This window comes from Pseudomonas sp. W2Jun17 (genome assembly GCF_023127795.1).
GTDB lineage: Bacteria > Pseudomonadota > Gammaproteobacteria > Pseudomonadales > Pseudomonadaceae > Aquipseudomonas > Aquipseudomonas synxantha_A.
This window is the reverse complement of the sequence record NZ_SPKO01000014.1, coordinates 115,343-230,685: the sequence shown is the minus strand read 5'-3', so window position 1 is coordinate 230,685 and position 115,343 is coordinate 115,343. Positions and strand designations below refer to the sequence as shown.

Below are 115,343 nucleotides of genomic sequence, written 5' to 3'. Positions count from 1 at the left end.
GTGCCGTCAGGCGTTCATGGGTTTGCACAAGCGCCGCACGCACGCCGATATCATCAATCTCCACACGCAGAGGCAACGTATTGATGAACATACCTAACGCACGGTCACTACCTTTTCCGCCCTGCATACGCCCCATCAGGACCGTACCGAACACCACACTGGGCTGGTTGGCGGTGCAGGCCAACACCTGAGCCCACGCCAGGTGAAACAGACTGGCGGCACTCACACCTGATAGTCGTGCCTGAGCCCTCAGACGCAGGCTCAAGGACGGCTCCAGAAACTGCTGGTGCTCTTCAATAGCGCTGCCGTCTCCCTGCACATCCTGGAGACCGAACGGCAGGGTTGGCTCATTGACGTCACGCAGCATGTTGGCGAAGAACGCTTCGTGTTCCTGCTCGCTGAGCCCCAAACGAGCCTGCGCCACGTAGTTGCGGTAAGGAATAGGTTCATCAGCATCCTGTTCCTGCCCCAGCAAACTGGCTTGCATCTCTTGCCGCACTCGCTCAAGCGCAGTGTGATCAAGAGCGATGTGATGGAAAAGCAGAATCGCGACCACCCGCTGCCGACTTGGATCATGGCTGAATACCAGACGCACCAGCGGTGCCTTGGACATCGGGACGCGGTAGTGGCGCGGGTCTAAACGCTCATGCAGGCCGGCAAGCACGTCGCCGTGCAAATGCAGCTCCTGAACGCTCAACGCCGCCTTGCGCCACACCACTTGCAACGGTTGCGCCAGCCCCTCCCACACCACCCCGGTGCGCAGAATGTCATGGCGGTCGATCACCTGTTGCAGCGCCTGCGCGAAGGCTTGCAGACGCTCGACACTGTCAAACGCCAGGTGCGATTGCAGCAGGTACGGGTCGCCCTGCGCGGCCGTGAGGTAGTGGTAGAAAATGCCTTCCTGCAGCGGCGCCAGCGGGTAGATGTCCTGCACGTTGGCAGCGCCGCCTGGCACCTGGGCGACTACCTGATCAATCGCACACTGGTCGAGGGTCACCAGCGCCAGCATGTCGGGGGTGATACGTTGGCACTCGGCACTGATCCGGTTGGCCGGCACTTGCACCTCGCGACCACTGCCAACAGCAGCGGCCAGCGCGGCCAGGGTTGGCTGACTGAACAGCACGCGCACATCGGCGCTGAGGCCAACCTGGCGCATACGCTCGATCAGGCTGACGGCCAGCAATGAATGGCCGCCCAGTTCGAAGAAATGGTCATGACGGCCCACCTGTTCCACTTGCAGTACCTCGGCCCAGATACCCGCCAGGGTGGTTTCGACCTCGCCCTGGGGGGCCTGGTACTCGCGGCTGAGCACGGCGGCCTGATCGGGGTCGGGCAGTGCCTTGCGGTCCAGCTTGCCGTTGGCGGTCAGGGGCAACACATCGAGGCGCATGTAGGCGACCGGCACCAGCGCATCGGGAAGCTGCGCCTGCAATTGCGCGCGCAAGGTCTCGATGGAGAGTGCGCGTTGCTCGGTGAACCAGGCCAGCAGCCGGCCTTCGCGCACCAGCACCACCGCTTCGCGAATGCCGTCCAGGGCGGCCAGGCGGCTTTCGATTTCGCCCAGCTCAACCCGCACACCACGCAGTTTGACCTGGTCATCGTTGCGGCCCAGGTACTCCAGATTGCCGTCGGGCAACCAGCGCACCAGGTCGCCGGTGCGGTACATGCGCCCCGGGCTGAACGGGTTTTGCAGGAAGCGTTCGGCAGTCAAGTCCGGGCGATTCAAGTAACCCCGTGCCACACCGCTGCCGCCTACATACAGCTCACCGGCCACACCGACCGGCACCGGGCGCAACTGCGCATCCAGCACATAGCTGCCGGCATTGGCGATGGGTCGACCAATATGCAACGCCTGCCCGGCCCGCACGCGACCGGAGGTGGCAACCACCGTGGCCTCGGTGGGGCCATAGTTGTTGATCACGGCAAAGCGCCGTTCCTGGGTGAACTGGCGCAGGCGATCGCCGCCAATCAGCAGGATGCGCAAGGTGGGGTGTTGCAGATGTTGGCTGAACGCGTACTCGGCTACCGGCGTGGGCAAAAAGCTCACGTCCAGCGGCTGCGCCCGCCACCAGGCCAGCAATTCATCGATGTTTTCATTGCCCACTTCGGCGGGCGGCAGGTGCAGGGTCGCACCGACGCACAAGGCCGGCCAGACTTCCCAGGCCATCGCGTCAAAACCAAACCCGGCCACACTGCTGGTGTGACTCGCAGCAGCCAGGCCAAAGGCTTCAGAGTGCCAATGCACGAGGTTTTCCACGTTGTGGTGTTCCACCATCACGCCTTTGGGCTGGCCGGTAGAGCCTGAGGTGTAAATGACGTAGGCCAGGTGCGCGGGCGTCAGTGCGGGCAGCTGTGGATTGTTGACGGGCAGGTGCTGCCAGGCGGGGTCATGCAAGTCGACCAGCGTGATCGTGCCCAGCAGGTCACGGGTACTGGCCTCAGCGAGTACTGCCACCGGGGCGCTGTCCTGCAACAAATAAGCGATGCGTTCGGCGGGATACGCCGGGTCAATCGGCACATAGCCGGCGCCGGCCTTGAGAATGCCCAATAGCCCCACCAGCATCTGCGGGCCACGACGGCAGCACAGCGCCACGCGGTCATCCGGTTGCACGCCGAGGGCCAACAGGTGATGGGCCAGTTGGTTGGCACGCTGATTGAGCTGCTGATAGGTCAGCGCCTCGCCGCCCTGCTGCACGGCAATGGCGTGGGGTTGGCGCTCAGCCTGTACCTCAAATGCGCCGTGCACGGTGTGGCCACGGGGGAAATCCTGGGCCGTGGCATTGAATTCGCGCAGCAGGGTTTCACACTCCGCCGCAGGCAGGATCGGCAGGCGATTGAGTGCCGTGTCCGGCGTGCACTCCAAGGCTGTGAGCAACTGCGCCACAGCGTTGTGCATGTAGTCGCACAGGCGTTGCGCACCGATCTGTGGCACCGCCAGCACGCTCAGCCCGAAGCCGTCGCCCAGGTCATCCACGCTCAGGGTCAATGGGTAATTACTGCGCTCCTCACCGCCCAGCAGCTGCACGCCCTCCCAGATGCCGTGGCCGTCGCGGGCCATCTCGGCGGGGTTGCTGTGACGGTAATTGAGCAAGGCACTGAACAATGGCGTGCTGGTCGGCACACCGCTGCAACGCTGAGCCAGGGCCAGCGAGGCATGTTCATGCCCGAGCACAGCGCTCAGGCGTGCATGGGTGGCCTTGACCGCCGCTGACGCCCCGGCGGCAACATCGACCCGCAGCGGCAAGGTGTTGATAAACATCCCCAGCGCGCGGTCTGCACCTTCACCGGCTTGCATACGGCCCATCAGCACCGTGCCGAACACCACGTCATCGCGGCCCGACACCAGCCCCACGACCTGGGCCCAGGCCAGGTGCATCAGGCTCGCGGCGCTCACACCCAACTGTCGCGCCTGCTGGCGGACCCGCTGCGCCAGCGCGGCGTCCAATGGCAGCCCGGCCTCCTCGATGGCACGGCCATCGCCCTGCACATCCTGCAAACCAAACGGCAAGGTTGGTTCATCCACATCGGCGAGCATGTCGCGAAAGAACTGCTCATGCTCGGCCACACTGACACCCAGGCGCGCCTGGGCCACATAGTTGCGAAATGGCGCGGCAGCGGGCAAGTCCTGGGCCTGGTTGAACATGAAGGCGCGCATTTCCTGGCCGACCACCTCCATGGCTGTGTGGTCCAGCGCCAGGTGGTGAAACAGCAGGATCGCCGCAACACGGTTGTGCGTCGGGTCCTGGGCATAGACCATGCGCAGCAACGGCGCCTGGGTGATGTCCAGCCGATAGTGCCGGGCATCGAAGCGAGCGTGCAGTTGTTCGATGATGCCGCCGTCGGCCGGGTCCAGATGAACCTCCTGCACCCCCAGTTGCGCCTTGCGCCACACCACTTGCACCGGGCTGTCCAGGCCCTCCCAGACTACGCCCGTGCGCAGGATATCGTGGCGGGCAACCACCTGTTGCAGCGCCGCCATGAACCCGTGCAAGCGGTCGAGATTGTCGAACGCCATGCGCGATTGCAGCAGGTACGGGTCGCCCTGTTCGGCGCTGAGGTGGTGGTAGAGAATGCCTTCCTGCAACGGCGCCAGCGGGTAGATGTCCTGCACATTCTCCGCGCCACCCGGCACGCTGGCGACGATACGCTCGATGGCATCCGGAGTGAGCTGCACCAGGCTCAGCATGGACGGTGTGATCTGTGTGCAACCGGCCGGGATGCCATTGGCCGGCACCACGATTTCGCGACCACTGCCCACCGCCGCCGCCAACGCCGCCAGGCTCGGCTGGTTGAACAGCACGCGCACATCGGCACTGAGGCCCACTTGGCGCATACGTTCGATCAGGCTCACCGCCAGCAGCGAATGCCCGCCCAACTCGAAGAAATGATCGTGACGCCCGACGCGTTCGAGCTTGAGCACGTCCTGCCAGATCTGCGCCAGCACGGTTTCCACCTCGCCTTGCGGGGCTTCGTAGCCACGACTGAGCAAGGCCGACGGGTCCGGTGCCGGCAAGGCTTTGCGGTCGAGCTTGCCATTGTTGGTCAGGGGCAGACTGGCCAGCGGCATGTAGGCCGACGGCAGCATATAGTCCGGCAACTGCCCTTGCAGGTAGGCGTGGACCAGCTCAATGCCCAGGTCTGCCCCGGCCCAGGTGAAGTAGGCGACCAGGCGCTTTTCACCTGGCATATCTTCCCTGGCCAACACGGCGACGTCCTGGATGCCCGGGCAACTGGCCAGGCGCGCCTCGATCTCACCCAGCTCGATACGAAAGCCACGGATTTTCACCTGGTCGTCGTTGCGACCCAGGCATTCGAGCAAGCCGTCTTGCGTCCAGCGCCCGAGGTCGCCGGTGCGGTACAGCAAGGCGCCCGGGTTGAAGGGATCCTGCACAAACTTTTCAGCCGTCAGCTCGGGGCGATTCAAATAGCCCAGGGCGACGCCATCGCCGCCGATGCAGATTTCACCGGTGATGCCCAGCGGCACCGGTTGCATCTGTGCATCGAGCACATAGATCTGTGTATTGGAAATGGGCCGCCCCACCGGCACGCTGTCGGTATCCGTACCGACCTCGCGCACTTCATGGGTGGTGGCGTAGGTGGTGGTTTCGGTCGGCCCGTAGCAATGCACCAGGCGCAGCGCCGGTGCACGCGCCAACAGGCTGCGAAATGCCGCCGGGTCAGCACGCTCACCGCCGCACAGCAGGATGCGCAAACCAGCCAACGCCTCGGGGATCAATTGCACGTACTGGTTGAACAGTGCGGTGGTCACGAACAACACCGTCGCGCCCTTAAGCTCGGCGCCGAACGCCAACGGGTTGAGCAAGGTGGCATGGTCGATCACCTGCACTTGCCCGCCGTTGAGCAATGCGCCCCACACATCCATGGTGCTCGCATCGAACGCCGGGTTGGAGGCGAAGGCCACGCGGTCGCTGGCGTTGAAGTCGGCATAGCCGTTATTGATGACCAGACGCGTGATGCCGCGATGGGGCACCAGCACGCCCTTGGGCGTGCCCGTGGAGCCGGAGGTGTACATGATGTACGCCACGTCCTGCGCAGACCGGGCCAGCCCCGGGTTGTCCGCCGGCAGGTCGGCCAGGTCCAGTTCGGCAAGGTTGTCCAGCACCTGGCGGGCGCCGCTGTCCTGCACCATGAAGGTTCGACGTTCGAGCGGCGCGTTGACATCCAGCGGTACGTACACCGCCGCACACTTGAGCACCGCCAACTGGCTGACGACCAGGTCGATGGAGCGCGGCAGCGCCAGGGCCACCGCTTCACCTGGCCGCACGCCACGGCCAATCAAATGATGGGCCAGGCGATTGGCGCGGCGATTGAGGTCACGGTAGCTCAGCGACAGCGGGCCATGCACCACCGCCACGGCTTCAGGCAGGGCCAGTGCCTGGGCTTCGAACAGTTGAGCTACGGTGAGCTGCGACGGGTATTCCCGGGCGCTGGCATTGAAGTCTTCAAGCAATAAGCGCCGCTCGGCGGGCGGCACAATCGACACCTTGTGCATGGCGGTGGTGGGCGCGTGTTGCAGCGCGCTCACCACATGGCGCAACGCGGTGAGCATGTACTCACCCACACGTTGCACATCCAGATGGGCGACACCCTGCACCGTCAGGGCAAACCCCGTGCCCAGGTCATCGACGTTGAGTACCAGCGGGTAGTTGCTGCGCTCTTCGGAGCTGAGGATCTGGATACCGAACGCGGCAAAGGGGTTGTCCCCCGGCGCTTCATCGGGTGCGCTGTGCCGGTAGTTGAGCAAGGTGCTGAACAACGGCAACGAACCCGGCACGCCGCTGCAGCGCTGGGCCAGGGACAGCGCGGCGTGTTCATGCGCGAGCAACTGCGCCAGGCGCGCATGGGTGGCGCGTACGCCGGCTTGCACGCCGACGCTGCCGAGGCTGACCCGCAGCGGCAAGGTATTGATGAACATCCCCAGCGCGCGGTCGGCGCCCTCGCCGCCCTGCATACGCCCCAGCAAGACCGTCCCGAACACCACGTCCTGCCGGCCCGACACCTGGCCCAGCACCTGGGCCCATGCCAGATGCACCAGGCTCGCCGTGCTGACGCCCAGTTGCCGCGCCTGTTCGCGCAGGGCCAGGCTGAGGGCCGGTTCCAGCGGCAGATGGGCCTCATGGATGCCGCTGCCGTCGCCGTTCACATCCTGCAAGCCGAAGGCCAGGGTGGGCTCGTCGATATCGCCGAGCATCTGGCTGAAGAAGGCTTCGTGCTGCGCCTGGCTCAGGCCCAGCCGCGCCTGGGCCACGTAGTTGCGGTACTGCACCGCATCAGGCAGTTGCGCGCGGTTGCCGTGCAGGCTGGCGCTCATTTCTTCGACCAGCACTTGCAGCGCCGTGTGATCGAGCAGGATATGGTGCAGCAGCAGGATGCCGACCAAGCCGTCCGCCTCTTCAGCGTAGGCCAGGCGCATCAGCGAAGCGCGAGACAGATCCAGGCGGTAGTGGCGAGGGTCGAAACGCTGTTGCAACTGCGCCAGGGCATCGGTGCCCTGGGTGTCCAAGCGCTCAACGGCCAGCGGCGCCTGGCGCAACACCACTTGCACCGGCTCCTCCAGGCCCTCCCAGAGAATCGCAGTGCGCAGGATATCGTTGCGTTCGATGACACTGTGCAGCGCCTGAATAAAGCCATCCACCGCGCCCTGGTCGTTAAAGCGCAACTGCACCTGCAACACGTAGGGGTCGCCCTCGCTGGTTGCCAGGTGGTGGTAGAGAATACCGGCCTGCAAAGGCGCGAGAGCGTAGATATCCTGCACGTTGGCCACGCCACCGGGCACGGCCTGGAGGATGTGATCGATGGCGGCCTGGTCCAGCTCGACCAAGGGCAGCATGTCCGGCGTGATGTGCTCACTGTGTTCCTGAATCAGATTGGCCGGGACCTGCACCTCATGGTGCCCGCCCACCGCCGCTGCGAGGGCTGCCAGGGTCGGCTGGCCGAACAGCACGCGTACATCGGCACTCAGCTCTACCTGACGCATGCGTTCGATCAGCTTGACCGCCAGCAGCGAATGCCCGCCCAACTCGAAGAAGTTGTCATCACGCCCCACCCGGTCGAGCTTGAGCAGGTCCTGCCAGATCATCGCAATGGCGTTTTCCACCGCACCTTGGGGCGCGGCATAACTGCGCCGGGCCAACGCCTCGGCATCGGGTGCGGGCAAGGCTTTGCGGTCGAGCTTGCCGTTGGTGGTCAGGGGGAACGCCTCCAGGCGCACGAAGGCGCTGGGCACCATATGTTCGGCAAGGCTCTGTAGCAAGTGATCGCGCAAGGCGGCAACGCTGGGCTCACCCTCGGTAATCACATAGGCCACCAGGCGTTTGTCACCCGGCTCATCCTCACGGGCGATCACCACCGCATCGCGCACGCCGTGGGCGGTTGCCAGGTGTGCCTGGATTTCGCCCAGCTCGATACGGAAACCGCGAATCTTGACCTGGTCATCGTTACGCCCCAGGTACTCGACACTGCCGTCGGCCAGCAGGCGGCCGAGGTCACCGGTCTTGTACATGCGCAGGCCGGTGGCCGGGTCCGCGAGGAAGCGTTCGGCGTTGAGTGCCTCGCGGTTCAGGTAACCGCGCGCCACCCCGGCGCCGCCCACGTACAGCTCGCCCACCACACCGTATGGCAACGGCTCGTGTTGTTCATCCAACACATACAGCTGCAAGTCGGGGATGCGTACGCCAATCGGGCTGACGCCCGCCAGTTGGGCATCCGCCGCCTCCAGCGCACGATAGGTCACGTGCACGGTGGTTTCGGTAATACCGTACATGTTTACCAGCTGCGTACCGGCATTCACCGCCCGCGCATACCATGGCTTGAGCATGGCCGGTTCAAGGGCCTCACCGCCAAAGATCACCTGCCGCAACGAATGCGCCTGGGTGCTGTGACCCTGGGCCGCGATCAATTGGCGGAACGCGCTCGGCGTCTGGTTGAGGATGCTCACTTCGGCTTCGCAGAGCAGCGTATAGCACTCATCCGGCGAGCGGCTGACCAGTTGCGGCACGATCAGCAACTGGCCGCCGTGCATCAGCGCGCCCCAGATTTCCCACACAGAAAAATCGAATGCGAAGGAGTGGAACAGTGCCCATACATCGTGCGGGTTGAACCCGAACCAGTGTTGAGTGGCACTGAACAGGCGCGCCACCTGACGATGCTCGATCATTACCCCCTTGGGTTGGCCGGTGGAACCAGAGGTGTAAATTACATAGGCCAGATTGGCCGGGCTCAGGTGCAGCCGTGGATCGGTGATGGGCAACTGGCCCAGGCTGTCGAGGTCAAGCTGCGCCAGTTCGCCTACCCGGTGACGAGTGCCGGCCTGTACCAGCACAACCACCGGTTGACTGTCGGCCAGGGTGTAGGAAATGCGTTCCTGCGGGTAAGCCGGGTCTATCGGCACGTAGCCGGCACCGGCCTTGAGGATACCGAGCAGGCCGATGATCATCTGCGGGCCGCGCTCCACGCAGATCGCCACGCGGCTGTCAGGCTCCACGCCCTGGGCCAGCAGTGCATGGGCGACCTGGTTGGCGCGTTCGTTGAGTTGACGATAGGTGAGGCGCTGCTGCTCAAAGCGCACGGCAATGGCTTCAGGCTGGGCGGCGGCGTGGGTTTCGACTTGCTGGTGGATCAACGCGGTATCGGCGTAGTGCGTGGGGCTGTGGTTCAAGGTATGCAGCAGGGCGTGGCGTTCAGCGTCGGGCAGGATGTTCAGGCCGCAGAGCGGCTTGTCCGGTCGCTGCTCAAGGGCGTCGGCCAGGCTTTGCAGCGCGGTGTGCAGATAGCCGGCAACCCGCTGTGCACCAATGGCCGCATCCACCATCACCGTCAGCGCGAAGTCTTGCCCCAGGTCGTCGACGTTGACCGTCAGCGGGTAGTTGGTGCGCTCCTCGGCGCCCAGTACACGAATGCCGTCGGCAACCTCGATCACGGCGGCCATGTCGGTGGCCGCACTATGGCGATAGTTGAGGATCGCGCTGAACAACGGTGTGGGTGCTGCCACCCCGCTGCAGCGCTGGGCCAGTGCCAGGGACGCATGTTCGTGATCGAGCAGGCGCGTAAGACGCTCGTGGGTGACTTGCACCGCAGTGCGCACGCTTTGCGCGCCAACATCAACCCGCAACGGCAAGGTGTTGATGAACATGCCCAAGGCCCGTTCACCGCCCTCGCCTGCGCCCATGCGCCCGAGCATCACGGTGCCGAACACCACCGCCTCGCGACCGGAAACCACGCCCAACACCCGCGCCAACGCCAGGTGCATCAGGCTCGCCACGCTCACCCCCAACGGCCGCGCCACACTGCGCAGGCGACGACCAAGGGCGCTATCGACGGGAATGCGCGTTTCATCAATGCCCTGACCATCGCCCTGCACATCTTGCAGGCCGAACGGCAGCGTCGGTTCATCGATATCGGCGAGCATGTCGCGAAAGAACGCCTCATGGGCCTGTTCGCTCACACCCTGGCGCACTTGGGCGATGTAGCTGCGAAACGCTACCGGCGTGCCCGCTTGCGCGTGCTCACCGGCCAGGTACAGCTGGATTTCATGGCGCACCACATCCAGGGCGGTGTGATCGAGAATGGTGTGGTGGAACAACAGCATCGCCACCACGCGCTGGTTGGGCGGGTCCTCGGCGAACACCAGACGCAGCAGCGGCGCCTGGCCAAGGTCCATGCGATAGGCACGGGCGTCGTAGCGCGCGAGCAATTGAGCGAGACGGTCGCCGCCATCAAAATGCGCTTCTTCACACGCCAGATGCGCCTTGCGCCACACCACTTGCAGCGGCTCGTCGAGGCGCTCCCACACCATGGAGGTGCGCAGGATATCGTGGCGGTCAATCACCCATTGCAGCGCCTCGGCAAAGGTTTGCAGGCGTGCGCGGCTGTCGAACACAAACTGCGCGTGCAGCACGTAGGGGTCGCCCTGCGCGGCAGAAAGATGGTGGTAAAGCATGCCTTCCTGGAGCGGCGCCAGGGGGTAAATATCTTGCACATTCGCCGCGCCGCCTGGGATGGACGCGACGATACGGTCGATGGCCGGCTGGTCGAGGTTGACCAGCGCCAGCATGTCCGGGGTGATGCGATAAGCCGGGCTCAGCCAGTCACCGCCATGCTCGGCGACCAGGGCCAGCAACTGGGGTTTATGCGCGATCAATTGATCCCAGAGCGCGTCATCCAACGCCTCGTCATCGCCCAGGACGATCAGGTCGCCTTCTTCAGTTTGCAGACGGATCGCATGGGTGGAGATCGCTGCCAGTAAGTCGCTGAACTGCATGGGGTAACCTGCCTGATAAGTCACGGTTTAAGAGAATGTCCGTATTCAGTTTTGCCGCTAGGCGCGGCGCCCTTGAAAAACAACGGGCGCAGCCGGGGGCCTGGAGGGGCTTCCGGCAGGCTTGAAAAATTAAGGGATTTGCGCGGTGGAGGGTGACATGGGAAGCGGGGACACGTGTCGGGTGGGAGGGTTCCCGTGTTTGCTCGCGGCTCTTCAACTTTGCTGAGTTTTACCAGTACTGCGGCGATGATCGCCCATGTCACACCTGTGGGAGGGAGCTTGCTCCCTCCCACATTTTGGCCTGTGTCGCCTCAACGAATGATTGCTCATGGCCCGATCTGGCAGATGCACAGTCAGTCAATGGAGAATGCCCCAAGTGTCCTTAAGCTCAGATCGAAAGGGTATTTATCAACCGGTTTTCAGAACCTTATGCTTCGGCTCATTCCGTTGAATATCGAGCCGCTCATGACCCTTCGCCGCCCGTTTGCTGCTGTATTAGGATCGCTGGTTTTCTCCATCGCCGTGAGCGCCGACGCCCAGGAGACCCTGCGTATCGGCTATCAGAAATCCTCAACCCTGATCACCCTGCTGAAAACCCAGGGCACCCTGGAATAAGCCCTCAACGCCGACCACATCGACGTCAGCTGGCCGATATTCGGGTAATCGTGGTGGACCGCGGCCCGCAAATCGCAGCATCCATGGGCGATGGCACACGCCCGTCAATCATCGAAGCCAGCCGGGAATTGGGACTGCAATGGATACTGAATACTTCGGTGGCCTCGGTGGATGCCGGCGGGGTGAAGCATTATGTTCCGCCGAGAGACCGCGCCGGACTCTAATCCCGGCTCGGCCCCTTTGCAGCCGTATAGTCGCCTGTGTATGAATAACCCTAATATAGCTAAACCATATAAAAAACTGTCAATTATGACAGTACCCAACCACACTTACTCCCTCTACCTTTAAATCACTTCAATACTTCACTACCTATTGAAGATTTATAACTGAATAGCCGTTCACTTCAACCAAGCCTTATACAAGGAGTACTGACATGGCATTTGTAAAAAACTATAAAGGATATGACATACATAAAGATCTAACAGGAGGGCGTTATGAAGGCGACAAATTAGTCGACCAATCAGAAGCTTACCGCTTTGAAAAAGATGGGGAAGCTAGCACCCTAACTTACGATTCCCTAAGCCGCATCGAGCAAGTCATTGACGATTGGGAAGCTCAAGACGACGACGAACCAAGAGATAGAGACGAATATTGATACACCAAGCAAAGTGGTCCTTACCCCAAAAACAACCACAGGGGATTTTATCTATTGATAAATCCCCTGTGGTATTTGTATGCACCGCGCTTACTTCACTGCCCTCTAGGTGCCTCACTACATGAGGAATGCCTGGCTACACTTGAATCCCACTATTGCGTCACCACACCCGTCCCAAACCGCCGAATCGCCAGGCAATATCCCACCAACGCCAGCGCCGCCAGCAACCCGCCCGCCGCGCCGATCCAGGCGAAGCCGAAGTGGCTGCCGACCCAACTGCCCATCAACGCGCCACCGCCGATGCCGATGTTGTAGATACCGGAGAACATCGCCATGGCCACGTCGGTGGCGTCCGGTGCAAGCACCAGCACTTTGGACTGCATGGCCAGGCCAAAGCCCATGATTGCCATGCCCCAGAAAATGCTCAGCACCACCAGGTAAGACTCGGCGCCGCTCAACGGCAGCATCAGGGCCAGGCACGCGGCGAGGATGAATACTGCGCCGATCACGAACAGGTGCGGGTTGAAGCGGTGCACCAGGCTGAACAACAACGAGCCGATAATGCCGGCACCACCAAACACCAAGAGAATCAACGTCACCGCACTGCCACCCAGCCCGGCGACGCCTTCGACGAAGGGTTCGATGTAGCTGTAAGCGGTAAATTGCGCGGTGACGGTCATCGCGGTCAGCACGTAGAGCGCCACCAGTGCAGGGCGCTTGAACAGCAGCGGCAGGCTACGCAGGGAACCGGAGTTCTGGCTCGGCAACAGCGGCAAGGTGCGCGCCAGCCAGAACACCAGGGCGGCGGCGAACGCGGCGATCACCAGAAACGTGGTACGCCAGCCCATGGCCTCACCAAGCAGGCGTCCCAAGGGAATGCCGAGCACCATCGCCAGGGACGTGCCCGTGGCCAACAGGCCAAGGGCCTGCACCTGCTTGCCTTCGGGCGCCAATCTTACGGCCAGCGAGGCGGTGATCGACCAGAACAGCGCGTGGGCCAAGGCAATGCCGACACGACTGACCATCAGCAAACCGAAGCTGGTGGCCACGCTAGAGAGAATATGGCTGGCGATAAACAGACCGAACAGTACGATCAGCAGCTTGCGCCGTTCGACGTTGCGGGTCAGCAGCATCACCGGCAGCGAGGTCAGGGACACGATCCACGCATAGATGGTGAGCATCAGGCCGACGCTGGCCACGGGCATGTCGAAGCTGGCGCCAATGGCGCTGAGCAACCCGACAGGCACGAATTCGGTGGTATTGAACACAAACGCGGCCAGCGCGAGGGCGATGACCGGTTGCCAATTGGCTTGGGGGGTTGCGGCTGAAAGGCTCATTGACGGGCGGGGTACTCTGGCGATGATCAAGCGGCCACCCAGGACAAGCGCCGCCGCCGAGCATTCTATAGGTTTCTCGCACGGCTGTTGATGCGGATCGTCGCCCGATGGCTTATGGCGACGTCATGGTAATGATGTAGTTGCCGGACTGAATGGGCTTGCCGGCGGCGTCTACCAGCAGATAGCGCTGGTCGTAATAGCGCCCCTCGCCGCTGTCTGCCACCAGCCGCACGTGGGCCGCGTTGACGCTGGCCACCGGCGCCACATTGCGCACCTCGAAGCGGCTACCGCGACTCACTCTGGCACAGCCGCGCAGTTCCATCACCGACCCGCTGCGCGCATTTGTCGCACACCCCGGCTCGACGATGGCGCCAGTGAACCTGATGGTGCCCTGCCCCACCGTCTGCGCCGCGCCGCAGGTGCTTGCCCATAGGCAAAGAAGGCCTGTCACTACCGCAAATCGACGAACGTTCATGCCGAGACTCCTTCTTGGGTTAGTAAGAAGTTAGTCGTCGGCGCAGCGGTTAACTTGAGCTTATTTGTCTGGGAATGAGAGGTGCATCACGGATCCACCTGCCCCATCAACTCAGGGATGCTTTCCGGGCGCTGGGCATAACGCTGAGCCAGCGCCGCGCACACCATCAGCTGGATCTGGTGAAACAGCATCAACGGTAAAATCAGCACGCCCATGCTCGCCCCGGCGAACAGCACCTGGGCCATAGGGACGCCGGTGGCCAGGCTTTTCTTCGAGCCGCAGAACAGGATGGTGATGCGGTCTTCCTGGCTGAAACCGAATGCCTTGCCCAACAACGTGGACGCTACCAGCACCAACGCGAGCAATACGCAGCAGGCAACTACCAGACCGCCCAGTTGCCACAGAGGGATCTGGTGCCAGATGCCCTCATTGACCGCTTCGCTGAATGCGCCATAGACCACCAGCAGGATCGAGCCCTGGTCGACAAATTTCAGCCAGGATTTGTTGCGCCCGACCCAGTCGCCGATCCAGCGGCGGGCGATTTGCCCGGCAATGAATGGCAGCAGCAACTGCACGCTGATCTTCAGGATCGCGTCGACGGTGGAACCGCCATCGCCGTGTACGTTCAGCAGCAGCGCCACCAGCAGCGGGGTCAGGAAGATACCGAACAGGCTGGAAGCCGCCGCACTGCAAATCGCCGCCGGGATATTGCCGCGGGCCAGGGACGTGAAGGCAATCGCTGATTGCACAGTGGCCGGCAACGCGCACAGATAGAGCATGCCCATGTACAGCTCAGTGCCGATCAGCGGCGACAGCACCGGCTTGAGCGCCAGGCCCAGCAACGGAAACAGCACAAAGGTCAGGCTGAACACCAACAGATGCAGGCGCCAGTGGCCGGCGCCGGCGACGATGGCCTGGCGCGACAGCTTGGCGCCGTGCAGGAAAAACAGCAGCGCGATGGCCAGGTTGGTCACCCAGCCGAAGGCCACGGCGGTCTGGCCGCTGGCCGGCAGCAGGGAGGCAAGGATCACTGTGGCGATCAGGGTCAGGGTGAAGTTGTCGGGCAGAAAGCGCGGGCGGGTCATAAGCAAATCTTCCAGGGGTTGCCAAGAGCGTCCCGGCGACTCTAACGTAACGATCCTTTACCGACTAACGCCAATGAGCCAGTAAATGCCGCCAAAAGGACATGAAAAAACCGTGCGGCGCAGTGTGCCCGGGCTTTCCAGCCTGCCACGGCCGGTGTATGGGCGTACCGAGTCCTTGCCCAATCGGGCGCTGACAAGACGGCACAGCCACCCGTGGGTGCAGTTGTCCTACGCGATTTCCGGGGTGCTGGAGATCCACACCAGCGTCGGCCGTTTCGTCGCGCCCCCGCAGCGCGCCGTCTGGATTCCGGCAGGCATGCCCCATCGGGTGTTCAGTTCGCCCCATACCGAAATGCGCAGCTTGTACCTCGATTGCAGCGTCACCGCCTGGGCGGCCGAACGGTGTCAGGTGCTGGAAGTGAGCAGTTTGTTGCGCGAGTTGATCCGTAATTTCAGCCAGGTGCCGGTGGAATATGCTGAAGATGGGCCGGATGGGCGCCTGGCCCAGGTGCTGCTCGACCAACTTGCAGCCGCCCCCCAGGTGGATTTGATGTTGCCGCTACCCCATGACCCGCGGCTGCGGCAGATTTACCGCAGCTTGAACCTGCACCCCGAGCAGCAGACCACCCTGGGGGATTGGAGCCCCAGGCTGGGCGTCAGCGAAAAGACCCTCAGCCGCTTGTTCCTCAAGGACACTGGGCTGACGTTCCGCGCGTGGCGCCAGCGCCTGCGCCTGTTGAGCGCCCTGCCCGCCCTGGAACAAGGCGAGCGGGTGACGGATGTGGCATTGGGGTGTGGCTATGAATCGACCTCAGCGTTTATCAATGCATTTCGTCAGCAGTTCGATTCCACCCCCGGTGAGTTCTTCCGCTGACCCTCCCACGACGCAAATAATCCCCAAACCCACGCTCGGCTGGTATTGTGCCGCGCTTTGAAACACAGCAACCGACTGCGAGGAAATGGACGTTGAACACTGACGAAAAAATGACCGGGGACCTGTTCGAGGTCGATAAGCGCCTGTCACTCAAGCCCGTGGTGGACTTCAACGCCTACCTGCGCAGCGCCTTCGGCGATGGCCCCTGCACGTGCGTGCGTTGCGCTGCCAGTGACGGTGACGAAAGCGGCTATGAGTTCCAGCACACCTTCGCCTTCGACGCCAAGCCGGTGCATCGCCGTTTCGCTTCGACGGCGGGCAGCGATGTGTTGATGGCGTCGAAAAAGGCATGGCTGTCGTACACCAAGGCCGAGTTGCCGCTCAGTGGCGTGCTGGTGCTGGACACGGTCAAGGAGTTTGTCGAGCCGCAGTTGCACAAGCGCCTGGCGCCGTTGTTCGTGGCCAGTGGCTTGGTCAAGGATGTGGACGGCGAGTTGCGTATTCAGCCGCAAGCCATGGCCTGACACATCAAAAGGCGCCTGTGCGCAGCCCATCAATGGTCGCCGCGACTCTGAGCGAGCAAGTGGTCGACCACGCTGCCCAGGCTGCCCACCTCATCGGCACCGTCGGCGCGGGCCTGGGCGTACCAACGTAACTGTTCGGTGGCACTGTTGCCGCTCCGCAGCAGCGCTTGCAGCGTATCGAACAGCCGCGGCTCGCCCATGGCCTCTGCGGTGGCACCGAACGTCTGGCGCGCGCAGTGCAACCACTGTTCGGCGCTGCCCATGGCGCCTGTGTCGTCCAACGCAAAGTGACCGCCCGCGCCGTAGCGTTTGGCCTGCCAGCGATTTTCCTTGAGCAGCCAGCGCGTTTGCGCACAGAACCCGGCGCCGGGTCGCTCCAGGCCGCAGGCATGGGTGACCATGACGCGAAACAGCGTGGCCAGGGCCAGGGCATCCGCCAACCGCGGGCAGGCGTCGGTCATGCGCAGTTCGAGGGTTGGGTAACGCGCCGCCGGGCGGATGCCCCACCAGCCGTTGCCATCGGCCTTGATTGCACCCATCCGATGCAGCAACGCGAGGTAGCGCAGGTATTCGTTCCAATCGGCGAAATGTTCCGGCACGCCCATGCGCGGCCATTCATCACAAGCGGCCTGGCGGTAGCTCATAAAGCCGCTGGGCGCGCCATCCCACAATGGCGAGGAGCAACTGAGCAGCAACAGCAGCGGCAGCCACGGTGACACCTGGTTCATCACGGCGATGCGGTCATGGGTGTGCGGCACCTGCACGTGCACATGCAGCCCGCACAATACGCTGCGCCGCGCTACGTATTGAATATCGTCGAACAACTGCTGGAAATGGGCTTGGTCAGTAGGCCGCTGTTCGCGCCAGTCGGCCAACGGATGGCTGCCGGCACACACCACGCCGAGGCCAAATTCACCCAGGCGCTGCGCCAGATTGCGGCGCACTGTCGCCAGGTAATCCGCGGCTTCAGCGCTGGCACTGAATACCGGTGACGCGACCTCGATCTGGCCCTGGAACATTTCATACGCAAAGCCCGCGCCGATCGCCTCACGACACGCCGCCAGCACCGCTGCCGAAGGCTCGCCGAGCATCCGGCGAGTGTGCAGATCGGTGATGAAGTATTCCTCTTCGATGCCGAAAGTGAGCATCGGGGGTCAACGCAGTCGGGTGACGGTGAGCGCAACCACCGCGATGCGCTCCACACGTTCATAGCCAGGTTTTTCCAGCTCCTCGCCGAAGACATCAGGATCCAGTTCGCGGTAGGTCCAGCCGTAGGCATCACGGCCCAGCAACGGCTTGACCGCGTCAAGGAAAGGATCGCCACCCGCCACCATCGCCACTCCGGTATACAGCAACAGGCTGCCGCCCAGGGCCAGGCGTGCGAGGGACTCGCTGACGATGCGCACCGACAACTGCTCCCCCAACGCCCCGCCACCATGGCGATAGGCACGCTGGCGGTCATCATTCATGTACGGCGGGTTGGCGACGATCAGGTCGAACTGCCCTTCGACGCTGGCCAGCACGTCACTGTGGTACACGCTGACATTATTCAACCCGGCCAGCTCGGCGTTCACGGCGGTCAGGCGCAGGGCACGCGGGTTGATGTCCACCGCCAGCACCTGGGCGTCATGCCTGGCCCGGGCAACCACCAAGGCACCCACACCGGCGCCACAGCCAATGTCCACCGCACGCTTGAGCGGTTCGAAACGCTGCTGCAAATGGGCTTCGATCACCTGGGCAAAACGGTAGCTGTCGGGGCCGAAGAACACCGCGTCCGCTTGTACCGTGGGATACGGCGAATGGGCGAACAGCAGATCGTCGAGGCTCGACCAACGCACCGTGCTGCGCCATAAGGCATCGTGCTTTTCGATCACATCGGCTTGCTGCAACTCTTCGCGAAACGCCTCGGGCAACAGGTCGTGGTCGAACGGCATCGACCAGCCGAATACGTCGCGCAGCGTCATCGCCAGCGGCGTCGCCAAACGCCGGTAGACGCGCTCATGGGTCAAGGGCGTCGGCGTAATGAAGCGGTAACCGCTTTCCTTCAACCCCCGGCCCAGGTTCAGCAAGGCACGATCAGCGAGTTGTTGGGCAGACATAGGCACATTCCTTAGCGCAAACGCGCACGCAGTTGGATAAAGCGGCGGGTGGCGTACAAGCCTGCGGGGCTGCTGTGGCGCCGCGCTGACATCCATGGGATCAGCGCACTGAGCTGTTGCTCGTCGGGCAGGTTCCACAGTGAATCGGCCAGGGCCTGGGTGTCGGGGTCCGCCGGGCATTGCTGCTCGCGGGCAAGCCGACTGCCGCGCCCCGGTCGAACCGGCGGCACGCGCTGGCCGCTGGCCCAGTCACCGGCGATCCAGTCATGCAGCAGCTGTTTTTCCGCCGCGCTGAATACCCCGAACATCGCCGCGCCGGCCCCCTCGATCAACTGCCAGAAACGGCTGTCGGCAGGGTCCTGGTTGAGCTTGATCCAGCCCTTGTCCTGCAAGGCGGTGAGGAAATCGCCGATCTGCCCCGGCTTGGCCAGCCATTGGTTGACGGTCTGGCCTTCGAAGCGGCAGTAGTCCGAGTGCATGTGCTGGCCGAAGGTGCGCTTGCGCTCAAGCATCGCGACTACTTCGTCGTGCAGGTTGAACTGCTGGATGACAGCCGTGGTACCCGGGCCAAGATCGTTGAGGCGATACCCAGCGGCGACGCGGCGGTAGAACGCGGCCCTGCCCTCGCCCAGCGGCAGCAGGCCCAACACCGATTGCGCGGCCTTGCTGGCGTGGCCGCTGCTGGCGTTATCGATGGTCACGTGGAGGGTGAAGTAATAGGGGTCGATGCCCAGTTCGCTGAGTTCGTAAGCGGTGATCAGCAGGTGCAGCGGCAACTGTTCGTAGCCCAGGTTGTAGCCGATGACTTCCGGCAGGAATTGGTCGGCGCACAGGCCCAGGGCCAGCTGCAGCGCACCTTGCAGGTAGTGCTCGTCCTCAAGGCCGGCTTCGCTGTCGGCATCGTGGTCGCTGAGCAACTTGCGATAGATCACCACGTGGTTCTGCGCGGCTTCACCGTCGCCCAATTCCTCCAGATAGGTAGTGAGCAAGCCGTCGAAGCGCTGGTCTTGCCAATAGTGCAGCAGGCCGTAGAGCCAGGCGCCATCCACCTGTTTGGTCGGTGCCACACGCTGCAGGACATACAACGCGTGGGCTTTGTTGTGAAAATAGCGCCGTGGCCGGCCTTGCTGGCGCTGCTCAAGGTAGTCGGCATAGGCCTGGGCCACGACGGCGCAGCGCTGTTCGACCCAGGCCGCCAGGTGTTCGGGCGACTCAGGCAAGTCGCAGTCGGTTTCCTCTACCTGGGCCAATTGATCCTGCAGGTAGTCATGCGCCAGTTCGGCGGCGTCTGGCGTTTCGCCGTACAGCTGTCGATACACCCGTTGATGGCGGCCCTGGGCCGAGTCGGTGAGAGAGGCCGGCTGGCCCGACAGCGCTGTAAGGAGTGTCATGATGGCAGTTTCCGCAAAGTCCGTTACAACGGGCCTCCCACAAGGTGGCCCCGCAAGAGCGCTCAACTTCACGCGCTTCTAGAATGCAGAGCGTCGGGGCGTGTGGAAAATTCAAATGAGGTTATGAAGGGGGGGATAAGCGGTCGCAGTAAAGGCGCTCGCTGATGAAATACGAAGGCGGGAGGCTCAGGGATATTCTTGCCGGGCGTGCAATACGTTGACTATTTCGATCCGCTCAGCAGTCACTCTATACACCAGCACATAATTGGGATGTACAACCACCTCACGAGTACCTGGCACCCGGCCGCACGGATACAGATAGGGGTGCTCAGCCAGTGGTAGAGGCGCGCCTTCCAGGCGGGTCTTGATGCGTCGTGCAGCGCCGGGGTTTTCTGCTGCGATAAAAGTCACGATATCAATCAGGTCGCCGATGGCTTCGTCAAGCCAAACAACGGCCAACATCAAGCCTTGGCCCGCTGCTCAAGCTCTGCTTGCAGAATAATCGCCTCAACTCGTGCCATGACCTCGTCATGAGGTACACCGGGGCCGGGGTTGGCCAAGCTTTTTTCGACTTTTTTACGAAACCAGAGATCATGACTACTCGCCTGCTCTTCGGTTTCAAACTCGGAAACAATTGGGGAAAGTGGAACACCCATCAGATAACCTCCTGTATGAATGCTCAGCAGTTTAGTCGTAACCTGGCAGGCTGTCTCGAACCACCGGATGAAATGCAGGGTGTCGCACTTCAAGCTTCAAACAAAACGGCACGTAAACGTGCCGTTGCGTCGTACTCACTCAGCGCTGTTACTTGCGCGCCGCCTCCCACTGTTTAAGCAGATCGTTGTAGTTCACGGTTTCACCCTTGGGCTTCTCGTTTGCCAGTTTCGGCTTCGGCGCGCCCGGCTGGTCGAACCAGTATTGCGCGTCACGCTCGGGGTTCATTTTCGGGCCGCACACCGGTTGCACCTTGGAGCGTTCCAGGCGCGTCATGATCGCGTCCTGCTCCTTGGCCAGATTGTCCAGCGCCTGTTGCGGGGTTTTCTCGCCGCTGGCGGCGGCGGCGATGTTGCTCCACCACAATTGCGCCAGGCGTGGGTAGTCCGGCACGTTGGTGCCGGTTGGCGACCACTCGGTGCGCGCCGGGCTGCGGTAGAACTCCACCAGGCCACCGAGCTTGGGCGCCATGTCGGTCATGGCTTGGGAGTTGATATCAGACTCCCGAATCGGCGTCAGGCCCACGATGGTTTTCTTCAGTGACACGGTTTTGGAGGTGACGAACTGCGCGTACAGCCAGGCCGCGAGTTTCTGTTTCTCAGGCGTGGACTTGAGGAAGGTCCAGGAGCCTACGTCCTGATAGCCCTTCTTCATGCCCTTTTCCCAGTACGGCCCGACCGGCGACGGCGCCATGCGCCATTTCGGCGTACCGTCGGCATTCACCACCGGCAAGCCCGGCTTGACCATGTCGGCGGTAAACGCGGTGTACCAGAAGATCTGCTGGGCAATGTTGCCCTGGGACGGCACCGGGCCGGATTCAGAGAAGGTCATGCCTGCCGCTTCCGGCGGCGCGTAGGCTTTCATCCAATCCACATATTTTTGTGTGGCGAACACCGCCGCCGGGCCGTTGGTATCGCCGCCGCGGGTCACGCTGGAACCCACCGGGTGGCAGTCCTCCACACGAATGCCCCACTCGTCCACCGGCAAGCCGTTGGGCAAGCCCTTGTCACCGCCGCCGGCCATGGAGAACCACGCATCGGTAAAGCGCCAGCCCAGGGACGGGTCTTTCTTGCCGTAGTCCATGTGCCCGTAGATGCGCTTGCCGTCGATTTCCTTGACGTCTTCGCTGAAGAATTTGGCGATGTCTTCATAGGCCGACCAGTTCACCGGTACGCCGAGGTCGTAGCCGTATTTTTCCTTGAACTTGGCTTTCAGCTCCGGGCGTTCGAACCAGTCGGCGCGGAACCAGTAGAGGTTGGCGAACTGCTGGTCGGGCAGCTGATAGATCTTGCCGTCCGGCGCGGTGGTGAAGGACAGGCCGATAAAGTCCTTGAGGTCCAGGGTCGGCGAGGTGAAGTCCTTGCCTTCGTTGGCCATCAGGTCGGTGATGGACTCGGTCTTGCCGTAGCGAAAGTGCGTACCGATCAGGTCCGAGTCATTGACCCAGCCGTCATAGATATTCTTGTCGGACTGCATCTGGGTTTGCAGCTTCTCCACCACGTCGCCTTCCTGTAGCAGGTCGTGGGTCAGCTTGATGCCGGTGATTTCACTGAACGCCTTGGCCAGTACCTTGGATTCGTACTCATGGGTGGTGAGGGTTTCCGACACCACGTTGATCTTCATCCCACGGAAGGGCTCCGACGCCTTGATAAACCACTTCAATTCCTCAAGCTGTTGGGCTTCGGTGAGAGTCGAGGGCTTGAACTCGCTGCCGATCCATTTTTTCGCGGCATCTTCATACGCATCGGCCCAGGCCGAAGCGCTCAAACCGCTGAGGGCCAGTACGGCGGCCAATGAAATGCTATGTCGCAGCTTATTGTTTTTATTCAACATAGAGACCTCCTGGTTGTTTATTCATAAGGGCATTAGCCCCAACGCATCACACTCAACAGCCATAACAGGGAGAGCGCGGACGCCACCCAGATGCTCCAGTCGGTAACGCCGATGACCAGCAAATGCAGGTAGGCGCTGCCGAGAAGACCGATAAACAAGCGATCACCACGGGTGGTGCTGATCGGTAGAAAACCGCGCCGAGGAATGCTCGGCGAACGCAGTTCCCAAGTGGTCATACCCGCCAGAATCAGGGCGATGCCGCCAAAGAACAGCGCAGTGGGGGTGGTCCAGGCCATCCATTCCATCATCGATTCCTCTAGACCCGGCCCAGGGCAAAGCCCTTGGCCACGTGGTTGCGAACAAACCAGATCACCAACATGCCCGGGAGGATAGTCAATACCCCCGCTGCCGCCAGTACGCCCCAATCAATACCCGACGCAGAGACCGTGCGGGTCATTACCGCCGCGATGGGCTTGGCGTTGACCGAAGTCAGCGTGCGCGCCAGCAGCAGTTCGACCCAGGAAAACATAAAGCAGAAAAACGCGGTCACACCAATGCCGGAGCCGATCAACGGAATAAAGATCTTCACGAAGAACTTGGGAAAACTATAGCCATCGATGTAGGCGGTTTCGTCGATTTCCTTGGGCACGCCGGACATGAAGCCTTCAAGGATCCACACCGCCAACGGCACGTTGAACAGGCAATGGGCCAGGGCCACGGCGATGTGCGTATCGAACAGGCCGATGGAGGAATACAGCTGGAAAAACGGCAGCAAAAACACCGCAGGCGGCGCCATGCGGTTGGTCAGCAGCCAGAAGAACAGGTGCTTGTCACCCAGGAAGCGGTAGCGCGAGAACGCATAGGCTGCCGGCAGCGCCACGCTCAGAGAGATCACCGTGTTCAGGCTCACGTAGTACAGCGAGTTGAGATAGCCGGTGTACCAGCTCGGGTCGGTGAAGATCACTTTGTAGTTGGCCAGGGTGAAATCCTGGGGAAACAGGGTCAGGCCGCCGAGGATTTCGGTATTGCTCTTGAACGACATGTTCAACAGCCAGTAGATCGGCACCAGCAGGAACAGGATATAAACCAGTAACGGAATAAGCTTGCGCTTGCTCATGTTGGCGGCCTCAGCGGTTGGCGTCGGAATGGGTCATGGCGGTGTAGAACAGCCAGGACACCAACAGGATGATCAGGAAATACACCAGCGAAAACGCCGCCGCCGGGCCCAGGTCGAATTGGCCTACGGCCATCTGGGTGAGCGTCTGGCTCAAGAAGGTGGTGGCGTTCCCCGGCCCGCCCCCCGTGAGTACGAAAGGCTCGGTGTAGATCATGAAACTGTCCATGAAGCGCAGCATCACCGCGATCAACAGCACGCTTTTCATCTTCGGCAACTGGATATGTCGGAACACTGCCCAGGCCGATGCACGATCAATCCGCGCGGCCTGGTAGTAGACGTCCGGAATGGCCCTTAAACCTGAGTAGCACAGCAGCGCCACCAACGAGGTCCAGTGCCACACATCCATCACCAGCACGGTGACCCAGGCGTCCATGGTGTTGGCCGCATAGTTGTAGCTGATGCCCATGGCGTTGAGGGTCGAACCCAGCAGGCCGATGTCGGCACGGCCAAAGATCTGCCAGATGGTGCCGACCACGTTCCATGGAATCAGCAGCGGAATGGCGAGGATAATCAGCACCAGTGATGACCAGCGTCCTTTGGTCGGCATGGTCAAGGCGATGGCGATGCCCAGCGGGATTTCAATCAGCAGCACACAGGCCGAGTAGATGAACTGGCGCAGCAACGAGTCGTGCAGGCGCGGATCGAGCAGCACCTGCTTGTACCAGTCGGCCCCGACGAAGTAGCGGCTGGACTGGTCGAAAATATCCTGCACCGAGTAATTGACCACGGTCATCATCGGGATCACCGCACTGAACGCCACCAGCAGGAACACCGGCAACACCAGCCACCAGGCCTTGTTGTTCTGCACCTTGTTCATGGCGCCACCTCCAGCAGGTAATCGTCGGCGTAAAGCATCAGCCATTGCGCGGGGAAGCTGATGGACGCCCTGCCCTCCGGCACCGGTTTGTCTTCGGCCAGGCGCACTTTGAGCGTGGCGCCGTCGAGGTTGAGGGTCATGATCTTGTAGGTGCCCAAGTCCTCCACATGCGTGACGTCGGCTTGCAGGGCGTCAGGGTTGTGGTCATCCCATACATGGATAAATTCCGGGCGGATGCCAACCTGGAGTTTTTTGCAGTCGGTCGCATGGATACGTTGCTGCAACGCGTCGGACAACGGCAGCAGTGTGTTGGCAAAGCCTACGCCGCCAGGCTTGGCCTGCACTTCGATCAGATTCATCCCAGGGCTGCCGATGAAATAGCCGACAAAGGTGTGGCTCGGCCGCTCGAACAACTCACGCGGTGTGCCGAACTGCACGATCTGCCCGCCGTACATCACCGCGATCTTGTCGGCGAAGGTGGAGGCTTCCAGTTGGTCGTGGGTGACGTAGACCATGGTGATATTGAACTGCTCATGGATCTGCTTGAGCTTGCGCCGCAGTTTCCATTTCAGGTGCGGGTCGATCACCGTCAGCGGCTCGTCGAACAGGATCGCCGACACGTCATCGCGCACCAGGCCACGGCCCATGGAGACTTTCTGTTTTTCGTCGGCGGTGAGGTTGCGGGCTTTTTTGCTCAGCAGGGTTTGCAGGTCCAGAACTTCGGCGATTTCCTGCACCTTGCTGTGGATTTTCGCTTCGGCCATGCCCTGGTTTCGCAGCGGGAAGGCCAGGTTGTCGAACACCGTCATGGTGTCGTACACCACCGGGAACTGGAATACCTGGGCGATATTGCGTTTCTCCGGAGTGAGGTCGTTGACCACCTGGGTATCGAACAGCACCTGGCCTTCAGAGGGGCTGAGCAGGCCGGAGATGATATTGAGCAACGTGGACTTGCCGCAGCCCGACGGCCCGAGCAACGCGTAGGCACCGCCCTGCTCCCACACATGGTTCATTTCCCGAATGGCGTAGTCGTCAGGCCCTTTTGGCGTGGGGCTATAGCTATGGGCCAGGTTACGCAAATGGATCTCGGCCATCAGGCAACCCTCGCAACACGGCGCCCGGGGGCCTGGACCAAACGGCCCTGGCCATCGAACACAAACAGTTTATGGGTGGGGATATACACGCGGATCGGCGCGTCCACATCGTACTCATGCACCCCCGGCAGGTGCAGCACCAGCAGGAAGTGCTCGCTGCGCACATGCAGGAAGGTTTCCGAGCCGCTGATCTCGGCGACTTCCACGGTCACCGCCAACTCCAGGTCATCGTCATTGCTCGGTACCAGGCTGATATGGCTGGGACGCACGCCGAAACGGAACTCGCCCTCGCCGATGGGGCGCAGGTCGACGTTGAGTGGGAAATGCACGAAATTGGCGAAGCTCACTTCGTTGCCGCTGATGCGCCCTGGCATCAGATTGATCGGCGGTTCGGAGAACAGCTCAGCGGCCAGCACGGTTTGCGGCTGGTGATAGACCTCGGCGGCCTTGCCGCTCTGGATCACCCGGCCTTCGTGAAGAATGGTGGTGGTGCCACCCAGGGCCAGGGCCTCGTTGGGTTCGGTGGTGGCGTAAATGGCGATGGTGTGGCGCGCCTTGAACAGTTCGCGCATTTCCTGACGCAGCTCTTCGCGCAGTTTGTAGTCCAGGTTGACCAGGGGCTCATCGAACAGAATCAGTTCGGCGTCTTTGACCAGGGCGCGGGCCATGGCGGTGCGCTGCTGCTGGCCACCGGACAGTTCCAGCGGGTGGCGTTGCAGGAACTTCTCGATGCGCAGCATCCTGGCGGTTTCCAGCACCTTGCTCTGGATCAGCTCGTTGGACACACCGGCCTGGCGCAACGGCGAGGCGATGTTCTCGAATACGGTCATGGTGGGATAGTTGATGAACTGCTGGTAGACCATCGACACATTGCGCAGGCGTACCGGCTTTTGCGTAACGTCTACGCCGTTCATCAGGATGCGGCCGCTGTCGGGCTTGTCCAGACCGGCCATCAGGCGCATCAGACTGGTTTTGCCGGACAGGGTGCGACCGAGCAAGACGTTGAAAGAGCCGGCTTCAAAACGCAGGTTGGCGTCGTCGATCCAGGTTTGGCCGTCGACAACGCGGGAGACATGTTCCAGGGTCAATGACATGACACGACCTTTTTATTATTGGAATGAATCTGGCCAGGTGTCAGAGCGAGTTTCGTGCCAAAACTGCAAGCGCTTGATGCGTAAGGGAATGGGTTAATGGTGATGTTCAGGAGTGAACAAAGTGGCTGAACAACTGAACACTTTCGGGGTTGACAATGAACAGTTCTGAACAACACTCTCATGACCAACACAAGATAAAAATGTGGGAGGGGGCTTGCTCCCGATAGCGGTGTGTCAGTGAAAAAATGCTGACTGACACACCGCTATCGGGAGCAAGTCGAATCGTCGCACCGCCCCTCCCACACTTGAACTCATTTCAATGGTTGAATGTGCACATCCAATAACAATAAAAATGAAGGTCGCACCATGGCCGAACCACTGGCACACGACACCCTTATCCAGGAATCCTGGCGACGTTGCCGCGCCTTCGGCCTGGACCACCAGAGCACGCCAAGCTTTGATCAACTGCCCGCCGAAGGCATCAGTCAACTCCTGGAAAGCCAGCATTCACTGGTGCAGACCACGCACCAGGAAGTACTGCCCTACTATGAAAACATCCTTAGCAACTCCAACTGCCTGATCATGCTGGCTGACAATCAGGGCCAGGTCCTGACCTCGTGGGGCACCCAGCGGTTTATCGAACCCAAGCTGGCCCGTGGCTTCAGCCCCGGCGCCAGCTGGATGGAACGTGCCAGCGGCACCAATGCCATCGGCACCGCGCTGGCCTGCGCCCAGGCTGTGCATATCGAGCACGATGAACACTTCCTCAAGGCCAACCGTTTCATGACCGGTTCAGCGGCGCCTATCTTTGACGCCCAGCGCGAAATCATCGCGGTGCTGGATGTGTCCAGCGACAGCTACCTGCCGCCCTCCCATACCCTGGGCATGGTCAAGATGATGAGTCAGACCGTGGAAAACCGGCTGATCCTCAACCTGTTCCGTGGCGAACATTTCCAACTGACCTTCAACACCGGCTTGAGCAACCTCGACAGCCAGTGGGCCGGCCTGCTGATCTTTGATGAAAGCGGCCAGGTACTATCAGCCAATCGGCGTGCGGATAACCTGCTGGGCATCAGCCTGTCGCGGGTGATGATCGACAGTCTGTTCAAGGTGTCGCTGCTGGAGTTGCTCAACCAGCCCGAAGGGTTGCCCTTTGCGTTGCAGGCGGCTGGGCGCAACCGCTTCCAGTGCCTGTTGAAGCGACCCAGGCAGATGCCAGTGCAGGCCCGGGTGTTCAGCCAACCGCCGCCAGCGCCGACCTCGATCAACCTCAAGACCCTGCATTTTGGCGATGTACGCATGGAGAAAGCGGTGCGCCAGGCCGAACGCCTGCTGGAAAAGGACATTCCATTGCTGATTCACGGCGAGACTGGGGTGGGCAAAGAGGTGTTCGTCAAAGCCCTGCATCAGGCCAGCTCGCGCAGCCGACAGGCATTGATCGCTGTGAACTGTGCGGCGATTCCGGCTGAGCTGGTGGAATCGGAACTGTTCGGCTACGAAAAAGGCGCCTTCACCGGCGCCAATCAGAAAGGCAGCATCGGCCTGATTCGCAAGGCGGACAAGGGCACGCTGTTTCTCGACGAGATCGGTGATATGCCCTTGCCGACCCAGGCCCGCCTGTTGCGGGTGTTGCAGGAGCGCTGTGTGCAACCGGTGGGCAGCAGTGAGGTGTTCCCGGTGGATTTGCGCATCATCTCGGCGACCAACCGTGCACTGCGCGATCTGGTGCAGGCTGGGCGCTTTCGCGAGGATTTGTACTACCGCATCGGCGGCCTGACCCTGGAGTTGCCGCCATTGCGCGAGCGCACCGACAAGCAAGCGTTATTCCAGCAACTGTGGCAGCAACATCGCGAGCCGAACCAGTGGGCCGGGCTGAGTGCCGAGGTGCTGGGCTTATTCGAGCAACATCCGTGGCCGGGCAATTTGCGTCAGGTGAGCAGCGTGTTGCAGGTGGCGCTGGCGATGGCCGAGGAGCAACCGATCCGCGCAGAACATCTGCCCGATGATTTTTTTACCGATTTGAAGCAAACGGCGCCGCTGCCCACCTGCGAGCGCCTGGATGAAAACCTTGACCTCAACCAACGCCTGCAAGCCGTGGGCGGCAATATTTCCCACCTTGCGCGGGAGTTGGGAGTGAGCCGCAACACCCTGTACAAGCGCCTGCGCCAACACGAAGGTTGATTTAACGCCAGCTCCACGACACGCCAGTGTAGATACCACGCCCATCGGCAGGGGTAGAACGTGCTGCGTCCACGCCTTTGTCGTCGTACCCCGGCGTAACGGTATTGGCATAGCGACGGTTGGTCAGGTTGCGCAGATCGACCCAGGCTTGCCAGTCTTGCTTGGGCGCGTCATAGCCGAACGTGGCGCCGAGGGTGGTGTAGGCCGCGGCGTAGTAAGAGTTGGCGTAGTCCACCGCTACCCGCGAGGCATGTTCGGTGTTGAGGCTGGTGTAGAAACCCGTCGGGTGGCTGTAGCGCACCTGCGCCTGATAGTAATGCTTGGGGATGCCGGGCAAGGTGTTGTCGCCGAAACGGTCATCGTCACGGTAGTGGAAGTCGCTGAAGGTATAGGCCTGGCGCAGGTCGAGCTTGCCGTTGCGGCCGCCGTCCCATAGCGGGCTGAGCAGGCTCAGTTCCACGCCCTGGTGCATGGTGGGGCTGGCGTTGGATTCGGCGATGATCGCGCTGCTGTTGGCAGTCTGGGCCTGGGTTTCCACGGAAAGCAGTTCGTGGCGTACTTCAGAGCGGTAGAGGGCCAGGTCCCACTGGCCGAGCCACGCTTCGCCGCGCCCGCCGATTTCCAGGGTGGTGGCGGTCTGATTGCGTAACTTCACACCTTCGCGCTGTAGCCCCGTAGCCGCGCCGCTGCCCGGACCGAAGTATTTGTTGGAACCCCAGATCATCGACCAGGCGTGCGGCGGTTCTACCGAGCGGCTCAGGTTGGCGTATACCTGCAATTGCGGGGTGAAGTCGTAACGCAGACCGATGCGCGGTGCGTAGTCCCAGTCATGTTGACTGAGCGGCGCCTGGCCATCGGGGTAAGTCACCTGGGTTTCGCGGCGGGTGTAGATCGCGGCAAGGCCGGTGGTGAGCCACAGATCCTCCAGCAGTTCCAGCTCATTGCCTACATGCAGCACGGTGTCGGAGCCCAGGTAGCTGTAATCGCGGGTCTTGGTGCCGGGGGAATAAATGGCGGTGTTGCCTGCAGGGATGCGGACATATTCCGACGCGCCATTATTGGGCATCGCCTGGGTGGTACGCAGGCCGACGGTGGTTTTGCTGGCATGGCCGAACAGGCTGTCCTGACGGATGTAGTTCAGGGTGCCGCTGATATCGGTGTAGGCGACCTTGAGGCGGTTGGTGCCCTCGCGCAGATCCATCGGGTAGTCGTGATAGGCCAGCCCGACTTCCACTCGGGCGTTGTCGTCCAGTTGCAAGGTGGTCTTGTTGGCGATCCAGGTAGAGCCCGGTTGCAGGCGTTTTGAATCGCGGGCGGCGTTGAGGCTGTTGGCGGCACGCGGGTCATGGCTGATCTGGTAGCGCGTGAGCTTGCCGGGGGAATCGTTGGTGGTTTCGCGGTAGCGCAGGTAGAAGCGCGTTTCCAGGTCCGGGTTGAAGCGGTAGCCAAAGTTGGCGGCGATGCCCTTGCCGGTCCCGGCGCTCTGGTGCTGGTAGCCGTCGGACTCGGAATCGGTGAGGCTGATGTAGTAATCGGCATCCCCCAGCACCTGGCCGGAACTGACCTCCCGCTGAGCATAGCCGCGGCTACCGACCTCATAGCGCACTTGCAGCTTGGGCGCGTCGTAGCCGGTGTGGGTCACGTAATTGACCGAACCGCCCAGGGCCAACGCGCCCTGATCGAAGCCATTGGCGCCCCGCAGCACTTCCACGCGGCTTTGCCACAGCGGGTCCTTGAGCTCATAAGGTGTACCGCCCGGGCCCGTGAGCGGCAGACCGTCGAACATTTCATACAGGCCGGACGCGTGGGCACCCGGGCTGCGGTTCAGGCCCGAACCGCGAATGGACAGCTTCACGCCTTCGTTATTCGCCGCCTTGGCGTACACCCCGGCCTGGTACTTGAACACATCTTCGTTACTGCTCACCCGCCCCTGTTGCACGCTGCTCATATCGATGTAATTGCTGCCGCCGGGCACGCGCTGTAGCTGTGCCTGGGCAATTTCGCCGGCACTGGCTTCAGTGGTGGTGACTTCGACTGGCGCCAGTTGCAGGCCTTCGGCCTGTACCAGCGAGCTGAGAGTCAGGGCGGCAAAAAGAAAGGGCGGTTGGCGCAGCAGCATTGGGGCGGGTCCTTGGGATTACGGAACGTGGCAGGCCAGGCCCACCACGCGAACAGTGATGGGAAGGCAGGCACGCCCGTCAGGTCACGCCTTATTGACGAACCATGACCCTGGCAAAACAGTACCTGGCAGGTTTCAGCCAGCCGGCTTCGCCAATTCCCGCATCAGATCATCCGCATCGGAACCCGGCGCAAAGCGGAAACCGTACATTTCATCGGTAGCCAGAATCTCGTCCAGGGCATCCAGCAACTGGGCTTGCGAGGGTGAGTTGCGCAGCAGCGTGTGCGCCGGCAACAGCAACTCGGCAGAGACGCCCTGAGCAGTCGCGGCGTCGATGACCGCGAACAGGATAAACCGCAAACGTATTTCGCGATCCGTGGGCCAAACCGTTTTTCGTTTACCCAAGGGAGGGCCTCGTGTTTAAGAAAAATCCGAGGCTATTGCTCGCAGGCAAGCGTTTCAAGCAGCGAGAGGCAAGATAGGCACCTTCCTACAGCAGAAAGGGAAACACCCCACTGATTGTTCGATGGATGCGCCTCACTGCACCGGCAGGAAGTTCATCAGCAATAAACTTTGCGCGTAATTGAGGCCAATGCGTCGGTAACGCTCATCGAGGATTTGGGTAAGCAGGTCCAGGCGCGCAACGATCTTGCCAAACTCAACGGCAAAACTGAGGTTACTGCCCTCCTCCGATATTTCATTGGAGAACAACAGCAATACACCGTTGGCATCCTGGCGCTGGCTGAGCAGCCAAGTGGCCTTTTCGATATTGCGCGCCGCATTGCTGACAAACTGCGGGTTAATCGAGTCAGTCACATAAAACTGCGTACGCCCGCCGTGGGCGGTCACGAGCATACTGCCAATCGCGTAGATAAACGCGCCGACACGGTCACCACGAAAGTCGGGACTCAGGGAGTAACTCAGGGCGGCCAGATCACGCCGGTCTCCCAGTGCGGGCAAGGGTTGACGGTTTTCGATGGCCTGGCGAATGACCCGGGCGGCGCTCACCGCATCCGGATAGCCCGACTGACGCCACTGGCTGGGATTGCGCAGGTAAAGCTTGCTCATCAGCAGGTAGAGGCTTTGCAGGTTGTCGCGCATCCCCAGGGTGGCCATGCGATCGACACTGGTCTGGAAGAACTCATCGGGCTTGCCATCGCTGAATTGCCTGGCGATATCGCGGCCTTGTTGCTGGCTGCAACCCACTGCGCAGAGCGCGAGCAGCGCAGCCAGCAACAGCGGCCATAGAGAGGTAAAAACAGTTGACGTTCGATCCATCGGCACCGGGTCTGATTCTGTGGGCCACGTGCGGGAGTCGAGTGGCCGGGACAGGGGTAGATCAGCAAAATGGAAAAAAGTGCAGCGGTGCGGGTCGGATCAGCATCGGCTTACAGCCACAAGGAGGTGAACGAGACCACGATGACCAGCAGACGAAGCCCGGCACAGGGCCGTAATGCCGTTCAGAAGGTTTTTTGTAGGAACGAGCTTGCTCGCGAAAAATCACAGGCGCCGCGTTCAATCAGGACACGCGTTATCGTTGACGTTTTTCGCGAGCAAGCTCGCTCCTACAGAGGGCGATTGAGAGGCTGCAAGGGGATTGAGAGTGCCAGGCGTTAGACAAATGGCGTTTAGTAGGCAGTTGGGGTGAAAGAAAAACTGCTGCCGTGCTGAGAAATTCTGCGGCGAACAAGATCTCCCGGCTTCATATCAATTTCTGATTCGATGATTCTTGAGGTGCCGAAAAGCATGTATTTCGAGACACCAAGAATATGCTTGCCAGGGGCCAGCCCAAACCTGGCAACCTCCCCAGGGTGAAACTCGGCAGCCGGTTGGTAGTTCTACCCACCCACCGCTTGCCGCAGCAGAGCGAAACCGCTCATCAATCCTCGGGATTGTTATCAGCAAACGACTTATTCAGCAGGCCCTGGACGACACTGTCGGGCCCACCCAGCAATTGCTTACTGAACGCCTCTCCATCGGCTGGTCGAGTCGCGAGTAACCCCCAGGACTTTGTTCCATCTGCGTTGAAGACCACGATTAGCTGATTGTCTGCACAGTCATGTGGCTTACACAAGTGGCCTACCGTAAAGCGCTTCCCATCAGCCGAAACCGTCTCGACTGGCGACGCTGTGCCCTGAGCTTTGCTGACCCAGTCCGGATAACTGAGCATCTCTGCGTAGGCTTTTTTGTAAGGCGCCTTGCTGGTGATCTCAGGCAGATATTGCTCAGCCCAGGCGCCTCCAGCCGCTAGCACCAGGGAGGCACCCGCCAACATTGAAAGGCTCGATATTTTCATTCGAATTACTCCATCTCGGTGTTTTTTCAGCAGCTTTTTCGCAGGTTGCACTTAAACGCCGGTATGAAGGCTCGGACAGGACACTGTTTTGGAAGTTCGACCTTTCACCTAACAAAGAAGCTTGAAATCATGAGGCAGGGCGAGGACACCTGCACGGTGACAGCGCCATACGGATTCAAGTAAGACAATATGGTGTTGTAGAAAACGTGGTGTTATGACGGCGGTCATACGCTTTGCGTCATTTCGACCCGCACTTCACTTACGGATGAGTATCATGAATGATGATTTGAAGCAGTCAGGCTCTACTACCACCTCGCAAACCACTACCTCGCTGGATCAGGTTAAAACCGGCAGGGCCCTGGATTTTACCTGGGCGCCAAACGCCAACACCACGACCACCATCGTCTCGGCAGACTTTGTCGACTACAAGGTCGACACTGCCCAGGGCAGCCCAACTGGCGACAGCCACTCCATTGCACGATTTACCTATGTCCAGGGCAAAGGCGGTGGCCAGATCAGCCAGCTTTTTCTGGAAGAAATGCGTGCTGGGGTACGCGCCAACACCCAGATCGGACTGATGGTAGGACGCAAATGGGTGCTGGACCCCAACGGGGAAGTCTCCGGCAGCATTGGTACTTACGTGGTCGAGCAATTCGACGACATGCGCGCCAGTGTGAATTATGTCGGTTCCTTCGCCCGGGTCTTCGCTGATCCGAGAATGGTCAGCTACCACGCCGGCGGACATGTGCACACCAATGTCTCTATCACCGGGAGCAGGTCCTTGACCATGGCGGACTCAGGCAAGTCGATCCTGGTTATCAGCGATACAGATGTCACGCTGACAATCGGTGATGATGTGATTGAAGGGTTCAAGGTGAATCTAATTCAGGCGGCCGCCGGCAAGGTCAACATCGTTGTATCGAGCAGCCATGTGATCTACAGCAACGCTGGAAGCCGCACGCACACGCTCAATCCACTGGATGAGCTGGAAGTCAGTACCTTCCCGTTCGGGCCGGTGTTCCTGGCTTTTCGAGTTAGGCCTACAGCCTGAGTAACCCGGCATAACCAAACCCCAGAAACGCAAAAGCCCCGCTTTCGCGGGGCTTTTGTGTAAATCTTGGCGGGAAACCAGGGATTCGAACCCTGGAGACGCTATTAACGTCCGCCGGTTTTCAAGACCGGTGCATTCAACCACTCTGCCAATTTCCCTTGTGCATCACAGGATTATAGTAGCTCATCCCGTGTCAGCGGGCGCCATAATACCCGAATGAAACACACTGTCAAACTCTCTGCATCGCTTGTTACAGAGCGTCTGTTATGATCTTTGCGACTGAACGTTTCAAAACTGAAGGAGTGTCGCCATGCGCGAACAGAATTACGCAGTGAATGGCAACGCGCAGGCTGAGCAGCTTGAAGTCAGCCGCGTGTTGCGCAATACGTACGGCTTGCTCGCCTTGACGCTCGCATTCAGCGGCGTGATGGCGTATGTGGCCCAACAGATGCGCGTTGGTTATCCGAATATCTTTGTCGTGCTGATCGGCTTCTATGGTCTGTTCTTCCTGACCAACAAGCTGCGCGATTCGGCCTGGGGCCTGGTGTCGGCGTTTGCCTTGACCGGTTTCATGGGCTTTATCCTCGGCCCGATCCTCAACCGTTACCTCGGCATGGCCGGCGGTGCGGAAGTGGTCAGTTCGGCGTTTGCCATGACGGCGCTGGTATTTGGTGGCCTGTCGGCCTACGTGCTGATCAGCCGTAAGGACATGAGCTTCCTGGGTGGCTTCATCACCGCAGGCTTCTTCGTGTTGCTGGCGGCGGTGGTGGCCAGCATGTTCTTCCAGATCAGCGGCCTGCAACTGGCGATCAGCGCAGGTTTTGTGCTGTTTTCCTCGGTGTGTATCCTGTTCCAGACCAGCGCCATCATCCACGGTGGTGAGCGTAACTACATCATGGCCACCATCAGCCTGTATGTATCGATCTACAACCTGTTTATCAGCCTGTTGCAGATCTTCGGCATCATGAGCCGCGACGACTGATCAACCAGCGCAATAAAAAATGCCCCGTATCGCAAGATACGGGGCATTTTCATTTCCAGGCCTGAAAGATCAGTACTGGTTGGGTTCCATCTCCAGCTCAACCTTGAAACGCTTGAAGATATCCTGCTGGATACGTAGCGCCAGGTTGGCAATCTCGCGCCCTGTGGCTGCGCCGTAGTTGACCAGCACCAGCGCCTGCATCTTGTGTACCCCCGCATCGCCGTCTCGAAAGCCCTTCCACCCTGCCTTGTCGATCAGCCAGCCGGCGGCGAGTTTGATTTGCCCGTCGGCCTGAGGGTATGCGACCAAGTCCGGGTATTGGCTTTGCAGTTCGGCAGCGAGGGCCTGGGACACCAGTGGGTTCTTGAAGAAGCTGCCGGCATTGCCCAACTCTGCCGGGTCCGGCAGTTTCTCGCGGCGAATGCTGCAAATCGCCCGGCTCACATCGCTTGGTGTAGCGTGGGTGATGCCCTGCGCGGTCAGGCGCTGTTGCACCGGGCCGTAGTCGAGTTTCAGGTGAGTGGTGCGGCTGAGGGCAAAGCGTACCCGCAGGATCAACCACCGCCCGACTTCATGCTTGAACAGGCTGTCACGGTAAGCAAAGTTGCATTCGTCCAGGCTGAAATCCCGCAGTTCGCCTGTCTGGCGATCCAGGGCGGTGAGGCCGGCGAAGACATCCTTGATCTCCACGCCATAGGCCCCGATGTTCTGCATGGGTGCGGCCCCGACTGTGCCGGGGATCAGGCTAAGGTTTTCCAGACCGCAGAAGCCGTGCTCAAGGGTCCACAAAACGAACGGGTGCCAGGCTTCGCCCGCTTCGGCTTCGACCACCACGTTCACGCCATCGTCGTGCAGCACGCGAATGCCTTCTGTTGCCATGCGCAACACCAACGCCGGGACATCCTGGGTCAACAGCAAATTGCTGCCGCCACCGATCACCAGCAACGGCACCGCGTGTGCAGCGGCATAGGCGATGGCCTCGCGAACCTCGGCATCGCTGTGGGCCTCGGCGAATAATTGAGCGCGCACATCAATGCCGAAGCTGTTGAATGGCTTGAGCGATACCTGCGCAAGCACTTGCAAGGTCATAACCGCCCCTTCAATTCGATCACCAATAAATCACAGGCGCGCTCGATCAGGTCCAGGACCCGCTCGAAACCTTGTTCACCTTCGTAGTAAGGGTCTGGCACTTCGTCCACTTCGCCGTCAAAGCGGCGCAGGAACAAGTCCAGTTCCGCCTTGCCCTGACCCGGCTGCATGGCCTTGAGGTTGCGCAGGTTGCTGTGGTCCATGGCCAGGATCAGGTCATAGCGCGCAAAGTCGGCGCGGCTAACCTGCTGGGCACGCTGGGATGACAGATCGTAACCACGCCCCAGTGCCGCACGCTGGCTGCGCTGGTCCGGCGGGTTGCCGATATGCCATTCACCGGTGCCGGCAGACGCCACCTCGATCTGGCCGGCCAAGCCCGCCTCGCGCAATTTATGGCGCAGGACGCCTTCAGCGGTTGGCGAGCGGCAGATATTGCCCAGGCATACAAACAGAACTTCCATCAGGCGCCCAGCAGGCGACGGACGCGTTCGAGATCTTCCTGAGTGTCGACACCCGCCGGCGGCGCTTCCAACGCATCGCCCACATGGATGCGCACGCCGTGCCACAGGGCACGCAGTTGTTCGAGGGATTCGGTGTTTTCCAGCCAGCACGGGCCCCAGCTGACAAAATCATGCAGGAAACCCGCGCGGTAGGCGTAGATGCCGATATGGCGGCGATACGGCACGCCTTCCGGCAACACGTCGCGACTCCTGGCAAAGGCATCCCGCGCCCACGGCAAGGTAGAGCGACTGAAGGTCAGTGCCAGGCCGTTGATGTCGCTGACCACTTTCACCACGTTCGGGTTGAACAGCGTCTCGATGTCTTCGATCGGTTCGGCCAGGGTCGCCATACGCGCCTCGCCATGGGCCGCGAGGTTGGCGGCGACCTGGTCGATGACACCCGGCGGTATCAATGGCTCGTCACCTTGCACGTTGACCACGATGGCGTCGGGCGCCAGGCCAAGCTTGGTCGCCACCTCGGCCAGACGATCAGTGCCGGAGTTATGGTCTTCGCGGGTCAGGACGGCTTCGGCACCGAACCCTTTGCACGCCTCGATGATACGCGGGTCATCGGTGGCCACCACTACCCGCTCGGCGCTGCTCTTGCACGCTTGTTCCCACACCAGCTGGATCATCGGCTTGGTGCCGATCATTTGCAGCGGTTTGCCCGGCAGGCGCGTCGAGGCATAGCGCGAGGGAATGACGACGGTAAAGGCGGTGGTCATTTATCCAGGCGCTCATCGGTGGTCAGGGTACGGGCTTCGCTTTCAAGCATCACCGGGATGCCATCACGTATCGGGTAAGCCAGGCCGGCACCTTTGCTGATCAGCTCGGTTTTGTCGGCGCTGAGCTTGAGCGGGCCTTTGCAGATCGGGCAAGCGAGGATGTCGAGCAGTTTGGTGTCCATGAGTGATTCCTGGAAAGAAGCGTTAAGGCAATAGACGGTTGGGCAGCAGACGCATCAGCTGCGTGTCGAACCAGGCGACAAACGCCGGCGACGGCACCGCATCCACCGCAAGGTACCACCAGTCGGGCTGGGCAAAGGCGCGGCACTTCACCGCGTCCTTTTCGGTCATGACCAGCGGCAATGACGGGGTAAAATTCAAGACCTCGGCGCTGTAGGGCGCGTGATCGGCAAAAGCATGGGGCAGCGGCTGCCAGTGTAGCGTTTCAAGGGTATTGAAGAAACGTTGCGGATTGCCGATACCGGCGACCGCATGCACCTGTTGGCCCGGCGCAAAGTGCGTGACGGGCTGGCGCTCGCCGCTGTGCAGGTTGACCAGCGCGGTGGGCTGCAGCCGGAAGGCAAAACCATCCTTACGGTCCGAACCTGCACCGTTATAGAGCAACGCATCTACACTTTGCAGGCGCTCCACCGGCTCGCGCAACGGCCCGGCCGGCAGGCAGCGACGATTGCCGAGGCCACGGGCAGCGTCGATCAGCACCAGTTCGAGATCGCGGGCCAGGCGGTAATGCTGCAGGCCGTCGTCGGAAAGGATCAAGTCCAGGGGTTCACTGGCCAAGAGGGCCTTTACCGCGCGGCTGCGGTCGGGGTCGATCATCAGCGCTACGCCGCTGCGCTGCACGATCAGCAAGGGCTCGTCGCCGGCCACCTCGGCACTGTGGCTGGCCTCGACCCGCCACGGCAACTGCGGCGGCTTGGCACCGTAGCCACGGCTGACCACGCCCACGCGCAAACCGCTACGACGGCAATGCTCGATCAACCACAGGATCAGCGGCGTCTTGCCGGTGCCTCCCACGGTGATATTGCCGACCACCACCACCGGCACCGGCGATTGATAAATCTCGCCCTCACCTGCCACGAAGCGCGCACGCTTGCGTTGCACCACCCGGCGATACAGTGACTCCAGCGGCCGCAACAGCACCAGTGCCGGATGGCCCTCATACCAGGCCTTGAGCAAACGATCGGACATGGCCATCAGGGCGGGCTCGCCGCCTCGACGGTGGTCATGCGCAAATGGCTGAAGCCGAGCTTGCCGGCCGCGTCCATGGCGGTGATCACCGCTTGGTGCTGGGTCTTGCCATCAGCACTGATCGACAGCGGTAGCTGGGTGTCGCCACCGGACTCTTTCTGCAAGGCCTCCATCAGGCTGGCGAGGTCGTTTTTCTGCAGCAATTGGTTATTCACTGAAAATACGCCGTCTGCGCTGATGGCGATATCCAGTTGCTTGACCTGCTGGTCTTCGGCAGGTGAACCGCTCACCGCCTCCGGCAAGTCGACACGCAGCTGGGTTTCCCGGGTGAAGGTGGTGGTCACGACAAAGAACAGCAGCAGGATGAACACCACGTCGATCAATGACGCGAGGTTGATATCGACATTTTCCCGTTGCTTGCGGCGAAATTTCACGCTTTGCCCTCGACCAGGTCTACGTCACGATCGCCCTGCACCACTTCCACCAGCTTGATGGCCTCCTGTTCCATGCCAACCACCAGTTCGTCGATGCGACGCTGCAGGAAGCGGTGGAAGAACACCGAAGGAATCCCCACCATCAGGCCGGCGGCGGTGGTGATCAATGCCTTGGAAATCCCCCCGGCCAATACTGCCGCGTTGGTGGTCATGCCCGAACCCATGAACGAGCTGAAGATATCGATCATGCCCAGCACCGTGCCAAGCAAACCGAGCAGCGGTGCCATGGCGGCAATGGTGCCGAGGGCATTGATGTAGCGCTCCAGTTCATGGATAACCCGGGCAGCCGCTTCTTCGATGCACTCTTTCATGATCTCGCGACCATGCTTGGAGTTGGCCAGGCCGGCAGCGAGGATTTCACCCAGCGGCGAATTGGCGCGCAGCTCCTTGAGTTTTTGCTTGTCGAGCTGTTTGTTCTTGATCCAGCCCCAGACCTGCCCCAGCAGGTGTTCAGGGGTTACGCGACTGGCGCGCAGGGTCCACAGGCGTTCGGCGACGATGCCGAGTGCGGCGATGGAGCTCAGAATGATCGGCAACATCATCCAGCCGCCGGATTTGACCAATTCCCACACAGTGAATGTCCCCTCGAAAAAGTGCGCCACTTTACCATATAGGTTCGGCAGCGGGGTTCGTCGGCAACAGGCCCGCCTGTCGCGCCCCTGAGTCTTTGGTAACGCTGGGTTACGGTAACGGTTCGCGCCAGAAACGACGTTGACTGCGCGCAACCGTCGGTGGCGTGAATGCCCCCAGGCGCAGCCGTACAGCGCCTTGCTCGGCACTGTCGTATACCCGGCTACCCAGCGCCTGATAGCGCTCCAGCACCTGCGGATGCGGATGACCGAACGCGTTGCCGCGCCCCCGGGAAATCAGCACCGCGGTTGGCGCCAGCCGCTGCAGGAAAGCCCAGGACGAAGAACTGCGGCTGCCATGGTGCGGGGCTTGCAGCCAGTCGGTCGGAACCGCCAGCGGCGAGGCCAGAAATGCTTGCTCGGCGGCGCGATCGATATCACCGGTGAGCAGCAAGCGTTCACCGTTGGCCTGGACCTGCAATACACAGGATTTCGGATTGCCCTCGATAGCACCAGGCCATTGCCACAGTTCGAATGCCACGCCGTCCCACTCCCAATGTTCACCGCTCCTGCAGGGTTGCGTAGCAAGAAACGCTGGCAGCCCTTCGGTTTCACCGCCTACTACACGCTTTATGGGCAGGCCACGGGCCACCGCCGTCGCACCTCCGGCATGATCGGCATCGGCATGACTGAGCAGCATCATGTCCAACTGCCCTACCCCGAGCTTCTGCAACGACGGCAAGACCACGCGCGCGCCCAGATCGACAGGCCCCGAGCGCGGCCCGGCATCGTAGAGCAAGGTGTGATCGCGGGTCCGCAGAATCAGTGCCTGGCCCTGGCCAACATCCAACTGCAACACCTCCACCTGGCCATGGGGCACCCCATCCCTGGGTGGAAACACTGCCACCAACAGCATGGGCCAACCCAATACTCGAAACGGCAGCCCCTTGGGCAACAACACAATCACTGCGCCCGCCAGGCTCACCAGCCAATACCTCAAAGGCACCTCAGCCGGTACCCAGGCCGGCAGTTGTGCAGCCAGCAGCGCCAGGCCCTTGAACAAACCGTCCAGTGCGCCACCGGCCAGCCACAACATGCCCTCGCCGACCAACGGCACCCACAGCAGCGCCGTGCCCAGCAGCGCCAAAGGCAGTACCACCAGGCTGATCCAGGGCACGGCGACCAGATTGGCCACGGGGGCACTGAGGCTGATGGGCAACCCCAACACCAGCAGGACCGGAAACAAGCCAATTGCGATCAACCACTGTGGACGGGTCCAGATTTGCCAGACGCTCCACGGCCCCAGGCGCCCGCTGAATGCCCACACCAACACCGCGACCGCCGCAAACGACAACCAGAACCCCGGCTGTAGACTGGCCAAGGGCTCGATGAGCAACACGCCATTCAACGCCAGCAACAACGGCCACCACACCCCCAAATGGCGAAAACGCAAACGCCACAACAGCACCAGACCCACCATCACACAAGCCCGCTGCACCGGCACGCCGGACCCTGCCAGCAGGCCATAGCCCAACGCCCCGGCAAACGCCAAGCCGCACGCCCATGGCAGCCATGGCCAGCCTCGCGGCCAGCAACCATAGCGCGCCAACATAGAGATCAAGCCGTAGATCAACCCCGCCAACAAACCAATGTGCTGTCCGGAAATCACCAGCAGATGCACCGTGCCGGTGTTCTGCAACACCTGCCAATCCTCAGGTGCAAGCCCGGAACCGTCGCCCAGCACCAACGCCGCCAGGCCCGCCTCGCGGCCGTGCGCTTCCACGGCCATCAGGCGCTGGCGAACGGCATCGCGCCAGGCATTGCGCGCCGGCGCCAGGCGCTCACCATCCTTCACCGTCGCGCTGGCGCCGATACGCTGGGCCAGCAGCCAGGCTTCGTGGTCAAAGCCATGAAAATTGAGCAGGCCGGCGGGCCGCTTGAGCGTCAGTGCCAGGCGCCAGTACTCGCCGCTGTTTACGGTCGGCCCGCCGTGCCAGGACACCCGAATACGTTTGGGCAGCCGTGCATTGCGCGCCCGACTGTCGGCCAACTCGAATCGCACGCCCGTGCCGGTCTGCTGCGGCAAGCCGATGACACGCCCTTGTACCCAGCGCGTCTGCCCGTCCAGCGCCGGTTGCAATCGATCATCCAGCGCCCACTGTGCGCTGATGCAGGCCCAACTCAGGCCGACCAGAAAAAACGCCACAGGATAGGTACGAAAAGGCAGCAGCATCAAGGCCAGTATCAGCATAGCCAGCAACCCGGCGCCAGACGGCAATGCGGGTAACCAGCGCAATACCAGCAACCCCAGCGCCAGCGCGAACATCCCTGTTTTCATGAATCATCCTTTTCCAGTGATCCATTCAGTCTTAGCCGGCTGACCGAGAGCGCCTATGATGTTTTGTCACAAAGTCTGAATTTTCTGTTTATAGAATCCGGGCATACTTGCCCTTCAAATTGACCTGGACCCCTTATGCCCCGGCGCTTATTCAAACGGTACATGCCCGATCCCAGCAGCATCAGGGAACACAAGTCATTACAGTTTCTTGGCACCCTGCTGCATGATCCGAACCTCTGGCACCTGAACCGGCATTCGGTGGCTCGCGCCATGGCGGTGGGTTTATTTGCGGCGTTTATACCGATTCCGTTGCAGATGCTGCTTGCGGCGATCCTGGCGATCACCGTGCGCGGCAATATGCCGATAGCGGTCAGCCTGGTGTGGCTGACCAATCCGGTCACCATGCCGGTGGTATTCGTCTGTACCTACCTGACCGGCGCCTGGCTGATGAATGTGCCGCCACGCAGCCTGCCCGACGACCTGACATGGGAATGGATCAGCGGCCAGTTGAGCACGCTCTGGCAACCGTTTCTGCTGGGTTCGGTGGTACTGGGGCTGGTGCTGGGGGCGCTGGCTTATTGCTTGACCATGGCCTACTGGCGCTGGTGGGTCGCGCATCAGTGGAAGAAACGCAAGCTGCGTCGCCGTTGACGGTTAACGGGCCGGCAAGCGTATATGTACGCGCAAACCCGGCCCGCAGTTCTGCGCCCATAAGCGCCCGCCCTGACGCTGCACGGCGTTGCGGGCAATGCTCAAGCCCAGGCCGAACCCGCCGTCGCCGGGCCGCGAGCCGTCCAACCGGGTAAAGGGCGCGAAGATAGTTTCCAAATCCTGCTCATCAATACCGCCGCCCTGGTCCTGCAGCCAGATATGCCAATAGTCTCCTTCGCGGCAGCCGTCGAGTAGCACGGTGCCCTCGGCTGGCGAGTGGCGTATGGCGTTGCGCAGGATATTTTCCAGGGCCTGGGCCAGTGCATTCAGGTTGCCGCGCACCCAACTGTCGGCCGGCAACAGACATGGCAGGCGCGATGCTGGCCAGTGGCTTTCGAAACAGGCGTTTTCCCGCAACATGTCCCACAGCGCCTGGAGCTGAATGTCTTCCTGGGGCAGCGGCGCTGTTTCACTGTCGAGCCAGGCCAGTTGCAGGCTGTCTTCCACCAGGCGCTGCATGGCGTCGATTTCCCGCCCCAGGCGCTCACGCAGCCTGGCCGGGTCTTGCTCGCTGTCGCAGGCCACCCGCAGGCGACTCAAAGGCGTGCGCAATTCATGGGACATGTCGCGCAGCAACTGCTGTTGCAAGCGCACCGTGCCCTGCAAGCGTTCAGACATATGGTCAAAGGCGCGCCCCAGCTCCCCGAGCTCATCCTGTCGACTGGTCGCATCCCGGGACATACGCGTATTCAACTGATCTGCACGCCAGGCATTGGCCTGCTCGCGCAATTGATTGAGGGGCATGATCAGCAGCCGATAGAGGCCGATGCACAGCAACAAGGTAAACAGCCCCGGGATGACGCCATTGGTCATCACCCGCCAGAACAGTTGATAACGCCCCGGCATAAAGCGCTGCGGCAACTCGATCACCAGCGACCCCATCCCAGGATCAACCGGAAACGGTACCTTCATCCACGGCAAACCGATGACATGTCGGCTGACCGGCCAATCCAACCCGCGTAAGAAGGTCAGGCGCTGGCTTTCCTTGTCGCTAAGCGGCGTGCTGCCCAGGGATTGCAAATCGTTGCCGATCACACCCACCCAGGTGGTTTCACGCTTGGCCATCAGTTGCAACCAGGCATCCACGCCGGCGCGGCCTTGTGTACTCCACGCCAGTTCGGCACCTGCGGCGTAACCGCTGAGGATCTCCCGCGACTTGTCGGACAGGTAAGCACTCTGCTGCTCCATGTAGCGGCCCCACGACCAACTAAGCCAGATCATCAGCAAACAGAAGGCGATCAACAGGCAGGCCAGCTTCCAGAACAACGAGTGTTTGCCAGGCAGCCGCTCAAAGCCCTTCATCATGACCGCTCAGCACATAGCCTTTGCCCCACACTGTGCGTACTTCTCGCTCGGCGTAGCCGATGGCCTTGAGTTTGCGGCGAATCTGACTGACGTGCATGTCGAGGCTGCGGTCATGGGGTGCATAACCGCGCTGCAGCACGTGTTGATACAGGAAGGCTTTGCTGAGCACTTCTTCAACATTGCGCTGCAGGGTTTCCAGCAGCCGGTATTCGCTGCGCGTCAACCCGGCCCAGTGTTGCTGGCAGGCCACATCACAGCGCTCATCGTCAAACTGCAACACCCGGGCATCCTCACGCATCACCGGGCGCGGCGGCTCGGGTCGGCGATCCAGGGCCACGCGGCGCAGGATGGCTTCAATGCGCACACGCAGCTCTACCATGCTGAACGGTTTGGGCAGGTAGTCGTCCGCCCCCAGGCGAAAACCGCTGATGCGATCGGCTTCAGCGCCCAGGGCCGACATCAGGATCACCGGCATGGCATGGCTCTTGCGCAAATGGGTGAGGATCGACAAGCCGTCGAGCCCCGGCAGCAGGATGTCCATCAACACCAGGTCGAACGCCTGCTCGCAAGCCATTTGCAGGCCCTGTTGGCCGTTGCGGCACCACGTCACCTGAAAACCACTGCGGCCAAGTTGCTCATGCACGTAGGCACCCAGCACAGGGTCATCTTCGATGGTCAGGATTGTGGGTAGGCCAACTGCTGCGGGAGTCATTAGCGTCTGCAAGTCATTCTCAATCACTGATTATTCAAGATTAAACGTTCACAGGCAATCGCCACCCGGCGCCGAATGGCCCGAAGATTGCCGCATGTCATTAATTTGCAAGATTCCAGGCCGTGCAAATGGCTACACTGCGCAGGTGGCGCGGGCCGGATGCCTGTGTGGATAATGGATAACAACGTGGTAGCAGGAGAGTGGCGTGCTTAGAAGAATGGGGATAAAAGGCCGCGTACTGTTGCTGACCTTATTACCGACCAGCCTGATGGCTCTGTTGTTGGGAGGCTATTTCACCTGGATGCAACTTTCGGAGTTGCAGAGCCAGTTGCTGCAGCGCGGCGAAATGATTGCCGAGCAATTGGCGCCATTGGTAGCGCCGGCCCTGGGCCACAAGAACGCCGAGCTGCTGGAGCGCATCGCCACCCAGTCCCTGGAGCAACCGGACGTGCGCGCAGTGTCGTTCCTGGCGCCAGACCGTTCGTCCCTGGCCCACGCCGGCCCGACCATGCTCAACCCACCACCCACCGGCAACAGTTCGCGCCTGTTGCAGCGCACCGGCAACGATGCCACCCGCTATCTGCTGCCGGTATTCGGCCGTCATCGCAACCTCGCCGGCGACGTGATCCCGGATGAGGCAGACCGCCTGCTGGGCTGGGTCGAAGTGGAGCTGTCCCACAATGGCATGTTGCTGCGCGGCTACCGCAGCCTGTTCGCCAGCCTGTTGTTGATCGCCATCGGCCTGATGTTCACCGCAGCGCTCGCCCTGCGGATCAGCCGCACCATCAATTCGCCGATTGGCCAGATCAAGCAAGCCGTGGCCCAGCTCAAGGACGGCAACCTGGAAACACGCCTGCCGCCCCTGGGCAGCCAGGAACTGGACCAGCTCGCATCGGGCATCAACCGCATGGCCGAAACCCTGCGAAACGCCCAGGAAGAACTGCAACACAGCATCGACCAGGCCACCGAGGACGTACGCCAGAACCTGGAGACCATCGAGATCCAGAACATCGAGCTGGACCTGGCGCGCAAGGAGGCCCTAGAGGCCAGTCGCATCAAGTCCGAGTTCCTGGCCAATATGAGCCATGAGATCCGCACGCCGCTCAACGGCATCCTCGGTTTTACTCATCTGCTGCAAAAAAGCGAGCTGTCGCCGCGCCAGCTGGATTACCTGGGCACTATTGAAAAATCCGCCGATAACCTGCTGGGCATCATCAACGAAATCCTCGACTTCTCAAAGATCGAGGCCGGCAAGCTGGTGCTCGACAGCGTGCCCTTCAACCTGCGGGACTTGCTGCAAGACACCCTGACCATCCTCGCCCCCGCCGCCCATGCCAAGCAACTCGAATTGGTGAGCCTGGTGTACCGCGATACGCCGCTGGCGTTGGTGGGCGACCCGCTGCGGCTCAAGCAGATCCTGACCAACCTGATCAGCAACGCGATCAAGTTCACCCGCGAAGGCACCATCGTCGCCCGGGCGATGGTCGAGGACGAACAGGAGGACAGCGTGCAATTGCGCATCAGCGTGCAAGACACCGGCATAGGCCTGTCCAACCAGGATGTGCGCGCGCTGTTCCAGGCGTTCAGCCAGGCCGACAACTCGCTGTCGCGCCAACCTGGCGGCACCGGCCTGGGCCTGGTGATTTCCAAGCGTTTGATCGAGCAGATGGGCGGTGAAATCGGCGTCGACAGCACGCCGGGTGAAGGCTCGGAATTCTGGATCAGCCTGAACCTGCCCAAGACCCGCGACGACGTCGAAGACCTGCCCGCCCCGCCGCTGCTGGGTCGCCGCGTGGCCGTACTGGAAAACCACGAGCTGGCGCGCCAGGCCCTGCAACACCAACTGGAAGACTGCGGCCTGGAAGTCACACCCTTCAATACCCTGGAAAGCCTGACCAACGGCATCACCAGTGCGCACCAGACCGAGCAGGCCATCAGCCTGGCGGTGCTCGGCGTGACGGCCAATGACATTCCGCCCGAGCGTCTCAACCAGCACTTGTGGGACCTTGAACACCTGGGTTGCAAAGTGCTGGTGCTGTGCCCGACCACCGAACAGATGCTGTTCAACCAATCGGTACCCAACCCCAATAGCCAATTGCAGGCCAAGCCGGCCTGTACACGCAAGCTGCGCCGCTCCCTGGCCGACCTGATCAGCCCCCGCCCTTCACGCAGCGAGCCGGGTGAGCCGCTGTCCAGCCGTGCGCCGCGTGTGCTGTGCGTGGACGACAACCCGGCGAACCTGTTGCTGGTACAAACCCTGCTGGAAGACATGGGCGCCAAGGTGCAGGCGGTGGAGAGCGGTTACGCGGCCATTGATGCGGTGAAGCAGGAAACCTTCGATCTGGTATTGATGGATGTACAAATGCCCGGCATGGACGGCCGCCAAAGCACTGAGGCGATCCGCCAGTGGGAAAGCGAGCGGCACGGCACGCCGCTGCCGGTGGTGGCCCTCACGGCACACGCCATGGCCAATGAAAAACGCGCCCTGCTGCAGAGCGGCATGGACGACTACCTGACCAAGCCCATCAGCGAGCGGCAACTGGCCCAGGTGGTGTTGAAGTGGACCGGCCTGGCCCTGCGTAACCAGGGCCCGGAACGCGTCAACGACGGCCCGGCTCAAGGTGTGCAACTGCTGGTGCTCGACCACGAGGAGGGCCTGCGCCTGGCCGCCAACAAGGCCGACCTCGCCGCAGACATGCTCGCCATGCTGCTGGCCTCCCTGGAAGCCGACCGCCTGGCGATTACCGTCGCCCGCGAAGCCAATGACAATCACGCCCTGATCGAACGCGTGCACCGTTTGCACGGCGCCACGCGCTACTGTGGCGTGCCGCAACTGCGCGCGGCGTGCCAACGCGCTGAAACCCTGCTCAAGCAGGACGATGCCAAGGCCATGGCCGCACTGGATGAACTGGACATGGCGATTGCGCGGCTGGCCAGTGAAGCCAGAGTCAGCGCCTGAAGCAATTTTATGGACAACACCAGTCAAAATATGGGAGCAAGCCCCCTCCCACATTTAGTCAGCATCTCCAACGTGTACATTGCAGGGAGCCTTTTTAATGCGCGTCATTCTTTTCAGCAGCCAGACCTACGACCGTGACAGTTTTCTCGGTGAACCGCTCCCCTCGGGCCTGGAACTGCAATTCCAACCCGCCCGCCTCAACCTCGACACCGTAGCCCTGGCCGAACACCATGAGGTGGTCTGCGCCTTTATCAACGATGACCTCAGCGCCCCGGTGCTGGAGCAACTGGCCAAGGGCGGTACACGCCTGATTGCCCTGCGTTCGGCCGGCTACAACCATGTCGACTTGGTCGCCGCCAAACGCCTGGGCCTGAGCATCGTGCGCGTGCCCGCCTATTCACCCCACGCCGTGGCCGAACACGCCGTGGCGCTGATCCTGGCTCTCAACCGCCGTCTGCACCGTGCCTATAACCGTACCCGTGATGGCGACTTCAGCCTGCATGGGCTCACCGGTTTCGATCTGGTCGGCAAAACCGTCGGCGTGGTTGGCACCGGGCAGATCGGCGCGACCTTCGCCAAGATCATGGCCGGCTTCGGCTGCCAATTACTGGCTTATGACCCCTTCCCCAACCCACACGTCCAGGCTCTGGGCGCTCGCTACGTCAGCCTGCCCGACTTGCTGGCCGAGGCGCAGATCATCAGCCTGCACTGCCCGTTGACTGCCGACAGCAAACACCTGATCAACGCCCGTTCCCTGGCGCACATGCAGCCCGGTGCAATGCTGATCAACACCGGCCGCGGTGGCTTGGTCGATACGCCCGCGCTGATCGAAGCTCTCAAGGAGGGCCAATTGGGCTACCTGGGACTGGATGTTTATGAAGAAGAAGCCCAGCTGTTTTTCGAGGACCGCTCGGACCTGCCCCTGCAAGACGACGTACTCGCGCGTCTGCTGACCTTCCCCAACGTGATCATCACTGCGCACCAGGCATTTCTCACTCGTGAAGCCCTGGCGGCGATCGCCGGTACGACGCTGGCCAACATTGTGGCGTGGGCCGATGGTCGGCCACAGAACCTGGTCGAGGGTTGATCAGCGGTCACATACCAGGCTCATGATGGGCCGGCACCCGTGATAGGATGCCGCGCCTATTTGGAGGATCCATGGCCGAACACGATTTCCGCTTCAGCTTGCTGAGCCCGCAACACACCCTGATCGAATGCCGCGCCCTCGTGCCGGGCCGTTACCAGGTCACCGGCAACGGTGGTTCGATCAAGCACGGTGACGTGCTGATCGTCACCCTGCGCGGCAGTAAAACCCTGTCGATGCGCCTGACCGTCGAAGGTGACGCGCGCTACTCCATCCGCCCGGCGGGCCAATGGGTCGCCATGGCCCAGGGGCCGAAGTTCGGCGAACTGGAAATTCACACCTGGAAGGTCAACTGCGACAGCTGCGACACCGTGCTGGAGTTTGAATTTGCGGTGGAAACCAAGCTGACCAAGGAGCCACTGCAGCCGGCTGCCAACGCACGCATCAAAGAACTCGGCTGGGCCAGCGAAGGCGACAAGCACCGCTGCCCGAAATGCCAGCAGGCCGCACAATGAAGGGCCCGCTGCTGCTCGCCGCAATCGGCGCGGCTCTGACGGGTTGTGCTGCCGACGGCCCGAAGCTCGAACGCGACCACAGCTACGTGGTGGAGTGGATCGGTGAGCGCCCGCTGATGGACTACGCGCACCTGACCGTCACCCTTGGCGCTGATGGCCGCGCCTACGGCAACGGCGGCTGCAATCACTGGTTTGCACCGTATACCGTCGAGGGTGACAAGCTCAGCTTCGGACCTATCGGCAGCACCCGCAAAATGTGCGCCGAGGCGTTGATGGAGCAGGAGCACCGCTTCTTCCAGGCCTTGCAAGGCGTGCAGCGCTGGGACATCTCGCCGATCGAACAGACGCGGTTCTGGCCGGCCGAGGGCAAGCCGATTCGTTTGTGGCTTGAAGAGGGCTGATATCCCCAGTCTTTGGATTGATGGGATCTCAATGTGGGAGGGGGCTTGCTCCCGATAGCAGTGTGTCAGTCAATACATCAATTGACTGTTACACCGCTATCGGGAGCAAGCCCCCTCCCACACTTTCTCTGAGGTGTTGCTTTAACCGCGCAGGGCCTTGAGCTTGGCCAGCACCCCTTCTGCAGTCTGCTCACCCATCAACTGCTCACGCACCTTGCCCTTGTCGTCGATGATGTAGGTCACCGGCAACGCCTCGCTGCGTGGAATCTCGAAGATCCCGTCCGGGTTCTGGGCCAGGACCGTGAACTTGATCCCCAGCTTGTCGCTGGCGGCCTTCAGTTCCTCACCCTGCACGTTGTCGAAGTTAACACCGAATACCTCCACACCCTGCCCTTTCAGTTGCTCGGCCAAGGCATTGAGCTCGGGGATTTCCGTGCGGCACGGGCCACACCATTCGGCCCAGTAATTGACCACCAGCCACTGTTTGTCCAGGCGTTCGGCCGCCACTTTCTGGCCATATTGGTCAACGCCGTAATCGTTACCGCAGCCGCTGAGCAGCAGGGTTGTGATGATCGCCAATGCACCGATCAGTCGCCTTGTCATGGGGTATTCCTTCGCAAAAATGAACGTTGGCTGCGACCTATCGCCTCTTACGGTTTAAGGACAGGCGCCAGCGCAGGTAGAATACCCGCCACCTTACGCAAGATGCGACCCGCACATGACCGATCTGACGCTTTATCACAACCCGCGCTGCTCGAAATCCCGCGGTGCGCTCGAACTGCTTGAAGCTCGCGGCCTCAACCCGACCGTGGTGCGCTACCTGGAAACCCCGCTGGACGCCGCGCAAATCCAGGCCCTGCTCAAAAAACTGGGGATCAGCGCGCGCCAACTGCTGCGCACCGGCGAAGAGGAATACAAAACCCTCAACCTGGCCGATGCCAACTTGAGCGAAGCGCAATTGATCGCCGCTATCGCCGGGCACCCCAAGCTGATGGAACGCCCGATCCTGGCAACTGCCGACAAAGCCATCATTGGCCGCCCACCCGAGAACGTATTGGAGATTCTGCCGTGACCACGCCCTATGTGCTGGTGCTGTATTACAGCCGCAACGGCTCGGTAAGCGAAATGGCCCGGCAGATTGCCCGGGGGATCGAGCAAGGCGGCATGGAAGCACGTCTGCGCACCGTGCCGGCGATTTCCACCGAGTGCGAAGCGGTGGCGCCGAGCATTCCCGAGGAAGGCGCGCTGTATGCCAGCCTGGATGATCTGAAGCACTGTTCAGGCCTGGCCCTGGGCAGCCCGACACGCTTTGGCAACATGGCTGCACCGCTCAAGTACTTCCTCGACGGCACCAGCAACCTGTGGCTCACCGGTGCTCTGGTCGGCAAGCCTGCCGGCGTGTTCACCTCTACCGCCAGCCTGCATGGCGGCCAGGAAACCACGCTGATGTCGATGTTGCTGCCGCTGCTGCACCACGGCATGTTGATCACCGGCCTGCCTTACAGCGAACAGGCACTGCTTGATACCCAGGGCGGCGGCACGCCATACGGCGCCAGCCACCATTCCGGGCCTGACGGCAAGCGGATGCTCGATCAACATGAAATCACCCTGTGCCGGGCCCTGGGCCTGCGCCTGGCCAAGACCGCCACGCTGCTGGAGCACGGCCGTGGCCAGGAAGCCTAAAGTCCTGCCGCCCCAGGCGTGGCTGGAACCGCGGGTAAACATTGCACGCGCACTGAGCCTGCTGGCGTTTTTTGCCCTGGTGGGCTTGTTGTGCGTGTACTACCTGTTCATCGCCGACCTGCATGGGGCGCGCCCATGGGTGATCCTGCTGATCGAACTGGTGCCGCTGCTGGTACTGGCGCCAGGGATGATGATCGGCAGTGCGCGCGGGCATTCGTGGATGTGCTTTGTGGTGAATCTGTATTTCATCAAGGGCGCGCTGGCGGCGTACGACCCGAACCGCCAGTGGTTCGGGGTGTTGGAGATGCTGGCGAGCCTGGCGGTGTTTTGCACGGCGCTGTTGTATGTGCGTTGGCGGCATCAGTTGAATCGGCGGTTGGCTGCAGAACCTGTATCGGCCTGAAGTCCGCTATCGCAGGCAAGCCAGCTCCCACATGTTGATAGGCGGCGCGGTCAAAATGTGCGGGCTGGCTTGCTCGCGAAGGCGTCACCTGGGTCTCAATGGTTGACGGTGTACGCCAACATCATCGACAACTGGCACATCGGCCGCCCACTCTCGGCATGCCACTGGTTGAAGGCGCCCTGTACTGTGGCCAAATCCCGCAGGCTGGTCGGCGCCTTGTCGACGATCTTCTGCGCATTCAACGCCGCCACCACGTCATAGCTCGGCACAAACGTATCCTTGCCCACCATGCGCAGGAAACGCGGTGCCGACAGCCCGCCCAGTTGGTGGCCATGCTTGCTCAGGTATTTCCATAGCCCGACGATATCGGTTACCGGCCAATCGGCGACAAACGCACCGAAGCTGCCCTTTTCCTGCTCGATGTCCAGGATCATCTGCGCATTGCGCGGCACACTCTTGAGCTTGCCCAGGTGGCGGATGATGCGGGTGTCCTGCATCAGGCGTTCCAAGTGCTCGGCGCCCATCAGCACGACTTTTTCCGGATCGAAGCCGAAAAACACCTGTTCAAACGCCGGCCATTTCGCGTCGACCACACTGTGCTTCAAGCCCGCACGGAAGACCCGCAGCGCCAGGGTCGACAGGTAACGGTCATCGGTGATCTTGCGCAATTGCGCCGGGGTCTTGGGCACAGGCAGGTGGGCTTCCAGCTCGGCCGCCGAACCGAAGCGGTTCAGACAATATTCGTGCAGCCACTTGTAATCGCGCATGCCCTCTCCTGGCAGTTGAATTGAAAACGGCGCCCGCAAGCGCCGTTTACTAGAGCCTCGATGAGGCTTAGAGGTTCACTACATTGACGAAACGCGAAGCAGCCGTCTCATCGATTTTCAAGCTGGTGAAATCGAACAGGTTGCGATCAGCCAGTTGAGACGGGATCACATTTTGCAGGCTGCGGAAGATGCTCTCGGTACGCCCGGGGGTCTTGCGCTCCCAGTCCAGCAGCATTTCCTTGACCACCTGGCGCTGCAGGTTTTCCTGGGAGCCGCACAGGTTGCAGGGGATGATCGGGAATTGCTTGAAGTCGGAGTACGCTTGGATGTCCTTCTCGTTGCAATACGCCAGCGGGCGGATTACCACATTGCGCCCGTCATCGGCGCGCAGCTTGGGCGGCATGGCCTTGAGCGAGCCATTGAAGAACATATTCAGGAAGAAGGTCTCGACGATGTCATCGCGGTGATGACCCAGGGCCATCTTGGTCGCGCCGATCTCGTCGGCAAAGGTGTAGAGCGTGCCACGGCGCAGGCGCGAGCACAGCGAGCAGGTGGTCTTGCCTTCCGGGATCAGCTCCTTGACCACCGAGTAGGTGTCTTTCTCGACGATGTGGTATTCAACGCCCAATTCCTTGAGGTAGGCCGGCAATACGTGCTCGGGGAAGCCGGGTTGCTTCTGGTCCATGTTCACCGCCACGATCTCAAACTTGATCGGCGCGACCTTTTGCAGGTGCAGCAATACGTCGAGCATGGTGTAGCTGTCTTTGCCACCAGAGAGGCAGACCATGACCTTGTCGCCGTCCTCGATCATGTTGAAATCGGCGACCGCTTCACCGGCCAGGCGACGCAGGCGTTTTTGCAGTTTGTTCTGGTTGACCGTAAGAGTGCCCATGGCGCTTGGATCCGCTGAAGGTGTGTGACGAAAAGCCGGGTATTTTAGCGATGTCGAGTACCTACATTCAATGTGAGAGGGGGCTTGCTCCCGATAGCGGTGCATCAGCCAGCACTTGTAGTGCCTGGCACACCGCTATCGGGAGCAAGCCCCCTCCCACATTTGACAGATCCCACCGCGATTAAGCGCCCTGTTTACAGCGCAATTTGCTCTAAAGGCCCTACAGTTATTCCGGTCATCCCTTCCTATACTGCGACTTGAGGTCGCACACATATCCAGACCTTTCAGGCCATCTGGCCGGTGGGCGCTCCGATGGGGGGCGATGGTAATAACGACAGGAGTGACTGGCATGATCCATCACGTCGTGGGGCTTTTTACCCATCCCGACCAGGAATGGCGGGAAATCCGTGGCGATAAAGAAGAAAGTATCGGCCACATGTACCTCACTCACACCCTGATTCTCGCGGCGATCCCCGCCGTGTCCGCCTTTATCGGCACCACCCAGGTTGGCTGGGTCATCGGCAACCGGGCGCCGGTGATGTTGACCCAGGAAAGCGCACTGTGGATGACGCTCATGTCGTACGCGGCCATGCTTGGCGGCGTGGCGGTGATGGGCGCGTTCATTCACTGGATGGCCCGCACCTACGACGCCAGCCCCAGCATGGCACGCTGCGTGGCCTTCGCCACCTATACCGCAACGCCACTGTTTGTCGGCGGGCTGGCGGCACTCTACCCGCATATGTGGCTGGGCATGGTGGTCGGCACGGCGGCCATTTGCTACACGGTGTACCTGCTCTACGTGGGGCTGCCGACCTTCATGAGTATCGACCCGGACGAAGGCTTCCTGTTTTCCAGTTCGGTATTGGCCGTGGGCCTGGTGGTACTGGTGGCGATCATGGCGTTTACCGTGATTGTGTGGGGCCTGGGCGTAGGGCCCATCTACACCAACTAAGCAACTCAACCCGCAGGCAAGGCCACCGCAAGGTGGCTTTGTGCGTTATGCATGACCATTCGGCGCCTGACAGATTCGGAAACACCCTGCTTTGCGGCATACTGGGCGTCTCTGGAGATTTGTACAGCATGCCCGAGCAACTCAATACCCGCGTCGAAGATTGTTTCCTGCAAGCCGAATCCTTTTTCAAACGAAGCTTCAAACGCCCCCAGGTCAGCCTCAAGCTGCGGGGCCAGAAAGCCGGTGTCGCGCATTTGCACGAGAACCTGCTGCGCTTCAACCCTCAGTTGTACCGTGAAAACAGCCAGCATTTTCTCAAGCAAACCGTGGCCCACGAAGTGGCGCACCTGATTGCCCACCAGTTGTTTGGCGAGCGTATACAGCCCCATGGCGAGGAATGGCAGTTGATCATGCGTGGGGTTTACGAATTGCCGCCGGACCGCTGCCATACCTATGAGGTCAAGCGCCGCCAGGTGACCCGTTATATCTACCGCTGCCCGTGTGCGGACAGTGACTTCCCGTTCTCGCCGCAGCGCCATGGCCTGGTGAACCAGGGGCGGCGGTATTTGTGTCGGCGGTGTCGGCAGACTCTGGTGTTCACCGGGGAAACTCGGGTGGAATGAGGGCCTCTTCGCAGGCAAGCCAGCTCCCACATCTGGATCTGTGAACGCAATCAAAATGTGGGAGCTGGCTTGCCTGCGAAAGCGTCGGCTCAGTCAACCTACAACCTTGGCCTGACGCAATTCATCTATCCGCTGAGCACTGATCCCCAACTCCACCAACACCTCGTCACTATGCGCCCCCACCGCCACCCCAATATGCCTGGGCGCCGGCAACCCTTCTGAGAACTTCAGCGGGCAGGCCAATTGCGCTTGTGTCGAGCCATCCCCCCGGGGCACATGGCTGACCAGCTCCCGCGCCTTCAACTGCGGATGCTCAACAGCCTCCGCCAGGCTCAACACCGGCTCAACACACGCATCCACCCCGGCGAACAACTCGCACAGTTCCTCAAAACTGCGCTTCTCGAATTCCACCTGCAATGCCTGCTTCAAGGCCCCCTGCTGTTCAGGCTTCACGCTGTGGGCCGCCAGCTCCGGCCTTCCGAGCGCCTCGCACAATTGCTGCATAAAGGCCGGCTCCAAGCTGCCCACCGACATCCAGCGCCCATCGCGAGTGCGATAGTAATCGTAAAAACTCCCTCCATTGAGCACATGACTTTCCCACTCCGGCTCCACCCCGCAGGCCAAATAGCCGGCGCCAGCCATGGCGTTAAGGCTGAACGAACAATCGGTCATGCTCACATCCAGGTATTGCCCCACTCCGCTCTGCTGCCTGGCAATCACCGCCGCCAGCAAGCCCACCACCGCATGCAGCGAACCACCTGCCACGTCCGCCAGTTGCACGCCCAGCGGCAACGGCCCGCTGTCCCTCCGCCCGGTGTGACTGGCCACACCGGCCAACGCCAGGTAATTGATATCGTGCCCGGCGCGGTCCTTGTAAGGGCCGGTCTGGCCGTAGCCGGTAATCGACACATAAATCAACCCGGGATTGATCGCCTTCAGCGCCTCATAACCCAGCCCCAGGCGCTCCATGACCCCAGGGCGAAACTGTTCGAGCAGGATGTCATGACTCTTGACCAGCTCACGCACGATCTCCACCGCCTCGGCCTGCTTGAGGTCCAGGGCCAGGCTGCGCTTGTTGCGGTTCAAATACGCGTGGCTCGCCGAGGTACCGCGGTCATGGGGCGGCAACACCCGCAACAGGTCCATGCGCGTGGGCGATTCGATACGCAGCACCTGGGCGCCCATGTCTGCTAGCATCAACGAGGCAAACGGGCCAGGCAGCAAGGTGGAAAAATCCAGCACTTTAAGGGACGCCAAGGGACCTGACATACGGACTCCATCCGGGTTGCGAATCCCCACAGACTAGGCAGCCTTGCGCCTGCCGGCAATCGTCAGAACGATCAGCGACAGTGACCGTTTTGATCACGGCGGGCTTTTTCGCGGCGGCGGCTTTATCATTGGCCGACGTTTGTTGGCAGAGTCTCCCATGAAGTTCGCGATTGCACTGTATAGCGCCGCCCACGCGCCCTCCTCGCGCCGCGCCCTGCTATTCGCACAAGCAGCGCTGGCGGGCGGGCATGAGATTGTGCGGCTGTTTTTTTATCAGGATGGCGTGTACAGCGCGTCCAATAACATCGTAGCGCCACAGGACGAGCCAGACATTGCGCGCCAATGGCGCGAGTTTGTCAGCCAGCACCAGCTCGACGGCGTGGTGTGCATCGCCGCCGCCTTGCGCCGTGGTGTGCTGAACGCCGAGGAGGCCGCACGCTATCAACGCAGCGCGGTCAATCTGCAGGCGCCATGGGCGTTATCGGGCCTTGGGCAATTGCATGACGCGATCCAGGATGCCGACCGCCTGATCTGTTTTGGAGGGCCGTGAGATGTCCAAATCCTTATTGGTGATCAGCCGACAGGCGCCGTGGTCCGGGCCAAGTGCGCGGGAAGCACTGGATATCGTGCTGGCTGGTGGCGCGTTTGATCTGCCCATTGGTCTGCTGTTTCTGGATGACGGTGTGTTCCAGCTGGCGCCGCATCAGGCCGCCAAGGCCGTGCAACAAAAAGACCTGAGCGCCAACCTGCAGGCATTGGGCCTGTTCGGCATTGATGACGTGTTCGCCTGCGGCCACAGCCTGTCCGCACGCGGGTTGCTGCCGCCCGCCAACGCGCAGACGCTGCACAGCCAAGCCATTTGCGAGCTGATTGATCGTTACGACCAGGTGATTACCCTCTGATGGCGACTCTACATGTGGTGTCTCACTCTCCCTTTACCGACAGCCGCCTCGACAGCTGCCTGCGCATCTGCGGCGCTCAGGACGCAATCCTGCTGTGTGGCGACGGTGCCTACGCGCTGCACACGCCCGCCCTGCAAAGCAAAGGCGTGAAGGTCTTTGTACTGGCCGAAGACATGCAGGCGCGCAACCTGCCGCTTCCCGACTGGGCTGACAGCGTGGATTATCCAGGTTTCGTGCAACTGTCGATCGACTACGACAAGGTCAACACCTGGCTATGAACACCCTGACCGTCGGCACACGCAGCCTCGAACTGGACAAGGACGGTTACCTCGTCGACCTCAATGACTGGTCCGATGAGGTGGCGCACGCCCTGGCCGCTGCCGAAGCCCTGGAGCTGACTGCGGATCACTGGGAAATCCTCAAGCTGCTGCGCCAGTTCTATACCGAATTCCAGCTGTCCCCTGCCACACGCCCGCTGATCAAGTACACCGCCTTGAAACTGGGCCCGGAAAAGGGCAACAGCCTGCATCTAAACAAACTGTTCAACGGCACTCCCGCCAAACTCGCCGCCAAGCTGGCGGGCCTGCCCAGGCCGACGAATTGCTTATGACCGACTTCGCCCCCTTGACCCTCAACACGCCCGAAGAGCACCCTTTTGCCCAGTTCGTACGCATCCTCGGCAAAGGCAAGCGCGGCGCGCGCAACCTCACCCGCGAAGAAGCGCGGCAAGCCATGGGCATGTTGCTCGACGAAAAGGTCGAGGACACCCAGCTCGGCGCCTTTTTGATGCTGCTGCGTCACAAAGAAGAGAGCCCGGAAGAACTCGCCGGTTTCACCGAAGCGGTACGTGAACGCCTGGATGCACCGGCGTTGAACGTGGATATCGACTGGCCGACTTACGCCGGCAAAAAGCGCCATCTGCCGTGGTTTCTGTTGGCGGCCAAGTGCCTGGCGCAAAACGGTGTGCGCATTCTGATGCACGGCGGCGGTGCCCACACGGCGGGCCGGCTGTACACCGAGCAACTGCTGCAGACGCTGCAGATCCCGCTGTGCCGCAATTGGCAGCAGGTGGGAAGCGCCTTCGAGCAGGGCAACCTGGCCTTTATCCCGCTGGGCGACTGGGCGCCGCAATTGCAACGCATGATCGACCTGCGCAACACCCTCGGCCTGCGCTCGCCCATTCATTCCCTGGCGCGGCTGCTTAACCCGCTGAATGCGCGCTGCGGCCTGCAAAGCATCTTCCACCCGGGCTACCAGGGCGTACACCGCGATGCCAGCGGCCTGCTCGGGGACAATGTGATCGTGGTCAAGGGCGACGGCGGCGAGATCGAAATCAACCCCGACACCCTCAGTCACCTCTATGGCACCACCGGCGGCCAGAGTTGGGACGAAGAGTGGCCCGCGCTCTCCGCCCAGCGTCACGTCAAACCGGCGACGCTTGAGCCTGAACAGTTGAAAGCGTTGTGGCGTGGCGAAGTCGAGGACAACTACCCGCAACTGGCGCTGATCGCCACCATGGCCCTGGCGTTGCGCGGTCTCGGCCACCCGCGGCAACAGGCCTTCGAACTGGTCCAGCAATACTGGGATGCACGGGATAAATCGATTTAGTCGATCATTCACCCCCGGTCTTTGCGCTTTTAGTTCGAACTCATCCCTTTAGACTGGACTCCAACGTTTAACAGCCAAGGAGCCAGTCATGGGTTTGCTGATTGAAGGACAGTGGAAAGACCAGTGGTATGAAAGTAGCGCAGATGGCGCTTTCCAACGGGAACAGGCACAACGCCGCAACTGGGTGACCGCCGATGGCGCGCCCGGCCCGAGTGGCGAAGGTGGCTTCAAGGCTGAGGCTGGCCGCTATCACCTCTATGTATCCCTGGCCTGCCCCTGGGCGCACCGCACCTTGATCCTGCGCAAGCTCAAAGGCCTGGAAAGCCTGATCGACGTGTCAGTGGTCAGCTGGTTGATGCTGGAAAACGGCTGGACCTTCGACAAGGCCCACGGCTCCAGCGGTGACAAACTGGACGATCTGGCCTTCATGCACCAGCGCTACACCGCCGATACGACCGACTACACCGGGCGCGTCACCGTGCCGGTGCTGTGGGACAAAAAACTCAAGCGCATCGTCAGCAATGAATCGGCGGAAATCATCCGCATGTTCAACAACGCGTTCAACGGGCTGACCGGCAATACGCTGGATTTTTATCCCGACACGCTGCGTCCGACCATCGACGCCCTGAACGAGCGTATCTACCCGGCCGTGAACAACGGCGTATACCGCGCAGGTTTTGCCACGTCACAACAGGCGTATGAACGTGCGTTTGATGATGTGTTTGCCGAGCTGGATCATTTGGAACAACACCTGGGCCAGCATCGTTATCTGGCCGGTGAGTACCTGACAGAGGCGGATGTGCGGCTGTTTACCACGTTGATTCGCTTTGACGCGGTGTATTACAGCCACTTCAAGTGCAACCTGCGGCGGATTGCCGATTATGCGAATTTGTCGAATTGGCTAAGGGAGATGTATCAGTGGCCGGACGTGGCCGAGACGGTGGACTTTGCCCATATCAAGGGGCATTACTATGCCAGCCATCGCACGATCAACCCGACGGGGATTGTACCGAAGGGGCCGTTGCAAGAGTTTGACAACAGCCATGATCGGGCGCGACTTTCAGGTAAAGGTGTCTTTAGCTGATCTGGATTATCGGTTGTATTTGATGGCCTCATCGGGAGCAAGCCCCCTCCCACATTTTGACTGTGTTCACAAACCAAAATGTGGGAAGGGGCTTGCTCCCGATGCTTTTAAGGCTCAGACCTGAGACTGAGCCCCTTCGAACCATTTGAGCTTCTCGCGCAACACCACCACCTCACCCACGATCACCAGCGTCGGCGCATGTACTTCATGCTCCGCCACCATGCGCGGCAAGTCCGCCAGGGTGCCGGTAAACACACGCTGGTTGGAAGTGGTGCCCTGCTGGATCAAAGCCGCCGGTGTGTCCGCCGAGCGCCCGTGCTTGATCAACTGCTCGCAAATGATCGGCAAGCCAATCAAGCCCATGTAGAACACCAGGGTCTGCGACGGCCCGACAAGGTCCTGCCAGGGCAGATCCGACGTATTGTTCTTCAGGTGCCCGGTGATGAAGCGCACCGATTGCGCATAGTCACGGTGCGTCAGCGGAATCCCGGCATACGCGGCACAACCACTGGCCGCCGTGATCCCTGGCACCACCTGGAACGGGATGCCATGGGCCGCCAATTCCTCGATTTCTTCGCCACCGCGCCCAAAAATGAACGGATCACCGCCCTTGAGGCGCAGCACGCGCTTGCCTTGCTTGGCCAGGTCGACCAGTTGCTGGTTGATCTTATCCTGAGGCACAGCGTGGTCAGCACGCCGCTTGCCGACGTAAACTCGCTCGGCATCACGACGGCACAGTTCCAGGATCGCCGGCGCCACCAGACGGTCGTACAGCACCACGTCGGCCTGCTGCATCAGGCGCAAGGCACGAAAGGTGAGCAAGTCCGGGTCACCCGGGCCTGCACCCACCAGGTACACCTCGCCGGGTGCATAAGGTGGCGCGCCATTGACCTTTTCGATCAACAGGCGCTCAGCTTCATCGCCCTGCCCGGCCAGTTGACGGTCGGCAATCGGCCCTTGGAACACCTCTTCCCAGAACGCACGGCGCTGCTGCACATCCGGGTACAAACCTTTGACCTGGGCGCGAAAACGCGCGGCCAAACCGGCCAATTGGCCGTAGGTGGACGGAATCCAGGTTTCCAGCTTGGCGCGGATCAAGCGCGCCAGCACCGGCGCGTCGCCGCCGCTGGACACCGCAATTACCAACGGCGAACGGTCGACAATCGCCGGGAAGATCACGCTGCACAAGGCCGGCGCATCTACAACATTGACCGGCACGCAACGGCGCTTGGCCTCACTGGACACTTGCGCGTTCAGCGGCTCGTCGTCCGTTGCCGCGATGATCAGGGTGCAACCCTCCAGGTCAGCCTCCTGATAACCGCGCAAAATCAGTTCCCCGCCACTGCCCAGTACCAGTTCACGCAACTGGTCTTCGATCTGGGGAGCAACCACCCGCAGCAACGCACCGGCGTCGGCCAGCAGCCGGGATTTGCGCAAGGCAATCTCCCCACCACCGACGACCAACACTCGACTGCCGCGCAGGTTATGAAACAGCGGCAGAAATTCCATTTAGGCGATGACCTCAACGCCGCCCATGTACGGCTTGAGCACCTCAGGTACACGGATCGAACCGTCAGCCTGCTGGTAGTTTTCCAGCACGGCCACCAAGGTACGGCCTACGGCCAGGCCCGAACCGTTAAGGGTGTGCACCAACTCCGGCTTGCCGGTTTCCGGGTTGCGGAAACGCGCCTGCATACGACGGGCCTGGAAATCACCGCAGTTGGAGCACGACGAAATTTCGCGGTACTTGTCCTGGCTCGGTACCCACACTTCCAAATCGTAGGTCTTCACAGCGCTGAAGCCCATGTCGCCGGTGCACAGCGCCAGTACGCGGTACGGCAGCTCCAACAGTTGCAGAACGCGTTCGGCATTGGCGGTCAGGCCTTCCAGGGCTTCCATGGAAGTCGACGGCTCGACCACCTGCACCATCTCGACCTTGTCGAACTGGTGTTGGCGGATCATGCCGCGCGTATCGCGACCCGATGCGCCGGCTTCACTACGAAAGCACGGGCTGTGGGCAACCAGCTTCAACGGCAGTTGCTTGGCATCGAGGATTTCGCCGGCGACGATATTGGTCAGCGACACCTCGGCGGTCGGGATCAGGTACAGATCGGCTTCGCCGTCGCGAGTGATCTTGAACAGGTCTTCTTCGAATTTCGGCAACTGGCTGGTACCCATCAGCGCCGGCGCTTGGACCAGGTACGGGGTGTAGGCTTCTTCGTAGCCATGCTCACCGGTGTGCAGGTTGATCATGAACTGCGCCAGCGCACGGTGCATACGGGCGATCGGGCCACGCAGCAAAGCGAAACGGGCACCGGACATTTTTGCCGCGGTCTCGAAATCCAGGCCACCGGTCAATTCGCCCAGGGCCACATGGTCCTTGATCTCGAAATCGAAGGTTTTGGGCGTGCCCCAGCGGCGTACTTCAACGTTGCCGTCTTCGTCTTCGCCTACCGGCACGGATTCGTGGGGCAGGTTCGGAATGCCCAGCAGGATCGAATCCAGCTCGGTCTGGATGCCTTCCAGCTCGGTTTTGCCGTTGGACAGCTCAGTGCCCATACGCTCGACATCCGCCATCAGCGGTGCGATGTCTTCGCCGCGCTGTTTGGCCTGGCCAATGGACTTGGAACGCGCATTACGCTCAGCCTGCAGTGCTTCGGTGCGGGTCTGGACGGTCTTGCGCTGTTCTTCCAGCGCTTCGATGCGCGCAACATCCAAGGCAAAGCCACGGGATGCCAGGCGGTCCGCTACGTCCTGAAGGTTGCTACGTAACAGTTTGGAATCGAGCATGTCGGTCTCTCGTTATCAAAGTTTGGTCAAGGACAGGCCGGCCCAGGTGGCGAGCAGCCCGCCGAATACGCTGATGCCCAGGTACCCGAAGGCGACCAGGGCCTGCCCGCTTTCCAGCAGCCGCAGCGTATCCAGTGAAAAGGATGAAAAGGTCGTCAGACCGCCTACAAAACCGACAATCAAGCCGGCGCGAATTTCAATCGGCACTTCCGGGCGCAACAGGAACCAGCCGTACAACAGCCCGATAATCAAACAGCCCACCAGGTTGACTGCCAGGGTCGCCGCATAAAAATGCTTCGGCCACTGGGCGCTGACCCAGGTGCTGGTGGCGAAACGCAATAATGTACCAGCGATGCCGGCTGCGGACACGGCAAGAATCGTCTTGAGCACTACTTTCTCCGCTGACGGGGGCTGAGACGGTCGAGTTGGGCCAGATGGTTGAGCTTTTCGCCGATCTTCAGCTCCAGCCCACGGGGCACTGGCTGGTAGAGCGGCAACGGTTCCAGAGCATCGGGGAAGTAGTCTTCGCCGGCTGCATAGGCATCCGGTTCGTCATGAGCGTAGCGATATTCGTCACCGTAACCCAGCTGCTTCATCAGTTTGGTCGGCGCGTTGCGCAAGTGCATCGGCACTTCCAGCGAACCATGTTCAGCCGCCGCTCGCAGCGCCGACTTGAAGCCCATGTACACCGCGTTGCTTTTCGGTGCGCAGGCCAGGTAGGTGATGGCCTGGGCCACCGCCAACTCGCCTTCCGGGCTGCCGAGGCGCTCCTGCACCTCCCAGGCCGCCAGGCACAGGCTCAGGGCTCGCGGGTCGGCATTGCCGATGTCTTCGCTGGCCATGCGCACCACGCGACGGGCCAGGTACAACGGATCGCAACCGCCGTCGATCATGCGTGCGAACCAGTACAGCGCACCGTCCGGGTTGGAGCCGCGCACGGACTTGTGCAGCGCGGAAATCTGGTCGTAGAAAGCTTCACCGCCCTTGTCGAAGCGCCGGCGCGTATCACCCAGCAGGCTTTGCAGCAGATCGACGCCAATTTCACCGCCGTCTTCAGCCAGGTCCGAAGCGTTTTCCAGCAGGTTGAGAAAACGCCTGCCATCGCCATCTGCGGCGGTGAGCAGGATCTTGAAGCCTTCTTCACTGACGCTCAGATGGCGCTTGCCCAGGCCCTTGTCTTCATTCAAGGCCCGCTGCAGCAGCTTTTGCATCGCCGCCTCGTCCAGGCTTTTGAGCACGTAGACACGCGCTCGCGACAACAAGGCGTTGTTGAGTTCAAACGAAGGGTTTTCAGTGGTGGCGCCGATAAAGATCAAGGTGCCGTCTTCAACATACGGCAGGAACGCATCCTGCTGCGACTTGTTGAAGCGATGCACTTCGTCGACAAACAGGATGGTGCGCTTGCCGTACTGGCCGGCCTGCTGCTTGGCGACTTCCACCGCCTGGCGGATTTCCTTGACCCCGGCAAGCACCGCCGAGACCGTTTCAAAGTGGGCATCCGAGACTTTCGCCAGCAGCCGCGCCAGGGTGGTCTTGCCCACGCCCGGCGGGCCCCAGAAAATCATCGAGTGCAGCGCGCCCTGCTCCAGCGCTTCGCGCAAGGGCTTGCCGCGAGCGAGCAGGTGTTCCTGACCGACGTACTCATCCAGGTTGGTCGAACGCAAGCGTGCGGCCAGGGGCTGGGCAATCGGGTCACTTCGAAACAGATCCATGGGCAGCGCTTGAAACCTCTCGGCAGGTTATTCCTGGATCACGTCGGCACCCTTGGGGATGTCGAACTTGAACTTGGATGCATCCACAACGCCGTTGGCCTTGACGCCGGTGAACAGAATATTGGTGCGCTGACCCACGCTGTCGACCAGTTGCATGTCATTGATCAAACCGCCACGGAACGAAAGGCGAAGACTATCGAAAAGGGTGTCTTTGGCTTTCGGCTTGAGGGTGAAATCCATTACGTCACCGGTTTGCTTGGAAGTGATGTCAAAGCTATCGCTGATTTTCGACACATCGCCCGACAACAGCAACGCCGGCGTCTGATTCAAGCGCGGGTCGAGCTTCTTGATCGTGGCCTGCTCTAGATCCGGGTCCCATAAGGTGACCTTCTGGCCATCAGAAACGATGGTCTGCTCAGCCTTACCCTCGGTATGCCAATAAAAAAGCCCTGGACGCTGCACGGCCATTTCACCGGCAGTTTCCTGTAATTGAGTACCACCGGCATCCAGGGTCAACTGGGAGAAGCGCGAGGTCAGGGTTTTGGAGTCATTCAGCAGTCCGGTCAGGCGCGTTACGGCCTGTTCATCAGCGTGAGCCGAAACAGCGGTCAAGGCCAGTGCCGGCAACAACAGCATGCGGATAAAGCGCATGGGAGTCCTCATTGAGTAGTCAGGGCGGTGCCGCGTGTTACCACGCGGCACCGGGGTCAGTCGCGCATCTGCCCGGGGGCGATGATTTCACGCGAGCCGTTGGTGTTCATTGCAGTGACGACGCCGGCGTGTTCCATGGCTTCGATCATGCGGGCAGCGCGGTTGTAGCCGATTTTCAACTTGCGTTGCACTGCGGAGATAGAGGCGCGACGGCTTTCCAGCACGAAGGCCACGGCCTCATCGTACAGCGCGTCGGTTTCGGCATCATCGTCGCCACCGCCGCTGCCACCGTCAAAACCGCTGCCGGCCTCTTCGACGCCTGCGAGGATGTCGTCGTTGTATTCCGGGGCGCCGCGCAGTTTCCAGGCTTCGACCACGCGGTGTACTTCGTCATCGGACACAAAGGCACCGTGAACGCGAATCGGCAGGCTGGTGCCCGGCGGCATGTAGAGCATGTCACCGTGGCCCAGCAGCTGCTCGGCGCCACCCTGGTCGATGATGGTCCGTGAGTCGATCTTGCTCGATACCTGGAACGCCATGCGTGTCGGGATGTTGGCCTTGATCAGACCGGTGATCACATCCACCGACGGGCGCTGAGTCGCGAGGATCAAGTGAATCCCGGCGGCACGTGCCTTCTGGGCAATACGCGCGATCAGTTCTTCGACCTTCTTGCCGACGATCATCATCATGTCGGCGAATTCGTCGACCACCACCACGATGGTCGGCAGCTTGGTCAGCAGCGGTGCCTCATCGTGAATGTTTTCGCGTTTGTACAGCGGGTCGGTCAGCGGTTCGCCGGCGTCCTGGGCTTCCTTGACCTTGGCGTTGAAGCCCGACAGGTTACGTACGCCCATCTTGGCCATCAGCTTGTAGCGGCGCTCCATCTCGGCAACGCTCCAACGCAGGGCGTTGGCGGCGTCCTTCATGTCGGTAACCACCGGGCACAACAGGTGCGGAATGCCTTCGTAGATCGACAGCTCCAACATCTTCGGGTCGATCATGATCAGCTTGGCGTCATCCGGCCCGGACTTGAACAGGATCGACAGGATCATTGCGTTCACACCCACCGACTTACCGGAACCGGTGGTACCGGCTACCAGCAGGTGAGGCATTTTCGCCAGGTCGGTGATCACCGGCTTGCCGCCGATGTCATGGCCGAGGGCCAGGGTGACCGGCGATTTGAAATTGTCGTACTCGGGGGTCGACAGCACTTCGGAGAAACGCACGATCTGGCGGTCTTCGTTGGGAATCTCGATACCCACGGTGGTCTTGCCCGGGATCACTTCCACCACGCGAACGCTGGTCACGGCCAGGGAACGGGCCAAGTCTTTGGCCAGGTTGGAAATACGGCTGACTTTTACACCGGCGGCCGGCTGGATTTCGTAACGGGTAATCACCGGGCCGGGATGGATCGAATCCACCGACACTTCGACGCCGAACTCCTTGAGCTTGATTTCCAGCAAGTGGCCGACGGCCGCCAGGGATTCCGGGGAATAATTGAGCTGTTTCTTTTCTGCCGGGTCGAGAATCGAGATCGGCGGCAAGGTGCCTTCCACGGCGCTGTCGATAAACAGCGGGGCCTGTTTCTCTTTCTGTACGCGATGGCTGGGTTCCGGCGCCTTGGGCGGTGCCGGCGCGATCACCGGCGGCACCTGCTTCTCGCGGTCCGACATGTGCTTGCTCAGGGCTTGCTCACGCTCGATCAAGCGCTCCTTGACCTTGGCCTGCTCGCGCCGATCCGGCGTGCTCGGGGCCACCACCTCGTTGACACGAGTGTCCACCTCGCGAAGCTGCGCAACCATCTGCTTGCGCTCCACACGGGCAGCCCACCAGCGGTTGGCGGCGCCTTGGAACAATTCGAACAGATCAAGGGTGATCTTGCCGGTCACGTCCATCACCTTGAACCATGACAGGTCGGTAAAGACCGTGAGGCCGAACAGGAACAGCGCGATGAACATCAAGGTGCTGCCCTGGATATTCAGCGTGCGGCGCGCCAGGTCACCGAGGCTTTCGCCCAGCGCCCCGCCCGCACCCGCCGGCAGACCGGTGGGCGCATGGAAGTGAATATGCGCCAGCGCCGCGCCGGACAGCACCAGGAACACCAGGCCGATCAGGCGCCAGGAAAACAGCCAGCCGCTCCACTGCCACGGCTCGTGACGCTGGCGGAAGATCTGCCAGGTCTTGATCGCCAGCAGCAGCGGGAAAATGTACGCGAAATAACCCAGGATCATGAACAGGATATCGGCGCTGTAGGACCCTACCGGCCCACCGAAATTCTGCACATCGTCGATCTTGCTGTTATGGCTCCAGCCCGGATCGTCCTTGCCATAGGTGAGCAAGGCCATCATCAGGAACAGGCACAGGGCACCGATGGCAATCAGTGCGCCTTCCTTGAGTCGGTAATGCAGGTGCTGGCGCCAGGCCGGTACGACTGCTGCTTTAGGTGCTGCGGCGGATTTCTTCAAAACGGGTCTTTTCCTGCGCCTTTAGCGCGTCCATCTGTTGAATGACTACACATGACTGCCCTATCCCGAGCAGCTGAAAAATGAACGTATGTTGCTGAATCTACTTTTAACACCAGGTCACGGATAGGTGAAATGGCGATAACGCCACAATGGGCGCATTGTACGGGTTTGCGTGCGCGATGCCACACACTTGCCCTCCACCTGGCAGCCTTGGCAATCGAAGTGTCAAAGCCTGTTCAATTTGAGCATGCATTGCCTTTGCTGACAAAGGCTTATGAGCTGTATCTGGCAATCCAGGCAAACTTGGCAAATGGCTGGCATGTGCCAGCCCCGATTACGACCGCGCCTTATGCGCAGAGTTGCAGAAACACCCGCTCATGCTAATCCGGCCTCACGGCTTAATCGGGCTGGCCCCTTGGCGCCGGGTCGACAATAATCAACGCTTATGCGGCAGATGCCTTGTCTGCCACTCCCCTCCCCTTCCGTAAGCCTGGATGCCATGCTGACCTGGTTACAACGCGACAACCTGACTTTCCCGCCCCTGGCCAAGGCCATGCGCGAACCCAATGGCCTGCTCGCCGCCGGTGGCGACCTGTCGGCCGAACGCCTGATCCAGGCCTATCGCCATGGCTGCTTTCCGTGGTTCTCCGAAGGCCAGCCTATCCTCTGGTGGTCACCCGACCCACGCACGGTGATCTTCCCCGACGAACTGCATGTGTCCCGCAGCCTCGGCAAACTACTGCGCCAACAGCGTTATACCGTGACGTTCGACCAGGATTTCGCCGCCGTCATCCAGGCCTGCGCTGCACCGCGCGCCTACGCGGACGGCACCTGGATCACCGAGGGCATCCAGAACGCCTACCTGGCGCTGCACAAGCGCGGCTACGCCCACTCCGTGGAAGTGTGGGACCAGGGCGAACTGGTAGGTGGCCTGTATGGCCTGGCGATGGGCCAGCTGTTTTTTGGCGAATCCATGTTCAGCCGCGCCGACAACGCCTCGAAATTCGGTTTCGCCACATTGACCCGTCAATTGCAGGCGTGGGGCTTCGTGCTGATCGACTGCCAGATGCCCAATGACCACCTGCACAGCCTGGGCGCCCGTGCCATACCGCGCAGCGACTTCGCTGACTTGCTGCGCAAGCATTTGGACCAACCCAGCTCTGGGCCGTGGGTTTCGTAGGCGACTTTCGCCTACCTGGCTTACACTTATTCCAAAGCTTATCCCGAGGGTTGATCATGACCGAGCTGGCGCGCTTGAAGTTCTATGCCACTCAAGCCCACTCTTGCAGCTATCTGCCCGATGAGCAGGCCACCACGCTGTTCCTCGATCCCAGCCAGCCGATGGACGTGCACGTGTACGCCGACCTCTCGGAGATGGGGTTTCGGCGCAGCGGCGATCATCTGTACCGACCTCACTGCCAGAATTGCAACGCGTGTGTGCCGGCGCGCATCCCTGCCGCGCAATTTTTGCCCGATCGCAATCAGAAACGCATCCTCAAACGCAACGCCGACCTGACGGTAAACGCGGTCAAGCCGCAGTACAGCGAAGAGTATTTCGACCTTTATCAGCGCTACATCGAGCAACGCCATGCCGATGGCGACATGTTCCCGCCCAGCCGTGATCAGTTTTCGACCTTCCTGGTACGTGACCTGCCGTTCTCGCGCTTCTACGAGTTCCGCCTCGATGGACGGCTGCTGGCCGTGGCGGTGACCGACCTGCTGCCCAACGGCCTGTCGGCGGTGTACACCTTCTATGAACCCGAAGAGGAACGCCGCAGCCTCGGGCGCTTTGCGATCCTCTGGCAAATAGGTGAAGCGCTGCGCCTGGAACTGGAAGCGGTGTACCTCGGATACTGGATCAAGAACTGCAAAAAGATGAACTACAAGACCCAATATCGGCCCATTGAGCTGCTGATTAATCAAAGATGGGTCACACTTAACTAGAACCCCTTGGCTTGAACCCTCTTTTTCGGGCACAATGCACGCCGCTTTTGCCTGGCGCAGTTGCACCGGGCCATTCACTGGATACCGAGGGCTTTACTGCATGTCGAAAGAAGACAGCTTCGAAATGGAAGGCACTGTCGTCGACACCCTGCCCAACACCATGTTTCGTGTGGAGTTGGAAAATGGGCACGTCGTAACCGCGCATATCTCCGGCAAGATGCGCAAGAACTACATTCGTATTCTTACCGGTGACAAAGTGCGCGTCGAGCTGACGCCCTATGACTTGAGCAAAGGGCGCATCACTTACCGCGCTCGCTAAGCAAGTCAATACAAAACGCCCGGTTATGCCGGGCGTTTTTGTGTGTGCGCCATTTGCCCCAACAACACAAATCCCTGTGGGAGGGGGCTTGCTCCCGATAGCAGTGGGCCAAGCAACTAATCTGTTGCTGAACCACTGCTATCGGGAGCAAGCCCCCTCCCACATTGGATCTCGATTGTTCTGAGAATTGCATTTCAAGTCAGCAAAAAGGCGCCTTTCGGCGCCTTTTTGTGTTGCTGCAGAACGATCAGGCCATTTCTGCCGTGGTCTCGAACTCGAAGGTCAGCTCGCCGTCCTTCAGATCGATATGCACCACGCCGCCATGGTCGGAGAGTTCGCCGAACAGGATCTCTTCGGCCAGCGGCCGCTTGATCTTGTCCTGGATCAGACGCGCCATTGGGCGAGCGCCCATTGCCGCATCGTAACCGCCCTCTGCGATCCAACTGCGAGCCGCTTCCGTCACATCCAGCTGCACGCGCTTGTCTTCCAACTGCGCCTGAAGCTCGGTGAGGAACTTGTCCACCACGCTCTTGATAACCTCATGGCTGAGGCGACCAAATTGGATAATGGTGTCCAGACGGTTGCGGAACTCCGGCGTGAAGCTCTTCTTGATCACTTCCATTGCATCGGAAGAGTGATCCTGATGCGTGAAGCCGATAGACGCTCGCGCAGCAGTTTCAGCACCGGCGTTGGTGGTCATGATCACGATCACATTACGGAAGTCCGCCTTGCGCCCGTTGTTATCGGTCAGCGTCCCGTGATCCATGACCTGCAACAGCAGGTTGAAGACTTCCGGGTGAGCCTTTTCGATTTCATCGAGCAGCAGTACGCAATGCGGCTGCTTGGTGATCGCTTCGGTCAACAAGCCGCCCTGATCGAAACCGACATAGCCCGGCGGCGCACCGATCAGGCGCGACACGGTGTGACGCTCCATGTACTCGGACATGTCGAAACGGACCAGCTCGATACCCATGGCCTTGGCCAACTGCCGCGCCGCCTCGGTCTTGCCGACGCCGGTAGGCCCTGCGAACAGGAACGAACCGACCGGCTTGTCCGGCGACTTGAGGCCCGCGCGGGACAATTTGATAGCCGTGGACAGCGAGTCGATCGCCGCATCCTGACCGAACACAGTGAGCTTGAGATCGCGCTCCAGGTTACGCAGCAGCTCCTTGTCGGAACTGGTGACGTGCTTTGGCGGAATCCGCGCGATCTTCGCCACGATGTCCTCGACCTGAGGCACATCGATACGCTTCACACGCTTCTCGACCGGCTGCAGCCGCTGGTAGGCGCCCGCCTCGTCGATCACGTCGATGGCCTTGTCCGGCATGTGCCGGTCATTGATGTAGCGCGACGCCAGCTCAGCCGCCGCACGCAGGGCCTCATCGGTGTACTCGATGCCGTGGTGCGCTTCAAAACGCCCCTTGAGCCCACGCAGGATGCCAATAGTGTCTTCAACCGAAGGCTCGGACACGTCGACTTTCTGGAAGCGTCGCGCCAGGGCACGGTCTTTTTCGAAAATGCCGCGAAACTCCTGGAAGGTGGTTGAGCCGATGCAGCGGATATCACCCGAAGACAGCAATGGCTTGAGCAGGTTGGAGGCGTCCATCACCCCACCGGAGGCCGCACCGGCACCAATGATGGTGTGGATCTCGTCGATGAACAGGATCGCCTGCGGGCGTTTTTTCAGCTCGCCGAGCAGCGCCTTGAAGCGCTTCTCGAAATCGCCACGGTACTTGGTCCCGGCGAGCAATGCGCCCAGGTCAAGAGAGTAGACGACGCTGTTTGCCAGCAGGTCCGGCACCTGGTTGTCGACAATGCGCTTGGCCAGGCCTTCGGCAATCGCGGTTTTACCCACGCCCGCCTCACCCACCAACAACGGGTTGTTCTTGCGACGCCGCGCGAGAATCTGCGCTACACGCTCGACCTCGCTCTCACGCCCGACCAGCGGATCGATCCGCCCCTGTCGCGCCATCTCATTGAGATTGCTGGCATAGGCATCCAGCGGGTTGCTTGAAGAAGAAGACTCACCGCCCTCGTCGTCCTGCATATCCTGCTCGCCCTCGGAATGATCGCCGTGCCCGGGCACCTTGGAGATACCGTGGGCGATGTAATTGACGACATCAATACGGGCAACGCTCTGCTGCTTGAGCAGAAACACGGCCTGGCTTTCCTGTTCGCTGAAAATTGCCACCAGCACGTTTGCGCCTGTGACCTCACGCTTACCGGAGCTCTGTACGTGGAAGACAGCACGCTGCAATACCCGCTGGAAGCCCAGGGTTGGCTGGGTCTCGCGGTCCTCGTCATGCACGGGGATCAGTGGCGTGGTGGAGTCGATAAACTCCTGCAGATCATGCTTGAGTTTGTCGAGGTTGGCGCCGCACGCACGCAGAACGGTGGCGGCAGCTTCATTATCCAAAAGTGCCAGCAAAAGGTGCTCGACGGTCATGAACTCATGACGCTTCGAACGAGCCTCCTTGAAGGCAAGATTGAGGGTGACTTCGAGCTCGCGGTTTAACATAGCTTCACCTCATACCCAAGTGGTCGGCGTTAACCGTCCTTCTCGATTTCACAGAGTAGCGGATGCTGGCTTTCCCTGGCGTACTGGTTGACCTGCATGGCCTTTGTCTCGGCGATGTCGCGGGTAAACACTCCACATACTGCCCGTCCTTCTGTGTGAACGGCCAGCATTACCTTGGTCGCCAACTCGCGGTTCAGGTTAAAAAACACCTCGAGCACTTCGACGACGAAATCCATCGGTGTGTAGTCATCATTGAACAAAACCACCTTGTACATCGGCGGTGCCTGTAAAGCAGGCTTGGCCTCCTGAACAGCAATGCCTGCAGAACCGTCGTCGTCATGTTCCTGATCCGGGCGATCCTGATTGAATGTTAGTCGAATCTGGCTATTTGCATGCATGGAAAGAAAGGTTCGTCAGTGGTTCAATTACAGTGGTGGGGGCGAGCTGTCAGAATTTCAACTCTGACCGACTGGTCGCCTTGACTATCGGCAAATCGGTGTTACAACCAATAGAGCCCACAGTGGGTAAAAAAGGTCCGCGCAGTCAACCTTATTTATTCGGGTTAGGACGGATAAACTGGATGATACTCCAGTGATGGAGTCTGGTGCAGAGGGATATGGGAATGGCTAGTGGTAAGGTCAAGTGGTTCAACAATGCCAAGGGGTACGGCTTCATCAATGAAGACGGCAAGACTGAAGACCTTTTTGCGCATTATTCGGCGATTCAAGTGGAAGGCTACAAAACGGTGAAAGCGAATCAGCCTGTCACCTTTGATATCGTTCAAGGCCCAAAGGGAATGCAGGCCACGAATATCGTTCTCGTTGATACGCCTGCCACTACGAACGTCGAAAAGAAAAGCAGAAACACCGACTTACATTCAAAAAAGCAACACGCCTGATCAATTATTGAACAAAGCATTGAAAGCAAACCGGCCACCCCGAATCATCAGGGCGGCCGGTTCTCTCTGCCTGCTTACATATGCTTGATCAGCGCATCACCAAAGCCCGACGACGACACCAACGTAGCGCCATCCATCAGGCGCTCAAAGTCATAGGTCACGGTCTTGGCAGAAATCGCACCATTGGTGCCCTTGATGATCAAGTCAGCCGCCTCGACCCAGCCCATATGACGCAGCATCATTTCTGCCGACAGAATCAATGAACCCGGGTTGACCTGGTCCTTGCCCGCATACTTGGGCGCAGTACCGTGAGTGGCTTCGAACATCGCCACGGTGTCCGACAGGTTGGCTCCCGGCGCGATACCAATACCACCAACCTCCGCCGCCAAGGCATCGGACAAGTAGTCGCCATTGAGGTTGAGCGTGGCAATCACATCATACTCAGCCGGACGCAGCAGGATCTGCTGGAGCATGGCATCGGCAATCGCATCCTTGACCACCACATTCTTGCCGGTCTTGGGGTTCTTGAACTGCATCCACGGGCCGCCGTCGAGCAGCGTCGCGCCGAATTCTTCAGCCGCCACTTCGTAGGCCCACTCCTTGAAGGCGCCTTCGGTGAACTTCATGATGTTGCCTTTGTGCACGATGGTCAGCGAGTCGCGGTCGTTATCGACTACATACTGCAGGGCCTTGCGCGCCAGGCGCTTGGTACCCTCTTTCGACACCGGCTTGACGCCAATCCCGCAATCCTGGTCGAAACGGATCTTGGTAACGCCCATTTCCTCCTTGAGGAACTTGATCACCTTGATCGCCTCAGGCGAACCGGCTTTCCACTCGATACCCGCGTAAATATCCTCGGAGTTCTCACGGAAGATGGTCATGTCCACATCGCCTGGCTTCTTGACCGGGCTGGGCACGCCTTCAAACCAGCGCACCGGGCGCAGACACACATACAGGTCGAGCTGCTGACGCAGAGCCACGTTCAGCGAGCGAATACCACCACCGACCGGCGTGGTCAGCGGGCCCTTGATGGACACCACGTAATCCTTGACCGCGTCCAGGGTTTCCTGGGGCAACCAGGTGTCCTGGTCGTAGACCTGGGTCGCCTTTTCGCCGGCATACACCTCCATCCACGAGATTTTGCGCTTGCCGCCGTAAGCCTTTTCAACAGCTGCGTCGACTACCTTGATCATCACCGGGCTGATGTCGACGCCAATACCGTCACCTTCGATATAGGGGATGATCGGTTGGTCAGGAACATTGAGAGAATGGTCTGCATTGACGGTGATTTTGTCGCCGACTGCCGGAACCTGAATCTTCTTGTATCCCATGCTGAACTCCATCTATGGATTGAACATCTGGCTGCGTTCGAGCCTACTCCAGATAAATGGCGACCGAAACCTCGCGCCATGCTCATTTGCATCGAAAACAGCATAAATTGTCGCCTACAAGCCTGAAAGCAAAGGGAAAAGTGCCAATCTTGAGCACATCATTCAACTTTCGGCGTAACCCCACCCCTGCGACCTTTAGACCAATGGACGACACACCTTTTGTATGAAGGCTCTGCGTAAGCATAGCGACCTATGTATAATGCCGCCGCTGACCAAAGAGTCACGACGGTTGACCGCTCTAGACAGTAGCCTTCAGCCAGAAAGCAGGACTATTACAATAGTCCAAACGCTTGACGCTCGACTGATGCAACCCAACATCACCGCGAAGAAACCTCGACATTTCGCTCATGGATGACTTTGAACGAACGCGCTCCACCCGGCGCATCTCGAGTTTCTGCGCACGCTTTCAGCAAAGAAGAGAGTTAATCCGAATATGCCCACCCGCTCGAAGATCATCTACACCTTCACCGACGAAGCTCCAGCCCTCGCCACCTATTCACTGTTGCCTATCGTAGAGGCCTTCACGGCTTCCGCTGATATTGCCGTTGAAACCCGCGACATCTCCCTCGCAGGGCGCATCCTCGCAAGCTTCCCCGAGCAACTGGGCACCAAGGCTATCCCGGACCACCTCGCCGAACTGGGCGACCTGGCCGTAACCCCTGAAGCCAACATCATCAAGCTGCCTAACATCAGTGCCTCGACCCCGCAGCTGCAAGCCGCGATCAAGGAACTGCAGGCCCAGGGCTACGCCCTGCCGGACTACCCGGAAACCGTAACCACCGACGCGGAAAAAGAAACCCGTGCACGTTACGACAAGGTCAAGGGCAGCGCCGTGAACCCGGTACTGCGCGAAGGCAACTCCGACCGCCGCGCGCCGCTGTCGGTCAAGAACTACGCACGCAAGCACCCGCACAAGATGGGCGCCTGGGCTGCCGACTCCAAGTCGCACATTGCCCACATGAGCAATGGTGACTTCTACGGCAGCGAAAAAGCCGTACAGATCGAAGCCGCCGATGCTGTCAAAATTGCGCTGGTTGCTCAGGACGGCACCACCACCGTCCTGAAAGAAAAGACCAGCGTCCAGGCCGGCGAGATCATCGACACCGCCGTGCTGAGCAAGAAAGCGCTGCGCAGCTTCATCGCTGCTGAAATCGAAGACGCCAAGAAGCAAGGCGTGCTGCTGTCGGTTCACCTCAAAGCCACCATGATGAAGGTCTCCGACCCGATCATGTTCGGCCAGATCGTTGCCGAGTTCTATAAAGATGCCCTGGCCAAGCACGCTACCGTGCTTGAGCAGATCGGCTTCAACCTGAACAACGGCATCGGCGACCTGTATGCCCGCATCAAGGCCCTGCCGGCCGACCAGCAAGCGCAGATCGAAGCCGACATCCAGGCCGTCTACGCCGCTCGTCCTGCCCTGGCGATGGTCAACTCCGACAAAGGCATCACCAACCTGCACGTGCCGAGCGACGTGATCGTCGACGCCTCGATGCCGGCCATGATCCGTGACTCCGGCAAGATGTGGGGCACCGACGGCCAGTTGCACGACACCAAGGCTGTGATCCCGGATCGCTGCTACGCCACCATCTACCAGGCGGTCATCGAAGACTGCAAGGCCAATGGCGCCTTCGACCCGACCACCATGGGCAGCGTGCCAAACGTTGGCCTGATGGCCAAGAAAGCCGAAGAGTACGGCTCCCACGACAAGACCTTCCAGATCAAGGCTGACGGCGTTGTTCGCGTCACCGACAGCCAGGGCAACCTGCTGATGGAACAGAAAGTCGAGGCCGGCGACATCTTCCGCATGTGCCAGACCAAAGACGCGCCGATCCAGGACTGGGTCAAGCTCGCCGTCAACCGTGCCCGTGCCAGCAACACCCCGGCTATTTTCTGGCTGGACCCCAAGCGCGCTCACGATGGCGTAGTGGTCGAGAAAGTTCAGGCGTACCTGAAAGACCACAACACCGAAGGCCTGGACATCCGCATCATGGCCCCGGTCGATGCGATGAAGTTCACCCTGGAGCGCACCCGCAAGGGCCTGGACACCATTTCGGTGACCGGCAACGTGCTGCGCGACTACCTGACCGACCTGTTCCCGATCATGGAACTGGGCACCAGCGCCAAGATGCTGTCGATCGTGCCGCTGATGAACGGCGGCGGCCTGTTCGAAACCGGCGCTGGCGGTTCGGCTCCCAAGCACGTTCAGCAGCTGCTGGAAGAAAACTTCCTGCGTTGGGACTCCCTGGGCGAGTTCCTGGCCCTGGCCGCTTCCCTTGAGCACCTGGGCGTGACCTACAACAACCCCAAAGCCTTGGTACTGTCCAAGACCCTGGACCAGGCTACCGGCCAGTTCCTGGACAACAACAAGTCGCCATCGCGCAAAGTCGGCAACATCGACAACCGCGGCAGCCACTTCTACCTGGCGCTGTACTGGGCCCAAGCCCTGGCCGCCCAGACCGAAGACGCTGCACTGCAAGCGCAGTTCGGCGAACTGGCAAAAACCCTGGCTGAGAACGAAGCAACCATCGTTGCCGAGCTCAACGCGGTACAGGGCAAGCCTGTGGACATCGGCGGCTACTACGCGCCGAACCCCGAGCTGACCAGCAAGGCCATGCGCCCAAGCAACACCCTCAATGCGGCAATTGCCAAGTTGAAGTAAGGTTGTAAGGATGCAAAGAAGCCCCGGCCCAGTGCCGGGGTTTCTGTTTGTAGGGACTTCATTGAAGAAACCCAATCAAATGTGGGAGCTGGCTTGCCTGCGATTACAGTCTGTCAGTTCATACAGGTGCAGCTGACCCACCGCCATCACAGGCAAGCCAGCTCCCACATTGACCGAGTCACCTTCCCGATACCGAGGTTTGCAATGACCTGGCTCCCCCACATCACCGTCGCCACCATCGTCGAAGACAACGGCCGCTTCCTGATGGTTGAAGAACTCAAGAGCGGCCGCGCCGTACTCAATCAGCCCGCCGGCCACCTGGACCCGAACGAAACCCTCACCGAGGCCGCGGTGCGTGAAACCCTCGAAGAAACCGGCTGGGATGTCGAGCCCACTGGCATCGTCGGCATTTACCTGTACACCGCACCGAGCAATGGCGTGACCTATCAGCGCGTATGCTTTATCGCCAAGGCGCTGAAACATCACCCGGACTATCAACTCGACGAAGGCATCCTGCGCGCCCGCTGGCTGACCCGTGACGAGCTGATGACCGTGCGCGATGACTGGCGCAGCGAGCTGATCATCCGCTGTATCGATGATTATCTGGCCGGCCACCGGCACAGTCTCGAATTGATCCGCCCTTCTCTTTAGCCTTAGCGGCTCGGGCCTGATAGAATCGCGTCCTTTTTCAAGACACCCGTTGAAACCCTATGCGTGATCCAGCCCCTTCTGACACACAAAAGAAGCGCGTCATCGTCGGCATGTCCGGCGGCGTGGATTCTTCCGTTTCCGCCGTTCTGCTCATGGAGCAGGGTTATGAGGTGGAAGGCCTGTTCATGAAGAACTGGGAAGAAGACGATGGAACCGAATACTGCACCGCCATGGACGACCTGGCGGACGCCCAGGCCGTGTGCGACAAGATCGGCATCAAGCTGCACACTGCCAACTTCGCCGCCGAGTACTGGGACAACGTGTTCGAGCACTTCCTGGCCGAATACAAGGCCGGCCGCACGCCGAACCCGGACATCCTGTGCAACCGCGAAATCAAGTTCAAGGCGTTCCTCGACTACGCCATGATGCTTGGCGCCGACCTGATTGCCACGGGCCACTACGTGCGCCGTCGCGATATCGATGGCCGCACCGAATTGCTCAAGGGCCTGGACCCGAACAAGGACCAGAGCTACTTCCTGCACGCCGTCGGCGGTGAACAGATTGCCAAGACCCTGTTCCCGGTCGGCGAACTGGAAAAGCCCGAAGTGCGCAAGATCGCCGAGCAACACGGCCTGGCCACCGCCAAGAAGAAAGACTCCACCGGGATCTGCTTTATCGGCGAGCGCCGCTTCAGCGATTTCCTCAAGCAGTACCTGCCGGCGCAGCCGGGCGAGATCAAGACCACTGACGGCGAAGTGATCGGCCGTCACCATGGCCTGATGTACCACACCATTGGCCAGCGCCAGGGCCTGGGCATCGGCGGCCTGAAAGACGCAGGTGAAGAGCCTTGGTACGTGCTGGTCAAGGATCTGCAAAACAACGTGCTTGTGGTCGGCCAGGGCAACGAACATCCGCTGCTGTTCTCCGGCGCCCTGCTCGCTTCCGAGATCTACTGGGTCAACCCGATCGACTTGAGCACGCCACGCCGCCTGACCGCCAAAGTGCGCTATCGCCAGAGCGACCAGCCGTGCACCCTGGAAAAAACCGCCACAGGTTACCGCGCGACCTTCGACGACCCGCAACGTGCGGTCACCCCAGGCCAATCCGTGGTGTTCTACGACGGCGAAATCTGCCTGGGCGGCGGCGTGATTGAAGTTGCGCAAGCCTGGAGCCATCCGGCATGAGCCCGACCCAGGAGCAATTGACGGCGCTTGGCGGGGTATTCCTGGCCGCCGTACTGGTGGACAAGATCGCCAAGACCGGCCAGGTCACCGAGGCAGGCCTGACCTGTATGCTCGGCAGCCTGCTGATCCGCGACCCCAAGGACACTCTGGAAGTCTACGGTGGCGACGACCTGGCCCTGCGTGAAGGTTATCGCGCCCTGATCGGCGCCCTCGAACGCGACCCGAGCACCCTGCAGCGCGAGCCGTTGCGCTACGCCCTGTCGATGCTCGGCCTGGAACGGCAGCTAGCCAAGCGCGACGACCTGCTGGAAACCATCGGCAAGCGCCTGCCGCAAATCCAGTCCCAGGTTGAGCACTTCGGCCCGGCCCACGAGAACGTAATCGCGGCCTGCGGGGCGCTTTACCAGGACACCTTGAGCACCTTGCGCCAGCGCATCCAGGTGCACGGCGACATGCGCAACCTGCAGCAACCCAATAACGCCTCGAAGATCCGCGCGTTGCTCCTGGCCGGCATTCGTTCGGCGCGGTTGTGGCGGCAGTTGGGCGGACATCGCTGGCAACTGGTGATCAGCCGACGCAAATTGCTCAAAGAGCTTTACCCGTTGATGCGCAACGAATAAGTCGCATCAGCAGGCCATTTTCAAGCCGTTACGCGTAATACGCCGGTCAGTTGGCAACGGACCGGCGGATTTTTTCATGTATGATACGCGCCCCATTTCGTTGCCCGACTGTCCGAGAACACCCCATGCAGCTCTCTTCGCTCACTGCGGTTTCCCCTGTTGACGGCCGCTACGCCGGCAAAACCCAGGCCCTGCGCCCTATTTTCAGCGAATACGGTTTGATCCGTGCGCGTGTACTGGTTGAAGTGCGCTGGCTCCAGCGCCTGGCCGCTCACCCTGCCATCGGCGAAGTGCCGGCGTTTTCCGCCGAGGCCAACGCTGTATTGAACACCCTGGCGGAAAACTTCTCCCTGGAGCACGCCGAGCGTGTGAAAGAGATCGAGCGCACCACCAACCACGACGTCAAAGCCATCGAGTACCTGCTCAAAGAGCAAGCGGCCAAGCTGCCGGAACTGGCCCAGGTCAGCGAATTCATCCACTTTGCCTGCACCAGCGAGGACATCAACAACCTGTCCCACGCCCTGATGCTGCGCGAAGGTCGTGATGACGTGATGCTGCCGTTGATGCGCCAGACCGCCAACGCTATCCGTGAACTGGCGATCCGTTTCGCTGATGTGCCGATGCTCTCGCGCACCCATGGCCAGCCAGCGTCGCCGACCACCCTGGGCAAAGAGTTGGCCAACGTGGTGTACCGCCTGGAGCGCCAGATCGCTCAAGTGGCCGCCGTGCCATTGCTGGGCAAGATCAACGGCGCCGTGGGCAACTACAACGCCCACCTGTCGGCCTACCCCGAGATCGACTGGGAAGCCAACGCCCGCGCCTTCATCGAAGACGAACTGGGCCTGGGTTTCAACCCTTACACCACGCAGATCGAACCCCACGACTACATTGCCGAGCTGTTCGACGCGATTGCGCGCTTCAACACCATCCTGATCGACTTCGATCGCGATATCTGGGGCTACATCTCCCTGGGCTACTTCAAGCAGCGCACCATTGCCGGTGAAATCGGCTCGTCGACCATGCCGCACAAGGTCAACCCGATCGACTTCGAGAACTCCGAAGGCAACCTCGGCATCGCCAACGCGCTGTTCCAGCACCTGGCCAGCAAGTTGCCGATCTCTCGCTGGCAGCGCGACCTGACCGACTCCACCGTACTGCGCAACCTCGGTGTAGGCTTTGCCCACAGCGTGATCGCGTACGAAGCCAGCCTCAAAGGCATCAGCAAGCTTGAGCTCAACGAGCAGAAAATCGCCGCTGACCTGGATGCATGCTGGGAAGTCCTGGCCGAGCCGATCCAGACCGTGATGCGTCGCTACAACATCGAAAACCCGTACGAAAAACTCAAAGAACTGACACGCGGCAAGGGGATCACCTCTGAAGCGCTGCAGACTTTCATCGACGGCCTGGACATGCCAGCTGCCGCCAAGGCCGAGCTGAAACTGCTGACCCCGGCCAACTACATCGGTAACGCTGTAGAGCAAGCCAAGCGCATCTGATTACCGCAAGACCCTTGAGACGCCCGGCCGCGCCGGGCGTTTTTATTCCAGTCTTAAAAGTGCTTTTTTTCAATAGGTTACACATGAATCCTGATATCCCTCTTCAACTTCTGGGCGGCATCACGGCACGGGAATTCCTGCGCGACTACTGGCAGAAGAAACCCCTGCTGATCCGTCAGGCCATCCCTGACTTCGAAAGCCCGATCGACGCCGACGAACTGGCAGGCCTGGCCCTGGAAGAAGAAGTCGAATCGCGCCTGGTGATCGAACACGGCGAGCGCCCGTGGGAACTGCGTCGCGGCCCATTCGCCGAAGATGCCTTCAGCGCCCTGCCAGAGCGTGAGTGGACCCTGCTGGTGCAGGCGGTCGACCAGTTCGTGCCGGAAGTCGCCGAACTGCTGGAGCACTTCCGTTTCCTCCCAAGCTGGCGTATCGACGATGTGATGATCAGCTTCGCCGCGCCCGGCGGCAGCGTCGGTCCGCACTTCGATAACTACGATGTGTTCCTGCTGCAAGCCCAGGGCAAGCGCAACTGGAAGATCGGCCAGATGTGCAGCTCCGAAAGCCCGCTGCTGCAACACGCTGACCTGCGCATCCTCGCCGAATTCGAAGAAAGCGCCGAATGGGTGCTGGAGCCAGGCGACATGCTCTACCTGCCACCGCGCCTGGCGCACTTCGGCATTGCCGAAGACGATTGCATGACCTACTCGGTGGGTTTCCGCGCCCCGAGCGCCGCCGAAGTGCTGACCCACTTCACCGACTTCCTCAGCCAGTACCTGACTGACGAAGAGCGCTACACCGACGCCGACGCCCAGCCGGTCAGCGACCCACACCAGATTCAGGTCGACGCCCTGGATCGCCTCAAGGGTCTGCTGGCTGAGCACATGAGCGACGAGCGCATGTTGCTGACCTGGTTCGGCCAGTTCATGACCGAGCCGCGCTACCCGGAACTGGTCGCTGGTGAAGAGCTGGGCGAAGAAGACTTCATCAACAGCCTGCAAGATGGCGCGATTCTGGTACGCAACCCAAGCGCGCGCCTGGCCTGGTCTGAAGTCGACGACGATGTATTGCTGTTCGCCAGTGGCCAGAGCCGTTACCTGCCCGGCAAGCTGCGTGAACTGCTGAAGCTGGTGTGCTCGGCCGACGCACTGCACAGCGAAAACCTCAGCGTATGGCTGGCCGACGAAGACGGCCGCGACCTGCTGTGCGAACTGGTCAAGCAAGGCAGCCTGGGGTTCGCGGATGAATAAGATTCACGTAAGTGTCGCGGACTGGCGAAAGGATATCGACGAGATTCGGCGCATTCGTGAAGCGGTATTTATCGCCGAGCAATCGGTTCCAGCCGAGCTCGAGTGGGATGCGGACGACGCTGGCGCCATGCATTTCCTCGCATTCGAAGGCGACTTTCCGATTGGTACCGCACGCCTGCTGCCCAGCGGCGAGATTGGTCGCGTGTCGGTGCTCAAGGACTGGCGCGGGCTGAAGGTGGGCGACAAGCTGATGGAAGCGGTGATTGGAGTGGCTGAAAAGCGCGGCCAGACCCGGCAGTTCCTCAGTGCGCAGGTGTATGCGGCGCCGTTTTATGAGCGGCTGGGTTTCAAGATCGTCAGCGATGAGTTTCTTGAAGTCGGGATTCCGCATGTGGATATGGTGCGCGGGGGCTGACTCAAGACCGAGTCGCCTATATCGGGAGCAAGCCCCCTACCACATTTGACTGAGTCCATCCGTTGAAATGCGGTCAAAATGTGGGAGGGGGCTTGCTCCCGATAGCCATATCAGCAACACCTCAAAATGCCCTGCCTGCCAGGGCATTTTGCCGTCTACGATTCAACTTGCGCCCCGCCAGGCCGACAAACTGGCACTATCAAGCCAAATGACTCGCAGAGATAACGGACATGTCCCTACGCACCCTGCTCACCGCCCTGCTCCTGACCGCCAGTGTTTCGGCCCTGGCTGCCACCGAGGTCGTCAACCTGAGCAACCGCACCAGCGCCGACCTACTGCCCGTGGCGCAGAACTTCATCGGCAAGGACGGCACCGTCAGCGCCTACGGCAACCAGCTTGTTGTTAACGCCGACCCTGCGAAGATCGAGGGCTTGCGTACCCTGCTCTCCCAACTGGACACGCCGGCCAAGCGCCTGCTGATCACCGTCGACACCAACGAAACCAACCAGCAGAACAGCGGCGACAGCCAGACCCGCATCATCAGCTATGGCACCGTCAGCCGCGATGGCGGCATCCAGCAGATCCAGGCCAGCGAAGGCGTGCCGGCGCTTATTCAGATCGGCCAGAGCGTACCGCTGACCACCACGCACCAGGATGGCTATGGCCGCCTGCAGAACCAGACCCAGTATCGCAACGTCACCCAGGGCTTTTACGTCACCGCCAGCGTCACCGGCGAGACCGTACACCTGGCTATCAGTACCAACCGTGACCGTATGAGCCAGGAACGTCCTGATGTAGTGAACGTGCAGAGCACCGACACAACCGTCAGCGGATGCTTGGGCGAATGGATTACCCTGGCAGGCATCAATGGCGAAACCCAGGCCGACAAATCTTCTACAACCCGCAGCTACTCTACTCAGGGCCGCGATGACCTGACGGTGCGGGTCAAGGTCGACACCCTGAACTGAAGCACCAAAAACTGACTGGCGAGTCGTATTAGACCAAAGATGTAGTGCCTTGAAAAAAGCACTACAAAACATTTGACGATCCAAAAAAGCATGGGCATGATGGCCTCGCTCCCGCTAATCAGGGGCCCTGGCAAGGGCCTTCGGATCGCCGCTCCAAGTTACCCACCTGAGCCGATTCGTGTCTGTACCGCCCACAAGGCACGTTGGACGAGGTTGCGACTGGAACGAAGTTGTCCCGAGGGACGGAAGCTAACCAGGTAACCCGGCTACGCACTGATGAATCGTACAAAGGCCCACGACGCCCGAAGACCGTTTGCAGTTTGCCCTTACCTGCTCAACTCCGCCTTGAGCCAATCGTTCATCCCGTCGCCTACCCCGCCGAACTTGACTTGAACACCCAAGCTTCTGGTCAGCGAGCAGCCATCACCACGCACTTTCTACGTGGCTGGCAAATGGAATTTTCCACCTAGACCTATGCGACGAGGTTTTTCCCCATGGCACTGACACGCGAACAGCAAATTGCAGCCCTTGAAAAAGATTGGGCTGAAAACCCACGCTGGAAAGGCGTGACCCGCGCTTATTCCGCTGCTGACGTCGTCCGCCTGCGTGGCTCGGTCCAACCTGAGCACACCTTTGCAAAACTCGGCGCCGAGAAGCTGTGGAACCTGGTCACCCAAGGTGCCAAGCCGTCCTTCCGTCCCGACAAAGATTTCGTCAACTGCATGGGCGCCCTCACTGGCGGCCAGGCAGTCCAACAGGTAAAAGCCGGCATCCAGGCGATCTACCTGTCCGGCTGGCAAGTGGCAGCGGACAACAACTCCGCTGAATCCATGTACCCCGACCAGTCGCTGTACCCGGTGGACTCGGTTCCAACCGTGGTCAAGCGCATCAACAACTCGTTCCGTCGTGCCGACCAGATCCAGTGGAAAGCCGGCAAGAACCCGGGTGACGAAGGCTACATCGACTACTTCGCGCCAATCGTGGCTGATGCCGAAGCCGGTTTCGGCGGCGTACTCAACGCCTACGAGCTGATGAAGAGCATGATCGAGGCAGGCGCTGCCGGCGTGCACTTCGAAGACCAGCTTGCTTCCGTGAAAAAATGCGGCCACATGGGCGGCAAGGTACTGGTACCAACCCAGGAAGCCGTACAGAAGCTGACCGCTGCTCGTTTGGCGGCCGACGTCGCCGGTACTCCGACTATCATCCTGGCCCGTACCGATGCCAACGCCGCTGACCTGCTGACCTCGGACTGCGACCCGTACGACCAGCCGTTCGTGACTGGCGAACGCACTCAGGAAGGCTTCTATAAAGTACGCGCCGGCCTGGACCAGGCGATCGCCCGCGGCCTGGCCTACGCTCCTTACGCCGACCTGATCTGGTGCGAAACCGCCAAGCCGGACCTGGACGAAGCCCGTCGTTTCGCCGAAGCGATCAAGAAGGAATACCCGGACCAACTGCTGTCCTACAACTGCTCGCCTTCCTTCAACTGGAAGAAGAACCTGGACGACGCGACTATCGCCAAGTTCCAGCGCGAGCTGTCGGCCATGGGCTACAAGCACCAGTTCATCACCCTGGCCGGCATTCACAACATGTGGCACAGCATGTTCAACCTGGCGCACGACTACGCCCGCAACGACATGACTGCCTACGTGAAGCTGCAAGAGCAGGAATTCGCTGACGCCGCCAAAGGCTACACCTTCGTGGCGCACCAGCAGGAAGTGGGCACCGGCTACTTCGACGACATGACCACCGTGATCCAGGGCGGCACCTCGTCCGTGACCGCACTGACCGGTTCGACCGAAGAAGAGCAGTTCCACTGATCCACTGAGTACACGGCCACTGCGGCCCCAGGGAAGACCTAACCGCAGTGCCGCACAACAATCACGCCCCGACTGGTTCGGGGCGTTTTTTTGCCTGCACAAAACCTACCGATGCACTGCGGACCAAATGTGGGAGGGGGCTTGCTCCCGATAGCGGTGGATCAGCAACAGTTGGGTTGGCTGATACTCAGCTATCGGGAGCAAGCCCCCTCCCACAAGGAATTTTGCGCAAAACATTGATCCAGAGCGGTATTCGCACACATCCAATCGGTTAAAAGAACCGTTGCGACAACTAAGCGACACTCAAGCAAGTAACGGCAACTTCCCCCGCCACATGAGAAACAATCGCTTAAACCCCACGCAAACAATATTCATTATCATTTGGCGCCTGAAAACTTCGTTACAGCTTAAACAAAACATAATTGATGAAAAGCCCGCTAATGCCCACGGCACAAGGGCTACAGCCCCAAGAAGGTGCACTATGTGCTTATTCCACCGAATAATTTCGCCCTGGGAATTTTACTTGCCCGGTGTTTAGCCATAAAATCACCGCGATTGATTGCAGTGCGACATATCGTCACTGCATCGTTACTTTTTCGAGCTCAGAGACCTTTGCTCTCTGTTAAGGATTTCCAGCATGACCGACGCGACAGGACTCATGGCCCACAACTGGGGCTTTGCCATTTTCCTCCTCGGTGTTGTGGGCCTCTGCGCCTTCATGCTTGGCGTCTCCAGCCTACTCGGGTCAAAAGCCTGGGGCCGCAGCAAAAACGAACCGTTCGAGTCCGGCATGCTACCTACAGGTGGCGCCCGCTTGCGGCTCTCAGCCAAATTCTATCTGGTCGCGATGCTCTTCGTGATCTTCGATATCGAAGCCCTCTTTCTCTTTGCATGGTCTGTGTCCGTCCGCGAAAGCGGCTGGACCGGATTCGTCGAAGCTCTCGTTTTCATAGCAATTCTGTTGGCAGGTCTTGTCTACCTGTTCCGAGTGGGCGCCCTTGACTGGGCTCCGGAAGCTCGTCGCAAGCGGCAGGCGAAGCTGAAACAATGAGGCTTTGGCAATGCAATACAATCTCACCAGGATCGACCCGGATGCTCCTAACGAGCAGTACCCCATCGGCGAACGGGAAACCGTTTCCGACCCGTTAGAAGACCAAGTCCACAAAAACATCTACATGGGCAAGCTGGAAGACGTGCTGAGTGGCGCGGTCAACTGGGGGCGTAAAAACTCCCTGTGGCCGTACAACTTCGGCCTTTCGTGCTGCTACGTGGAAATGACCACCGCCTTCACGGCACCCCATGACATCGCCCGCTTTGGCGCCGAAGTTATCCGGGCATCACCGCGCCAGGCGGATTTCATGGTTATCGCCGGTACCTGCTTCATCAAGATGGCGCCGATCATCCAGCGTCTCTATGAGCAAATGCTCGAACCGAAGTGGGTCATCTCCATGGGTTCGTGCGCCAACTCCGGTGGCATGTACGACATCTACTCGGTCGTTCAAGGGGTGGACAAGTTCCTGCCCGTGGACGTCTACGTGCCTGGCTGCCCGCCCCGCCCCGAAGCATTCCTGCAAGGCTTGATGCTGTTGCAGGAATCGATTGGCAAGGAGCGTCGCCCGCTGTCCTGGGTCGTCGGTGATCAAGGCGTGTACCGCGCCGAGATGCCGTCCCAAAAGGAACAGCGCCGCGAACAGCGAATCGCAGTCACCAACCTGCGCAGCCCCGACGAAGTCTGATCCAGCACCGCTTCTTTTATAGAACGAAAACCTGGCTTCATTCTTTACGTTGACCGAAAGCGATAAAAAACCATGACTACAGGCAGTGCTCTGTACATCCCGCCTTATAAGGCAGACGACCAGGATGTGGTTGTCGAACTCAATAACCGTTTTGGCCCTGACGCCTTCACCGCCCAGGCCACACGCACCGGTATGCCGGTGCTGTGGGTGGCGCGCGCCAGGCTCGTCGAAGTCCTGACCTTCCTGCGCAACCTGCCCAAGCCGTACGTCATGCTCTATGACCTGCATGGCGTGGACGAGCGTCTGCGCACCAAGCGCCAGGGGCTGCCGAGCGGCGCCGATTTCACCGTGTTCTACCACCTGATGTCGCTGGAACGTAACAGCGACGTGATGATCAAGGTTGCCCTGAGCGAGAGTGACCTGAGCATCCCGACCGTCACCGGTATCTGGCCGAACGCCAGCTGGTACGAGCGTGAAGTCTGGGACATGTTCGGCATCGACTTCCCCGGCCACCCACACCTGACGCGCATCATGATGCCGCCGACCTGGGAAGGTCACCCGCTGCGCAAGGACTTCCCTGCCCGCGCCACCGAGTTCGACCCGTACAGCCTCAACCTCGCCAAGCAGCAGCTTGAAGAAGAAGCGGCGCGCTTCCGTCCGGAAGACTGGGGCATGAAACGCTCCGGCACCAACGAGGATTACATGTTCCTCAACCTGGGCCCGAACCACCCTTCGGCTCACGGTGCCTTCCGTATCATCCTGCAACTGGACGGCGAAGAAATCGTCGACTGCGTCCCGGACATCGGCTACCACCACCGTGGCGCCGAGAAGATGGCCGAGCGTCAGTCCTGGCACAGCTTCATCCCGTACACCGACCGTATCGACTACCTCGGCGGCGTGATGAACAACCTGCCGTACGTGCTCTCGGTCGAAAAGCTGGCCGGCATTAAAGTGCCGGACCGCGTCGACACCATCCGCATCATGATGGCCGAGTTCTTCCGCATCACCAGCCACCTGCTGTTCCTGGGTACCTATATCCAGGACGTCGGCGCCATGACCCCGGTGTTCTTCACTTTCACCGACCGTCAGCGCGCCTACAAGGTCATCGAAGCCATCACCGGTTTCCGCCTGCACCCGGCCTGGTACCGCATCGGCGGCGTGGCCCACGACCTGCCGAACGGCTGGGAGCGCCTGGTCAAGGAATTCATCGACTGGATGCCCAAGCGTCTGGACGAGTACCAGAAAGCCGCGCTGGACAACAGCATCCTCAAGGGTCGTACCATCGGCGTCGCCCAGTACAACACCAAAGAGGCCCTGGAATGGGGCGTCACCGGTGCCGGCCTGCGTTCCACCGGTTGCGACTTCGACCTGCGCAAGGCGCGCCCGTACTCCGGCTACGAGAACTTCGAGTTCGAAGTACCGCTGGCGGCCAATGGCGATGCCTACGACCGTTGCATCGTGCGCGTCGAAGAAATGCGCCAGAGCCTGAAGATCATCGAGCAGTGCATGCGCAACATGCCGGCCGGCCCGTACAAGGCGGATCACCCGCTGACCACGCCGCCGCCCAAAGAGCGCACGCTGCAGCACATCGAAACCCTGATCACGCACTTCCTGCAAGTTTCGTGGGGCCCGGTCATGCCGGCCAACGAATCCTTCCAGATGATCGAAGCGACCAAGGGTATCAACAGTTATTACCTGACGAGCGATGGCGGCACCATGAGCTACCGCACCCGGATTCGTACTCCAAGCTTCGCCCACTTGCAGCAGATCCCTTCGGTGATCAAAGGCGAGATGGTCGCGGACTTGATTGCGTACCTGGGTAGTATCGATTTCGTTATGGCCGACGTGGACCGCTAAGCATGAACAGCACGCTTATCCAGACAGACCGTTTCACCTTGAGTGAAACCGAGCGCTCGGCCATCGAGCACGAGCTGCATCACTACGAAGATCCGCGCGCGGCGTCGATCGAAGCCCTGAAGATCGTTCAGAAGGAACGTGGCTGGGTGCCCGACGGCGCCCTCTACGCCATCGGCGAGATCCTCGGCATCCCTGCCAGCGACGTTGAAGGGGTGGCCACGTTCTACAGCCAGATCTTCCGTCAGCCAGTCGGCCGTCACATCATTCGCGTGTGCGACAGCATGGTCTGCTACATCGGCGGCCATGAGTCCGTGGTCAGCGAAATCCAGGCCAAGCTCGGCATCGGCCTCGGCCAGACCACCGCCGACGGCCGCTTCACGCTGCTGCCGGTGTGCTGCCTGGGCAACTGCGACAAGGCGCCGGCGTTGATGATCGACGACGACACATTCGGTGACGTACAGCCTGCTGGCGTGACCCAATTGCTCGAGGGCTACCCATGACCCTGACTTCCTTCGGCCCGGCCAACCTGATCAAGCGTTCGGCCGAGACCCACCCGCTGACCTGGCGCCTGCGTGACGACGGCGAGCCGGTATGGCTTGACGAATACCAGGCCAAGAACGGTTACGCCGCAGCGCGCAAAGCCTTCGCCGATATGGCCCAGGACGATATCGTCCAGACCGTGAAGGACGCCGGCCTCAAGGGCCGCGGCGGCGCAGGCTTCCCCACGGGTGTGAAGTGGGGCCTGATGCCCAAAGACGAATCCATCAACATCCGCTACCTGCTGTGCAACGCGGATGAAATGGAGCCCAACACCTGGAAAGACCGCATGCTGATGGAGCAACTGCCCCATCTGCTGATCGAAGGCATGTTGATCAGCGCCCGTGCGCTCAAGACCTACCGTGGCTACATCTTCCTGCGTGGCGAGTACACCACCGCCGCCAAGCACCTCAACCGTGCAGTGGCAGAAGCCAAGGCCGCGGGCCTGCTGGGCAAGAACATCCTCGGTTCCGGCTTCGACTTCGAACTGTTCGTGCACACCGGCGCCGGGCGTTATATCTGCGGTGAAGAAACCGCACTGATCAACTCCCTCGAAGGTCGCCGCGCCAACCCGCGCTCCAAGCCGCCCTTCCCCGCCGCCGTAGGCGTGTGGGGCAAGCCGACCTGCGTGAACAACGTCGAGACCCTGTGCAACGTGCCGGCGATCATCGCCGACGGCGTGGACTGGTACAAATCCCTGGCCCGTGAAGGCAGCGAAGACATGGGCACCAAGCTCATGGGTTTCTCCGGCAAGGTCAAGAACCCTGGCCTGTGGGAGCTGCCGTTCGGCGTGACCGCCCGCGAGCTGTTCGAGGACTACGCCGGCGGTATGCGCGACGGCTACACCTTGAAAGCCTGGCAGCCAGGCGGCGCCGGCACCGGTTTCCTGCTTCCTGAGCACCTGGACGCACAAATGTATGCCGGCGGCATCGGCAAGGTGGGCACCCGGATGGGTACCGGCCTGGCAATGGCGGTCGACAACACCGTGAACATGGTCTCGCTGCTGCGCAACATGGAGCAGTTCTTTGCCCGTGAATCCTGCGGCTTCTGCACCCCATGCCGCGACGGCCTGCCGTGGAGCGTCAAGCTGCTGATGGCCCTGGAAAACGGCGAAGGCCGCGAGGGTGATATCGAAACCCTGCTGGGCCTGGTCGGCTTCCTCGGCCCAGGCAAGACCTTCTGTGCTCACGCACCGGGCGCCGTAGAGCCATTGGGCAGCGCAATCAAATACTTCCGCTCGGAGTTCGAAGCCGGCATCGCGCCCACCAGCGCCGCCGTCCCGCCTCTGGCGAAGCCGATCGTAGTCGGCGCGTAACGCTTAAACAGGCGAAGGGTCCGTGCCCTTCGCCTGCTCATGTGCTGACGCCGTAAAGGCTGTGTAGATGCACATGAATAACAAGATTCCATTAGCCACGCCCGCTGACAACGGGCCAACGAAGAACTTTGAACCATGGCCACTATCCACGTAGACGGCAAAGCGCTCGAAGTCGATGGGGCAGACAACCTGTTACAGGCGTGTCTGTCACTCGGCCTCGATATTCCGTATTTCTGCTGGCACCCCGCGCTCGGTAGCGTCGGTGCCTGTCGCCAGTGTGCGGTCAAGCAATACACCGACGAGAACGACACCCGTGGTCGTATCGTCATGTCCTGCATGACCCCAGCCACCGACAACACCTGGATCTCCATCGACGATGAAGAGTCCAAGGCGTTCCGCGCCAGCGTTGTCGAATGGCTGATGACCAACCACCCCCACGACTGCCCGGTCTGTGAGGAAGGCGGTCACTGCCACCTGCAAGACATGACGGTGATGACCGGCCACAACGAGCGCCGTTATCGCTTCACCAAGCGTACCCACCAGAACCAGGACCTCGGCCCGTTCATTTCCCACGAAATGAACCGCTGCATCGCCTGCTACCGCTGCGTGCGCTTCTATAAAGACTACGCCGGCGGCACCGACCTGGGCGTCTTCGGCGCCCACGACAACGTGTACTTCGGTCGCGTTGAAGACGGCGTGCTTGAGAGCGAGTTTTCCGGCAACCTCACCGAGGTCTGCCCGACCGGTGTGTTTACCGACAAGACTCACTCCGAGCGCTACAACCGTAAGTGGGACATGCAATTTGCGCCGAGCATCTGCCATGGCTGCTCCAGCGGTTGCAACATCTCCCCGGGCGAGCGCTACGGCGAACTGCGTCGCATCGAAAACCGCTTCAACGGTTCGGTCAACCAGTACTTCCTGTGCGACCGTGGCCGTTTCGGCTATGGCTACGTCAACCGCGAAGACCGCCCACGCCAGCCGCTGCTGGCCGATGGCGCCAAGCTGAGCCTGGACGCCGCGCTGGATAAAGCCGCCGACCTGCTGCGCGGGCGCAATATCGTCGGTATCGGTTCGCCGCGTGCCAGCCTCGAAAGCAACTTCGCGTTGCGCGAGCTGGTCGGTGCCGAGCACTTCTACTGCGGTATCGAAGCCGGCGAGCTGGAGCGCATCCGCCTGGTCCTGCAAGTGCTGAATGACAGCCCGCTGCCGGTTCCGAACATGCGCGACATCGAAGACCACGATGCGATCTTCGTGCTCGGTGAAGACCTGACCCAGACCGCTGCGCGCATTGCCCTGTCGCTGCGCCAGTCGGTCAAAGGCAAGGCCGAAGAAATGGCCGACGCCATGCGCGTACAGCCGTGGCTTGACGCGGCGGTGAAAAACATCGGTCAGCACGCGCTGAACCCGCTGTTTATCGCCTCGCTGGCTGAAACCAAGCTCGACGACATCGCCGAAGAATGCGTGCACGCCGCACCGGACGACCTGGCCCGCCTCGGTTTCGCCGTGGCCCACGCCCTCGACGCCAGCGCGCCTGCCGTCGATGGCCTGGACACCGAAGCGGTCGAACTGGCCCAGCGCATTGCCGACGCACTGCTGGCGGCCAAGCGCCCATTGATCATCGCCGGCACCTCCCTGGGTTCCAAGGCGCTGATCGAAGCCGCTGCCAACATCGCCAAGGCCCTGAAGCTGCGCGACAAGAACGGCTCCATCAGCCTGGTGGTGCCGGAAGCCAACAGCCTGGGCCTGGCCATGCTCGGTGGCGAGTCCCTGGACGCCGCCCTGCAAGCAGTGACCGACGGCAACGCCGACGCCATTGTGGTATTGGAAAACGACCTGTACACCCGCACCGCTGCCGCTAAGGTTGACGCTGCGCTGGACGCTGCCAAAGTCCTGATCGTGGCCGACCACCAGAAGACCGCCACCAGCGAGCGTGCCGACCTGGTGCTGCCAGCCGCCACCTTCGCCGAAGGCGACGGTACCCTGGTCAGCCAGGAAGGCCGCGCCCAGCGCTTCTTCCAGGTGTTCGATCCGAAGTACATGGACGCCAGCATCCTGGTGCACGAAGGCTGGCGCTGGCTGCATGCCCTGCGTGCCACCCTGCTGAACCAGCCGATAGACTGGACCCAGCTCGACCACGTGACCGCTGCCACCGCCGCCAGCGCGCCTCAGCTGGCTCGTATTGTCGATGCCGCGCCGTCTGCCGCGTTCCGTATCAAGGGCCTGAAACTGGCCCGTGAACCGCTGCGCTACTCCGGTCGTACCGCCATGCGCGCCGACATCAGCGTGCACGAACCGCGTACCCCGCAAGACATCGACACTGCGTTCGCCTTCTCCATGGAAGGTTACTCGGGCTCGGCCGAGCCGCGTCAGCAGGTGCCGTTTGCCTGGTCGCCGGGCTGGAACTCGCCGCAGGCCTGGAACAAGTTCCAGGATGAAGTCGGTGGTCACATCCGTGCTGGCGACCCGGGCACCCGCCTGATCGAAAGCACCGGTGACGCGCTGAACTGGTTCACTGCGGTACCGCGTCCGTTCAACCCGGCTCCGGGCACCTGGCAGGTCGTGCCGTTCTTCCACCTGTTCGGCAGCGAAGAAACCTCTTCCAAGGCCGCGCCGGTTCAAGAGCGCATTCCTGCCGCTTACGTGTCCGTGGCCAAGTCCGAAGCCGACCGCCTGGGCGTCAACGACGGCGCGCTGCTCAGCCTCAACGTCGCCGGCCAGACCTTGCGTCTGCCGCTGCGTATCAATGACGAGCTGGGTGCCGGCCTGGTTGCACTGCCTAAAGGCATCGCCGGTATTCCGCCTGCCATTTTCGGCAAAACCGTTGACGGTCTGCAGGAGGCAGCGCAATGACTTGGTTCACGCCGGAAGTAATTGACGTGATCATCTCGGTGGTCAAGGCCATCGTGATCCTGTTGGCCGTGGTCGTCGCGGGCGCGCTGCTCAGCTTCGTCGAACGTCGCCTGCTGGGCTGGTGGCAGGACCGTTACGGTCCGAACCGCGTTGGCCCATTCGGCATGTTCCAGATCGCGGCCGACATGCTGAAAATGTTCTTCAAGGAAGACTGGACCCCGCCGTTCGCCGACAAGGTGATCTTCACCCTGGCACCAGTGGTAGCCATGAGCGCCTTGCTGATTGCCTTCGCGATCATCCCGATCACCCCGACCTGGGGCGTGGCGGACCTGAACATCGGCTTGCTGTTCTTCTTCGCCATGGCCGGTCTGTCGGTGTATGCGGTGCTGTTCGCCGGTTGGGCCAGTAACAACAAGTTCGCCCTGCTGGGCAGCTTGCGGGCCTCGGCCCAGACCGTGTCCTACGAAGTGTTCATGGGCCTGGCCCTGATGGGCATCGTGGTGCAGGTCGGCTCGTTCAACATGCGCGATATCGTCGAGTACCAGGCACAGAACCTGTGGTTCATCATTCCGCAGTTCTTTGGCTTCTGCACCTTCTTCATCGCTGGCGTGGCCGTGACTCACCGTCACCCGTTCGACCAGCCGGAAGCGGAGCAGGAACTGGCCGACGGTTACCACATTGAATATGCCGGCATGAAGTGGGGCATGTTCTTCGTCGGTGAGTACATCGGCATCATCTTGATCTCGGCCCTGCTGGTCACGCTGTTCTTCGGCGGCTGGCACGGTCCGTTCGGCATCCTGCCGCAGTTGGCCTTCTTCTGGTTCTTCTTGAAGACCGCGTTCTTCATCATGCTGTTCATCCTGCTGCGCGCCTCGATTCCGCGCCCACGCTATGACCAGGTGATGGATTTCAGCTGGAGATTCTGCCTGCCGCTGACCCTGATCAATTTGCTGGTGACGGCTGCCGTCGTGTTGTTGAACACGCCAGCTGCCGCGGTTCAGTGAGGATTTGACCCATGTTCAAATATATTGGCGACATCGTTAAGGGTACCGGTACCCAGTTGCGAAGCCTGGTGATGGTGTTCGGTCACGGCTTTCGCAAACGCGACACCCTGCAATACCCCGAAGAAGCGGTGTACCTGCCGCCGCGCTATCGCGGCCGCATCGTACTGACCCGCGACCCCGATGGCGAAGAGCGTTGCGTAGCCTGCAACCTGTGCGCCGTGGCGTGCCCGGTGGGTTGCATCTCCCTGCAGAAAGCTGAAACCGAAGACGGTCGCTGGTACCCGGACTTCTTCCGTATCAACTTCTCGCGCTGCATTTTCTGCGGCCTCTGCGAGGAAGCTTGCCCGACCACCGCGATCCAGCTCACACCGGATTTCGAGATGGCCGAGTTCAAACGTCAGGACCTGGTGTACGAGAAAGAAGATCTGCTGATCTCTGGTCCCGGTAAAAACCCTGATTACAACTTCTATCGTGTTGCAGGTATGGCCGTTGCCGGTAAGCCGAAGGGCGCCGCACAAAACGAAGCCGAGCCGATCAACGTGAAGAGCTTGCTGCCTTAAGGAAGAAAGATGGAATTCGCTTTCTATTTCGCATCGGGTATTGCAGTGGTGTCCACGCTTCGCGTGATCACCAACACCAACCCCGTGCACGCCCTGCTCTACCTGATCATTTCGCTGATCGCCGTGGCCATGACCTTCTTCAGCCTCGGCGCACCGTTCGCCGGTGTACTGGAAGTGATCGCCTACGCCGGCGCCATCATGGTGCTGTTCGTGTTTGTGGTGATGATGCTCAACCTGGGGCCGGCTTCGGTCGCCCAGGAGCGTGTCTGGCTCAAGCCCGGCATCTGGCTCGGCCCGGTTGTCCTCGCAGCATTGCTGCTGGGTGAACTGCTGTATGTACTATTCGCTCACCAGAGCGGCCAGGCCATCGGCCACACCACCGTAGACGCCAAAGCCGTGGGCATCAGCCTGTTCGGCCCGTACCTGCTGGTGGTCGAACTGGCTTCGATGCTGCTGCTCGCCGCAGCCATCACCGCCTTCCACTTGGGCCGCAACGAAGCCAAGGAGCAATGACGATGCCTGCTATCCCTTTGGAGCATGGTCTGGCGGTCGCCGGCATCCTGTTCTGCCTTGGCCTGGTCGGCCTGATGGTGCGCCGTAACATTCTGTTCGTGTTGATGAGCCTGGAAATCATGATGAACGCCGCGGCACTGGCGTTCATCGTGGCGGGCGCACGTTGGGGCCAGCCGGATGGACAAGTCATGTTCATCCTGGTGATCAGCCTTGCAGCCGCCGAAGCCAGTATTGGCCTGGCGATCCTGCTGCAGCTGTATCGTCGCTTCCACACGCTTGATATCGACGCTGCCAGTGAGATGCGCGGATGAACATGATCTTTCTGACTTTCGTATTTCCCCTGATCGGTTTCCTGCTGCTGTCGTTCTCTCGCGGGCGCTGGTCGGAAAACCTCTCGGCCTTGATCGGCGTGGGCTCCATTGGCCTGTCGGCCATTGTGGCCGCCTACGTCATCTGGCAATTCAACGTGGCGCCGCCAGAAGGCGGTCACTACACCCTGGTGCTGTGGCAGTGGATGTCGGTGGAAGGCTTCAAGCCCAACTTCGCCCTCTACGTCGACGGCCTGTCGATCACCATGCTCGGCGTGGTGGTCGGTGTAGGCTTTTTGATCCACCTGTTCGCGTCCTGGTACATGCGCGGTGAAGCGGGCTACTCGCGCTTCTTCTCGTACACCAACCTGTTTATCGCCAGCATGTTGTTCCTGGTGCTCGGCGATAACCTGTTGTTCCTGTACTTCGGCTGGGAAGGCGTGGGCCTGTGCTCGTACCTGTTGATCGGTTTCTATTACAGCAACCGCAACAACGGCAATGCGGCACTCAAGGCATTTATCGTCACCCGTATCGGCGACGTGTTCATGGCCATTGGCCTGTTCATCCTGTTCCAACAGGTGGGCACGCTGAACATCCAGGAACTGCTGGTGCTGGCACCGCAGAAATTCCAGGTCGGCGACTTCTGGATCACCTTGGCGACCCTGATGCTGCTGGGCGGCGCCGTGGGTAAATCCGCGCAACTGCCGCTGCAAACCTGGCTGGCGGATGCGATGGCTGGCCCTACACCGGTTTCGGCACTGATCCACGCCGCAACCATGGTGACCGCCGGTGTCTACCTGATCGCCCGTACCCACGGCCTGTTCACCCTGGCACCGGACATCCTGCACCTGGTAGGCATCGTCGGTGGCGTGACCCTGGTACTGGCCGGCTTCGCCGCGCTGGTGCAAACCGACATCAAGCGTATCCTCGCCTACTCGACCATGAGCCAGATCGGCTACATGTTCCTGGCCCTGGGCGTTGGCGCCTGGGACGCGGCGATCTTCCACCTGATGACCCACGCGTTCTTCAAGGCGTTGCTGTTCCTCGCCTCCGGTGCGGTGATCGTCGCCTGCCACCACGAGCAGAACATCTTCAAGATGGGCGGCCTGTGGAAGAAACTGCCACTGGCCTACACCAGCTTCATCGTCGGTGGTGCCGCACTCGCAGCCCTGCCGTTGGTGACCGCCGGTTTCTACTCCAAGGACGAAATCCTCTGGGAAGCGTTTGCCAGCGGTAACCAGAACCTGCTCTACGCAGGCCTGGTGGGTGCGTTCATGACCTCGCTGTACACCTTCCGCCTGATCTTCATCACCTTCCACGGTGAAGCCAAGACCGAAGCACACGCAGGCCATGGCATCTCCCACTGGCTGCCACTGTCGGTGCTGATCATCCTGTCGACCTTCATCGGCGCCATGATCACTCCACCACTGGCCGGCGTATTGCCAGAAAGCGTCGGCCATGCCGGCGGCGCAGACAAGCACAGCCTGGAAATCGCCTCGGGCGCCATCGCCATCGCCGGTATCCTGCTGGCCGCCCTGCTGTTCCTCGGCAAGCGTCGCTTCGTGACCGCTGTGGCCAACAGTGGCATCGGGCGCTTCCTGTCGGCCTGGTGGTTCGCTGCCTGGGGCTTCGATTGGCTCTACGACAAACTGTTCGTCAAGCCATACCTCGCCATCAGCCATGTACTGCGCAAAGACCCGCTCGACCAGACCATCGGTTTGATCCCGCGCGCCGCCAAGGCCGGTCACACAGCCCTGAGCCGCAGCGAGACTGGCCAACTGCGTTGGTATGCAGCGTCCATGGCGGCCGGTGCCGTGCTGGTGATCGGCGCCATCGTCGTGGTAGCGGTCTGACTATGTTTAAGTGCACTGCGTACTTTGCAAACTTGCGAAAGGAAACGAGCCCGTCATGATTCTGCCCTGGCTAATCCTGATCCCCTTTATCGGCGGCCTGCTCTGCTGGATGGGTGAACGCTTCGGCGCCACCCTCCCCCGCTGGATTGCGTTGCTGACCATGTCCCTGGAACTCGCACTCGGCCTCTGGCTGTGGGCCCATGGTGACTATTCATTCGCTCCGGCACCGGGTGTCGATCCGACCTTCGCGCTTGAATTCAAGCACGTGTGGATCCAGCGCTTCGGCATCAATGTGCACCTGGCCCTCGACGGCCTGTCGCTGTTGATGATCCTGCTGACCGGCCTGCTGGGTATCCTCTCGGTACTCTGCTCCTGGAAAGAGATCCAGCGTCACGTGGGCTTCTTCCACCTGAACCTGATGTGGATCCTGGGCGGCGTGGTCGGCGTGTTCCTGGCGCTGGACCTGTTCATGTTCTTCTTCTTCTGGGAAATGATGCTGGTGCCGATGTACTTCCTCATCGCGCTCTGGGGTCACAGTTCTTCGGACGGCAAGAAAACCCGGATCTACGCGGCGACCAAGTTCTTCATCTTCACCCAGGCTTCCGGCCTGATCATGTTGGTGGCGATCCTGGGCCTGGTCCTGGTCAACTTCAACAGCACCGGCGTGATTACGTTCAACTACGCCGACCTGTTGAAAACCAAGATGTCGCTGACCACCGAGTACATCCTGATGCTCGGCTTCTTCATCGCCTTCGCGGTGAAGCTGCCAGTGGTGCCGTTTCACTCCTGGTTGCCTGACGCTCACGCCCAGGCGCCGACTGCCGGTTCCGTGGACCTGGCCGGTATCCTGTTGAAGACGGCGGCCTACGGCCTGCTGCGTTTCGCCCTGCCGCTGTTCCCGAATGCCTCGGCCGAGTTCGCGCCGATCGCCATGACCCTGGGTCTGATCGGGATCTTCTACGGTGCGTTCCTGGCCTTCGCGCAAACCGACATCAAGCGCCTGATTGCCTTCTCGTCCGTTTCCCACATGGGTTTCGTACTGATCGGCATCTACTCCGGCAGCCAACTGGCGCTGCAAGGCGCAGTGATCCAGATGTTGGCCCACGGTGTTTCGGCCGCTGCCCTGTTTATCCTCAGTGGTCAGTTGTACGAGCGCCTGCACACCCGTGACATGCGTGAAATGGGTGGCGTGTGGTCGCGCATTGCTTATCTGCCGGCGATCAGCCTGTTCTTCGCCGCTGCATCCCTGGGCTTGCCGGGGACCGGTAACTTCATCGGCGAATTCCTGATCCTGATGGGTGCCTTTGTACAGACGCCGTGGATCAGCGCCATTGCTACCTCCGGCCTGGTGTTTGGTTCGGTTTACTCGCTGATCATGATCCACCGCGCCTACTTCGGCCCGGCCAAGTCCGACACCGTCCTGCAAGGGATGGATGCTCGCGAACTGATCATGGTGCTCGGCCTTGCGGTACTGCTGATCTACATCGGCGTGTACCCGCAACCGTTCCTGGACACTTCTGCCGCAACGATGCATGGCGTGCAGCAGTGGTTCGGCACCGCCTTCTCTCAACTCGCTTCGGCCCGGTAAGAGCGCTATGGAATTCACGATCCAACACTTTATCGCGCTTGCGCCGCTGCTGATTACCAGCCTCACCATCGTGGTGGTGATGCTGGCAATCGCCTGGCGCCGCAATCACTCGCAAACGTTCCTGCTGTCCTGCGCGGGGTTGAACCTGGCCCTGCTGTCGATCATCCCGGCCCTCAAGGTCGCGCCACTGGCGGTCACGCCATTGATGATGGTCGATGACTTCGCGTTGCTGTACATCGCCCTGATCCTGGTGGCGACCCTGGCCTGCGTCACCCTCGCCCACGCCTACCTCGGCGAAGGCGGCACCGGCTACCCGGGTAACAAGGAAGAGCTGTACCTGCTGATCCTGCTGGCTGCGGCCGGCGGTATCGTGCTGGTCAGCGCGCAGCACCTGGCCGGCTTGTTCATCGGCCTGGAACTGCTGTCGATCCCGACCTACGGCCTGGTGGCCTACGCCTTCTTCAACAAGCGCTCCCTGGAAGCCGGTATCAAGTACATGGTGCTGTCGGCCGCCGGTTCCGCGTTCCTGTTGTTCGGTATGGCCCTGCTCTACGCCGAAGCCGGCAGCCTGAGCTTCACCGGTATCGGCCAGGCCCTGGCCGCCACCAACAGCCCGGCGCCGATTGCCCAGCTGGGCCTGGCGATGATGCTGATCGGCCTGGCGTTCAAGCTGTCGCTGGTGCCGTTCCACTTGTGGACCCCAGACGTGTACGAAGGCGCCCCGGCGCCGGTGGCCGCGTTCCTGGCGACTGCGTCGAAGGTGGCGGTGTTTGCGGTGATGGTGCGTCTGTTCCAGATCTCGCCTGCCGCCAACACCGGCGTGCTGAGCAACGTGCTGACCGTAATCGCCATTGCGTCGATCCTGTTCGGTAACCTGCTGGCGCTGACCCAGAACAACCTCAAGCGTCTGCTGGGTTACTCGTCCATCGCCCACTTCGGCTACCTGCTGATCGCCCTGGTGGCGAGCAAGGGCCTGGCCGTGGAAGCCATCGGCGTGTACTTGGTCACTTACGTGATCACCAGCCTCGGCGCATTCGGCGTGATCACGCTGATGTCCTCGCCTTACAAAGGCCGTGACGCCGATGCCCTGTACGAATACCGCGGCCTGTTCTGGCGCCGTCCGTACCTGACTGCCGTGCTGACCGTAATGATGCTGTCCCTGGCCGGCATTCCGCTGACCGCGGGCTTTATCGGCAAGTTCTACATTGTCGCAACCGGTGTTGAAGCCCACGAGTGGTGGTTGGTAGCGTCCCTGGTACTGGGCAGCGCCATCGGCGTGTTCTACTACCTGCGCGTGATGGTCACCCTGTACCTGATCGAGCCAAACCTGCGCCGTGTGGATGCCGAGCTGCATTGGGAACAGAAAGCCGGTGGCGTGATGCTGCTGGCCATCGCCCTGCTCGCGTTCTTCCTGGGCGTGTACCCGCAACCGTTGCTCACCCTGGTGCAGCATGCGGTGTTGGGGGTTTGATCGCTTAGATTGATGCAGTCAACAGAACGGCGCCTTTGGGCGCCGTTTTGCGTTTTCAGGGCAAGGGTAGGTGCTCTAGTCACCAAATGTATTGACTGCCCCGCCGCCTTCGCGAGCAAGCCCGCTCCCACATTTGGATCGAGGAGCGTCAGTTGGATGCTCATGGGCTCAACGCGGTCCCATGCCACGCTAGCATCGCGAATGGTCTGACCCGATATACAGCGACAGCTGACATCGCGCTCCGTCCTGCTTTCGTAAAGTGATCAATTCATACGCAACCTACGTAGTGATCAGCATGAAACGCACTATTGCTTCAGAGTTAATCGAAGGCTTCGACGCCCTGGCCGACGAACGCCAGGGCAAAATCACCCTGCGCGCCCACAAAGTCCACCTCAACAAACTGGCACCGCTTACCGCAAACGAGGTGATCGCCGTGCGCCAGCAACTCAACCTCTCCCGGTCGGTATTCGCCATGTACTTGCGTACGAACATCCGGACCCTGGAAAACTGGGAACAAGGCCGGGCCAAACCCAACGCCCAGGCGGTCACCCTGATCCGCCTGGTCGCGCGCTTTCCGGAAACCGTGGCACAACTTGCTGCACTGGGCTGACCTGCGAAAGCATCGAGTAGTAGGCTGCTTCCATTGACGCCACAGCACACAGCGGAGTTTGTGTCGTACCCTTGCCGGGTGTGTAGAGGACTTTCACCTCCAAGTCATTCGACTCACCACCATAGTGAGTCGAACAGCACCAGGCATGGCGGTTTCGGCCGCAAGCGTAAACGCCAGATGCAGATCAATATCAACGTAGGCATTCCATACGCCGCATTTGGTGTCCTCGACTAAACGCTTCTAGCGTTGAGCACCCGCGAAGAAAAATATGTGAACCACAACGACAACGGAACGTCGGCTTATATGCAACTGGATATTACAGTCTTGTATATGAACCAATACTTTTAGAAATCAACGATGGAGCGAAATGTAGGAAATGCCAATCAGACCGATCCGATAAATGCCTGGAAAAACACAGGAAGACTCAACTGAAAAATAATACAGCTCAAGAAATAATATTGACAATCACAATAGACGCTCATACGGTTTAAGTGCATCACAAATCTGCGAAGGCAATAATCCTGAGAAACTATATATGAGACGAGTAATTTTGCGGCGCCCTACCCTAGAGAAAACCTCATTAGATTGAATAAAATCAAGAAGCGCGAGGGGTTTCGACCCATTGCGCCTATATGCTTAGAAGAATGTATGGCTGAATACTTTCGCCCGTCCAACCCCTCCCCTTTCATGCTGGAATTTCGAAAAGTTATTTCATCTAAAATTCCAGCCGTGACGCACGTTGATAACTCAGCGCGCCCTCAATCAGTCAATAAATCGCAGAATCTTCGTATGCATCAGTTACTGAGCGCCTATCGTGATATATCAGGAGTCGGCGTACTTTGTAACACGCCCCTAAACTTTAACGGCCGCGGTTTTATAAATAGGTTGAGCGACCTGTATCGATTCGCCAGTGAACATGGACTCGACGGCTTCGTGTTTGAAGACAAGCTTTTTCTCAATTCAGATCGGCATGATGAAAACGTCAAGTAAGCTTATTTACGTGCAAGCGCTATCCAGCCTATCACTATGGCTTGATATTTTTTTGATCTTCACGGTTCCCGTCTATCTATGGCATGCATCTCCTTCATCGATAGCGTTCCTGGCTTTTTGCCTGGGTGCCCCAATGTTGTTTCTTGGCCCTATCGTTGGAACGCTGATAGATCGACATGACGCAAGGAAGACACTATTATTTGGTGCCATACTGCGCACACTATCTACTGTAGCACTCGCAGTGTCTCCAGACCTTCAGAGCTTTTTGTTTTTGGTTTTATTCAAAGGCGTGTCAAACCTATTTTACTTCCCTTCGATAACCATCATGGTTCGACAACTGATACTTGCCGAAGAGCGCAAATCATTTTTCAGTCACGTCAGTGTATTTGATCAATCCTCCAAAATTCTTGCACCATTACTTGCAGGTGTGTTAACGGCAGTATTATCACCTAAGGATTTATTCTTTTTGTCGGCTGCCGCCACTTCATTAACCTTTCCACTCCTAAGGTCTATTTGCCTGGCATTCCGAACGCAAATTAATGACTCCTCTACGAAAACCCTTCCACTCTATCGCGACATAACAAGAGGACTTTCTATTTTCAAAGCCTTGCCCTTTCAACTACGCATAGGCTTTTTATACTCCCTACTGACATCGCTGGCTTTAGGAATTTACGACCCGCATTTGGCGTCCTTTCTAGCCTACGAAGGCTTACCTCCAGTTAATTTTTCAGTGATCGTTTCCGCAACCGCCGGAGGCGCGATATGTGCCGCACTGTTGATGAAGTTCAAATTGACCAATATCGATGAGATCCTACTTCGATCACATGCATTATTTATTTTTTCTGCAGCATTAATCCTGACCGCCATTTTAGTATTTTTCCAAGTACCTGGAAGAGCCTATCTCTATCCGCTGATTTGGTTTGTGAATGGTTTAAGTTATGAGTTATTAATCATATCGTCCAATATAATACTTCAACAATTATGCCCTTCTGATAATATCGGAAGAGTATCCATGTCTTTCAGAAGCATCCAAATGCTATGCATTATAATTGGACCTTCTTTAGGGACAGTGCTAATAATTGCAGGCGGTCGCCCAGCCCCTTTTGTTGTGGCTGCATGCTTGGCTTTTTTAACTGCATCAGTATCAATTGCGCTCTATCTATATTTGTATAAAAAACAAGCACATACACCTGTCAGTTAGTGCCGAATCAAACGATCACCCAGTGAATCCCCTATTACTTTAAGTTACCTAATCAAGTCCAAGATCGAGTAGGCTTGCGCGCAACGCGCCATGCCTGGCCCACCCAAAAAACGCCCCGAGAATTCGGGGCGTTTTTTGCAGTACAACAGCGTCAGAATGCAATACCGACCTTGAAGCCGTATTCGTCACGCTTGAGCTTGGTGTTGTCGGCCACATAGGAGTCGTCGTCGAGCTTGTACTCGGTGCGGGTGTAGTACAGGCCCGCCATCACTGGCAGGTCGCCCTTCTGGTTCATCAGCAGGCTGACTTCAGCATAGGGGTTGGTGCGGTCCTTGAGGTCCACGCTGTCGCTGCCAACGCCGTCTACCTTGAGTTTGGCACGGCCATCGATGGTGTGACGGGCGCCGGCTTCAACGCGCAGCGTCATGTCATCGAACTGGTGGTTGTAGCCCAGCGCAGCCTTGGCGAACGGCGACTTGTTGGTCAGCTTCATATCGTAGCCATTGGTGTCCGGCTCATAGCGGGTCCAGGTGTAGCCACCGCCTACGATCACGTCGACGAAGTTGCGCGCATCCAGCGCGGCACGCCAGCCGAGGTCAAGGTCGGCCTGGCCTTCCTTGAGCTTGTTGTCGCTTTTTTCGCCGTACTTGGCTTCGATACCGGCCTGGTAGATGAAGCCGGACTCGGCGGTGAGCTTGTTGCCGAAGTTATAGAACAGGCCCGCTTCAGGCATGTGGTCCTTGTCGCTTTCGCTACCGCCTTCCAGCTTGAAGTCGTTGTAGCTGCCCAGGATCCCGAACGTGGAGATCGGGTCGGTGGAAGGTGCAGCGAACACCACGCCAGGCGCAGCGACCAGGGCCAGCAACGAGGTGTTCTTGAGAAATTTTCCGAATAGTTTGGACATCGTTTTACATCTCCATTTTAAGGTGGGCAAAGTATTCAGGAATCGGTTCGAACCTTGGCGTTTGCAAAAAGTTCGAACGGATTTGCACCAAAATGGAGAAAAAACGGTTCAGCGAAGGCTCTATCTCAATATTCTTCAGGATTCGTGCGGATAAGGCTTTCAACGGCTTCGCGAAGTCGAGGCTGATCCGGCAGCTGAATCCCGAACGTGGCGTGCAATAGCGCCAGCAACTCGTCGGCGCTTTGAAGCGTGCGCTTTTCACTGGGCCGATCCAGGTAATGAAGCGCATAGTGGGCGTTGGCCAAGGTATGACGTTTACCGGGGGCAAGCAGCGCAGCCTTCAACTGCCCAACGAACGGCGACCCCGGGTGCGTGGAGACGTACCAGTTGCCGATTTCGTAGTCGATATCTGCCTGCACTTGCAGATCGAACACGTACAAGCCGCGCCACTCTTCACCGACCTGGGCCCACAATGTGTAGCTGCCCTGATTGCATGTCAGGCGAAAAGGCTCATGGGCAGTGGCCTGGGGCGCTTCGTTGTCCAGTTGCAACGGGCTGCTGGGGACCATGCCCCCGAAACCGACATCGGTGATATAGCGCACGCCGTCGAGGGTCACCAGGCTCAGACGGTGAGTACGGCCGGTGTGGGCGTCCGGTGGCCCGCCAATCACCACACGACCGGTAATGCCGCGAGCCTCATAGCCCAGCTCCTGCAACAAGGCCAGGAACAGCTGGTTCAACTCATAACAATAGCCGCCGCGTCCTTGGTGCAACACCTTCTGTGTGACGCTTTGCAGGTCAATCGGCACCGGCGCGTGCATCAGGGTCGACAGGCTTTCAAAGGCAAAGGTGCAGACATGGCGCAGCTGCAAGTCCCGCAGGGTCTGCAAGGTGGGTGCCGATGGCGAGGCATAGCCCAGGCGTTGCAGGTACAGGCGGCTATCCGTGGGTGTGAGCATGGCGCGATCCTCGGGCGCAGGGCAAGAGCGTCACTATGCCGCGCCACTGCGTACGTTGTCATTTTGAATGAACCTTTTAGAACGCTGGCCTATCCATCTATAACAAGACAGGGAGGCAACATGAGTACCGCAAAAATCTACACCATCCACTATCAGCTACACGGTAAACCCAAGTCTTTCGTGGTGCGCGCCGAGGTGATGAATAACGCCGAAGCCTGGCACTGGGCGGCCGTTGATGCCGACATTGCCCATGTCAGCCGCATCGGCCGCGTCGGTCACGAGCAAGTGAAAAAAACCACCCGGCCCTGGGCGGAAAAATACGGCATCACCGACGTCAGTTGGACCCCACCCAAATAAACAAAGCCCCGCACGACGGCGGGGCTCGGTTCACTTCTTCAAGTCGCCCAACGGATCGTAGGGCGGCTTTTTCTCAGATGACTTTTTCTCATCCAGCGGCGCAATAGCCGGACCTACCGGGTCGACCTGAGGGTCGGCCACATCTGGCGAGTCCGGGTCGAAACCCAGCTCATCCTTGCCACTGGCGTGCTCGTTGGAGTGGGGACCATCGGTACGTTTGTTCATCACAGACTCCTGCTAAAGCGGGCGCGCTTTGTCGTGGAGGTTTTCCAGGTCTTGTTCGACGTGCTCGACATCGTTGTCGGGGCCACGCTCTTTGGGATCGTTGGGGCGCAAAGCATTGTTGTCGCGCTCCTCCTCACCCGGCGTGCGGTTCGGATCCGGTGTACCTGGCGGTGGCTGCTTGTGTTCAGACATGATGGCTTACCTCATGAGGGGCTTCACAGGTTTAGAGAAACCGTGCGCAGTCATCGTTCAACTTCATTGCTGCAAGCATGAGAAGATGACCGCCCTTTCTGGAGACCTGACCCGGATGTTCGAGCTCAAACCCTGCGACCCTGTCACCTACCGTCAACAGACCCGCCGCAGCACGCTGATAGTGGCCGTGCTGTTCCTGGCCCTGGCCATGCTGCTGTCGAGCCTCGCGGTGATGCTGTTCGGTGAGCCTGGGGGGGACAACTTTCGCTTCAATGTCGGCGGTGTATTTGCCGGGGTGTTGATCACCGTCGCACTGGTGCGTGGCCCGTTCTGGTCCCAGCCCTGGCTGGCGCCGGCGGTGTATGGCTGGCAACTCAAGCGCAGCCTGATGAGCGTGACCAACGTAATGCACAAGGTCACCGAGCGGGTACAAGCCAACGACCCGGCCGCCATCAAACTGTTGCGTTTCTATCACATGGGGCTGACGCAAATGCATGAGCTGGATGCCAACTCCAGCGCCCAGGCGCAACTGGTCGGCGAGATCGACGCACACAAGACCAAGATGCACGCACTGGGGATCGATACCGAACAAACCCGGCTTGACCCCGCGTGGCTGGAAACGCTCAAAAGCGCTTGAGGCGTACGTCAGGGAGCAGGCAAAGGTCGTTAAAAAACCAAACTCAGGTCCAGACGCCCTTCCCTGACCGGGGGACACCAGTAATAGCCACCAGTCAATGGCTTACTGATGCGATACAAACCATCGACAATCCCATCCTCCAACCCGCTCATACGCCGAAGCTGCGCCTCAAACGCATCGAAGGAATGGCCAAACGCGAGGAACATCAATCCTGCCTGGCCATTCTCGGCCCAAGGCATCGAGCGTCGCACCACGAAGGCTTCCGGGGTGAAGCTTTCCTGGGCTGTGCGCTTGGTGTGGGCCGATTCCGGAGCGTCGTCGAGCTCTTCGTTGTCGCCATGGCGTCGGCCGATGATGTGATCACGCTCCTGGGCAGGCAACGCGGCGAACCCGTCGAGGTCGTGCTGCCATTGCTGGATAGCGGCAAAGCTGGCACCGCTGTCGGTCAAGGCGGCCTCCACGGCGGCATCGTCGTGAGGGTTTTCGGTGCCGTCTTCGTAGTCGGTCAGGTCAAAACCGGTCTTGTAGCGGAAGCCTTCAGTCGATTGCACCAGGCGAAACGCCGGGGCCAGGGCTTTCTCGATGGCACGACTACGCAGCAGCAACTCGCCACGATCCACCCCATGCAGCCATACCCACAGCGCCTGTTGAGTCGAAGGGTTGTCAGCGCCAGGGCCGCTGACGGCGGGGAATGCACGCAGCCCTTCAATTTCGGCGCCCAGCGCCTTTACCAGCGGTTCACCGAAACCGACCACGGCCGCCGCATCCGTCAACTGCACCAGCGCGTCCAGCGCCGCGGGCACGGCTTGCAGGGAATCGAGGGCGAAAAACAGATGGCGGGCCTGCAAAGGCACCGGTGCGGCAAGAATGCCCGGCTGGTACTGACTCATGTGAACTCCTTCTGAAAAGCCGCGCAGTTTACCCGGCGCGCACCGCGCTGCGAACAACAATGCGCGTAAGCCTTGCCTTAGAGCCGCTAGTTGGGTGACTCTCTAGTCATGTTTTGCAACTATTCCAGGGGTAGCGACATGACCACCAGCAACCTGCTCGCCCAGCTGTTTCCCACTTCCGTCACCCAGATTCCCGAGCAATTTCGCCTGGCGGCGCCCATTGAGCAGCGTGATTACCTGGTCGATGGCCAGCTGCGGGTGTGGAACGGCCCGCTCGCTCGCGTGCAAAGCCCGGTGCAACTGGGCGATGAGCGCGTGCATATCGGCAGCACGCCATTGCTGGATGCCGACACCGCCCTCACCGCCCTGGATGCCGCCGTGCGTGCCTATGACCGTGGCCAGGGTGAGTGGCCGACAATGCGCGTTGTCGAACGTATCCAGCACGTCGAGGCATTTTTGCGGCGTATGCGCGAACAGCGCGATGCGGTGGTGAAGCTGCTGATGTGGGAAATCGGCAAGAACCTCAAGGACTCGCAGAAAGAATTCGACCGCACCTGCGACTACATCACCGACACCATCAACGCCCTCAAGGAACTCGACCGCCGCAGCAGCCGCTTCGAGCTGGAACAGGACACACTCGGGCAAATCCGCCGCGTACCGCTGGGCGTGGCGCTGTGCATGGGGCCTTACAACTACCCGTTGAACGAGACCTTCACCACGCTGATCCCGGCGTTGATCATGGGCAATACCGTGGTGTTCAAGCCGGCCAAGCTTGGTGTGCTGTTGATCCGCCCCTTGCTGGAGGCGTTCCGCGACAGCTTCCCGGCCGGGGTGATCAACGTCATCTACGGCAGCGGCCGCGAAACCGTGAGCGCGCTGATGGCCAGCGGCAAGATCGATATCTTCGCGTTTATCGGCACCAACAAGGCTGCCAGCGACTTGAAAAAACTGCACCCCAAGCCACACCGCTTGCGTGCTGCGCTGGGGCTGGATGCGAAGAACCCCGGGATCGTGCTGCCCGAGGTGGATCTGGATAACGCGGTGAGTGAAGCGGTCACCGGTTCGTTGTCGTTCAACGGCCAGCGTTGCACTGCGTTGAAGATCCTGTTCGTGCATGAAGATGTCGTCGATAGCTTTATCGAGAAATTCAACACCAAACTCGCGACGCTCAAGCCCGGTATGCCCTGGGAAGACGGCGTGGCGCTGACGCCACTGCCGGAAGTGGGCAAGGTGGATTACCTCAACGAACTGGTGGCCGATGCCGCCCGACACGGCGCCCAGGTGGTCAATAGCGAGGGCGGCAGCAGCCGTGGTTCGTTCTTCTATCCGGCGGTGCTGTACCCGGTGAACCCGCAGATGCGCGTGTACCACGAAGAGCAATTCGGCCCGGTGGTGCCGATCGTGCCCTACCGCGACCTGGAGACCGTGATCGACTACGTGCTGGACTCGGACTTCGGCCAGCAGTTGAGCATTTTCGGTACCAACCCCGTCGAGGTCGGGCGCCTGGTAGACACCTTCGCCAACCAGGTCGGTCGCATCAATATCAACGCCCAGTGCCAGCGCGGGCCGGACACCTTTCCGTTCAACGGGCGCAAGAACTCGGCCGAAGGCACGCTGTCGGTGCATGACGCCTTGCGCGTGTTTTCGATCCGCACCCTGGTGGCGACCAAGTTCCAGGAGAGTAACAAGGCGTTGGTCAGCGATATCCTGCGCAACCGTGACTCGAGCTTCCTGACGACCGACTACATTTTCTGAAGCCAACCCCGTTCCAATGTGCAGACAGGTCAGTGTGGGAGCTGGCTTGCCTGCGATGCCGGCGCCTCGGTCTTTCAGTCAGGTCGCGGTGATGCTATCGCAGGCAAGCCAGCTCCCACATTGAGTCGAGCACATTCATACATTTGAGGCCACTTCAATACCGATGAACCTGCCCATTTTTGCCCGGCGCCTGCTGCGCCCCCTGCTCGACCCGTACCGGCGCTTTCGCCACGCCAAGCTGATCCACGCCGCGCGCGTATCCGTCGGTTTGCTGGCGACCATCCTGCTCACCAGCGGCCTGAACCTGCCCCACGGCGAATGGGCATCGGTGACCATGCTGATCGTGATCGGCGGCTTGCAGCACCATGGCAATATCGGCAAAAAAGCCGTGGAGCGCGCTTACGGCACCTTGATCGGCGCCAGCGTCGGTTTACTGCTGGTGGTGCAACAGGCTTACTTCGGCCTGCCGCTGTTGACCTATCTGTTGATGTCGGTGGTGTGCGGGTTCTTTTCCTACCATGCCATCGGCAAGGGCGGTTACATCGCGCTGCTGTCGGCGATCACGGTGTTTATCGTTGCCGGCCACGGGGACAATCCGATCTCTGATGGCTTGTGGCGCACCGTCGATATCCTGATCGGCATCGTACTGGCCCTGGCCTTCTCCTTCGCCCTGCCACTGTATGCGGTGTACTCATGGCGCTACAACCTGGCCAGTGCATTGCGTGATTGCGCGCAGATCTACAGCCGCATCATCGGTGGCCAATCGGTGACCGATGATGAACACCTCAAGCTGCTCAACCGCCTGAATGCAGCAATGTTGCAACTGCGCTCGTTGATGCCATCGGTGTCCAAGGAAGTGCGGGTCTCCATGACCGAACTGGACGCGATCCAGCGTCACCTGCGCATGTGCATCAGTACCCTGGAGATTCTCGGCAATACCCGGCCAGACCCGCGCGACAAGCAGGCCACGGCGCGGATGCAGGTGATGCTCAAGGCCGAGCACCGGCAGATTCGAGTGCAGTTGGTGGGAATGGCGCGGGCGTTGAAGTCGGGGGTGACGGAGCGGTTGGAGCGTAGCAGTTACGCCACAGGCAGTGAGCCTGCGCTGGATGCGCCGGTTTACAGTGCGTTGGATGGGTATCGACTATTGACCTTGCAACTGGCGGCGAACGTGGATCAGATGCGTCAACGGCTTGCCAAAGGTGCCGCACGCTGGAAGATTTAGCGACAGCTGGACGGGAGCTTTACGCACATCGACACATTCACACTTTCTCTTACATATTTTTCACGATTTGTTCACATCCCAGAACGTAGGGTAAAGCCTCATCCGTTACAAACGTTGCATATCAAGCCCGCCGCCCCAGCGGGCTTTTTTTTGCCTGGGTTTTGCCTAGGCCACCCGAGTCGGTAGGAGCGAGCTTGCTCGCTCCTGCAAGGGGTCGGGGATTGGCTTCAGCGTGTGGCCTGTTCGCGAATGGCGCGCTGAGTCTCCAGCACCTTGGCCAGCGCCGTCTCAGCCTCGGCACTCTGCTGTGGCACTCGAATCGCCGCCGACACCAAGGTAATCAACTTCGCCATCACCTCCGCATCCGTCGCCGGTCGGCCCAGGCTCATGGAGTTCATCAGCAGGCGCAGTTCGGTGCCGGCCATGACCCCGGAAATCGCCTTGAGGGCAAATTGCAGGCGTACGCCCAGCTCATTGCGCGGCAGGTCTGGCAGGGCCAGGGCGAAGGCTTCGAAGAAGCGCTGGAACACCGGCTGGTAATGCACCTTGAGGTATTCCTGGATAAACGGCGAGGTGTCGCTGTAGACCCGGCCAAGGAAGCGAATGAACGAGCGCCCTTCCCCGCTGGCCGGGTCGCTGCGCTCCAGGCCCATGGCTGGGGCAAACAGCACGCCCAGCAGCGTGTCGCAATCCAGCGGGCCGTCGGATTCGGCTTCACAGCGCGCCAGCAGTTCCAGGCGCTGCTCGTTGAGCGGCTCCAGGCGTTGCATCAGCAGGGTTTTCATCAGGGAGTCCTTGTCCCCGAAGTGGTAGTTCACCGCCGCCAGGTTGACCTGGGCGCGTTCGGTTATCTGGCGTAGCAACACGGCGTCGTAGCCGTACTTGATGAAGAGGGCCTCTGTCGCATCCAGCAATCGAGTCTTGGTAACGTTTGGAGCGCTGAGTTTCTTCGCGACCATAAGGGTTCCACGGCGGAAATATTGTTTTAAAAAATAATTTGATTTTTTATACCGGGGCGGCCCGGCGAAAGCAAGTAGTGACACTCCGCCATATCACTAAAAGCCTGTATAACCGGGCTATCGAGACCTATTGAAAGGATTTCTACCGGTCCGAAACCTGCATTCGGCAGAACGTTTCAAAGGGTAAAACCGCTCTACATCCATGGCTGGCGAAGCAGATTGAACGCAGGTACTATTCAAACAATATTTTAAAAACAAGAAATAAAACCAGTCCGTGACGCGTACAGGCAGCTCCCGAACTTGTTACAAGGATTTTCCGGGGGCACGGCAGTACCGTCGTGACTGCAGGCGTAGTCATGATGACAGACACCCCCACGCAACCCGGCTTGATCTCCCTGCAAGGCATCGGCAAGCGTTATCAGCTCGCCGGGCAGGAGCTGAGCATTCTCAATGACGTGTGCCTGTCCATCGCTCGCGGTGACAGCTGCGGCATCCTCGGTGCCTCCGGTTCCGGCAAAAGCACCCTGCTCAACATTCTCGGCCTGCTGGACCTGCCCAACTGCGGCCAGTACCACTTTGCCGGTCACGATATTTTCAATGCCACGCCCGACGAACTGGCCGCGATCCGCAACCAGCAGATCGGTTTTGTGTTCCAGAGCTTCAACCTGCTGCCCCGCCTGAGCGCCCTGGACAACGTCGCGCTGCCCTTGAGTTATCGCGGCGTATCGCGGCATGAATCGGTGGAACAGGCCCAGCGTATGCTCGATCAAGTCGGCCTGGCCGAGCGCGCCCACCATCGCCCGGCCGACCTCTCCGGCGGGCAGCGTCAGCGCGTCGCCATTGCCCGCGCACTGGTCGGCAAACCCTCGGTGATCCTCGCCGACGAACCCACCGGCAACCTCGACAGCGCCACCGCACAGGAAATCATGGACCTGCTGCTGGCCCTCAACCGCGAGCAACAGGTCACGCTGATCATCGTCACCCACGACGCCCACATTGCCGAGCGCCTGGAGCGCAAGATCCTGGTGCGCAACGGTGTAGTACACGAGGCCGGGCGCCTATGAGCCTGCGGGTCGAGCAGAGCCTCAGCCAACTGCTGCATGAAGCCTTGATCAGCCTGCGCACCCTGGGCAAACGTTCGATCCTGGCGCTGCTGGGCATTGTGATCGGCAGCTCCTCGGTAGTGGCGCTGATCAATATCGGCCACAACGCGGCAGTGGATGCCGCGATGATCTTCAAGGACATGGGCACCGATACCCTCATCGCCCAGTTCCCGCCCAAGGGCAGCAGCAATGTGCCGATGCGTACCCAACTCGACCTCGACGCCATACGCCTGGCCGTACCGGGCATTGCCCATATCGGCGCGCTCAGCCTGTTCAGCGGGCCCATCGTGTTTCATGGGCGCACCACCAATGCCAACCTGGTCGGCAGCACGCCGGGTATACAGGCCGCCATGCGCCTGGCCGTGCGCGAGGGGCGCTTCCTGTCGGCCTTCGACGCCAGCGAAACTTTCGCTGTGATTGGTGACCCACTTGCCCAGGCCCTCAGTGCGCCGGGCGACCCACTGCAACTGGGCGACCGCGTGCGCATCAACGACTACCTGTTTCTGATCGTGGGCATCCTGCACGACCAGCCCCGGGCCATGCTGATGCCAGTGCAGGCCAACGAGTCGTTGTTTATTCCGGCCGAAGGTATGCGCCGCATCTATGCCACCCCGCAGATCAGCAATGTGATCATCCGTGCGGCGCCAGGGCAGGACATGGAGCGTATCGCGAGGGACGCCACCGCTGCGCTGCAACCCCAACTCAGCGACCACGACGTCAATATCACGGTGCCCCAGCAGATGATCGACGGCATGACGCGCCAAAGTCGCACCTTCGCCTACCTGCTGTTGGCCCTTGGCGCGATTTCCCTGGTGGGCGGCGGTGTCGGGGTGATGAACGTGATGCTGATGAATGTCTCGGAGCGCCGCCGCGAGATCGGCATACGCATGGCCCTGGGCGCACGCCAGCGCGATATCCGCAACCTGTTCCTGCTCGAAGCCGTCACGCTCACCGCCGTGGGTGCGCTGTGCGGTGCGGTGCTGGGCATGACCGCCGCCTGGCTGTATGCGTGGCTGTCGGGCTGGGCATTTGCCCTGGCGGTGGCCGCCCTGCCCCTGGGGGTGGGCAGTACGTTACTGGTAGGTTTGTTCTTTGGCATCTACCCGGCGGTCTCGGCCTCGCGGTTACAGCCGGTGGAGGCCCTGCGCGATGAATAAGTGCGGGCTGCTCCTTCTGCTGATCAGCCTGCCGGGCATGACTGCCGAGATGGTTATCAACCCTTCGGCGCCCAGCAGTACCCGCAGCGGTTACGAGCGCGGCGTGTCGCTGAATGCCCAGGCCACCACCATGACCCTGGGTGACGCGGTGTACCTGGGCCTGCGCAACAACCCGGCGATACGTAGCGCCTACCTGCAACGGGTGGCGCAGAAGTTTGACCTGCGTGTCGCCGAGGACGTGTTCAACCCCAAGCTGACCCTCAACAGTAACTACCGTACCTCCCGTGGCTCCCAGGACAACGTGCGCAACGCCAATCTGGCGCCGACCAGCAGCCTGCTCGGCGAATACGGCACGCGCTTGAGCATGGCCTGGACCCAGCAGTTGAACAACGCCAACCGCGCCGGCCGTTACCGCAGCGACGGGCTCGACCTGGCCATCATCCAACCGCTGATGCGCGGCGCCGGCTGGGACGCCACCACCGCGCCGCTGCGCCTTTCGCGCCTGGCCGAGCAGGCCAACCGCCTGAACCTCAAGGCCACTGTGGCGCAAACCATCAGCCAGATCATCGCCACCTACCGCGAACTGCTGCGTGCCCAGGAACAACTGGTGATCGTGCAGGACGCGCTCAAGCGCTCCAACACCTTGCTGGACGTGAACAAGGCACTGATCAGCGCCGGGCGCATGGCCGAGTTCGAGATCGTGCAAACCGAAGCCGACATCGCCACCCAGCAGTTGGGCGTGGAAGAAGCTCGCAATCAACTGGACACCAGCCGCCTGGCCTTGCTGCGCCTGCTGGCGCTGGACCTGTCGACACCAGTGCGCGCCACCGAAGCCCTGGAGGCCAACCC

106 protein-coding genes, 1 tRNA gene and 2 pseudogenes (2 of these 109 running past the window's edge) are annotated in these 115,343 nt (G+C 60.5%); 60 read left to right on the top strand and 49 right to left on the bottom strand.

All coding sequences use genetic code 11. The features are described 5' to 3' along the window. Positions 1-10,780, bottom strand: partial view of a non-ribosomal peptide synthetase gene (locus E4O98_RS11305; RefSeq protein ID WP_248135002.1) — the 5' portion only. The gene continues 2,138 nt to the left of window position 1, outside the view; the window shows 10,780 of its 12,918 coding nt (coding positions 1-10,780); the start codon lies at positions 10,778-10,780; its stop codon lies off the left edge, out of view. Positions 10,781-11,245: 465 nt separating this feature from the next. Between E4O98_RS11305 and E4O98_RS11300 the strand changes: the two are divergent. From E4O98_RS11300 to E4O98_RS11290, 3 genes and pseudogenes are all read left to right on the top strand, one after another. Next, positions 11,246-11,392: pseudogene (locus E4O98_RS11300) on the top strand (ABC transporter substrate-binding protein); the annotation flags it as partial. 35 nt (positions 11,393-11,427) lie between these two features. Continuing rightward, positions 11,428-11,580, top strand: a pseudogene (locus E4O98_RS11295) (NAD(P)/FAD-dependent oxidoreductase); the annotation flags it as partial. Positions 11,581-11,828: 248 nt separating this feature from the next. Beyond that, a complete protein-coding gene (locus E4O98_RS11290; RefSeq protein WP_032880737.1) occupies positions 11,829-12,050 on the top strand; it encodes a hypothetical protein in 222 nt (73 codons plus the stop codon). A 152-nt stretch (positions 12,051-12,202) separates the two neighbouring features. Here the strand turns inward: E4O98_RS11290 and E4O98_RS11285 are convergent, their stop codons facing one another. The 3 genes from E4O98_RS11285 to E4O98_RS11275 form a co-directional block, all read right to left on the bottom strand. After that, positions 12,203-13,387 (bottom strand): sugar transporter, encoded by a 1,185-nt coding sequence (locus E4O98_RS11285; RefSeq protein WP_032880736.1) that lies wholly within the window; start codon positions 13,385-13,387, stop codon positions 12,203-12,205. Positions 13,388-13,499: 112 nt separating this feature from the next. Further along, positions 13,500-13,862, bottom strand: coding sequence for a type 1 fimbrial protein (locus E4O98_RS11280; protein ID WP_032880735.1), 363 nt, complete (start codon positions 13,860-13,862; stop codon positions 13,500-13,502). A gap of 86 nt (positions 13,863-13,948) precedes the next feature. Next, positions 13,949-14,947, bottom strand: a complete 999-nt coding sequence (locus tag E4O98_RS11275; protein WP_032880734.1) for a bile acid:sodium symporter family protein — start codon at positions 14,945-14,947, stop codon at positions 13,949-13,951. An 85-nt stretch (positions 14,948-15,032) separates the two neighbouring features. Here E4O98_RS11275 and E4O98_RS11270 point away from each other — a divergent pair, with 85 nt between their 5' ends. Both E4O98_RS11270 and E4O98_RS11265 read left to right on the top strand, forming a co-directional pair. Next, positions 15,033-15,821: a helix-turn-helix transcriptional regulator gene (locus E4O98_RS11270; RefSeq protein WP_032880733.1), complete on the top strand. Its 789-nt coding sequence runs from the start codon at positions 15,033-15,035 to the stop codon at positions 15,819-15,821. Between the two features lie 92 nt (positions 15,822-15,913). Beyond that, a complete protein-coding gene (locus E4O98_RS11265) occupies positions 15,914-16,345 on the top strand; it encodes a hypothetical protein (RefSeq protein WP_032880732.1) in 432 nt (143 codons plus the stop codon). A 29-nt stretch (positions 16,346-16,374) separates the two neighbouring features. Here E4O98_RS11265 and E4O98_RS11260 read toward each other — a convergent pair whose 3' ends face one another. The 11 genes from E4O98_RS11260 to E4O98_RS11210 all read right to left on the bottom strand — a co-directional run bounded on the left by E4O98_RS11260 (position 16,375) and on the right by E4O98_RS11210 (position 26,564). Next, a complete protein-coding gene (locus E4O98_RS11260) occupies positions 16,375-17,493 on the bottom strand; it encodes a carboxylate-amine ligase (protein WP_248135001.1) in 1,119 nt (372 codons plus the stop codon). Positions 17,494-17,499: 6 nt separating this feature from the next. Beyond that, positions 17,500-18,444, bottom strand: a complete 945-nt coding sequence (locus E4O98_RS11255; RefSeq protein WP_032880730.1) for a class I SAM-dependent methyltransferase — start codon at positions 18,442-18,444, stop codon at positions 17,500-17,502. A gap of 11 nt (positions 18,445-18,455) precedes the next feature. Next, positions 18,456-19,835 carry an iron-containing redox enzyme family protein gene (locus E4O98_RS11250; RefSeq protein ID WP_248134999.1) on the bottom strand — a complete coding sequence of 460 codons (1,380 nt, stop codon included), beginning with the start codon at positions 19,833-19,835 and terminating at the stop codon, positions 18,456-18,458. A gap of 186 nt (positions 19,836-20,021) precedes the next feature. Beyond that, the gene (locus tag E4O98_RS11245; protein WP_032880728.1) at positions 20,022-20,297 is read right to left on the bottom strand and encodes a type II toxin-antitoxin system RelE/ParE family toxin; all 276 of its coding nucleotides are present in this window, start codon (positions 20,295-20,297) and stop codon (positions 20,022-20,024) included. Continuing rightward, entirely contained in the window at positions 20,297-20,491 is a 195-nt protein-coding gene (locus E4O98_RS11240) for a hypothetical protein (protein ID WP_032880727.1), read from the bottom strand. The genes E4O98_RS11245 and E4O98_RS11240 overlap by 1 nt, the downstream gene beginning before the upstream one ends. Positions 20,492-20,639: 148 nt before the next feature. Next, positions 20,640-22,382, bottom strand: coding sequence for an ABC transporter substrate-binding protein (locus E4O98_RS11235; protein WP_003192009.1), 1,743 nt, complete (start codon positions 22,380-22,382; stop codon positions 20,640-20,642). A gap of 32 nt (positions 22,383-22,414) precedes the next feature. Further along, a complete protein-coding gene (locus E4O98_RS11230) occupies positions 22,415-22,687 on the bottom strand; it encodes a DUF2160 domain-containing protein (RefSeq protein ID WP_122734058.1) in 273 nt (90 codons plus the stop codon). 11 nt (positions 22,688-22,698) lie between these two features. Beyond that, positions 22,699-23,499, bottom strand: coding sequence for a carbohydrate ABC transporter permease (locus tag E4O98_RS11225; RefSeq protein WP_003192012.1), 801 nt, complete (start codon positions 23,497-23,499; stop codon positions 22,699-22,701). Between the two features lie 10 nt (positions 23,500-23,509). Continuing rightward, positions 23,510-24,376 (bottom strand): sugar ABC transporter permease, encoded by an 867-nt coding sequence (locus E4O98_RS11220; RefSeq protein ID WP_005789024.1) that lies wholly within the window; start codon positions 24,374-24,376, stop codon positions 23,510-23,512. Further along, positions 24,373-25,470 carry an ABC transporter ATP-binding protein gene (locus E4O98_RS11215; RefSeq protein WP_148853871.1) on the bottom strand — a complete coding sequence of 366 codons (1,098 nt, stop codon included), beginning with the start codon at positions 25,468-25,470 and terminating at the stop codon, positions 24,373-24,375. Before E4O98_RS11215 ends, E4O98_RS11220 begins: the two co-directional genes overlap by 4 nt. Further along, the gene (locus E4O98_RS11210) at positions 25,470-26,564 is read right to left on the bottom strand and encodes an ABC transporter ATP-binding protein (RefSeq protein WP_057703149.1); all 1,095 of its coding nucleotides are present in this window, start codon (positions 26,562-26,564) and stop codon (positions 25,470-25,472) included. The genes E4O98_RS11215 and E4O98_RS11210 overlap by 1 nt, the downstream gene beginning before the upstream one ends. Before the next feature lie 366 nt (positions 26,565-26,930). On the opposite strand from E4O98_RS11210, the gene E4O98_RS11205 reads away from it, so the two are divergent. After that, the gene (locus tag E4O98_RS11205; RefSeq protein WP_248134997.1) at positions 26,931-28,745 is read left to right on the top strand and encodes a sigma-54-dependent Fis family transcriptional regulator; all 1,815 of its coding nucleotides are present in this window, start codon (positions 26,931-26,933) and stop codon (positions 28,743-28,745) included. A 1-nt stretch (position 28,746) separates the two neighbouring features. Here E4O98_RS11205 and E4O98_RS11200 read toward each other — a convergent pair whose 3' ends face one another. From E4O98_RS11200 to E4O98_RS11185, 4 genes are all read right to left on the bottom strand, one after another. Further along, positions 28,747-30,864: a TonB-dependent receptor gene (locus E4O98_RS11200; RefSeq protein ID WP_248134995.1), complete on the bottom strand. Its 2,118-nt coding sequence runs from the start codon at positions 30,862-30,864 to the stop codon at positions 28,747-28,749. Positions 30,865-30,999: 135 nt separating this feature from the next. Then, complete coding sequence (locus E4O98_RS11195; RefSeq protein ID WP_248134993.1) at positions 31,000-31,269, bottom strand: hypothetical protein; 270 nt, start codon at positions 31,267-31,269, stop codon at positions 31,000-31,002. Positions 31,270-31,401: 132 nt separating this feature from the next. After that, entirely contained in the window at positions 31,402-32,142 is a 741-nt protein-coding gene (locus E4O98_RS11190) for a hypothetical protein (protein ID WP_005789034.1), read from the bottom strand. 601 nt (positions 32,143-32,743) lie between these two features. After that, positions 32,744-33,160 (bottom strand): Ivy family c-type lysozyme inhibitor, encoded by a 417-nt coding sequence (locus tag E4O98_RS11185; RefSeq protein ID WP_248134991.1) that lies wholly within the window; start codon positions 33,158-33,160, stop codon positions 32,744-32,746. Positions 33,161-33,434: 274 nt separating this feature from the next. On the opposite strand from E4O98_RS11185, the gene E4O98_RS11180 reads away from it, so the two are divergent. After that, on the top strand, positions 33,435-34,211 hold the full coding sequence (locus tag E4O98_RS11180) for a hypothetical protein (protein ID WP_103734580.1): 777 nt from the start codon (positions 33,435-33,437) through the stop codon (positions 34,209-34,211). Positions 34,212-34,278: 67 nt separating this feature from the next. On the opposite strand, the gene E4O98_RS11175 is transcribed toward E4O98_RS11180, so the two are convergent. Next, a tRNA-Ser gene (locus E4O98_RS11175) sits at positions 34,279-34,369 on the bottom strand. Between the two features lie 152 nt (positions 34,370-34,521). Here E4O98_RS11175 and E4O98_RS11170 point away from each other — a divergent pair. Continuing rightward, the gene (locus E4O98_RS11170) at positions 34,522-35,193 is read left to right on the top strand and encodes a Bax inhibitor-1/YccA family protein (protein ID WP_003192030.1); all 672 of its coding nucleotides are present in this window, start codon (positions 34,522-34,524) and stop codon (positions 35,191-35,193) included. Positions 35,194-35,262: 69 nt separating this feature from the next. Here the strand turns inward: E4O98_RS11170 and murB are convergent, their stop codons facing one another. The 8 genes from murB to E4O98_RS11130 form a co-directional block, all read right to left on the bottom strand. Then, complete coding sequence (murB, locus tag E4O98_RS11165) at positions 35,263-36,282, bottom strand: UDP-N-acetylmuramate dehydrogenase (protein WP_248134989.1); 1,020 nt, start codon at positions 36,280-36,282, stop codon at positions 35,263-35,265. Beyond that, entirely contained in the window at positions 36,279-36,743 is a 465-nt protein-coding gene (locus E4O98_RS11160) for a low molecular weight protein-tyrosine-phosphatase (protein ID WP_078821648.1), read from the bottom strand. Before E4O98_RS11160 ends, murB begins: the two co-directional genes overlap by 4 nt. Continuing rightward, on the bottom strand, positions 36,743-37,507 hold the full coding sequence (gene kdsB / locus E4O98_RS11155; protein ID WP_032880648.1) for a 3-deoxy-manno-octulosonate cytidylyltransferase: 765 nt from the start codon (positions 37,505-37,507) through the stop codon (positions 36,743-36,745). Before kdsB ends, E4O98_RS11160 begins: the two co-directional genes overlap by 1 nt. Continuing rightward, entirely contained in the window at positions 37,504-37,689 is a 186-nt protein-coding gene (locus E4O98_RS11150; RefSeq protein WP_003174668.1) for a Trm112 family protein, read from the bottom strand. Before E4O98_RS11150 ends, kdsB begins: the two co-directional genes overlap by 4 nt. A gap of 22 nt (positions 37,690-37,711) precedes the next feature. Next, positions 37,712-38,722, bottom strand: coding sequence for a tetraacyldisaccharide 4'-kinase (gene lpxK / locus E4O98_RS11145; protein WP_032880646.1), 1,011 nt, complete (start codon positions 38,720-38,722; stop codon positions 37,712-37,714). Beyond that, positions 38,722-39,150, bottom strand: coding sequence for a biopolymer transporter ExbD (locus tag E4O98_RS11140; protein WP_032880645.1), 429 nt, complete (start codon positions 39,148-39,150; stop codon positions 38,722-38,724). Before E4O98_RS11140 ends, lpxK begins: the two co-directional genes overlap by 1 nt. Continuing rightward, positions 39,147-39,782 carry a MotA/TolQ/ExbB proton channel family protein gene (locus E4O98_RS11135; protein ID WP_005789055.1) on the bottom strand — a complete coding sequence of 212 codons (636 nt, stop codon included), beginning with the start codon at positions 39,780-39,782 and terminating at the stop codon, positions 39,147-39,149. The genes E4O98_RS11140 and E4O98_RS11135 overlap by 4 nt, the downstream gene beginning before the upstream one ends. A gap of 109 nt (positions 39,783-39,891) precedes the next feature. After that, entirely contained in the window at positions 39,892-42,117 is a 2,226-nt protein-coding gene (locus tag E4O98_RS11130) for a DNA internalization-related competence protein ComEC/Rec2 (protein WP_148853501.1), read from the bottom strand. 135 nt (positions 42,118-42,252) lie between these two features. On the opposite strand from E4O98_RS11130, the gene E4O98_RS11125 reads away from it, so the two are divergent. Beyond that, positions 42,253-42,768 (top strand): DUF2062 domain-containing protein, encoded by a 516-nt coding sequence (locus E4O98_RS11125; protein WP_005789057.1) that lies wholly within the window; start codon positions 42,253-42,255, stop codon positions 42,766-42,768. 3 nt (positions 42,769-42,771) lie between these two features. Here the strand turns inward: E4O98_RS11125 and E4O98_RS11120 are convergent, their stop codons facing one another. Further along, on the bottom strand, positions 42,772-44,130 hold the full coding sequence (locus E4O98_RS11120) for a sensor histidine kinase (protein WP_248135025.1): 1,359 nt from the start codon (positions 44,128-44,130) through the stop codon (positions 42,772-42,774). Beyond that, positions 44,117-44,845 (bottom strand): response regulator transcription factor, encoded by a 729-nt coding sequence (locus E4O98_RS11115; RefSeq protein ID WP_005789059.1) that lies wholly within the window; start codon positions 44,843-44,845, stop codon positions 44,117-44,119. The genes E4O98_RS11120 and E4O98_RS11115 overlap by 14 nt, the downstream gene beginning before the upstream one ends. 205 nt (positions 44,846-45,050) lie before the next feature. Here E4O98_RS11115 and E4O98_RS11110 point away from each other — a divergent pair, with 205 nt between their 5' ends. The 4 genes from E4O98_RS11110 to E4O98_RS11095 all read left to right on the top strand — a co-directional run bounded on the left by E4O98_RS11110 (position 45,051) and on the right by E4O98_RS11095 (position 49,804). After that, entirely contained in the window at positions 45,051-47,804 is a 2,754-nt protein-coding gene (locus E4O98_RS11110; protein WP_248134987.1) for a response regulator, read from the top strand. A gap of 97 nt (positions 47,805-47,901) precedes the next feature. Continuing rightward, the gene (locus tag E4O98_RS11105; protein WP_148853502.1) at positions 47,902-48,891 is read left to right on the top strand and encodes a 2-hydroxyacid dehydrogenase; all 990 of its coding nucleotides are present in this window, start codon (positions 47,902-47,904) and stop codon (positions 48,889-48,891) included. Between the two features lie 71 nt (positions 48,892-48,962). Further along, complete coding sequence (locus E4O98_RS11100; protein ID WP_043046633.1) at positions 48,963-49,403, top strand: hypothetical protein; 441 nt, start codon at positions 48,963-48,965, stop codon at positions 49,401-49,403. Further along, positions 49,400-49,804, top strand: a complete 405-nt coding sequence (locus E4O98_RS11095; protein WP_032880638.1) for an META domain-containing protein — start codon at positions 49,400-49,402, stop codon at positions 49,802-49,804. The genes E4O98_RS11100 and E4O98_RS11095 overlap by 4 nt, the downstream gene beginning before the upstream one ends. A 141-nt stretch (positions 49,805-49,945) precedes the next feature. On the opposite strand, the gene E4O98_RS11090 is transcribed toward E4O98_RS11095, so the two are convergent. Beyond that, on the bottom strand, positions 49,946-50,407 hold the full coding sequence (locus tag E4O98_RS11090; protein WP_005789064.1) for a TlpA disulfide reductase family protein: 462 nt from the start codon (positions 50,405-50,407) through the stop codon (positions 49,946-49,948). Between the two features lie 115 nt (positions 50,408-50,522). Here E4O98_RS11090 and arsC point away from each other — a divergent pair, with 115 nt between their 5' ends. From arsC to E4O98_RS11075, 3 genes are read left to right on the top strand one after another with little or no spacing between them, the layout of a single operon-like run. Continuing rightward, on the top strand, positions 50,523-50,876 hold the full coding sequence (gene arsC / locus E4O98_RS11085; protein ID WP_078821654.1) for an arsenate reductase (glutaredoxin): 354 nt from the start codon (positions 50,523-50,525) through the stop codon (positions 50,874-50,876). After that, on the top strand, positions 50,873-51,487 hold the full coding sequence (gene wrbA, locus E4O98_RS11080) for an NAD(P)H:quinone oxidoreductase (protein ID WP_032880636.1): 615 nt from the start codon (positions 50,873-50,875) through the stop codon (positions 51,485-51,487). Before arsC ends, wrbA begins: the two co-directional genes overlap by 4 nt. Next, a complete protein-coding gene (locus E4O98_RS11075; RefSeq protein WP_032880635.1) occupies positions 51,471-51,890 on the top strand; it encodes a DUF2069 domain-containing protein in 420 nt (139 codons plus the stop codon). The genes wrbA and E4O98_RS11075 overlap by 17 nt, the downstream gene beginning before the upstream one ends. 95 nt (positions 51,891-51,985) lie before the next feature. Here E4O98_RS11075 and E4O98_RS11070 read toward each other — a convergent pair whose 3' ends face one another. Together E4O98_RS11070 and ttcA are read right to left on the bottom strand one after the other, a co-directional pair. Next, positions 51,986-52,657 carry a DNA-3-methyladenine glycosylase I gene (locus E4O98_RS11070; protein WP_034120216.1) on the bottom strand — a complete coding sequence of 224 codons (672 nt, stop codon included), beginning with the start codon at positions 52,655-52,657 and terminating at the stop codon, positions 51,986-51,988. A 67-nt stretch (positions 52,658-52,724) separates the two neighbouring features. Further along, complete coding sequence (ttcA, locus tag E4O98_RS11065; RefSeq protein ID WP_044274647.1) at positions 52,725-53,549, bottom strand: tRNA 2-thiocytidine(32) synthetase TtcA; 825 nt, start codon at positions 53,547-53,549, stop codon at positions 52,725-52,727. Positions 53,550-53,898: 349 nt separating this feature from the next. On the opposite strand from ttcA, the gene E4O98_RS11060 reads away from it, so the two are divergent. Both E4O98_RS11060 and E4O98_RS11055 read left to right on the top strand, forming a co-directional pair. Further along, entirely contained in the window at positions 53,899-54,501 is a 603-nt protein-coding gene (locus E4O98_RS11060; RefSeq protein ID WP_005789070.1) for a Yip1 family protein, read from the top strand. 128 nt (positions 54,502-54,629) lie between these two features. After that, positions 54,630-55,124: a SprT family zinc-dependent metalloprotease gene (locus tag E4O98_RS11055; RefSeq protein WP_003192067.1), complete on the top strand. Its 495-nt coding sequence runs from the start codon at positions 54,630-54,632 to the stop codon at positions 55,122-55,124. A 93-nt stretch (positions 55,125-55,217) separates the two neighbouring features. Here the strand turns inward: E4O98_RS11055 and E4O98_RS11050 are convergent, their stop codons facing one another. Then, a complete protein-coding gene (locus E4O98_RS11050; RefSeq protein ID WP_248134985.1) occupies positions 55,218-56,393 on the bottom strand; it encodes a CaiB/BaiF CoA-transferase family protein in 1,176 nt (391 codons plus the stop codon). Positions 56,394-56,550: 157 nt separating this feature from the next. Between E4O98_RS11050 and tusD the strand changes: the two genes are divergently transcribed. The 6 genes from tusD to E4O98_RS11020 all read left to right on the top strand — a co-directional run bounded on the left by tusD (position 56,551) and on the right by E4O98_RS11020 (position 59,987). Continuing rightward, complete coding sequence (gene tusD / locus E4O98_RS11045; RefSeq protein WP_005789072.1) at positions 56,551-56,943, top strand: sulfurtransferase complex subunit TusD; 393 nt, start codon at positions 56,551-56,553, stop codon at positions 56,941-56,943. Between the two features lies 1 nt (position 56,944). Further along, positions 56,945-57,295: a sulfurtransferase complex subunit TusC gene (tusC, locus tag E4O98_RS11040; RefSeq protein ID WP_032880631.1), complete on the top strand. Its 351-nt coding sequence runs from the start codon at positions 56,945-56,947 to the stop codon at positions 57,293-57,295. Continuing rightward, the gene (gene tusB, locus E4O98_RS11035; protein WP_248134983.1) at positions 57,295-57,573 is read left to right on the top strand and encodes a sulfurtransferase complex subunit TusB; all 279 of its coding nucleotides are present in this window, start codon (positions 57,295-57,297) and stop codon (positions 57,571-57,573) included. Before tusC ends, tusB begins: the two co-directional genes overlap by 1 nt. After that, entirely contained in the window at positions 57,570-57,905 is a 336-nt protein-coding gene (locus E4O98_RS11030; protein WP_032880630.1) for a TusE/DsrC/DsvC family sulfur relay protein, read from the top strand. The genes tusB and E4O98_RS11030 overlap by 4 nt, the downstream gene beginning before the upstream one ends. Beyond that, entirely contained in the window at positions 57,902-58,903 is a 1,002-nt protein-coding gene (locus E4O98_RS11025) for a glycosyl transferase family protein (protein ID WP_248134981.1), read from the top strand. The genes E4O98_RS11030 and E4O98_RS11025 overlap by 4 nt, the downstream gene beginning before the upstream one ends. An 88-nt stretch (positions 58,904-58,991) precedes the next feature. After that, positions 58,992-59,987 carry a glutathione S-transferase family protein gene (locus E4O98_RS11020; RefSeq protein ID WP_078821661.1) on the top strand — a complete coding sequence of 332 codons (996 nt, stop codon included), beginning with the start codon at positions 58,992-58,994 and terminating at the stop codon, positions 59,985-59,987. Positions 59,988-60,101: 114 nt separating this feature from the next. On the opposite strand, the gene cysG is transcribed toward E4O98_RS11020, so the two are convergent. Genes cysG through E4O98_RS10990 form a run of 6 tightly spaced genes read right to left on the bottom strand, consistent with a single transcriptional unit; the run spans position 60,102 to position 67,605 of the window. Then, positions 60,102-61,496 carry a siroheme synthase CysG gene (gene cysG / locus E4O98_RS11015; protein WP_032880627.1) on the bottom strand — a complete coding sequence of 465 codons (1,395 nt, stop codon included), beginning with the start codon at positions 61,494-61,496 and terminating at the stop codon, positions 60,102-60,104. Further along, entirely contained in the window at positions 61,497-62,777 is a 1,281-nt protein-coding gene (serS, locus tag E4O98_RS11010; RefSeq protein WP_228308579.1) for a serine--tRNA ligase, read from the bottom strand. A gap of 15 nt (positions 62,778-62,792) precedes the next feature. Beyond that, complete coding sequence (gene crcB, locus E4O98_RS11005; RefSeq protein WP_005789082.1) at positions 62,793-63,167, bottom strand: fluoride efflux transporter CrcB; 375 nt, start codon at positions 63,165-63,167, stop codon at positions 62,793-62,795. Then, complete coding sequence (locus E4O98_RS11000; protein ID WP_032880626.1) at positions 63,167-64,489, bottom strand: replication-associated recombination protein A; 1,323 nt, start codon at positions 64,487-64,489, stop codon at positions 63,167-63,169. The genes crcB and E4O98_RS11000 overlap by 1 nt, the downstream gene beginning before the upstream one ends. Positions 64,490-64,516: 27 nt before the next feature. Beyond that, positions 64,517-65,140: an outer membrane lipoprotein chaperone LolA gene (gene lolA / locus E4O98_RS10995; protein ID WP_032880625.1), complete on the bottom strand. Its 624-nt coding sequence runs from the start codon at positions 65,138-65,140 to the stop codon at positions 64,517-64,519. Between the two features lie 56 nt (positions 65,141-65,196). Continuing rightward, entirely contained in the window at positions 65,197-67,605 is a 2,409-nt protein-coding gene (locus E4O98_RS10990) for a DNA translocase FtsK (RefSeq protein WP_005789085.1), read from the bottom strand. A gap of 499 nt (positions 67,606-68,104) precedes the next feature. Here E4O98_RS10990 and aat point away from each other — a divergent pair, with 499 nt between their 5' ends. The 3 genes from aat (at position 68,105) to infA (ending at position 69,868) form a co-directional block, all read left to right on the top strand. Beyond that, positions 68,105-68,785 (top strand): leucyl/phenylalanyl-tRNA--protein transferase, encoded by a 681-nt coding sequence (gene aat, locus E4O98_RS10985; protein WP_005789086.1) that lies wholly within the window; start codon positions 68,105-68,107, stop codon positions 68,783-68,785. A 56-nt stretch (positions 68,786-68,841) separates the two neighbouring features. Then, positions 68,842-69,549: an arginyltransferase gene (locus E4O98_RS10980; RefSeq protein WP_005789087.1), complete on the top strand. Its 708-nt coding sequence runs from the start codon at positions 68,842-68,844 to the stop codon at positions 69,547-69,549. Between the two features lie 100 nt (positions 69,550-69,649). After that, the gene (gene infA, locus E4O98_RS10975; protein WP_002553999.1) at positions 69,650-69,868 is read left to right on the top strand and encodes a translation initiation factor IF-1; all 219 of its coding nucleotides are present in this window, start codon (positions 69,650-69,652) and stop codon (positions 69,866-69,868) included. A 247-nt stretch (positions 69,869-70,115) separates the two neighbouring features. On the opposite strand, the gene clpA is transcribed toward infA, so the two are convergent. Together clpA and clpS are read right to left on the bottom strand one after the other, a co-directional pair. Beyond that, positions 70,116-72,386, bottom strand: coding sequence for an ATP-dependent Clp protease ATP-binding subunit ClpA (gene clpA, locus E4O98_RS10970; protein ID WP_032880624.1), 2,271 nt, complete (start codon positions 72,384-72,386; stop codon positions 70,116-70,118). A 29-nt stretch (positions 72,387-72,415) separates the two neighbouring features. Continuing rightward, positions 72,416-72,784, bottom strand: a complete 369-nt coding sequence (gene clpS, locus E4O98_RS10965; protein WP_005789091.1) for an ATP-dependent Clp protease adapter ClpS — start codon at positions 72,782-72,784, stop codon at positions 72,416-72,418. A gap of 218 nt (positions 72,785-73,002) precedes the next feature. Between clpS and E4O98_RS10960 the strand changes: the two genes are divergently transcribed. Beyond that, positions 73,003-73,284, top strand: coding sequence for a cold shock domain-containing protein (locus tag E4O98_RS10960; protein ID WP_050549411.1), 282 nt, complete (start codon positions 73,003-73,005; stop codon positions 73,282-73,284). A gap of 74 nt (positions 73,285-73,358) precedes the next feature. Here the strand turns inward: E4O98_RS10960 and icd are convergent, their stop codons facing one another. Continuing rightward, complete coding sequence (gene icd / locus E4O98_RS10955; protein WP_005789095.1) at positions 73,359-74,615, bottom strand: NADP-dependent isocitrate dehydrogenase; 1,257 nt, start codon at positions 74,613-74,615, stop codon at positions 73,359-73,361. Positions 74,616-75,108: 493 nt separating this feature from the next. Here icd and E4O98_RS10950 point away from each other — a divergent pair, with 493 nt between their 5' ends. The 25 genes from E4O98_RS10950 (at position 75,109) to E4O98_RS10830 (ending at position 104,131) form a co-directional block, all read left to right on the top strand. After that, the gene (locus tag E4O98_RS10950; protein ID WP_005789097.1) at positions 75,109-77,334 is read left to right on the top strand and encodes an NADP-dependent isocitrate dehydrogenase; all 2,226 of its coding nucleotides are present in this window, start codon (positions 75,109-75,111) and stop codon (positions 77,332-77,334) included. 204 nt (positions 77,335-77,538) lie between these two features. Continuing rightward, complete coding sequence (locus E4O98_RS10945; protein WP_223018500.1) at positions 77,539-77,985, top strand: NUDIX hydrolase; 447 nt, start codon at positions 77,539-77,541, stop codon at positions 77,983-77,985. Positions 77,986-78,044: 59 nt separating this feature from the next. Then, complete coding sequence (mnmA, locus tag E4O98_RS10940; RefSeq protein WP_223018499.1) at positions 78,045-79,169, top strand: tRNA 2-thiouridine(34) synthase MnmA; 1,125 nt, start codon at positions 78,045-78,047, stop codon at positions 79,167-79,169. Next, positions 79,166-79,789, top strand: a complete 624-nt coding sequence (gene hflD, locus E4O98_RS10935) for a high frequency lysogenization protein HflD (RefSeq protein WP_017137510.1) — start codon at positions 79,166-79,168, stop codon at positions 79,787-79,789. Before mnmA ends, hflD begins: the two co-directional genes overlap by 4 nt. Positions 79,790-79,914: 125 nt before the next feature. Beyond that, entirely contained in the window at positions 79,915-81,285 is a 1,371-nt protein-coding gene (gene purB / locus E4O98_RS10930; RefSeq protein WP_005789106.1) for an adenylosuccinate lyase, read from the top strand. 83 nt (positions 81,286-81,368) lie between these two features. Next, positions 81,369-82,535, top strand: a complete 1,167-nt coding sequence (locus tag E4O98_RS10925) for a cupin domain-containing protein (protein WP_005789108.1) — start codon at positions 81,369-81,371, stop codon at positions 82,533-82,535. Beyond that, positions 82,528-82,950: a GNAT family N-acetyltransferase gene (locus E4O98_RS10920; protein ID WP_032880619.1), complete on the top strand. Its 423-nt coding sequence runs from the start codon at positions 82,528-82,530 to the stop codon at positions 82,948-82,950. The genes E4O98_RS10925 and E4O98_RS10920 overlap by 8 nt, the downstream gene beginning before the upstream one ends. 230 nt (positions 82,951-83,180) lie before the next feature. Continuing rightward, positions 83,181-83,918, top strand: a complete 738-nt coding sequence (locus tag E4O98_RS10915; protein ID WP_248134979.1) for a secretin N-terminal domain-containing protein — start codon at positions 83,181-83,183, stop codon at positions 83,916-83,918. A gap of 494 nt (positions 83,919-84,412) precedes the next feature. Then, complete coding sequence (aceA, locus tag E4O98_RS10910) at positions 84,413-85,738, top strand: isocitrate lyase (RefSeq protein ID WP_003174717.1); 1,326 nt, start codon at positions 84,413-84,415, stop codon at positions 85,736-85,738. Between the two features lie 637 nt (positions 85,739-86,375). Beyond that, positions 86,376-86,789, top strand: a complete 414-nt coding sequence (locus tag E4O98_RS10905) for an NADH-quinone oxidoreductase subunit A (protein ID WP_003192109.1) — start codon at positions 86,376-86,378, stop codon at positions 86,787-86,789. Positions 86,790-86,799: 10 nt separating this feature from the next. Next, positions 86,800-87,474, top strand: coding sequence for an NADH-quinone oxidoreductase subunit B (locus tag E4O98_RS10900; RefSeq protein WP_003174719.1), 675 nt, complete (start codon positions 86,800-86,802; stop codon positions 87,472-87,474). 72 nt (positions 87,475-87,546) lie between these two features. Beyond that, positions 87,547-89,331, top strand: a complete 1,785-nt coding sequence (gene nuoC / locus E4O98_RS10895; protein WP_005789116.1) for an NADH-quinone oxidoreductase subunit C/D — start codon at positions 87,547-87,549, stop codon at positions 89,329-89,331. Positions 89,332-89,333: 2 nt separating this feature from the next. Beyond that, complete coding sequence (gene nuoE, locus E4O98_RS10890; protein ID WP_003232080.1) at positions 89,334-89,831, top strand: NADH-quinone oxidoreductase subunit NuoE; 498 nt, start codon at positions 89,334-89,336, stop codon at positions 89,829-89,831. After that, complete coding sequence (nuoF, locus tag E4O98_RS10885; protein WP_005789119.1) at positions 89,828-91,183, top strand: NADH-quinone oxidoreductase subunit NuoF; 1,356 nt, start codon at positions 89,828-89,830, stop codon at positions 91,181-91,183. The genes nuoE and nuoF overlap by 4 nt, the downstream gene beginning before the upstream one ends. A gap of 135 nt (positions 91,184-91,318) precedes the next feature. Continuing rightward, on the top strand, positions 91,319-94,033 hold the full coding sequence (gene nuoG / locus E4O98_RS10880; protein WP_032880616.1) for an NADH-quinone oxidoreductase subunit NuoG: 2,715 nt from the start codon (positions 91,319-91,321) through the stop codon (positions 94,031-94,033). Next, on the top strand, positions 94,030-95,037 hold the full coding sequence (gene nuoH / locus E4O98_RS10875) for an NADH-quinone oxidoreductase subunit NuoH (RefSeq protein ID WP_003192116.1): 1,008 nt from the start codon (positions 94,030-94,032) through the stop codon (positions 95,035-95,037). Before nuoG ends, nuoH begins: the two co-directional genes overlap by 4 nt. Before the next feature lie 11 nt (positions 95,038-95,048). Beyond that, positions 95,049-95,597 carry an NADH-quinone oxidoreductase subunit NuoI gene (gene nuoI, locus E4O98_RS10870; RefSeq protein WP_003174725.1) on the top strand — a complete coding sequence of 183 codons (549 nt, stop codon included), beginning with the start codon at positions 95,049-95,051 and terminating at the stop codon, positions 95,595-95,597. 9 nt (positions 95,598-95,606) lie between these two features. Then, positions 95,607-96,110, top strand: a complete 504-nt coding sequence (nuoJ, locus tag E4O98_RS10865) for an NADH-quinone oxidoreductase subunit J (RefSeq protein WP_003174726.1) — start codon at positions 95,607-95,609, stop codon at positions 96,108-96,110. Positions 96,111-96,112: 2 nt separating this feature from the next. Beyond that, positions 96,113-96,421: an NADH-quinone oxidoreductase subunit NuoK gene (gene nuoK / locus E4O98_RS10860; RefSeq protein ID WP_003174727.1), complete on the top strand. Its 309-nt coding sequence runs from the start codon at positions 96,113-96,115 to the stop codon at positions 96,419-96,421. Next, positions 96,418-98,271: an NADH-quinone oxidoreductase subunit L gene (nuoL, locus tag E4O98_RS10855; protein ID WP_248134977.1), complete on the top strand. Its 1,854-nt coding sequence runs from the start codon at positions 96,418-96,420 to the stop codon at positions 98,269-98,271. Before nuoK ends, nuoL begins: the two co-directional genes overlap by 4 nt. 55 nt (positions 98,272-98,326) lie before the next feature. Then, positions 98,327-99,859, top strand: a complete 1,533-nt coding sequence (gene nuoM, locus E4O98_RS10850) for an NADH-quinone oxidoreductase subunit M (RefSeq protein WP_003232072.1) — start codon at positions 98,327-98,329, stop codon at positions 99,857-99,859. 7 nt (positions 99,860-99,866) lie between these two features. Continuing rightward, a complete protein-coding gene (gene nuoN / locus E4O98_RS10845; RefSeq protein WP_043046579.1) occupies positions 99,867-101,330 on the top strand; it encodes an NADH-quinone oxidoreductase subunit NuoN in 1,464 nt (487 codons plus the stop codon). 295 nt (positions 101,331-101,625) lie between these two features. Further along, positions 101,626-101,940 carry a hypothetical protein gene (locus E4O98_RS10840; protein WP_032880613.1) on the top strand — a complete coding sequence of 105 codons (315 nt, stop codon included), beginning with the start codon at positions 101,626-101,628 and terminating at the stop codon, positions 101,938-101,940. 531 nt (positions 101,941-102,471) lie between these two features. Further along, a complete protein-coding gene (locus tag E4O98_RS10835; RefSeq protein WP_348984630.1) occupies positions 102,472-102,930 on the top strand; it encodes a carbamoyltransferase C-terminal domain-containing protein in 459 nt (152 codons plus the stop codon). Then, positions 102,914-104,131, top strand: a complete 1,218-nt coding sequence (locus tag E4O98_RS10830; protein ID WP_248134967.1) for an MFS transporter — start codon at positions 102,914-102,916, stop codon at positions 104,129-104,131. The genes E4O98_RS10835 and E4O98_RS10830 overlap by 17 nt, the downstream gene beginning before the upstream one ends. Before the next feature lie 151 nt (positions 104,132-104,282). Here the strand turns inward: E4O98_RS10830 and E4O98_RS10825 are convergent, their stop codons facing one another. Then, positions 104,283-105,035 (bottom strand): outer membrane beta-barrel protein, encoded by a 753-nt coding sequence (locus E4O98_RS10825; RefSeq protein ID WP_032880612.1) that lies wholly within the window; start codon positions 105,033-105,035, stop codon positions 104,283-104,285. A 125-nt stretch (positions 105,036-105,160) separates the two neighbouring features. After that, the gene (locus tag E4O98_RS10820) at positions 105,161-105,994 is read right to left on the bottom strand and encodes an arylamine N-acetyltransferase (RefSeq protein WP_248134965.1); all 834 of its coding nucleotides are present in this window, start codon (positions 105,992-105,994) and stop codon (positions 105,161-105,163) included. A 120-nt stretch (positions 105,995-106,114) separates the two neighbouring features. On the opposite strand from E4O98_RS10820, the gene E4O98_RS10815 reads away from it, so the two are divergent. Beyond that, the gene (locus E4O98_RS10815; protein ID WP_005789137.1) at positions 106,115-106,351 is read left to right on the top strand and encodes a DUF6555 family protein; all 237 of its coding nucleotides are present in this window, start codon (positions 106,115-106,117) and stop codon (positions 106,349-106,351) included. 30 nt (positions 106,352-106,381) lie between these two features. On the opposite strand, the gene E4O98_RS10810 is transcribed toward E4O98_RS10815, so the two are convergent. Together E4O98_RS10810 and E4O98_RS10805 are read right to left on the bottom strand one after the other, a co-directional pair. Beyond that, positions 106,382-106,576, bottom strand: a complete 195-nt coding sequence (locus E4O98_RS10810) for a DUF6021 family protein (protein WP_005789138.1) — start codon at positions 106,574-106,576, stop codon at positions 106,382-106,384. 12 nt (positions 106,577-106,588) lie between these two features. After that, positions 106,589-106,768 (bottom strand): hypothetical protein, encoded by a 180-nt coding sequence (locus tag E4O98_RS10805; RefSeq protein ID WP_103734494.1) that lies wholly within the window; start codon positions 106,766-106,768, stop codon positions 106,589-106,591. A gap of 115 nt (positions 106,769-106,883) precedes the next feature. Here E4O98_RS10805 and E4O98_RS10800 point away from each other — a divergent pair, with 115 nt between their 5' ends. Further along, a complete protein-coding gene (locus E4O98_RS10800; RefSeq protein ID WP_032880610.1) occupies positions 106,884-107,405 on the top strand; it encodes a DUF3087 family protein in 522 nt (173 codons plus the stop codon). A 29-nt stretch (positions 107,406-107,434) separates the two neighbouring features. Here E4O98_RS10800 and E4O98_RS10795 read toward each other — a convergent pair whose 3' ends face one another. Continuing rightward, on the bottom strand, positions 107,435-108,295 hold the full coding sequence (locus E4O98_RS10795) for a Dyp-type peroxidase (RefSeq protein ID WP_032880609.1): 861 nt from the start codon (positions 108,293-108,295) through the stop codon (positions 107,435-107,437). 138 nt (positions 108,296-108,433) lie between these two features. Here E4O98_RS10795 and E4O98_RS10790 point away from each other — a divergent pair, with 138 nt between their 5' ends. Further along, positions 108,434-110,050, top strand: coding sequence for an NADP-dependent glyceraldehyde-3-phosphate dehydrogenase (locus tag E4O98_RS10790; RefSeq protein WP_103734491.1), 1,617 nt, complete (start codon positions 108,434-108,436; stop codon positions 110,048-110,050). A 163-nt stretch (positions 110,051-110,213) separates the two neighbouring features. After that, a complete protein-coding gene (locus tag E4O98_RS10785; protein WP_248134956.1) occupies positions 110,214-111,275 on the top strand; it encodes an FUSC family protein in 1,062 nt (353 codons plus the stop codon). Positions 111,276-111,502: 227 nt separating this feature from the next. Here E4O98_RS10785 and E4O98_RS10780 read toward each other — a convergent pair whose 3' ends face one another. Beyond that, positions 111,503-112,234: a TetR/AcrR family transcriptional regulator gene (locus E4O98_RS10780; RefSeq protein WP_032880606.1), complete on the bottom strand. Its 732-nt coding sequence runs from the start codon at positions 112,232-112,234 to the stop codon at positions 111,503-111,505. A gap of 356 nt (positions 112,235-112,590) precedes the next feature. Between E4O98_RS10780 and E4O98_RS10775 the strand changes: the two genes are divergently transcribed. The 3 genes in view from E4O98_RS10775 to E4O98_RS10765 are tightly spaced (each overlapping or abutting the next) and all read left to right on the top strand, a layout consistent with a single transcriptional unit that may run on beyond the window. Beyond that, positions 112,591-113,298, top strand: a complete 708-nt coding sequence (locus E4O98_RS10775) for an ABC transporter ATP-binding protein (RefSeq protein ID WP_148853516.1) — start codon at positions 112,591-112,593, stop codon at positions 113,296-113,298. Further along, the gene (locus E4O98_RS10770) at positions 113,295-114,494 is read left to right on the top strand and encodes an ABC transporter permease (RefSeq protein WP_248134955.1); all 1,200 of its coding nucleotides are present in this window, start codon (positions 113,295-113,297) and stop codon (positions 114,492-114,494) included. Before E4O98_RS10775 ends, E4O98_RS10770 begins: the two co-directional genes overlap by 4 nt. Beyond that, positions 114,487-115,343 carry the 5' portion of a TolC family protein gene (locus E4O98_RS10765; protein ID WP_223018492.1) on the top strand. 622 nt of this gene lie beyond the right edge of the window, so the window shows 857 of its 1,479 coding nt (coding positions 1-857); its start codon is at positions 114,487-114,489; its stop codon lies beyond the right edge, outside the window. Before E4O98_RS10770 ends, E4O98_RS10765 begins: the two co-directional genes overlap by 8 nt.

Coding starts and splice junctions, on each gene's coding strand:
- E4O98_RS11290 (WP_032880737.1), top strand. CDS start 11,829: ATGGCATTTGTAAAAAACTATAAAGGATATGACATACATAAAGATCTA.
- E4O98_RS11285 (WP_032880736.1), bottom strand. CDS start 13,387: ATGAGCCTTTCAGCCGCAACCCCCCAAGCCAATTGGCAACCGGTCATC.
- E4O98_RS11280 (WP_032880735.1), bottom strand. CDS start 13,862: ATGAACGTTCGTCGATTTGCGGTAGTGACAGGCCTTCTTTGCCTATGG.
- E4O98_RS11275 (WP_032880734.1), bottom strand. CDS start 14,947: ATGACCCGCCCGCGCTTTCTGCCCGACAACTTCACCCTGACCCTGATC.
- E4O98_RS11270 (WP_032880733.1), top strand. CDS start 15,033: ATGCCGCCAAAAGGACATGAAAAAACCGTGCGGCGCAGTGTGCCCGGG.
- E4O98_RS11260 (WP_248135001.1), bottom strand. CDS start 17,493: ATGCTCACTTTCGGCATCGAAGAGGAATACTTCATCACCGATCTGCAC.
- E4O98_RS11255 (WP_032880730.1), bottom strand. CDS start 18,444: ATGTCTGCCCAACAACTCGCTGATCGTGCCTTGCTGAACCTGGGCCGG.
- E4O98_RS11250 (WP_248134999.1), bottom strand. CDS start 19,835: ATGACACTCCTTACAGCGCTGTCGGGCCAGCCGGCCTCTCTCACCGAC.
- E4O98_RS11245 (WP_032880728.1), bottom strand. CDS start 20,297: ATGTTGGCCGTTGTTTGGCTTGACGAAGCCATCGGCGACCTGATTGAT.
- E4O98_RS11240 (WP_032880727.1), bottom strand. CDS start 20,491: ATGGGTGTTCCACTTTCCCCAATTGTTTCCGAGTTTGAAACCGAAGAG.
- E4O98_RS11235 (WP_003192009.1), bottom strand. CDS start 22,382: ATGTTGAATAAAAACAATAAGCTGCGACATAGCATTTCATTGGCCGCC.
- E4O98_RS11230 (WP_122734058.1), bottom strand. CDS start 22,687: ATGGAATGGATGGCCTGGACCACCCCCACTGCGCTGTTCTTTGGCGGC.
- E4O98_RS11225 (WP_003192012.1), bottom strand. CDS start 23,499: ATGAGCAAGCGCAAGCTTATTCCGTTACTGGTTTATATCCTGTTCCTG.
- E4O98_RS11220 (WP_005789024.1), bottom strand. CDS start 24,376: ATGAACAAGGTGCAGAACAACAAGGCCTGGTGGCTGGTGTTGCCGGTG.
- E4O98_RS11215 (WP_148853871.1), bottom strand. CDS start 25,470: ATGGCCGAGATCCATTTGCGTAACCTGGCCCATAGCTATAGCCCCACG.
- E4O98_RS11210 (WP_057703149.1), bottom strand. CDS start 26,564: ATGTCATTGACCCTGGAACATGTCTCCCGCGTTGTCGACGGCCAAACC.
- E4O98_RS11205 (WP_248134997.1), top strand. CDS start 26,931: ATGGCCGAACCACTGGCACACGACACCCTTATCCAGGAATCCTGGCGA.
- E4O98_RS11200 (WP_248134995.1), bottom strand. CDS start 30,864: ATGCTGCTGCGCCAACCGCCCTTTCTTTTTGCCGCCCTGACTCTCAGC.
- E4O98_RS11190 (WP_005789034.1), bottom strand. CDS start 32,142: ATGGATCGAACGTCAACTGTTTTTACCTCTCTATGGCCGCTGTTGCTG.
- E4O98_RS11185 (WP_248134991.1), bottom strand. CDS start 33,160: ATGAAAATATCGAGCCTTTCAATGTTGGCGGGTGCCTCCCTGGTGCTA.
- E4O98_RS11180 (WP_103734580.1), top strand. CDS start 33,435: ATGAATGATGATTTGAAGCAGTCAGGCTCTACTACCACCTCGCAAACC.
- E4O98_RS11170 (WP_003192030.1), top strand. CDS start 34,522: ATGCGCGAACAGAATTACGCAGTGAATGGCAACGCGCAGGCTGAGCAG.
- murB (WP_248134989.1), bottom strand. CDS start 36,282: ATGACCTTGCAAGTGCTTGCGCAGGTATCGCTCAAGCCATTCAACAGC.
- E4O98_RS11160 (WP_078821648.1), bottom strand. CDS start 36,743: ATGGAAGTTCTGTTTGTATGCCTGGGCAATATCTGCCGCTCGCCAACC.
- kdsB (WP_032880648.1), bottom strand. CDS start 37,507: ATGACCACCGCCTTTACCGTCGTCATTCCCTCGCGCTATGCCTCGACG.
- E4O98_RS11150 (WP_003174668.1), bottom strand. CDS start 37,689: ATGGACACCAAACTGCTCGACATCCTCGCTTGCCCGATCTGCAAAGGC.
- lpxK (WP_032880646.1), bottom strand. CDS start 38,722: ATGGCCATGTCCGATCGTTTGCTCAAGGCCTGGTATGAGGGCCATCCG.
- E4O98_RS11130 (WP_148853501.1), bottom strand. CDS start 42,117: ATGAAAACAGGGATGTTCGCGCTGGCGCTGGGGTTGCTGGTATTGCGC.
- E4O98_RS11125 (WP_005789057.1), top strand. CDS start 42,253: ATGCCCCGGCGCTTATTCAAACGGTACATGCCCGATCCCAGCAGCATC.
- E4O98_RS11120 (WP_248135025.1), bottom strand. CDS start 44,130: ATGAAGGGCTTTGAGCGGCTGCCTGGCAAACACTCGTTGTTCTGGAAG.
- E4O98_RS11115 (WP_005789059.1), bottom strand. CDS start 44,845: ATGACTCCCGCAGCAGTTGGCCTACCCACAATCCTGACCATCGAAGAT.
- E4O98_RS11105 (WP_148853502.1), top strand. CDS start 47,902: ATGCGCGTCATTCTTTTCAGCAGCCAGACCTACGACCGTGACAGTTTT.
- E4O98_RS11100 (WP_043046633.1), top strand. CDS start 48,963: ATGGCCGAACACGATTTCCGCTTCAGCTTGCTGAGCCCGCAACACACC.
- E4O98_RS11095 (WP_032880638.1), top strand. CDS start 49,400: ATGAAGGGCCCGCTGCTGCTCGCCGCAATCGGCGCGGCTCTGACGGGT.
- E4O98_RS11090 (WP_005789064.1), bottom strand. CDS start 50,407: ATGACAAGGCGACTGATCGGTGCATTGGCGATCATCACAACCCTGCTG.
- arsC (WP_078821654.1), top strand. CDS start 50,523: ATGACCGATCTGACGCTTTATCACAACCCGCGCTGCTCGAAATCCCGC.
- E4O98_RS11070 (WP_034120216.1), bottom strand. CDS start 52,657: ATGCGCGATTACAAGTGGCTGCACGAATATTGTCTGAACCGCTTCGGT.
- ttcA (WP_044274647.1), bottom strand. CDS start 53,549: ATGGGCACTCTTACGGTCAACCAGAACAAACTGCAAAAACGCCTGCGT.
- E4O98_RS11060 (WP_005789070.1), top strand. CDS start 53,899: ATGATCCATCACGTCGTGGGGCTTTTTACCCATCCCGACCAGGAATGG.
- E4O98_RS11055 (WP_003192067.1), top strand. CDS start 54,630: ATGCCCGAGCAACTCAATACCCGCGTCGAAGATTGTTTCCTGCAAGCC.
- E4O98_RS11050 (WP_248134985.1), bottom strand. CDS start 56,393: ATGTCAGGTCCCTTGGCGTCCCTTAAAGTGCTGGATTTTTCCACCTTG.
- tusD (WP_005789072.1), top strand. CDS start 56,551: ATGAAGTTCGCGATTGCACTGTATAGCGCCGCCCACGCGCCCTCCTCG.
- tusC (WP_032880631.1), top strand. CDS start 56,945: ATGTCCAAATCCTTATTGGTGATCAGCCGACAGGCGCCGTGGTCCGGG.
- tusB (WP_248134983.1), top strand. CDS start 57,295: ATGGCGACTCTACATGTGGTGTCTCACTCTCCCTTTACCGACAGCCGC.
- E4O98_RS11030 (WP_032880630.1), top strand. CDS start 57,570: ATGAACACCCTGACCGTCGGCACACGCAGCCTCGAACTGGACAAGGAC.
- E4O98_RS11025 (WP_248134981.1), top strand. CDS start 57,902: ATGACCGACTTCGCCCCCTTGACCCTCAACACGCCCGAAGAGCACCCT.
- E4O98_RS11020 (WP_078821661.1), top strand. CDS start 58,992: ATGGGTTTGCTGATTGAAGGACAGTGGAAAGACCAGTGGTATGAAAGT.
- cysG (WP_032880627.1), bottom strand. CDS start 61,496: ATGGAATTTCTGCCGCTGTTTCATAACCTGCGCGGCAGTCGAGTGTTG.
- serS (WP_228308579.1), bottom strand. CDS start 62,777: ATGCTCGATTCCAAACTGTTACGTAGCAACCTTCAGGACGTAGCGGAC.
- E4O98_RS11000 (WP_032880626.1), bottom strand. CDS start 64,489: ATGGATCTGTTTCGAAGTGACCCGATTGCCCAGCCCCTGGCCGCACGC.
- lolA (WP_032880625.1), bottom strand. CDS start 65,140: ATGCGCTTTATCCGCATGCTGTTGTTGCCGGCACTGGCCTTGACCGCT.
- aat (WP_005789086.1), top strand. CDS start 68,105: ATGCTGACCTGGTTACAACGCGACAACCTGACTTTCCCGCCCCTGGCC.
- E4O98_RS10980 (WP_005789087.1), top strand. CDS start 68,842: ATGACCGAGCTGGCGCGCTTGAAGTTCTATGCCACTCAAGCCCACTCT.
- infA (WP_002553999.1), top strand. CDS start 69,650: ATGTCGAAAGAAGACAGCTTCGAAATGGAAGGCACTGTCGTCGACACC.
- clpA (WP_032880624.1), bottom strand. CDS start 72,386: ATGTTAAACCGCGAGCTCGAAGTCACCCTCAATCTTGCCTTCAAGGAG.
- clpS (WP_005789091.1), bottom strand. CDS start 72,784: ATGCATGCAAATAGCCAGATTCGACTAACATTCAATCAGGATCGCCCG.
- E4O98_RS10960 (WP_050549411.1), top strand. CDS start 73,003: ATGGGAATGGCTAGTGGTAAGGTCAAGTGGTTCAACAATGCCAAGGGG.
- icd (WP_005789095.1), bottom strand. CDS start 74,615: ATGGGATACAAGAAGATTCAGGTTCCGGCAGTCGGCGACAAAATCACC.
- E4O98_RS10950 (WP_005789097.1), top strand. CDS start 75,109: ATGCCCACCCGCTCGAAGATCATCTACACCTTCACCGACGAAGCTCCA.
- E4O98_RS10945 (WP_223018500.1), top strand. CDS start 77,539: ATGACCTGGCTCCCCCACATCACCGTCGCCACCATCGTCGAAGACAAC.
- mnmA (WP_223018499.1), top strand. CDS start 78,045: ATGCGTGATCCAGCCCCTTCTGACACACAAAAGAAGCGCGTCATCGTC.
- hflD (WP_017137510.1), top strand. CDS start 79,166: ATGAGCCCGACCCAGGAGCAATTGACGGCGCTTGGCGGGGTATTCCTG.
- purB (WP_005789106.1), top strand. CDS start 79,915: ATGCAGCTCTCTTCGCTCACTGCGGTTTCCCCTGTTGACGGCCGCTAC.
- E4O98_RS10925 (WP_005789108.1), top strand. CDS start 81,369: ATGAATCCTGATATCCCTCTTCAACTTCTGGGCGGCATCACGGCACGG.
- E4O98_RS10920 (WP_032880619.1), top strand. CDS start 82,528: ATGAATAAGATTCACGTAAGTGTCGCGGACTGGCGAAAGGATATCGAC.
- E4O98_RS10915 (WP_248134979.1), top strand. CDS start 83,181: ATGTCCCTACGCACCCTGCTCACCGCCCTGCTCCTGACCGCCAGTGTT.
- aceA (WP_003174717.1), top strand. CDS start 84,413: ATGGCACTGACACGCGAACAGCAAATTGCAGCCCTTGAAAAAGATTGG.
- E4O98_RS10905 (WP_003192109.1), top strand. CDS start 86,376: ATGACCGACGCGACAGGACTCATGGCCCACAACTGGGGCTTTGCCATT.
- E4O98_RS10900 (WP_003174719.1), top strand. CDS start 86,800: ATGCAATACAATCTCACCAGGATCGACCCGGATGCTCCTAACGAGCAG.
- nuoC (WP_005789116.1), top strand. CDS start 87,547: ATGACTACAGGCAGTGCTCTGTACATCCCGCCTTATAAGGCAGACGAC.
- nuoE (WP_003232080.1), top strand. CDS start 89,334: ATGAACAGCACGCTTATCCAGACAGACCGTTTCACCTTGAGTGAAACC.
- nuoF (WP_005789119.1), top strand. CDS start 89,828: ATGACCCTGACTTCCTTCGGCCCGGCCAACCTGATCAAGCGTTCGGCC.
- nuoG (WP_032880616.1), top strand. CDS start 91,319: ATGGCCACTATCCACGTAGACGGCAAAGCGCTCGAAGTCGATGGGGCA.
- nuoH (WP_003192116.1), top strand. CDS start 94,030: ATGACTTGGTTCACGCCGGAAGTAATTGACGTGATCATCTCGGTGGTC.
- nuoI (WP_003174725.1), top strand. CDS start 95,049: ATGTTCAAATATATTGGCGACATCGTTAAGGGTACCGGTACCCAGTTG.
- nuoJ (WP_003174726.1), top strand. CDS start 95,607: ATGGAATTCGCTTTCTATTTCGCATCGGGTATTGCAGTGGTGTCCACG.
- nuoK (WP_003174727.1), top strand. CDS start 96,113: ATGCCTGCTATCCCTTTGGAGCATGGTCTGGCGGTCGCCGGCATCCTG.
- nuoL (WP_248134977.1), top strand. CDS start 96,418: ATGAACATGATCTTTCTGACTTTCGTATTTCCCCTGATCGGTTTCCTG.
- nuoM (WP_003232072.1), top strand. CDS start 98,327: ATGATTCTGCCCTGGCTAATCCTGATCCCCTTTATCGGCGGCCTGCTC.
- nuoN (WP_043046579.1), top strand. CDS start 99,867: ATGGAATTCACGATCCAACACTTTATCGCGCTTGCGCCGCTGCTGATT.
- E4O98_RS10840 (WP_032880613.1), top strand. CDS start 101,626: ATGAAACGCACTATTGCTTCAGAGTTAATCGAAGGCTTCGACGCCCTG.
- E4O98_RS10830 (WP_248134967.1), top strand. CDS start 102,914: ATGAAAACGTCAAGTAAGCTTATTTACGTGCAAGCGCTATCCAGCCTA.
- E4O98_RS10825 (WP_032880612.1), bottom strand. CDS start 105,035: ATGTCCAAACTATTCGGAAAATTTCTCAAGAACACCTCGTTGCTGGCC.
- E4O98_RS10820 (WP_248134965.1), bottom strand. CDS start 105,994: ATGCTCACACCCACGGATAGCCGCCTGTACCTGCAACGCCTGGGCTAT.
- E4O98_RS10815 (WP_005789137.1), top strand. CDS start 106,115: ATGAGTACCGCAAAAATCTACACCATCCACTATCAGCTACACGGTAAA.
- E4O98_RS10810 (WP_005789138.1), bottom strand. CDS start 106,576: ATGAACAAACGTACCGATGGTCCCCACTCCAACGAGCACGCCAGTGGC.
- E4O98_RS10805 (WP_103734494.1), bottom strand. CDS start 106,768: ATGTCTGAACACAAGCAGCCACCGCCAGGTACACCGGATCCGAACCGC.
- E4O98_RS10800 (WP_032880610.1), top strand. CDS start 106,884: ATGTTCGAGCTCAAACCCTGCGACCCTGTCACCTACCGTCAACAGACC.
- E4O98_RS10795 (WP_032880609.1), bottom strand. CDS start 108,295: ATGAGTCAGTACCAGCCGGGCATTCTTGCCGCACCGGTGCCTTTGCAG.
- E4O98_RS10790 (WP_103734491.1), top strand. CDS start 108,434: ATGACCACCAGCAACCTGCTCGCCCAGCTGTTTCCCACTTCCGTCACC.
- E4O98_RS10785 (WP_248134956.1), top strand. CDS start 110,214: ATGAACCTGCCCATTTTTGCCCGGCGCCTGCTGCGCCCCCTGCTCGAC.
- E4O98_RS10780 (WP_032880606.1), bottom strand. CDS start 112,234: ATGGTCGCGAAGAAACTCAGCGCTCCAAACGTTACCAAGACTCGATTG.
- E4O98_RS10775 (WP_148853516.1), top strand. CDS start 112,591: ATGATGACAGACACCCCCACGCAACCCGGCTTGATCTCCCTGCAAGGC.
- E4O98_RS10770 (WP_248134955.1), top strand. CDS start 113,295: ATGAGCCTGCGGGTCGAGCAGAGCCTCAGCCAACTGCTGCATGAAGCC.